The sequence below is a fragment of the Citrobacter sp. FDAARGOS_156 genome, assembly GCF_001559235.2.
Taxonomy (GTDB): Bacteria; Pseudomonadota; Gammaproteobacteria; order Enterobacterales; family Enterobacteriaceae; genus Citrobacter; species Citrobacter youngae.
Map to the genome: position 1 here is coordinate 749728 of NZ_CP014030.2, position 115343 is coordinate 865070.

The 115343-nt window shown below is 51.6% G+C and carries 113 protein-coding genes and 4 tRNA genes (1 of these 117 running past the window's edge); 70 read left to right on the forward strand and 47 right to left on the reverse strand.

Annotation, left to right across the window (positions count from 1 at the left end):
- The first annotated feature begins 179 nt into the window (after positions 1-179).
- Together AL515_RS03655 and AL515_RS03660 are read left to right on the forward strand one after the other, a co-directional pair.
- On the forward strand, positions 180-818 hold the full coding sequence (locus AL515_RS03655; RefSeq protein ID WP_071887311.1) for an inovirus Gp2 family protein: 639 nt from the start codon (positions 180-182) through the stop codon (positions 816-818).
- A 122-nt stretch (positions 819-940) separates the two neighbouring features.
- Entirely contained in the window at positions 941-1162 is a 222-nt protein-coding gene (locus AL515_RS03660) for a helix-turn-helix transcriptional regulator (RefSeq protein WP_061067074.1), read from the forward strand.
- 513 nt (positions 1163-1675) lie between these two features.
- Here the strand turns inward: AL515_RS03660 and AL515_RS03665 are convergent.
- Positions 1676-3361 carry a YfjI family protein gene (locus tag AL515_RS03665; protein WP_082759563.1) on the reverse strand — a complete coding sequence of 562 codons (1686 nt, stop codon included), beginning with the start codon at positions 3359-3361 and terminating at the stop codon, positions 1676-1678.
- A gap of 586 nt (positions 3362-3947) precedes the next feature.
- On the opposite strand from AL515_RS03665, the gene AL515_RS03670 reads away from it, so the two are divergent.
- Entirely contained in the window at positions 3948-4631 is a 684-nt protein-coding gene (locus AL515_RS03670; protein WP_061067076.1) for a hypothetical protein, read from the forward strand.
- Positions 4632-4835: 204 nt separating this feature from the next.
- Here the strand turns inward: AL515_RS03670 and AL515_RS03675 are convergent, their stop codons facing one another.
- The 13 genes from AL515_RS03675 to aspA form a co-directional block, all read right to left on the reverse strand.
- Positions 4836-5924, reverse strand: coding sequence for a hypothetical protein (locus AL515_RS03675; RefSeq protein ID WP_061067077.1), 1089 nt, complete (start codon positions 5922-5924; stop codon positions 4836-4838).
- A gap of 82 nt (positions 5925-6006) precedes the next feature.
- Positions 6007-6138: a hypothetical protein gene (locus tag AL515_RS23970; RefSeq protein WP_257791084.1), complete on the reverse strand. Its 132-nt coding sequence runs from the start codon at positions 6136-6138 to the stop codon at positions 6007-6009.
- Between the two features lie 57 nt (positions 6139-6195).
- Entirely contained in the window at positions 6196-6810 is a 615-nt protein-coding gene (locus AL515_RS03680; protein WP_061067078.1) for a hypothetical protein, read from the reverse strand.
- A gap of 248 nt (positions 6811-7058) precedes the next feature.
- Positions 7059-8624 carry a phosphoethanolamine transferase gene (locus AL515_RS03685; protein WP_061067079.1) on the reverse strand — a complete coding sequence of 522 codons (1566 nt, stop codon included), beginning with the start codon at positions 8622-8624 and terminating at the stop codon, positions 7059-7061.
- Between the two features lie 69 nt (positions 8625-8693).
- On the reverse strand, positions 8694-8924 hold the full coding sequence (locus tag AL515_RS03690; protein WP_061067080.1) for an HTH domain-containing protein: 231 nt from the start codon (positions 8922-8924) through the stop codon (positions 8694-8696).
- Between the two features lie 349 nt (positions 8925-9273).
- The gene (locus AL515_RS03695) at positions 9274-9480 is read right to left on the reverse strand and encodes a hypothetical protein (RefSeq protein WP_225807931.1); all 207 of its coding nucleotides are present in this window, start codon (positions 9478-9480) and stop codon (positions 9274-9276) included.
- Positions 9481-9661: 181 nt separating this feature from the next.
- Positions 9662-10927, reverse strand: a complete 1266-nt coding sequence (locus tag AL515_RS03700) for a tyrosine-type recombinase/integrase (protein ID WP_061067082.1) — start codon at positions 10925-10927, stop codon at positions 9662-9664.
- Between the two features lie 194 nt (positions 10928-11121).
- Positions 11122-11197 (reverse strand) — tRNA-Phe (locus AL515_RS03705).
- A 160-nt stretch (positions 11198-11357) separates the two neighbouring features.
- Entirely contained in the window at positions 11358-11933 is a 576-nt protein-coding gene (locus AL515_RS03710; protein ID WP_061067083.1) for a transcriptional regulator, read from the reverse strand.
- Between the two features lie 36 nt (positions 11934-11969).
- Entirely contained in the window at positions 11970-13679 is a 1710-nt protein-coding gene (locus tag AL515_RS03715) for a protein-disulfide reductase DsbD (RefSeq protein ID WP_061067084.1), read from the reverse strand.
- Positions 13655-14002, reverse strand: coding sequence for a divalent cation tolerance protein CutA (gene cutA, locus AL515_RS03720; RefSeq protein ID WP_003025447.1), 348 nt, complete (start codon positions 14000-14002; stop codon positions 13655-13657). The genes AL515_RS03715 and cutA overlap by 25 nt, the downstream gene beginning before the upstream one ends.
- A gap of 125 nt (positions 14003-14127) precedes the next feature.
- Positions 14128-15429, reverse strand: coding sequence for an anaerobic C4-dicarboxylate transporter DcuA (gene dcuA, locus AL515_RS03725; RefSeq protein ID WP_003830670.1), 1302 nt, complete (start codon positions 15427-15429; stop codon positions 14128-14130).
- Between the two features lie 115 nt (positions 15430-15544).
- The gene (gene aspA, locus AL515_RS03730; RefSeq protein ID WP_048212919.1) at positions 15545-16981 is read right to left on the reverse strand and encodes an aspartate ammonia-lyase; all 1437 of its coding nucleotides are present in this window, start codon (positions 16979-16981) and stop codon (positions 15545-15547) included.
- Between the two features lie 337 nt (positions 16982-17318).
- On the opposite strand from aspA, the gene AL515_RS03735 reads away from it, so the two are divergent.
- The gene (locus AL515_RS03735) at positions 17319-17798 is read left to right on the forward strand and encodes an FxsA family protein (protein WP_048212918.1); all 480 of its coding nucleotides are present in this window, start codon (positions 17319-17321) and stop codon (positions 17796-17798) included.
- Between the two features lie 40 nt (positions 17799-17838).
- Here the strand turns inward: AL515_RS03735 and yjeH are convergent, their stop codons facing one another.
- Positions 17839-19086, reverse strand: coding sequence for an L-methionine/branched-chain amino acid transporter (gene yjeH / locus AL515_RS03740; RefSeq protein WP_061067085.1), 1248 nt, complete (start codon positions 19084-19086; stop codon positions 17839-17841).
- Positions 19087-19361: 275 nt separating this feature from the next.
- Between yjeH and AL515_RS03745 the strand changes: the two genes are divergently transcribed.
- From AL515_RS03745 to AL515_RS03755, 3 genes are all read left to right on the forward strand, one after another.
- Positions 19362-19655, forward strand: coding sequence for a co-chaperone GroES (locus AL515_RS03745; RefSeq protein WP_005120976.1), 294 nt, complete (start codon positions 19362-19364; stop codon positions 19653-19655).
- A 43-nt stretch (positions 19656-19698) separates the two neighbouring features.
- Positions 19699-21342 carry a chaperonin GroEL gene (groL, locus tag AL515_RS03750; RefSeq protein WP_003830576.1) on the forward strand — a complete coding sequence of 548 codons (1644 nt, stop codon included), beginning with the start codon at positions 19699-19701 and terminating at the stop codon, positions 21340-21342.
- A 252-nt stretch (positions 21343-21594) separates the two neighbouring features.
- Positions 21595-21948, forward strand: coding sequence for a DUF4156 domain-containing protein (locus AL515_RS03755; protein ID WP_003025468.1), 354 nt, complete (start codon positions 21595-21597; stop codon positions 21946-21948).
- A 179-nt stretch (positions 21949-22127) separates the two neighbouring features.
- Here the strand turns inward: AL515_RS03755 and yjeJ are convergent, their stop codons facing one another.
- On the reverse strand, positions 22128-22991 hold the full coding sequence (gene yjeJ, locus AL515_RS03765; RefSeq protein WP_061067086.1) for a YjeJ family protein: 864 nt from the start codon (positions 22989-22991) through the stop codon (positions 22128-22130).
- A 183-nt stretch (positions 22992-23174) separates the two neighbouring features.
- The gene (gene epmB, locus AL515_RS03770; protein WP_061067087.1) at positions 23175-24203 is read right to left on the reverse strand and encodes an EF-P beta-lysylation protein EpmB; all 1029 of its coding nucleotides are present in this window, start codon (positions 24201-24203) and stop codon (positions 23175-23177) included.
- A 41-nt stretch (positions 24204-24244) separates the two neighbouring features.
- Between epmB and efp the strand changes: the two genes are divergently transcribed.
- The 3 genes from efp (at position 24245) to ecnB (ending at position 25299) form a co-directional block, all read left to right on the forward strand.
- The gene (gene efp, locus AL515_RS03775) at positions 24245-24811 is read left to right on the forward strand and encodes an elongation factor P (protein WP_003025478.1); all 567 of its coding nucleotides are present in this window, start codon (positions 24245-24247) and stop codon (positions 24809-24811) included.
- A gap of 99 nt (positions 24812-24910) precedes the next feature.
- Positions 24911-25045, forward strand: coding sequence for a lipoprotein antitoxin entericidin A (gene ecnA / locus AL515_RS03780; protein WP_040232999.1), 135 nt, complete (start codon positions 24911-24913; stop codon positions 25043-25045).
- A 107-nt stretch (positions 25046-25152) separates the two neighbouring features.
- Positions 25153-25299: a lipoprotein toxin entericidin B gene (ecnB, locus tag AL515_RS03785; RefSeq protein WP_003025482.1), complete on the forward strand. Its 147-nt coding sequence runs from the start codon at positions 25153-25155 to the stop codon at positions 25297-25299.
- A 30-nt stretch (positions 25300-25329) separates the two neighbouring features.
- Here the strand turns inward: ecnB and AL515_RS03790 are convergent, their stop codons facing one another.
- On the reverse strand, positions 25330-25929 hold the full coding sequence (locus tag AL515_RS03790) for a helix-turn-helix transcriptional regulator (RefSeq protein ID WP_048212914.1): 600 nt from the start codon (positions 25927-25929) through the stop codon (positions 25330-25332).
- Between the two features lie 259 nt (positions 25930-26188).
- Between AL515_RS03790 and sugE the strand changes: the two genes are divergently transcribed.
- On the forward strand, positions 26189-26506 hold the full coding sequence (gene sugE, locus AL515_RS03795) for a quaternary ammonium compound efflux SMR transporter SugE (protein WP_000118520.1): 318 nt from the start codon (positions 26189-26191) through the stop codon (positions 26504-26506).
- Here the strand turns inward: sugE and AL515_RS03800 are convergent.
- Both AL515_RS03800 and blaCMY read right to left on the reverse strand, forming a co-directional pair.
- On the reverse strand, positions 26503-27036 hold the full coding sequence (locus AL515_RS03800) for a lipocalin family protein (RefSeq protein WP_048212912.1): 534 nt from the start codon (positions 27034-27036) through the stop codon (positions 26503-26505). The genes sugE and AL515_RS03800 overlap by 4 nt on opposite strands.
- 93 nt (positions 27037-27129) lie before the next feature.
- Entirely contained in the window at positions 27130-28275 is a 1146-nt protein-coding gene (gene blaCMY / locus AL515_RS03805; protein WP_061067088.1) for a CMY-2 family class C beta-lactamase, read from the reverse strand.
- Positions 28276-28406: 131 nt separating this feature from the next.
- Here blaCMY and ampR point away from each other — a divergent pair, with 131 nt between their 5' ends.
- Positions 28407-29282, forward strand: coding sequence for a LysR family transcriptional regulator AmpR (gene ampR / locus AL515_RS03810; protein WP_061067089.1), 876 nt, complete (start codon positions 28407-28409; stop codon positions 29280-29282).
- A 41-nt stretch (positions 29283-29323) separates the two neighbouring features.
- On the opposite strand, the gene frdD is transcribed toward ampR, so the two are convergent.
- The 4 genes from frdD to frdA are packed head-to-tail and all read right to left on the reverse strand — an operon-like array spanning position 29324 to position 32617.
- A complete protein-coding gene (frdD, locus tag AL515_RS03815; protein ID WP_048212909.1) occupies positions 29324-29683 on the reverse strand; it encodes a fumarate reductase subunit FrdD in 360 nt (119 codons plus the stop codon).
- Between the two features lie 10 nt (positions 29684-29693).
- Positions 29694-30089 (reverse strand): fumarate reductase subunit FrdC, encoded by a 396-nt coding sequence (gene frdC / locus AL515_RS03820; RefSeq protein ID WP_048212908.1) that lies wholly within the window; start codon positions 30087-30089, stop codon positions 29694-29696.
- Positions 30090-30099: 10 nt separating this feature from the next.
- Positions 30100-30834 (reverse strand): fumarate reductase iron-sulfur protein, encoded by a 735-nt coding sequence (gene frdB, locus AL515_RS03825; RefSeq protein WP_048212907.1) that lies wholly within the window; start codon positions 30832-30834, stop codon positions 30100-30102.
- On the reverse strand, positions 30827-32617 hold the full coding sequence (gene frdA, locus AL515_RS03830; protein WP_048212906.1) for a fumarate reductase (quinol) flavoprotein subunit: 1791 nt from the start codon (positions 32615-32617) through the stop codon (positions 30827-30829). Before frdA ends, frdB begins: the two co-directional genes overlap by 8 nt.
- A gap of 324 nt (positions 32618-32941) precedes the next feature.
- Here frdA and epmA point away from each other — a divergent pair, with 324 nt between their 5' ends.
- On the forward strand, positions 32942-33919 hold the full coding sequence (epmA, locus tag AL515_RS03835; RefSeq protein WP_048212905.1) for an elongation factor P--(R)-beta-lysine ligase: 978 nt from the start codon (positions 32942-32944) through the stop codon (positions 33917-33919).
- Between the two features lie 216 nt (positions 33920-34135).
- The gene (yjeM, locus tag AL515_RS03840) at positions 34136-35638 is read left to right on the forward strand and encodes a glutamate/gamma-aminobutyrate family transporter YjeM (protein WP_061067090.1); all 1503 of its coding nucleotides are present in this window, start codon (positions 34136-34138) and stop codon (positions 35636-35638) included.
- Between the two features lie 147 nt (positions 35639-35785).
- On the opposite strand, the gene mscM is transcribed toward yjeM, so the two are convergent.
- From mscM to rsgA, 3 genes are all read right to left on the reverse strand, one after another.
- Complete coding sequence (gene mscM / locus AL515_RS03845; RefSeq protein ID WP_061067091.1) at positions 35786-39100, reverse strand: miniconductance mechanosensitive channel MscM; 3315 nt, start codon at positions 39098-39100, stop codon at positions 35786-35788.
- Between the two features lie 17 nt (positions 39101-39117).
- Positions 39118-40086 carry an archaetidylserine decarboxylase gene (asd, locus tag AL515_RS03850; RefSeq protein WP_061067092.1) on the reverse strand — a complete coding sequence of 323 codons (969 nt, stop codon included), beginning with the start codon at positions 40084-40086 and terminating at the stop codon, positions 39118-39120.
- A gap of 92 nt (positions 40087-40178) precedes the next feature.
- Positions 40179-41231, reverse strand: a complete 1053-nt coding sequence (rsgA, locus tag AL515_RS03855) for a small ribosomal subunit biogenesis GTPase RsgA (RefSeq protein ID WP_061067093.1) — start codon at positions 41229-41231, stop codon at positions 40179-40181.
- Between the two features lie 106 nt (positions 41232-41337).
- Here rsgA and orn point away from each other — a divergent pair, with 106 nt between their 5' ends.
- From orn to AL515_RS03875, 4 genes are all read left to right on the forward strand, one after another.
- Positions 41338-41883, forward strand: coding sequence for an oligoribonuclease (gene orn, locus AL515_RS03860; protein WP_003839477.1), 546 nt, complete (start codon positions 41338-41340; stop codon positions 41881-41883).
- Between the two features lie 241 nt (positions 41884-42124).
- Positions 42125-42200 (forward strand) — tRNA-Gly (locus AL515_RS03865).
- Between the two features lie 37 nt (positions 42201-42237).
- A tRNA-Gly gene (locus AL515_RS03870) sits at positions 42238-42313 on the forward strand.
- A gap of 156 nt (positions 42314-42469) precedes the next feature.
- Positions 42470-42545: transfer RNA gene (locus AL515_RS03875), tRNA-Gly, on the forward strand.
- Positions 42546-42814: 269 nt separating this feature from the next.
- Here the strand turns inward: AL515_RS03875 and queG are convergent.
- Complete coding sequence (gene queG / locus AL515_RS03880; RefSeq protein WP_061067094.1) at positions 42815-43954, reverse strand: tRNA epoxyqueuosine(34) reductase QueG; 1140 nt, start codon at positions 43952-43954, stop codon at positions 42815-42817.
- Between queG and nnr the strand changes: the two genes are divergently transcribed.
- The 15 genes from nnr (at position 43953) to AL515_RS03960 (ending at position 61777) form a co-directional block, all read left to right on the forward strand.
- Positions 43953-45500 carry a bifunctional ADP-dependent NAD(P)H-hydrate dehydratase/NAD(P)H-hydrate epimerase gene (gene nnr, locus AL515_RS03885; RefSeq protein ID WP_061067095.1) on the forward strand — a complete coding sequence of 516 codons (1548 nt, stop codon included), beginning with the start codon at positions 43953-43955 and terminating at the stop codon, positions 45498-45500. The genes queG and nnr overlap by 2 nt on opposite strands.
- Positions 45472-45933, forward strand: coding sequence for a tRNA (adenosine(37)-N6)-threonylcarbamoyltransferase complex ATPase subunit type 1 TsaE (gene tsaE, locus AL515_RS03890; RefSeq protein WP_048212897.1), 462 nt, complete (start codon positions 45472-45474; stop codon positions 45931-45933). Before nnr ends, tsaE begins: the two co-directional genes overlap by 29 nt.
- 16 nt (positions 45934-45949) lie before the next feature.
- On the forward strand, positions 45950-47272 hold the full coding sequence (gene amiB / locus AL515_RS03895) for an N-acetylmuramoyl-L-alanine amidase AmiB (protein WP_061067096.1): 1323 nt from the start codon (positions 45950-45952) through the stop codon (positions 47270-47272).
- A 9-nt stretch (positions 47273-47281) separates the two neighbouring features.
- The gene (gene mutL / locus AL515_RS03900) at positions 47282-49150 is read left to right on the forward strand and encodes a DNA mismatch repair endonuclease MutL (RefSeq protein ID WP_061067097.1); all 1869 of its coding nucleotides are present in this window, start codon (positions 47282-47284) and stop codon (positions 49148-49150) included.
- A complete protein-coding gene (miaA, locus tag AL515_RS03905; RefSeq protein WP_061067098.1) occupies positions 49143-50093 on the forward strand; it encodes a tRNA (adenosine(37)-N6)-dimethylallyltransferase MiaA in 951 nt (316 codons plus the stop codon). The genes mutL and miaA overlap by 8 nt, the downstream gene beginning before the upstream one ends.
- 84 nt (positions 50094-50177) lie before the next feature.
- Positions 50178-50486 (forward strand): RNA chaperone Hfq, encoded by a 309-nt coding sequence (hfq, locus tag AL515_RS03910; protein ID WP_003025584.1) that lies wholly within the window; start codon positions 50178-50180, stop codon positions 50484-50486.
- A 74-nt stretch (positions 50487-50560) separates the two neighbouring features.
- On the forward strand, positions 50561-51841 hold the full coding sequence (gene hflX, locus AL515_RS03915; RefSeq protein ID WP_003025589.1) for a ribosome rescue GTPase HflX: 1281 nt from the start codon (positions 50561-50563) through the stop codon (positions 51839-51841).
- Positions 51842-52030: 189 nt separating this feature from the next.
- A complete protein-coding gene (gene hflK, locus AL515_RS03920; protein WP_061067099.1) occupies positions 52031-53284 on the forward strand; it encodes an FtsH protease activity modulator HflK in 1254 nt (417 codons plus the stop codon).
- 2 nt (positions 53285-53286) lie between these two features.
- A complete protein-coding gene (gene hflC, locus AL515_RS03925; RefSeq protein WP_061067100.1) occupies positions 53287-54291 on the forward strand; it encodes a protease modulator HflC in 1005 nt (334 codons plus the stop codon).
- A gap of 82 nt (positions 54292-54373) precedes the next feature.
- Positions 54374-54571, forward strand: a complete 198-nt coding sequence (locus AL515_RS03930) for a DUF2065 domain-containing protein (RefSeq protein WP_005122170.1) — start codon at positions 54374-54376, stop codon at positions 54569-54571.
- Between the two features lie 102 nt (positions 54572-54673).
- Positions 54674-55972 (forward strand): adenylosuccinate synthase, encoded by a 1299-nt coding sequence (gene purA, locus AL515_RS03935; protein ID WP_048212891.1) that lies wholly within the window; start codon positions 54674-54676, stop codon positions 55970-55972.
- A 216-nt stretch (positions 55973-56188) separates the two neighbouring features.
- Positions 56189-56614, forward strand: a complete 426-nt coding sequence (gene nsrR, locus AL515_RS03945; RefSeq protein WP_005134424.1) for a nitric oxide-sensing transcriptional repressor NsrR — start codon at positions 56189-56191, stop codon at positions 56612-56614.
- 156 nt (positions 56615-56770) lie between these two features.
- Positions 56771-59233, forward strand: a complete 2463-nt coding sequence (gene rnr, locus AL515_RS03950) for a ribonuclease R (protein ID WP_048212890.1) — start codon at positions 56771-56773, stop codon at positions 59231-59233.
- A 70-nt stretch (positions 59234-59303) separates the two neighbouring features.
- Positions 59304-60035: a 23S rRNA (guanosine(2251)-2'-O)-methyltransferase RlmB gene (rlmB, locus tag AL515_RS03955; protein ID WP_003830482.1), complete on the forward strand. Its 732-nt coding sequence runs from the start codon at positions 59304-59306 to the stop codon at positions 60033-60035.
- A gap of 119 nt (positions 60036-60154) precedes the next feature.
- The gene (locus AL515_RS03960) at positions 60155-61777 is read left to right on the forward strand and encodes an isovaleryl-CoA dehydrogenase (protein ID WP_061067101.1); all 1623 of its coding nucleotides are present in this window, start codon (positions 60155-60157) and stop codon (positions 61775-61777) included.
- 85 nt (positions 61778-61862) lie between these two features.
- On the opposite strand, the gene yjfN is transcribed toward AL515_RS03960, so the two are convergent.
- Both yjfN and bsmA read right to left on the reverse strand, forming a co-directional pair.
- Positions 61863-62138: a DUF1471 family protease activator YjfN gene (gene yjfN, locus AL515_RS03965; protein ID WP_082193776.1), complete on the reverse strand. Its 276-nt coding sequence runs from the start codon at positions 62136-62138 to the stop codon at positions 61863-61865.
- Between the two features lie 147 nt (positions 62139-62285).
- Positions 62286-62615: a biofilm peroxide resistance protein BsmA gene (bsmA, locus tag AL515_RS03970; protein ID WP_040232967.1), complete on the reverse strand. Its 330-nt coding sequence runs from the start codon at positions 62613-62615 to the stop codon at positions 62286-62288.
- A 181-nt stretch (positions 62616-62796) separates the two neighbouring features.
- On the opposite strand from bsmA, the gene yjfP reads away from it, so the two are divergent.
- Positions 62797-63546 (forward strand): esterase, encoded by a 750-nt coding sequence (gene yjfP, locus AL515_RS03975; RefSeq protein ID WP_061067102.1) that lies wholly within the window; start codon positions 62797-62799, stop codon positions 63544-63546.
- Here the strand turns inward: yjfP and ulaR are convergent.
- Together ulaR and ulaG are read right to left on the reverse strand one after the other, a co-directional pair.
- A complete protein-coding gene (gene ulaR / locus AL515_RS03980; protein ID WP_061067103.1) occupies positions 63543-64298 on the reverse strand; it encodes an HTH-type transcriptional regulator UlaR in 756 nt (251 codons plus the stop codon). The two genes, yjfP and ulaR, sit on opposite strands and share 4 nt — an antisense overlap.
- A gap of 106 nt (positions 64299-64404) precedes the next feature.
- Entirely contained in the window at positions 64405-65469 is a 1065-nt protein-coding gene (gene ulaG / locus AL515_RS03985; RefSeq protein ID WP_048212879.1) for an L-ascorbate 6-phosphate lactonase, read from the reverse strand.
- Positions 65470-65832: 363 nt separating this feature from the next.
- Between ulaG and ulaA the strand changes: the two genes are divergently transcribed.
- From ulaA to AL515_RS04015, 6 genes are read left to right on the forward strand one after another with little or no spacing between them, the layout of a single operon-like run.
- Entirely contained in the window at positions 65833-67230 is a 1398-nt protein-coding gene (gene ulaA, locus AL515_RS03990; protein ID WP_040232971.1) for a PTS ascorbate transporter subunit IIC, read from the forward strand.
- Positions 67231-67245: 15 nt separating this feature from the next.
- The gene (gene ulaB, locus AL515_RS03995) at positions 67246-67551 is read left to right on the forward strand and encodes a PTS ascorbate transporter subunit IIB (RefSeq protein ID WP_003025655.1); all 306 of its coding nucleotides are present in this window, start codon (positions 67246-67248) and stop codon (positions 67549-67551) included.
- 9 nt (positions 67552-67560) lie between these two features.
- A complete protein-coding gene (ulaC, locus tag AL515_RS04000) occupies positions 67561-68028 on the forward strand; it encodes a PTS ascorbate transporter subunit IIA (protein ID WP_048212878.1) in 468 nt (155 codons plus the stop codon).
- A gap of 12 nt (positions 68029-68040) precedes the next feature.
- Positions 68041-68691 (forward strand): 3-keto-L-gulonate-6-phosphate decarboxylase UlaD, encoded by a 651-nt coding sequence (ulaD, locus tag AL515_RS04005; protein ID WP_061067104.1) that lies wholly within the window; start codon positions 68041-68043, stop codon positions 68689-68691.
- Between the two features lie 9 nt (positions 68692-68700).
- A complete protein-coding gene (locus AL515_RS04010; protein WP_061067105.1) occupies positions 68701-69555 on the forward strand; it encodes an L-ribulose-5-phosphate 3-epimerase in 855 nt (284 codons plus the stop codon).
- A complete protein-coding gene (locus AL515_RS04015) occupies positions 69555-70241 on the forward strand; it encodes an L-ribulose-5-phosphate 4-epimerase (protein WP_061067106.1) in 687 nt (228 codons plus the stop codon). Before AL515_RS04010 ends, AL515_RS04015 begins: the two co-directional genes overlap by 1 nt.
- Before the next feature lie 136 nt (positions 70242-70377).
- On the opposite strand, the gene yjfY is transcribed toward AL515_RS04015, so the two are convergent.
- Positions 70378-70653 carry a DUF1471 family protein YjfY gene (yjfY, locus tag AL515_RS04020; protein ID WP_061067107.1) on the reverse strand — a complete coding sequence of 92 codons (276 nt, stop codon included), beginning with the start codon at positions 70651-70653 and terminating at the stop codon, positions 70378-70380.
- Between the two features lie 298 nt (positions 70654-70951).
- On the opposite strand from yjfY, the gene AL515_RS04025 reads away from it, so the two are divergent.
- The 6 genes from AL515_RS04025 to AL515_RS04050 all read left to right on the forward strand — a co-directional run bounded on the left by AL515_RS04025 (position 70952) and on the right by AL515_RS04050 (position 74380).
- Positions 70952-71716: a TSUP family transporter gene (locus AL515_RS04025; protein ID WP_061067108.1), complete on the forward strand. Its 765-nt coding sequence runs from the start codon at positions 70952-70954 to the stop codon at positions 71714-71716.
- 158 nt (positions 71717-71874) lie between these two features.
- Positions 71875-72270, forward strand: a complete 396-nt coding sequence (gene rpsF / locus AL515_RS04030; RefSeq protein ID WP_003025672.1) for a 30S ribosomal protein S6 — start codon at positions 71875-71877, stop codon at positions 72268-72270.
- A 6-nt stretch (positions 72271-72276) separates the two neighbouring features.
- Positions 72277-72591 carry a primosomal replication protein N gene (priB, locus tag AL515_RS04035; protein WP_003025674.1) on the forward strand — a complete coding sequence of 105 codons (315 nt, stop codon included), beginning with the start codon at positions 72277-72279 and terminating at the stop codon, positions 72589-72591.
- Positions 72592-72595: 4 nt separating this feature from the next.
- Positions 72596-72823, forward strand: a complete 228-nt coding sequence (gene rpsR, locus AL515_RS04040) for a 30S ribosomal protein S18 (protein WP_000135199.1) — start codon at positions 72596-72598, stop codon at positions 72821-72823.
- A 41-nt stretch (positions 72824-72864) separates the two neighbouring features.
- On the forward strand, positions 72865-73314 hold the full coding sequence (rplI, locus tag AL515_RS04045; protein WP_003025676.1) for a 50S ribosomal protein L9: 450 nt from the start codon (positions 72865-72867) through the stop codon (positions 73312-73314).
- A gap of 142 nt (positions 73315-73456) precedes the next feature.
- The gene (locus AL515_RS04050) at positions 73457-74380 is read left to right on the forward strand and encodes a DMT family transporter (RefSeq protein WP_105242142.1); all 924 of its coding nucleotides are present in this window, start codon (positions 73457-73459) and stop codon (positions 74378-74380) included.
- Positions 74381-74438: 58 nt separating this feature from the next.
- On the opposite strand, the gene AL515_RS04055 is transcribed toward AL515_RS04050, so the two are convergent.
- Entirely contained in the window at positions 74439-75089 is a 651-nt protein-coding gene (locus tag AL515_RS04055) for a LysM-like peptidoglycan-binding domain-containing protein (protein ID WP_048212872.1), read from the reverse strand.
- Between the two features lie 218 nt (positions 75090-75307).
- Between AL515_RS04055 and fklB the strand changes: the two genes are divergently transcribed.
- Both fklB and cycA read left to right on the forward strand, forming a co-directional pair.
- Positions 75308-75928, forward strand: a complete 621-nt coding sequence (gene fklB / locus AL515_RS04060; RefSeq protein ID WP_048213487.1) for an FKBP-type peptidyl-prolyl cis-trans isomerase — start codon at positions 75308-75310, stop codon at positions 75926-75928.
- 308 nt (positions 75929-76236) lie between these two features.
- Positions 76237-77646, forward strand: coding sequence for a D-serine/D-alanine/glycine transporter (cycA, locus tag AL515_RS04065; protein ID WP_048212871.1), 1410 nt, complete (start codon positions 76237-76239; stop codon positions 77644-77646).
- An 83-nt stretch (positions 77647-77729) separates the two neighbouring features.
- Here the strand turns inward: cycA and ytfE are convergent, their stop codons facing one another.
- Positions 77730-78392, reverse strand: coding sequence for an iron-sulfur cluster repair protein YtfE (ytfE, locus tag AL515_RS04070; RefSeq protein ID WP_061067109.1), 663 nt, complete (start codon positions 78390-78392; stop codon positions 77730-77732).
- A gap of 245 nt (positions 78393-78637) precedes the next feature.
- Here ytfE and AL515_RS04075 point away from each other — a divergent pair, with 245 nt between their 5' ends.
- On the forward strand, positions 78638-80209 hold the full coding sequence (locus tag AL515_RS04075; RefSeq protein ID WP_061067110.1) for a methyl-accepting chemotaxis protein: 1572 nt from the start codon (positions 78638-78640) through the stop codon (positions 80207-80209).
- Positions 80210-80270: 61 nt separating this feature from the next.
- On the opposite strand, the gene AL515_RS04080 is transcribed toward AL515_RS04075, so the two are convergent.
- From AL515_RS04080 to AL515_RS04090, 3 genes are all read right to left on the reverse strand, one after another.
- The gene (locus tag AL515_RS04080; RefSeq protein WP_061067111.1) at positions 80271-81239 is read right to left on the reverse strand and encodes a DMT family transporter; all 969 of its coding nucleotides are present in this window, start codon (positions 81237-81239) and stop codon (positions 80271-80273) included.
- A gap of 76 nt (positions 81240-81315) precedes the next feature.
- Positions 81316-82140 carry an AraC family transcriptional regulator gene (locus AL515_RS04085; RefSeq protein ID WP_048213486.1) on the reverse strand — a complete coding sequence of 275 codons (825 nt, stop codon included), beginning with the start codon at positions 82138-82140 and terminating at the stop codon, positions 81316-81318.
- 81 nt (positions 82141-82221) lie between these two features.
- Positions 82222-83070, reverse strand: coding sequence for an SDR family oxidoreductase (locus AL515_RS04090; RefSeq protein ID WP_061067112.1), 849 nt, complete (start codon positions 83068-83070; stop codon positions 82222-82224).
- A 90-nt stretch (positions 83071-83160) separates the two neighbouring features.
- Between AL515_RS04090 and AL515_RS04095 the strand changes: the two genes are divergently transcribed.
- Entirely contained in the window at positions 83161-83541 is a 381-nt protein-coding gene (locus AL515_RS04095; protein ID WP_005134463.1) for a winged helix-turn-helix transcriptional regulator, read from the forward strand.
- Between the two features lie 42 nt (positions 83542-83583).
- Here AL515_RS04095 and cpdB read toward each other — a convergent pair whose 3' ends face one another.
- Complete coding sequence (cpdB, locus tag AL515_RS04100; protein WP_061067113.1) at positions 83584-85527, reverse strand: 2',3'-cyclic-nucleotide 2'-phosphodiesterase; 1944 nt, start codon at positions 85525-85527, stop codon at positions 83584-83586.
- Positions 85528-85714: 187 nt separating this feature from the next.
- Here cpdB and cysQ point away from each other — a divergent pair, with 187 nt between their 5' ends.
- Complete coding sequence (gene cysQ, locus AL515_RS04105; protein ID WP_061067114.1) at positions 85715-86455, forward strand: 3'(2'),5'-bisphosphate nucleotidase CysQ; 741 nt, start codon at positions 85715-85717, stop codon at positions 86453-86455.
- On the opposite strand, the gene AL515_RS04110 is transcribed toward cysQ, so the two are convergent.
- The gene (locus AL515_RS04110) at positions 86445-87002 is read right to left on the reverse strand and encodes a YtfJ family protein (RefSeq protein ID WP_048212864.1); all 558 of its coding nucleotides are present in this window, start codon (positions 87000-87002) and stop codon (positions 86445-86447) included. The genes cysQ and AL515_RS04110 overlap by 11 nt on opposite strands.
- A 326-nt stretch (positions 87003-87328) precedes the next feature.
- Between AL515_RS04110 and AL515_RS04120 the strand changes: the two genes are divergently transcribed.
- Positions 87329-87535, forward strand: coding sequence for a DUF1107 domain-containing protein (locus AL515_RS04120; RefSeq protein WP_003025710.1), 207 nt, complete (start codon positions 87329-87331; stop codon positions 87533-87535).
- Positions 87536-87600: 65 nt separating this feature from the next.
- Here the strand turns inward: AL515_RS04120 and AL515_RS04125 are convergent, their stop codons facing one another.
- Both AL515_RS04125 and msrA read right to left on the reverse strand, forming a co-directional pair.
- Complete coding sequence (locus tag AL515_RS04125) at positions 87601-88938, reverse strand: hemolysin family protein (protein ID WP_061067115.1); 1338 nt, start codon at positions 88936-88938, stop codon at positions 87601-87603.
- 152 nt (positions 88939-89090) lie between these two features.
- Complete coding sequence (gene msrA, locus AL515_RS04130; protein WP_061067116.1) at positions 89091-89729, reverse strand: peptide-methionine (S)-S-oxide reductase MsrA; 639 nt, start codon at positions 89727-89729, stop codon at positions 89091-89093.
- A 211-nt stretch (positions 89730-89940) separates the two neighbouring features.
- Between msrA and tamA the strand changes: the two genes are divergently transcribed.
- The 3 genes from tamA to AL515_RS04145 are packed head-to-tail and all read left to right on the forward strand — an operon-like array spanning position 89941 to position 95794.
- Entirely contained in the window at positions 89941-91674 is a 1734-nt protein-coding gene (tamA, locus tag AL515_RS04135) for an autotransporter assembly complex protein TamA (RefSeq protein ID WP_048212861.1), read from the forward strand.
- Positions 91671-95447 carry an autotransporter assembly complex protein TamB gene (tamB, locus tag AL515_RS04140; protein WP_061067117.1) on the forward strand — a complete coding sequence of 1259 codons (3777 nt, stop codon included), beginning with the start codon at positions 91671-91673 and terminating at the stop codon, positions 95445-95447. Before tamA ends, tamB begins: the two co-directional genes overlap by 4 nt.
- Before the next feature lie 2 nt (positions 95448-95449).
- Positions 95450-95794 carry a gamma-glutamylcyclotransferase family protein gene (locus AL515_RS04145; protein ID WP_048212859.1) on the forward strand — a complete coding sequence of 115 codons (345 nt, stop codon included), beginning with the start codon at positions 95450-95452 and terminating at the stop codon, positions 95792-95794.
- 57 nt (positions 95795-95851) lie between these two features.
- Here the strand turns inward: AL515_RS04145 and AL515_RS04150 are convergent, their stop codons facing one another.
- From AL515_RS04150 to ppa, 3 genes are all read right to left on the reverse strand, one after another.
- Entirely contained in the window at positions 95852-97861 is a 2010-nt protein-coding gene (locus AL515_RS04150; RefSeq protein ID WP_061068791.1) for a TonB-dependent receptor domain-containing protein, read from the reverse strand.
- Between the two features lie 85 nt (positions 97862-97946).
- Positions 97947-99017, reverse strand: a complete 1071-nt coding sequence (yncE, locus tag AL515_RS04155) for a 7-bladed beta-propeller protein YncE (RefSeq protein ID WP_061067118.1) — start codon at positions 99015-99017, stop codon at positions 97947-97949.
- A gap of 209 nt (positions 99018-99226) precedes the next feature.
- Entirely contained in the window at positions 99227-99754 is a 528-nt protein-coding gene (gene ppa, locus AL515_RS04160; RefSeq protein WP_048212857.1) for an inorganic diphosphatase, read from the reverse strand.
- Between the two features lie 309 nt (positions 99755-100063).
- Here ppa and ytfQ point away from each other — a divergent pair, with 309 nt between their 5' ends.
- The 5 genes from ytfQ (at position 100064) to AL515_RS04185 (ending at position 105884) form a co-directional block, all read left to right on the forward strand.
- Positions 100064-101020 carry a galactofuranose ABC transporter substrate-binding protein YtfQ gene (gene ytfQ, locus AL515_RS04165; protein ID WP_048212856.1) on the forward strand — a complete coding sequence of 319 codons (957 nt, stop codon included), beginning with the start codon at positions 100064-100066 and terminating at the stop codon, positions 101018-101020.
- A 121-nt stretch (positions 101021-101141) separates the two neighbouring features.
- Complete coding sequence (ytfR, locus tag AL515_RS04170; protein ID WP_048212855.1) at positions 101142-102644, forward strand: galactofuranose ABC transporter, ATP-binding protein YtfR; 1503 nt, start codon at positions 101142-101144, stop codon at positions 102642-102644.
- A gap of 13 nt (positions 102645-102657) precedes the next feature.
- A complete protein-coding gene (ytfT, locus tag AL515_RS04175; protein WP_061068792.1) occupies positions 102658-103680 on the forward strand; it encodes a galactofuranose ABC transporter, ATP-binding protein YtfT in 1023 nt (340 codons plus the stop codon).
- Positions 103667-104668, forward strand: coding sequence for a galactofuranose ABC transporter, permease protein YjfF (yjfF, locus tag AL515_RS04180; protein WP_003025736.1), 1002 nt, complete (start codon positions 103667-103669; stop codon positions 104666-104668). Before ytfT ends, yjfF begins: the two co-directional genes overlap by 14 nt.
- A gap of 103 nt (positions 104669-104771) precedes the next feature.
- Positions 104772-105884, forward strand: coding sequence for a methyl-accepting chemotaxis protein (locus AL515_RS04185; RefSeq protein WP_082759565.1), 1113 nt, complete (start codon positions 104772-104774; stop codon positions 105882-105884).
- 110 nt (positions 105885-105994) lie between these two features.
- Here AL515_RS04185 and fbp read toward each other — a convergent pair whose 3' ends face one another.
- Positions 105995-106993, reverse strand: a complete 999-nt coding sequence (fbp, locus tag AL515_RS04190) for a class 1 fructose-bisphosphatase (RefSeq protein ID WP_048212854.1) — start codon at positions 106991-106993, stop codon at positions 105995-105997.
- Between the two features lie 175 nt (positions 106994-107168).
- Here fbp and mpl point away from each other — a divergent pair, with 175 nt between their 5' ends.
- The gene (gene mpl, locus AL515_RS04195; RefSeq protein ID WP_048212853.1) at positions 107169-108548 is read left to right on the forward strand and encodes a UDP-N-acetylmuramate:L-alanyl-gamma-D-glutamyl-meso-diaminopimelate ligase; all 1380 of its coding nucleotides are present in this window, start codon (positions 107169-107171) and stop codon (positions 108546-108548) included.
- 107 nt (positions 108549-108655) lie between these two features.
- Here the strand turns inward: mpl and yjgA are convergent, their stop codons facing one another.
- A complete protein-coding gene (yjgA, locus tag AL515_RS04200; protein WP_003025750.1) occupies positions 108656-109207 on the reverse strand; it encodes a ribosome biogenesis factor YjgA in 552 nt (183 codons plus the stop codon).
- 95 nt (positions 109208-109302) lie between these two features.
- Between yjgA and pmbA the strand changes: the two genes are divergently transcribed.
- The 9 genes from pmbA to AL515_RS04245 form a co-directional block, all read left to right on the forward strand.
- Positions 109303-110655, forward strand: coding sequence for a metalloprotease PmbA (pmbA, locus tag AL515_RS04205; RefSeq protein ID WP_061067119.1), 1353 nt, complete (start codon positions 109303-109305; stop codon positions 110653-110655).
- Positions 110656-110701: 46 nt separating this feature from the next.
- Entirely contained in the window at positions 110702-111088 is a 387-nt protein-coding gene (cybC, locus tag AL515_RS04210; protein ID WP_061067120.1) for a cytochrome b562, read from the forward strand.
- A 332-nt stretch (positions 111089-111420) separates the two neighbouring features.
- On the forward strand, positions 111421-111729 hold the full coding sequence (locus AL515_RS04215; RefSeq protein WP_048212850.1) for a glycine dehydrogenase: 309 nt from the start codon (positions 111421-111423) through the stop codon (positions 111727-111729).
- A 10-nt stretch (positions 111730-111739) separates the two neighbouring features.
- On the forward strand, positions 111740-112102 hold the full coding sequence (locus AL515_RS04220) for an SFCGS family glycine-rich protein (RefSeq protein WP_003830384.1): 363 nt from the start codon (positions 111740-111742) through the stop codon (positions 112100-112102).
- A gap of 2 nt (positions 112103-112104) precedes the next feature.
- Positions 112105-112404, forward strand: coding sequence for a DUF4312 family protein (locus tag AL515_RS04225; protein WP_038636649.1), 300 nt, complete (start codon positions 112105-112107; stop codon positions 112402-112404).
- Between the two features lie 22 nt (positions 112405-112426).
- Positions 112427-113203: a DUF4311 domain-containing protein gene (locus tag AL515_RS04230; protein WP_005134210.1), complete on the forward strand. Its 777-nt coding sequence runs from the start codon at positions 112427-112429 to the stop codon at positions 113201-113203.
- Positions 113204-113214: 11 nt separating this feature from the next.
- The gene (locus AL515_RS04235) at positions 113215-113859 is read left to right on the forward strand and encodes a DUF4310 family protein (protein WP_003830379.1); all 645 of its coding nucleotides are present in this window, start codon (positions 113215-113217) and stop codon (positions 113857-113859) included.
- Between the two features lie 58 nt (positions 113860-113917).
- Positions 113918-115051: an amidohydrolase/deacetylase family metallohydrolase gene (locus tag AL515_RS04240; RefSeq protein WP_061067121.1), complete on the forward strand. Its 1134-nt coding sequence runs from the start codon at positions 113918-113920 to the stop codon at positions 115049-115051.
- Positions 115035-115343, forward strand: partial view of a DgaE family pyridoxal phosphate-dependent ammonia lyase gene (locus AL515_RS04245; protein WP_061067122.1) — the start only. 810 nt of this gene lie beyond the right edge of the window; 309 of the gene's 1119 nt are visible here — the first part of the coding sequence; the start codon lies at positions 115035-115037; the stop codon falls past the right edge of the window. The genes AL515_RS04240 and AL515_RS04245 overlap by 17 nt, the downstream gene beginning before the upstream one ends.

Consider the following 115343-nt stretch of genomic DNA (forward strand, 5'->3'; position numbering starts at 1 on the left):
TAGTAAGCATACCTGATCATTCGTTATAACCTGTATGAGATGTTCACAATATACCCAGAACTAATAAGTATTATACCCATGTAGTCACTATGAATTTATATATGATGTCTGTTTAAATAAATACTACCACATCTAGGTTATAGAGATTCATTCAAGTAACTATAACCAAAGAGGTAGCTATGTACGATTATATTACAACTCACGGTCCTTTAGATTCATATCACCTGGATCGTATTGAGCAGACCACAGACAAAGCGCTAGCTGAACATGCCAGAGTAATTGCAGTTAGAATAGATCTTCACGTTCCGTATGCTGCTCATAACCCTGATACCAATGATATACCTGATGAAGCATCCTTTGCTAATTCTGATGATGCAGCCATATCTAGGTTCTTTAGTTCATTAAAAGCCATAATTAAAGCAGATCTTAAGGCGACTAAACGATCAGGTAAGCGAGTTCATAATACAACTTTACACTATGCATGGACCAGAGAGTTCACCCCTACGACTAACAAGAAACATTACCATGTCCTGATATTACTAAATAAAGACACCTATAACTACTTAGGAACCTACAACGAAGATGGTGGGAAATTATTAACCTTCATCCATCAAGCATGGCTGAGTGCTTTACAGATTGAATTTACCGCAGGTCAACGTCTGATTCATTTACCTGAGCATCCTTGTTATTACCTCGACCGTAAAGAAGGTAAGCAAAGTGACAGCTATAAAGCATTAATTTATCGTACCAGTTACATGGCTAAGAAGGAAACAAAGAACTATAGCGATGGGCAACGTAATTATGGCAATAGCCGTTAGTAAACAAATTCAGTAATTCCTAACTGCGGTTCCCAGCTTATGACAGAGAACCGATACTTACCAATTTAGCTAAATGAATATTGGTTCCTGTCTCCCTTTAAACTAATTAAGAGAGACCTGGCATGAGCAACGTGACTATCAATATCGAATTACTGAATGACCAGATGGTTGATATGGCTTTTATCACTGAATTTACTGGTATGACTGATAAGTGGTTTTACAAACTTATTAGTGAAGGAAAATTTCCTAAACCTATTAAGTTGGGGCGTAGTTCCCGCTGGTTGAAAAGTGAAGTGCTGGAGTGGTTCGAAATACGGATTCATGAATCTCGCTCGGGAGTGTAATAAATAATAGCTGTTGCTATTGCTTCATGTAGAAGAGCTGTCCATGGCGGTGTTTATAACATTTTCTCGAGAGTTTTTGTAGAGCAAAATTATTATTTGCAAGGGTATTAAAAAGAAATTTTGATTATATTCATCGATGGTTTATTAAATATAATAGACATGGTTTTAATATATTCATACACAATGCCGCAATGTGCCTCACATCAAATAAGCAACAACCAATAAACATTTTGGCATCATGTTATGATGTAATGCATTAGCTTGTAAATATCGATTTGTTTATATGGGAAATCTTTATTGTGCAAAAAACAATCAATTTGTTGTTTTTGCTTTTATAAGCATAGCGATTATCTGCTACAGTTGCTACATATGTAGCAACTGTAGCAATAGAATCAGATGCTATTATTTTTTATATAAAATATTGATGATATCAACTCAGAGAATTACATGTTGAGAAATGACACAGGAACGCTCTGCTCTTGTATTTTTTGTCACATTTACTTAACTTAAATTTCACCATGACAAAGAACCGAAAAGATTCATAAAAATGTTGTTATTAATGTTTTCTACATTGCCTTTACTGGTAAAAAGCATTCCTTGAACCCCATGCGGAGTCGGGTGTGAAAACTCATTTAAATCTAAGCGAACAATATAATCAGTTTTGTTCGGAAGTATATTAATTACATCAATTAATTTTAGCGCAATCAATTGGCTTAATACAGGGTTAAGGTTTTCTGCTCGCCGTAGTCGAGATGGGCCATAAATTTCAATGTCGCGTTTAGGGAATGGATCATACGGTTCCCATACTTTTTTTGTACATTGCTTTGTAGTGATGTGTTGATAAGTTATGCCATCACGTTCCTTTTCAAAATATTGCTTAATCCATTCAAAAAGTTCAATTGTATCCTTTGTGATATGATATTGCTCTGAGAATGGATAAAATAGCTGACTGGCCTGCAATAGATGCCAGTCAATAAGTTCATATGCTGATAAGAGAGCGTTGCATTCAATATCTCCCTCCAGTCCAAGAATCGAATGGAATACTGATGCAATTCTGATGGCATTACTACCAGATTTAGACACTATTTCATTAATATGGTGTAGTGGTTTATCTTTCTGTATATTTTCTTGGTATCTTGATTGTTGTTCAATAAATAGCTGCTTGGCATCATCTGAAAGTTTCAGTGTTTCTTTTATTGATTTTTTTTCTAAAAACAAATTCTTTTGGTGAATTAATTTTTCTTTAATTTTATAATGAAATCGCTCTAAGCATTTATCAGAGGCAGCATGATTTAGATTATTAAGACGTTTGCCTATCGTACTGGATGACTGTGTAAATAGAAAACGAGAAAAAAAACCGCTTTCAATAGCTGTGGTTCCGTGTTTTTTGACATAATCAATAAACAAACCAGGCTGAATCATTAATAGAAGAGTCAGATGTGCATTGAGTTCAATGTCTTCTTCATCAGGTCTCTGCCATATATAGATATCCCCTCCCCAGGCTCTGTTGAGCAACCCAAGATTATCTTTGGCATATCCTCTGAAAAAAGTTATTGCTTCATCCGAAAAAATCCCACCATAAGGATATTCATCTAGCCCTTTGATCATTGCTTTAGGTGTGGCATCTTCATAAAGAAAGTTAAATTTTTTAGGTTTTTTAGGCTCTTTAATCAAATGTTCATCTAATAATAATGCTTCTGTTTCGCCCTCATCACCATACTTCACCGCCTGACGAAATGAGCTTTCCAGTGCCTTAGTTTTCAAATCCCAGCGGCGATGATCTTTTTTATAGTCCTCTAATGAAAATTGGTATTCACTTTTCATTTCAGTGATAAAATCATAAAACGGTTTCATGATGAGTTTATTTATTGTTGTTTTACCCTCTCCAGATAATGCAGTGGTTAGCATATAAAGCGAACATGGTTCAGAGATGCTACTATGTGGGGAAAGAACATCGATAAGCGGTTGTAGAGCAAATGTGGTTGCAGCCAGAACAACACTACCAATCATTTCCAGTGGCATCCCTGTATCCTGATGTAATGAAGTAATCAGATCCCGTAGTAAGGGAGGAAAGGCATTTACAGGGTAAGGTTTTTGCGGGGAAATCTCTGGCTTATTATTTAGGAATGGTTCCCGTGAGTTATGCATTGTTTGTACCGACTGGAAGGCAGCTAAATATTCCGGGGAATTAAAATTCATTACTCAGACTCTCTTTGTAATCGAAAATAGTCTGATCGTTTCATTTCAAATCTCGGGTTGCAAGGGGAAGTGAAAGGCAGTAGCACAATTGGTATTATATTAGTCCTTTAAACGATCAGAGATCCGCACAGATGAAAGCGATGCGTCAATTAGTTCGTGGGATGCAATCAGCGGCTGCGGCACAGAACTGGCACTGTGTAACATGCGACTCAGGAATTTACAATGAAGCACTCAGTTGACCACTATGATTATAACTGATTGTAAGTAAATGATTAATTCGGGTGCTGACCTGTCTGTCTGGCTCTGGGAGAGATTATTAACATGCCTATAGAGGGCTGCGACTTTACGCATAAAACGGCTCAGAATGTGTTACAGCGCACCTGAGCGTTATCGTTACCAGAGTGACAGCACAAGTTCATCGATTACCTTCCCTCGAATGAGAGTGATATAATCCGACATCATGTTTCTTGGCTAATTGACTTATTATGAACAAAAACGTGACGAACTTCACCGTACTATCTGGAAAATTTCAAATTCAATGCGGCACTACATCCAAAAGAGAGCTTTTTGAGTATGAGGATGGCGAATGACAACTGTCAATGAAATTACATCAGCGATATCTTGGTTATGGGGAGTCATTTCATCAGATGAACTTGATCATTTTTTGTCTGTTATCAGCAGTATCACCACAATAGCGATTGCACTGTGTGGCTACCGTTTGGCGAAAGACTGGCTGACAGAACGGAATCGCTCCAGTGCTCATGTTGCAGCCGATAATTTCTTTGATGAACTGATTGATTTACCTTCGATGCTTATGGGGTTCATGATGAGTGTATTGCGTTGTGCGGCATTTATGTCCACAATCGACGATGATGTATCTTTACAGCAACGTAACACAGAAGCACAACAAAGATGCCTGCAACTGGCAGAAAATGCATTGATGATAAAGTTACGCTTTTTTGGTTATTTTGCGCGAGCAAATAAGCGAGGTGCTTCTATTAATCGACCAGAACATATAGAGATAGAAGAAGCTCTGATGCAATTTGGTGATGATTCATTTTGTTTGTTTCGAGACGTGGCGACCCATCTGATCACTGTTAATGATTTTCATGGATTTAAACCAGTTATGCAAGAGTTTGGGGGCGCGCTACGTGAGGCCCGTCGCTTATCCATTGCAGTTAATAATGCAATCCGACCTGTTATTGGGACATCCTTCTCTGAGTATTTTTCCTTTCCTGAAGAATATATAACAAGGGAGGAGCATCGTTGATAATTTTTATGGGCATTCCGTCGAAATTAACCATCTAGAGGTATGATGATTTCACTATGAACAACATATTCAATGTTATTGTTTGATGATTTTAAATATTACTGTGAATAAAGTATTTTAGATAATCATTTAATTAGTGATAATAAAAACATAAACAGGACTCCCCACCCGAAGGTGGGAAGTTTTCACATGATGGCAATATTTTTATTTAAATGTCCAAGATCCCATATTAGTATCGACTTGAACTTCCATTGGTCGACATCCAATAAAAGAATAGTTTTGATAGTCTCCAAAATTAATTTTCATTATTTTTTGGGGGTAAGCACTACAATTACCACGATTAACTTTTACATCGAGTACAGCTACTGAGTCAACAGTGCTAAATACTTTCACAATCAACATATTATTCGAGTCAATATCAGTGTCGATCTTTACTGGAGCTGAGCCATCAGCAGGAGGTGGTACCTGTGGCACTGCATCACGAGCTGCTTGAGCATCTGCCGCTGCTTTAGCAGCAGCCGCGTTTCTTTGTTCTTCATTCAGTTTATCTCTGATACTTTGGACAACGTTACGCAATTCCAAACTTTGTTGAAAATTATAAGATTTTTCTTTTGCTAAGGTATTTAAATTAGTATTCCATGGAAAAGTAGTAATACTTGGAACCGTAACAATTTTAGTTACTCGGTTATAGGTGTATTTTGTGCCCATTACAGTGCTGCCAGATATAACGGAATCGGAAGGTTGAGTACCGGGATCATAGGGCTCATCAGTTTTTGTCTGTGATGCCGAATTATTGCCTGCGTCTGGCACTGGAGTATTGCCGTTCAGGTCCAGTTTTCCAACAAAATCACTGGTCTGGTCGGTTTCATCCTGCATACCAAAATCAGTAGGCTGAGCGTTCCATACTGAATCATCGACCTTAGCGGCTTCAATACATTTCTTATTAAATAAGATCTTCGAACCGTTGTAAGCAACTAGACCTTCATCTAATCCATTCCCGTAATTCTGAGAATACAAGACATAGTTGTAGTTACCCTTCTGAACCCGAAACGTTAACTGATAGTTGGCCCCCGCATAATGTTGATTGCCCATGAACCACGTATGGGTACGATCCAGTTGCACGTCAGGTTGCGTACCAGTTTTATCGTAAGAGTAGTAAATCTGAGCACCATCTACACTTACACTGGCAGCTTTATTACCGGGGAGTTTACAGGTAAATAAATCACCTGCATTTACAGTATTTATTGCGCCAATAAATAATAAGGGCGCGAACCACTTTATATTTTTTATCATCAAAATGTTTCTCCTTTAGTAAGATTAATAAGAGCCTAATGGGATAGGCTCTTACTTTACCAATTAAGTTAAAAAATGGATGTCAATATAATGAAGATTCCCTTTGTTGTCTCCGCATCCATTTCTGATAATATTCAGAATAATCTTCATCTCTTCCTCCTGTTTCCTGAATCCAGTCTTCATATTCCGGGCTATCTTCAAAACGCTCTGGCATTTTTAACTCCTTATTGACATTTTTACGTTGTTAATAAATTAAAGTCATGGTTAAGGTTTATTTTTTCAAATACAGATTGCCAAATGTTTTTAGATTTTTGGCTGCATTCAGGAAATCTTGTTTCGCTATATCTCTGGGGCGCTTGCTTGCATTCCTGAGTTCATTAAGTTCAGCCAGATTTTTATTTTTCTCAGATATAACGCCATTGGCTTCATCTATAGCCTTATGGAATCCTTTTATTGAATCAAGCAAAATGATATTGCTGTCAACTTTATTTGATGTGCAGGACGATATTATCGCATGATGCAGATCATGATTGTTTTTGTGTTCCTCTTGCAGTTCTTTATAATGTTCTGGGCTTAATTTTTGATACTCCACAAGAATTTTATGAATATTTTCATTCATTATTTCTCTTTTTGAATCAATAAGTTTCTTATTTTGTTTGTATTTATAATCATCATCTTTAAACCTATCATTTAGAGATTCGTATTTTCTGTATAAACGAAACGCTTCATCTAACATGTTTTTTTCATCACATGTCATTTTTTCACGATGTTCATTTAACATGTTCATGTACTTGATGGATATAGCTACAGGGCCAGAACTTACTGCGTCTGTAACAACAGACACAGCAACAGATGCTACCTTTTCCAGTATTTTTAAAAAAGACATAGTAACTCCTATGAAGTCATTTTGGTGATGTGGTTAATTTAGTTGTAATACTATTTATTTATATTTTTTATTATAAATCTCAGGCTATATATCCTTAGGTTTAGGAAATATCGCTGACTCGGTTATCTTTTCTCCCCAGGGATAAGAGCGCGAGGCTGAATATTGTTCAACGAATCCGGTTTAAGCCCTGCCTGAGCTGGTAACTCTCGTAGCGTTATGTAAGGGAGCAATATCAATTTGATATCAGCTCAAAGTGCTGGAAGCATTTTCCAGTTAAACACCCGTCCGGTTGTATCCATCACACTCGCATGGCCGCTGCGCTGTTGCAGATAATCTCGCGTAGCTTCCGGATGTTCACCCTGCCGGGTGATCCCCATCCATTTTTCCATCAGTCGATTGTTGTTTACCGTGGACCAAAGTGGTTGCTCATCGCCAGTTAACGTATCCTGTATAGCAACCAGCGGGCTGAACCAGATAAACATCGGCACCTGAATTGCCTCATGTGGTGGGCGAGTGCCTGCATGGTGATACATGACACCACCCGTAGGATCGCGAACTAGGGCGTGATCGGAGAAGTAAAGCACGGAAGATCTCTTATCCTGCAGAAGGTGGAATACCTGACCCATTAGAGCATCAGTAAAATGCACCGAATTATCATAGCAACCATCGGGATTGTTTTTATCCGGGAAAACCGTAGTGCTATGTGGATAACGATCGCAGGCATTTTCATGGCTGCCGTAAAGATGCAATACAATCAGCTTCTTCCCTGAACTGCTTAATGCCGTGCGTAAATGTGGTAACAGTGCATCATCATAACCCTTGTCCACCCATTGTTGATGGTGTGCCAGTGAAGCGATAGCGGTAATAATATTGTTGTGCGCCCCGCCAGTTCCCTGACGGCTCAACCACCAGGTATCAAATCCGGCCTGATTTGCCACGCTGATAATGTTATCCCGGTAATTCTTAAAATCATGATGTGCCGGTGTATCACCAGTGAGCGCCAACGGTACGGCCATAATAGTGACTGGCGCACCGCTGACGGCGTGACGAAACAGCAACAAATGACTGCGCTGTGCATCCAGTTCTGGCGTTGTCTCCCGATCGTAGCCATAAATATGCATATTGGCAGTACGTTCTGATTCACCGATAATCAGCACATAAGTATCAATACCCGTATCACGAGTGGATGGTGCGTATTTTGGGGCGTTCGTAGTAACGGAAGCGATAACCTGACTGTCCTGCCAGACCTGCAAAAAGACATTAACATTGCTCACTGGTGTAGAGGCGAGCACTCGCTGTAACGGACTCTGGAGGTTATTACTGCGCAACTGGTGAATCGCGGCCTGAACACTGAATCCTGTCAGTAATAAGAAAAGCAGAATAGCGGGGATACGTTGGCTACGGCCAGGCAAGTGAGGAGTCCGGATGACGCTCAGTAGCAGAATTGCCAGCACGATAATAAACAGTATCACGTAGCGGAAATAAAGCCCCAGCATGGACAGCGATTCATTCATGTCAGAATCCAGAACGCTCTGTGCAAATCCATAACTGAATGCTGAATGGAAGTTGAGCCATGTCCAGCAAGTTAATGTGATATCCAGTGCGATAAACATCATTACAGGCAGCGTGATGCTATAGCACCAGTTTTTATTGGTGAGCTGTGAAAGACTCAGCATTATCAGGACAAAGACCAGCATACGATCAAAGGCAACATGTCCTGGTGCTATTTTTATATTAACGAATACGATTAATAATGTTGTGATAATTAACCATAACCAGCGAAAAATAACAGGCCGCAGCCGAATTTGAGACATAATCTACCCAGCCTGAATTTCAGGTTTTATTAATCAGAGTGATAACCGATAATTCAATATTACGAAATGCTATTCGTTATGAATATATTTATCTAATGCTCTGTGAACATGCGTAGTGAGCCCATATGTTCCTGTGCTGGTTTTAATTACCATAGGTTCTAACTGTTCCAGATCTCTATAAATAGTCCTGGAGCCGACATTGAATTTATTCTCCAGCATTTCAATAGAGTGAGCACCAGATTGATAGAGCTCAATTACAATTGAAATCATCCGAGAACCTCTGGTTTGTCGGTCAAACATATTGTCTCCTGTTGATATTAATCTTCCGGACGTGAGGTATTATCAGCGTTTTTTGAGGATTGAAAAGATTAGCAGTGGCAGAAAAGACTACGCATTTTTGTATTTTTTAAAATTGACTTATTATTGACATAATGGCTTTTTAAGCTAAAAACATTGTCACTCCAATGTGTTCATTGTGAATTGTCATATTCTAATTTAAAACAATAGATTAGAAACAACCAACCTATTTATCAGAGCTGTTTTGTATCAATAATCAGCCATGCAATGACAAAATAATGTCACTAAGCTTTTAGTGCCTTTCTGCCGTGCTAATGTTTTTTATTACTGATGAGTCAATTGCAAATGTAATTTATTGCGAATTGAATGTGTGTTCGCAGTCCATACAGCAATATTCGTCAAATACTACGCCATCCAGTGTTTCTCCGGTAATGGCACCAACCGCAGCACCGCTACACGCTCCCACTAAAAAGCCAATGATGCCTCCGGCCAGTGTTCCCACAACAGGGATTGCCGAACCAACTACTGCCCCGGCCGAAGCACCCTCGATAGATGCCACTCCACCCGCTACTGCACCAATACCACCTCCAACCTTTCTACCTATATGTCTTTGCTGCACGTTTGACGAAGCACATGATGGACAATTCATATTTATCTCCTTGATTACAGATATAAAAAAAGCCCCTCTACCGAAGTAGAGAGGCTTGTACGTGAGTTTTGTTTAAATAAGGCTGAATTAACTACTGCTTCATTGGGTTATTGATCCTCGCATAATCAAATGGGCTAATACTTTTCTCCCTGTTGGCGTCCAGAAAATCCGCCCACCATTGCAGCATCAACTGACGTTCATCTCTGTGCTCTGCTTTATGGATATACGCCGCCCGAACATTGTTTCGTTCTTTATGACTCATCTGCCGTTCTACAGCATCTTTTGACCACAAACCTGACTCAATGAGCGAGCTACAGGCCATGGTCCTGAAGCCGTGACCGCAGACATCCACCTTTGTGTCATAGCCCATTAGTCTGAGTGCATTATTGACGGTATTTTCACTCATAGGCTTATAGGGATCATGATCGCCAGTGAAGATGAGGTCATAGTCGCCGCTGATTGCCTTTATTTCTTCAAGTATGGTGATTGCCTGGCGGGGAAGGAGCACGAGGTGAGGGGTACGCATTTTAGATCCCCGGTAGGAGAATTTAACGTCCGGAATAGGCACCCGCTTTGGAGGAATGGTCCATAATTTCTTTTCAAAATCGATTTCAGACCAGCGTGCGAAGCGTAACTCGCTGGAGCGAACAAAGGTGAGGAGGGTCAACAGAACGGCCAGACGGGTTAATGGTTGTCCTTTGTAGGCATCAACACGGTTGAGAAGTTCTGAAATGTTATTCAGCTCCAGGGCGGGTCTGTGTTCACTCTCGACGGTAGTCAGTGCGCCCCCCATATCGATAGCAGGGTTGTATTTGATAATTCCTGATTGTATAGCATAACGCATAGTCGCTTTGATACGCTGCTGCACACGAGCAGCCATTTCATAAATCCCTTTTGCCTCTGCTGCCTTGACCGGGACAATGAGATCTGGTGTTTCAAATGAGGTTATATCCCGTAGACCAATATATGGGAAGACATGTGTCTCCAGGCTCTTGATGACCCTGTCGCTGTGAGACTCCGTCCATTTTTTCTTGCTGGCATGCCACTGGCGGGCAACGGTTTCGAATGTCTGAATTGATTCCGGGACTGATTTTTTAACGCGTTTTTGCTCACAGGGATCAATGCCATCAGCGATCAGCTTGCGGGCTTCATCCCGTTTTTCTCTGGCTTCCGATAATGACACCTCGGGGTACAAACCAAGGGCCAGAGTTTTCTCTTTTCCAAGGTGACGATAACGGAGTCTCCAGTACTTAGAACCGTTGGGATGAACGAGTAAAAACATGTTGTTGGTGTCGGCCAGCTTCTGGGGTTTATCTCCCGGTTTTGCGGCCCTAATTTTTGCGTCAGTCAGTGCCATATAAGCGTTCCTGAGTGATTTGAGGGTATAAGGATTTATCGAATCAGGGTATACCCTCATTTGTACCCTCGATAGGCACTTGATGCGGGTAGAATTGAGTTGAGTTCGGTGGAATTGGGAGATTCGTGGGGCGTTGATTTTGGCGGACTTAGAATGCAAAAACGGACCTCCGTGGAGGTCCGTTGATATGAATTTGGTGCCCGGACTCGGAATCGAACCAAGGACACGGGGATTTTCAATCCCCTGCTCTACCGACTGAGCTATCCGGGCAACGGGGCGCATTAAACCGTATTCACGTCGGTCAGTCAATTAAATTTCGGGGAAAACCGTTCAACCGCTTAATATTGCGGCAATCTACGCATTTGTGCCTGAAGATTGAACAAAATTGGGAGGTGCCCCAGTCTCGCGCTCTCCAATAAGCATTGTGCGCTTAGGTCAGCGCCCCGCCCATACGACACTGAGCAAAACGCAGGATATCTTCGGCCAGACGATATGCTGTTTCTACATCAGCATGGCTGCGATTAACCAGCATGCGACTCAGGCAGCCCTCCAGCACCAGTTCCATCTGTTTGGCGACCATTGCCGGGTCATCAACTTCCAGCGTCGTCAGCAGCTCATGGGTGAAGTCATGTGCAGCTTTTTTCTGTTGATCGGCCAACTGATGGACAGGATGGCCTGGATCGGGGTAAAACGTGCAGGCAGCGATGAACAGGCAGCCTGGATAGCGATTATTACTCACGCATTCGGACAGCGCGTTATAGCGTGCCAGTAGTTTCTGCTCAGCGCTCAGCGTGTCATCCAGCAAAAGCTGACGCCGCCAGATATCCACCCGTTGACTGAGGTAACGCAAGGCATCGTACAGAATGGCCTCTTTATCAGGCCAGAAGCGTTGCAGTTCATCAAGTGGATAATTGACATGCTCTGCCACCATTTCCAGTGTGGTATTGGCTATCCCTTGAACCTCAAGTAATTTCAGGGCTTCTCCTAGGACATCTTCACGTTGCACGGTATTCTCCTCCGTATTTCCTGTTGCAAGTGTCGCTCACGGTTGGCGATCGCGCAAATGTGCGCTGAAGGTCGCGGCATCCATAAAACCCGTTACCCGGGCCTCCGGATGCTCTTTTCCCTCGGCATCAAAGAACAAGATAGTCGGCAAACCTAAAACCTGTAGGTGTTTCAGCAGAGCGACATCCTGGGCATTGTTTGCTGTCACATCAGCTTGCAACAGCACCGTGTTGCCTAGCGCTTGCTGAACCTGCGGATTACTGAACGTGTACTTTTCAAATTCCTTACAGGCTACACACCAGTCGGCATACAGATCCAGCATGACTGGCCTGCCTTTAGCTTGCTCCAGCGCTTGATTTAACGCATCTACCGATGCCACCGGCGTGAAGTTAAGGTGTGCCTGGGTTTGAGTATGCGGCGCGCCGAACGCCCAGTCTTGCAGTGGACGCACGCATACCAGTGCTGCGGCTAACAGGACAATCTGCACGATACGCATCCAGGTGTGCTTTGCCTGCAGGCTGGTGATGAACGCCCAGCCAAAGAACGCGACGCCTAACAGTGACCATAAGCGAATGCCCCATTCGTCGCCAATAATGCGTTCGAGTAAAAAGACGGGAAGCGCAAGGATGACGAAACCAAAAGCGGTTTTGACATGTTCCATCCATGGGCCACTTTTCGGCAGCAGGCGGTTACCAAATACGGTAATCAGCATCAGGGGTAATCCCATCCCCAGTGCGTACAGATACAGCGTACTGCCTCCCAGCCACATGTTCCCGCTCTGAGCGATATACAGCAAAATCGCGCTTAGCGGGGCTGTGGTGCAAGGGGAACAGATGAGGCCAGCAATCGCTCCCATCGCAAAGACGCTACCAGGAGAGCCGCCTTGCTGGCGGTTGCTCATCAATGTGAGACGCGTCTGCAACGATGAAGGGAGCTGCAGCGTGAACAGGCCAAACATCGACAGAGCCAGCAGCGTAAAGACAATGGCAAGCCCAATCAATACATAGGGATGCTGTAGCGCGGCCTGAAACTGTAGCCCGGCAGCCGCAACGACCAGACCCAGCGCGGTATAGGTGAGCGCCATTCCCTGTATGTAGATAAAGGTCAGCAGCAGAGCCCGCCCGGTTGATAAGCGTTGTTTACCGCCGAGTACGATCCCGGAAATCAGTGGATACATCGGCAATACACAGGGGGTAAAGGCAATGCCAATCCCGATCAGCAATGCCCACAGTGCGGAAAAGGGGAGTTGGGCGGCTGGCTGTGATTGTTTTTCCGGGGCGACTGTATCAGGCGTTGGTGTAGGCGTCGCATCTGTACGAGCCATGACTTCACTGAGTGGAACGGTTTTGGTTTCCGGCGGATAGCAAAATCCGGCATCGGCACAGCCCTGGTAAGTAACGGTCAGCGTTGCACCAGATGCGGCCTGATTGATCGTTACCGGAACGTTCAACTGCTTACGGTAAATTTCACTTTTGCCGTAAAACTCATCTTCATGCCAGACGCCTGGCGGTAGCTTTACCTCGGCAATATCAGCCTGAGACGGTGTAATGCTTATCTGTTTGCGGTACAGGTAGTAGCCGTCTTTTACCTGCCATGAGAAGTTCAGGTCATGTTGGTTTTGCTGAAAATCAAAAATAAATGCCCGGTCGGCAGGGACAAACTGCGAGCGGCCAGGCGAATCAAATAATCCGGCAAAAGTGGATGTGCTGCATAGCAGCAGGATCAGCGTAAGGATGCGTTGAGCCATGAGCGGTAATCAAAGTCTCCGTGAGTGACGGGTAAAACCAGAAGTTCAGGGGTTTGATATGGATGATGAGACTTCAGGCAATCGAGAAGCGCTTGCTGGTGCGTGACGGTAGTTTTTAAAATCATCTGGACTTCATATTCCTGCTCCAGCTTACCCTCCCAATAATAGAGAGACGTTGCACCGGGCAGCAGCGTCACGCAGGCGGCCAGTTTTTCTGCCAGTACTTTTGCAGCCAGATCCTGGGCGGTTGCTTCATCCGGGGCGGTACATAGCACCACAACGGTATCGGGGATGGAGATATCCTGACTCTTAACATCAAGCATAAACACCTCGAAAGAACAGAGTAACCAGCAAGAGAACGGTAACTATACAACGGACGAGGGAAGGATGTTAGTTAAAGCGAGGCGGGGAGGTACTGCGGGATGCCTAAGCACCCCGCAGGTAAAACTTACAGCATGAAGCTACCCAGCAAGAAGCCGAAGCAGACAGCCAGAACCACACCCAGAGTACCCGGGATGAAGAACGGATGGTTAAAGACGAATTTACCGATACGGGTAGTACCAGTGTCATCCATCTGAACCGCCGCAACCAGAGTTGGGTAGGTAGGCAGAATGAACAGGCCAGAAACCGCAGCGAAAGACGCTACAGCGGTCAGTGGAGAAACGTTCAGTGCCAGAGCCATCGGCATCAGTGCTTTAGCCGTTGCAGCCTGAGAATACAGCAGAGCAGAAGCAAAGAAGAAGATGACAGCCAGCAGCCACGGATGACCCTGAATTACGCTACCTGCAGTATCTTTGATCCAGTCAATGTTGTGAGATACGAAGGTATCACCCAGCCATGCAACACCCAGGATACAAATACAGGCGCTCATACCGGCTTTGAAGGTGCTGGAGTTCAGGATGGAGTCAGTTTCAACGCGGCAGATGATTGTCGTCAGCGTCGCGATGCTCAACATGATGATCAGAATGGCATTGGTGGTGTTCATCAGCGGTTTAGCGACCAGGCCAAGGCTTGGGCTGTTGACGATGGCGTAAACGACAACACAAACTACGCCCAGCAGGAACAACCAAACGGAGGTTTTCGCGCCAGCTTTGATTTCAACTTGTCTTTCACCGCGCAGTTCAACCAGACCTTCTTCCAGACGCTTACGATAAATCGGGTCGTCAGACAGTTTGGAGTTGAACAGTGCGGTGACCAGGAAGGACATCACCAGAACGGCCAGCAGGGTAGACGGAATGACCACTGACAGCAGGTGAATGTAGCTGATACCATGACCTTCCATGACGGAAGACATGTAAACCACGGCCGCTGAGATAGGTGATGCGGTAATCGCAATCTGTGCAGAAACCACTGCGGTAGAGAGCGGACGGCAAGGTTTGATCCCTTGCTCCTTCGCGACTTCAGCGATAACTGGCAGCGTTGCCAGAGAGATGTTGCCGGTACCGGCAAAGATAGTCAGGAAATAGGTCACGATCGGTGCAAGGATTGTGATGTATTTCGGGTTCTTACGCAGCAGTTTTTCAGTTTGATGGACCAGATAGTCCAGACCACCGGCAATCTGCATGGCGGAGATAGCAGCGATAACCGCCATGATAATGGAAATAACATCGAACGGAATATTACCCGGTTTTACGCCAATAGCGGCGAGAACCAGAACACCCAGCCCACCTGCAAATCCAATACCGATACCCCCAAGTCTGGCACCCAAAAAGATTGCCAGCAAAACGATGATAAGTTCTAAAACTATCATATTAGCCTTCCTTGTTGTTTAACAAGTTGATATTAAATTGTTGTTTTTAAGTAACTTGGTGCAAGAAAAAAGGCACGTCATCATGACGTGCCCTCTCTGGTACTACCCTACACGATTACTGTTCGCTTTCATCAGTATAACGTTTTGCTTTATAAGCCGGGTGCATCAGGTTCTGTGCAGAGAAGATATCGTCCAGTTCTGCCTCGGTCAACAGACCGCGCTCCAGGACAACTTCACGCACGCTCTTACCGGTTTCGGCACAAATTTTACCGACGATATCGCCGTTGTGGTGACCGATGAACGGGTTGAGGTAGGTGACGATACCGATGGAGTTATAAACGAATGCTTCACACACTTCTTTGTTAGCAGTGATGCCGCTAACGCATTTTTCCAGCAGGTTGTAGCAAGCATTGCTCAGAATGTGGATAGATTCGAACATTGCCTGGCCGATAACAGGTTCCATTACGTTCAGCTGCAGCTGACCTGCTTCAGATGCCATGGTAACAGTGACGTCGTTACCGATGACTTTAAAGCACACCTGGTTTACAACTTCTGGAACAACCGGGTTCACTTTTGCTGGCATGATGGAAGAGCCCGCCTGCAGTTCCGGCAGGTTGATCTCATTCAGGCCGGCACGTGGGCCAGAGGAGAGCAAACGCAGGTCGTTACAGATTTTGGACATTTTCACAGCCAGACGTTTCAGTGCACCGTGCACCATAACGTATGCGCCACAGTCGGAGGTGGCTTCAATCAGGTCTTCTGCAGGAACGCAGGCGAAACCGGTCACTTCAGCCAGTTTTTGCACTGCCAGCGGAGAGTACTCTTTCGGTGTGTTCAGACCCGTACCGATTGCAGTTGCGCCGAGGTTAACCTCCAACAGCAGCTCAGCGGTACGGCCAATGTTTTTCACTTCTTCTTTCAACAGTACGCTGAAAGCACGGAATTCCTGACCGAGGGTCATCGGTACAGCATCCTGCAGTTGGGTACGACCCATTTTCAGGATGTCCTGGAATTCAACAGCTTTTTGCTCGAAGCCTTCACGCAGCTGGTTCAGAGCATCAATCAGTTTGATGATGGATGCGTAAACAGCGATACGGAAACCGGTCGGGTAAGCGTCGTTGGTAGACTGACATTTGTTGACGTGGTCGTTCGGGTTCAGGTACTGATATTCACCTTTCTGGTGACCCATCAGTTCCAGACCGATATTGGCCAGCACTTCGTTGGTGTTCATGTTGACGGAGGTACCCGCACCACCCTGGTAAACATCTACCGGGAACTGATCCATGCATTTTCCGTTATTCAGGACTTCATCACACGCCGCGATGATGGCATTTGCCACGCTCTTAGGAATAGTTTGCAGCTCTTTGTTGGCCAGTGCCGCTGCCTTTTTAACCATTACCATGCCGCGAACAAATTCAGGAATGTCACTGATTTTGTTGTTGCTAATGTAGAAGTTTTCAATCGCTCTCAGAGTGTGGACACCATAGTAAGCGTCCGCTGGAACTTCCCTGGTACCCAACAAGTCTTCTTCGATACGAATGTTGTTTAACATGTGAACCTTCTTTTTCAAGCTGCCAATGATTTGACTAAACACACAGGATATATGTGATTTCGATTGTTTCTCGACCGACGATTATCCCCTGCATCGGTCTGATACCCGAGATCATATGCTGGTTCAGGATTTCTACCGTAATCTGGATCACTTAAAGCGTGGAATTTACCCCTTATTTATTATTCTGTGAAATAGATCACCCCTTTAGGATTAACACCAAATATTAGTGTACAAGCAGCTTGAAATTTTGCTAATCACCCCAATATTAGAGTGATGCAAGTCACACAATTTTCGAGCAGTTGTTGGTGAAAACGACTGTTTTCAACAGGAGAGCCCTTTGCGCTGGATACCATTACTTGCCATTTTTCTCTACGTTTACATAGAGATATCTATTTTTATCCAGGTTGCCCATGTGCTGGGTGTCCTGATGACGCTGATTTTGGTTATTTTTACCTCGGTTATCGGTATGTCTCTGGTTCGTAACCAGGGGTTTAAGAACTTTTTACTGATGCAACAGAAAATGGCAGCAGGTGAAAGTCCGGCTGCAGAAATGATCAAGAGCGTGTCGCTGATTATCGCCGGCTTGCTGTTGGTGTTGCCTGGTTTCTTCACCGATTTCCTCGGTCTTCTTCTTTTATTACCTCCGGTGCAGAAACATTTGACCATGAAGTTGCTGCCACATTTGCGTTTTTCGCGTATGCCAGGTGGTGGATTTAGTGCCGGAACCGGTGGCGGTGAGACCTTCGACGGTGAATTTCAGCGTAAAGACGATGAGCGCAACCGTCTTGATCATAAAGACGACGATCGTCGCGACTGACCCTGCAGGCCCGGTAAGTGCTACCGGGCTTTCTTATTGCTTATTTGGCCTCAGCCATTTTCCGGCTCGGTAAAAACAGCCACAGCCCTGCCAGCATAATCAACGCATACAGGCTCTTCCAGCCTACCATCGCCAACAGCAGCATACACAGCAGACCGCCAATAACCGCCAGCGCGCGGTATTGTCCTTTCAGTAATCGACATCCCGCCAGCATGCACAGCAGATAAATCATAATAAAGATGCCGTTAGCGTAGATGATTAACGCGTCGAGATTGATTTGCAGCATATAGATGCACAATGTACTGACGACGCAGCAGCCCAATACGGCGTTTAGCGCATTGCCCGGAAGATGGCGAGGGGATAGACGAGCCAGACAGCTCTCCGGTTTATATTGTGCTTGCGACCACACCAGACGGGCGAAACTTTGGATATAAATGTTCAGGCTGGCAAAGCAGGCCAGATAACCAATGATGCAGGCGACCCACAGTGCCTGTACACCAAACAGTTGCACGACGATTTCTGGCAGCGACGCTGCGGCGGCCATTTGCTCGCCGTAGGCACCAAAATGGAGAACGACGACGGTGCATGCCCAATAAACAGACCCAGCCAGCAGCAGGCCGATCATCAGCGCGCGTGGGAAGTCTCGTTCCGGATTTTTGAATTCAGAGGCCAGGTGTGCGAACGCTTCAAGGCCAACAAAGCACCAGAACATCACCGACAGCGCGGCAAAAAGCCCGGGAAACTCAATTTTGTCGATGGCAGGAAAGGGGATCTCACTCGGTTTCAACTCGCCAGCCCACCAGATGGCGACAATCAGCGCGACGATCAGTCCGGCAATCACCGTTTGCAGGTTTGCGCTGGAGCTGGCACCCCGCGAACCGATGTACCAGACCAATACCAGCGTGCCGAGCTCTGCTAACAGAAGCTGCCAACCATGCCAGCCAAACATTGCCTGGCCGAATCCGGCGGCAATGTGCAATGCCGCAGGTAACCCCACTGGAATTACCGATAAAAAAAGCCACCCGGTAACGCGCTCAAGCCGTGAGCCAAAGGCCATGCCGACAAAATGCGCCACGCCGCCTGCGCTGGGAAAATGGCGACCGAGTACGGCAAAGACAATCGCCACCGGAAAGACTAAAACGATCAGCACCGGCCATGCCCACAGGCTGTTGTTGCCAGCAACCAGCGCGGCAAGTGCGGGGACGGCGAAAACGCCTGTACCTAACAATGATGTCGACAACAGGCCAACGCCTTGAGCCAGTCCCAGCTCTTGTTTTAATCCGCTCATAAGTTGTTATCCGGTTATGCCCATGTACCGGGCTACAGCGCAGATTTTCGATGGTATCACAATCGGATTTGCTTATGACGACGTGGCTGAAATCGTTATGAAATGTGAGGTGTGTCGGCGTTTTGACGGGATTTTCTGCTGATAAAAAATTTTTTTCGCTTGCCCCCTTGAAGGCACAAAAGCCCATCCCCATCTCTCTGGTCACTAGCCGGGATACCGTTTACGGGCCGGCGTCACCCATAACTGATAAAGACTTTCTCAAAGGAGAGCTATCAATGAGTATTCGTCCGTTACATGATCGTGTGATCGTCAAACGTAAAGAAGTTGAATCCAAATCTGCTGGTGGCATCGTACTGACCGGTTCCGCTGCAGGTAAATCAACTCGTGGCGAAATCATCGCTGTCGGTAAGGGTCGCATCCTGGACAACGGTTCTGTACAGCCGCTGGACGTGAAAGTCGGCGATATCGTCATTTTCAACGATGGCTACGGTGTTAAATCTGAGAAGATCGACAATGAAGAAGTGTTGATCATGTCCGAAAGCGACATCCTGGCAATCGTTGAAGCCTAATCCGCGAACGACACTGAACATACGAATTTAAGGGAAAGAGAAAATGGCAGCTAAAGACGTAAAATTCGGTAACGACGCTCGTGTGAAAATGCTGCGCGGCGTGAATGTACTGGCAGATGCAGTGAAAGTTACCCTCGGTCCAAAAGGCCGTAACGTAGTTCTGGATAAATCTTTCGGTGCACCGACCATCACTAAAGATGGTGTTTCCGTAGCACGTGAAATCGAACTGGAAGACAAGTTCGAAAACATGGGTGCGCAGATGGTGAAAGAAGTTGCCTCTAAAGCGAACGACGCTGCAGGCGACGGTACCACCACCGCAACCGTACTGGCTCAGTCCATCATCACTGAAGGCCTGAAAGCTGTTGCTGCGGGCATGAACCCGATGGATCTGAAACGTGGTATCGACAAAGCTGTCGCTGCTGCCGTTGAAGAACTGAAAGCACTGTCCGTACCGTGCTCCGACTCTAAAGCTATTGCTCAGGTTGGTACCATCTCCGCTAACTCCGACGAAACTGTAGGTAAACTGATCGCTGAAGCGATGGACAAAGTCGGTAAAGAAGGCGTGATCACCGTTGAAGACGGTACCGGTCTGCAGGACGAACTGGACGTAGTTGAAGGTATGCAGTTCGACCGTGGCTACCTGTCTCCTTACTTCATCAATAAGCCGGAAACTGGCGCAGTAGAACTGGAAAGCCCGTTCATCCTGCTGGCTGATAAGAAAATCTCCAACATCCGCGAAATGCTGCCGGTTCTGGAAGCCGTTGCGAAAGCAGGCAAACCGCTGCTGATCATCGCTGAAGATGTTGAAGGCGAGGCGCTGGCAACTCTGGTTGTTAACACCATGCGCGGTATCGTGAAAGTGGCTGCGGTTAAAGCACCTGGTTTCGGCGACCGTCGTAAAGCGATGCTGCAGGATATCGCTACCCTGACCGGTGGTACCGTTATCTCTGAAGAGATCGGTATGGAGCTGGAAAAAGCAACTCTGGAAGATCTGGGTCAGGCTAAACGCGTTGTTATCAACAAAGACACCACCACCATCATCGATGGCGTGGGTGACGAAGCTGCAATCCAGGGTCGCGTGACTCAGATTCGTCAGCAGATCGAAGAAGCAACTTCAGACTACGACCGTGAAAAACTGCAGGAGCGCGTAGCGAAACTGGCAGGCGGCGTTGCGGTTATCAAAGTTGGTGCTGCGACTGAAGTTGAAATGAAAGAGAAGAAAGCTCGCGTTGAAGATGCCCTGCACGCGACCCGTGCTGCGGTAGAAGAAGGCGTGGTTGCTGGTGGTGGTGTTGCGCTGATCCGTGTAGCAAGCAAAATTGCCGGCCTGAAAGGCCAGAACGAAGACCAGAACGTGGGTATCAAAGTTGCGCTGCGCGCAATGGAATCCCCGCTGCGTCAAATCGTGCTGAACTGCGGCGAAGAGCCGTCTGTAGTGGCTAACACCGTGAAAGCGGGTGACGGTAACTACGGTTACAACGCTGCAACTGAAGAATACGGCAACATGATCGACATGGGTATCCTGGATCCAACCAAAGTAACTCGTTCTGCTCTGCAGTACGCGGCTTCTGTTGCGGGTCTGATGATCACCACCGAGTGCATGGTTACCGACCTGCCGAAAGGCGATGCGCCTGACTTAGGTGCTGCCGGTATGGGCGGCATGGGTGGAATGGGCGGCATGATGTAATTGCCCACACCCTGCATCCTTCAGGCTGCAGATGCGTTGGCTGCGTTTGCTAACCCCAGTCACTTACTTGAGTAAGCTCCTGGGGATTAACAAACTGGCCGCCTTCCTGCAACCAGAATGATTTGGGTGCTCATCTCCCAGAATTGAGAAACCCCCGGGCAGAAATGTCCGGGGGTTTTTCTTTTGGTCATCTTTTTAGTATATGATTCAGCTACGGACATAACGTCCAACTAATTGATTATGGGGAATGACATGCACGTGAAATATTTAGCAGGGATCGTTGGTGCCGCGCTACTGATGGCGGGTTGTAGCTCCAGCAACGAACTGAGTTCAGCCGGGCAAAGCGTACGCTTTGTCGAAGACAAGCCTGGCGCAGAGTGCCAACTGATAGGCACGGCAACCGGTAAGCAAAGCAACTGGCTTTCTGGCCAGCACGGCGAAGAGGGCGGCTCAATGCGTGGCGCAGCAAACGATCTGCGTAACCAGGCTGCGGCAATGGGCGGTAACGTGATTTATGGCGTCAGCAGCCCATCGCAGGGAATGCTGTCCAGCTTTGTTCCTACCGCCAGTGAGATGATTGGGCAGGTTTATAAGTGCCCTAACTGATTACACTTCATCCTTCAACCAGCCTCTTTGTTGGCTGCGCTGTGAAACCCCAGTCACATAGTTATCTATGCTCCTGGGGATTTTCTTCGCTTGCCGCCGCGATGCAGATTGAATGATTTTGTGTAATAAAGTGGCCTGGACAGGCTCATGCAATCGTAGGCCTGATAAGCGCAGCGCCATCAGGCATTCTGAGTCTTATGCGCAGACTGAACGCGTAAATGATGCAGCGCGCGCAGGCACTGATCCTGATTGAGCTTTTGCGTCTTATCACCCGTCAACGTTCTGACAAACACCTGGCACGGTACACCGGCAAGTTTTTTCAGCCGTGGGCTGAAATCGAGCAGACGGCGAGTAATAGCTTCGGCCTCTTTGCTGCCGGAAAGGGCGCGAGTTTTTACTACCGAACCACAGTACTGGGCTTTTCCTTTATCATCCGTATAGCGGTAAATAATCGCCAGATAATGATTAAACAGGTTATGTTTCCATTCGGGTTGTGTATAAAAATCGTATTCCAGATTGTCGTTTTGCTGGCAATCCACATCGTACAGCGACAGAAAATCCAGCAGCGATGTAATTCGTAGCGCTAAATCCCGCATGCCAGCATTATTTATTGCATGAATAATTGCATGCGCCAACACCTGAATCTGTAATTCATTAATCAGTAATTCATCTGTTTTCCCGTCATGCAGCGTCAGAGAAAATGCTAAGTTCTCCCCTTTATCATCCACTAACGTCAGTGAATTTATGCGACGGTTAATATCCGCATTCTTTAACTCATCTTCCTGAATTAAAGGAATATTTTCGTGCATCTTTTTGCTGGCTTTCTCGCATTCTTTCTCATATTGCACACGCTCGTCTTCGCTTAGTTGATGTTTGGCGTATAGCTTGCTTTCCAGAGCAATAAACAAGTCTCTTAGCCCAAGCGAAGAAAGAAAAAACAGCGACTCTTTATTTCTTGGTTCTTTTATCTTTAATGCCAAAGCAATAAATTCATTCTTCTGACGAATAACGCCGGTATTAATACCTTTAATACTGATAGCCATCAAAGGTTCTCCCTAACCATATATTTATTGATGTTCTGCATTTGAAACTATTGATAAAATTTACGAATGAATGATTTTACAGCGCTAATTAAAATAGCACAGATTAAAAGTGTGGCTCCACTTGTTGGAATTTAAATGATAAGTAATCGTGTCGAGTGTCCGAAATCGGACACTCAATAATGACTATTGTTGGCGTAACTGCAAATCCAACGGCGTTTTACTTGGCTCACCGCCAATTTCGCGCGCCAGTTTGGGGACCATATAGCCTGAAATCAGCGTCAGCAGCTCTCGCATGATTTTCCGTGCCTCATCGTCACTCACCATAAAGTGAGCGGCTCCCTGCACTTTATCCAGTACATGCAGGTAATAGGGCATTACGCCCGCATCAAACAGTGCATTGCTCAGGTTTGCCAGCGTTTGTGCGTTGTCGTTCACGCCACGCAGCAGGACGCTTTGGTTAAGCAATGTGACACCCACTTTACGCAAGCTGGCCATTGCCTGACGAAATGTCTCATCAATTTCGTTCGCGTGATTAATGTGATTGACCAGCAGAATCTGCAGGGAAGAGTGTGCAAAACGCTCGACCAGTCCTTCAGTAATACGCGCCGGGATAACAATCGGCAAACGGCTGTGAATTCGCAGACGCTTAATATGCGGGATGGTTTCCAGTTGCGTGAGCAACCAGTCCAGTTCATGGTCTTTGGCCATTAACGGATCGCCACCGGAGAAGATAATCTCATCCAGCTCAGGATGTGCGCTAATGTAGTCCAGGGCGACCTGCCAGTTGCGCTTATTGCCCTGGTTTTCAGCATACGGGAAGTGTCGGCGGAAGCAATAGCGACAATTTACCGCACAACCGCCTTTAACCAGCAATAGCGCCCGGTTGCGATATTTGTGCAGTAATCCAGGAACGACGCTGTGCTGCTCTTCCAGTGGATCGGTCGAGTAGCCCGGTGCGGAAACGAACTCTTCCTGAGAAGTAAGTACCTGACGCAAAAGCGGATCGTCTGGATTGCCTTTTTCCATGCGGGCAATAAACGCACGCGGTACGCGCAGGGCGAAAAGCCGTCTCGCATCGCGTCCGGCCAACAGTTTTTCATCTGCGTCTATATTCAAAAGATGCAGAAGTTCATCAGGATCGGTCACAACATCGGCAAGTTGCGATAACCAATCTTCTCTGGATGGGGTATTTAGGGTTACAATATGCGCCATTTTGTGGCTTAGCTACCAGTTAACAATTTTCAGAGGGCCTTATGGCAACGTACTATAGCAACGATTTTCGTGCTGGTCTTAAAATCATGTTGGACGGCGAACCTTATGCGGTTGAAGCCAGCGAATTCGTTAAACCAGGTAAAGGCCAGGCGTTTGCGCGCGTTAAGCTGCGTCGCCTGCTGACCGGTACTCGCGTAGAGAAAACCTTCAAGTCTACCGACTCCGCTGAAGGCGCAGACGTAGCCGACATGAACCTGACTTTCCTGTATAGCGACGGTGAGTTCTGGCACTTTATGAATAACACCACTTTCGAACAGCTGGCTGCTGACGAGAAAGCGGTAGGCGATAACGCTAAATGGCTGCTGGACCAGGCTGAATGCATCGTGACCCTGTGGAACGGTCAGCCGATCTCCGTGACTCCGCCGAACTTCGTTGAGCTGGAAGTCGTTGAAACCGACCCAGGTCTGAAAGGTGACACTGCAGGTACTGGTGGTAAACCAGCGACGCTGTCCACTGGCGCAGTGGTTAAAGTTCCGCTGTTCGTACAGATCGGCGAAGTCATCAAAGTGGATACCCGTTCTGGCGAATACGTATCCCGCGTGAAGTAATATTCTTCATCTTTCAGGCTGCATCAGGCGGCCTGAATGATTTTGCGTATTTCTAAGATGTGGGTGCAGATTGCTGCGCCATACTTTTCCAGGGCAGGAATGATGAAACGTCTTCTCGGTCTTGTAATGCTTATCCTTTTCACCAGCACCCTCCTGGCGGGCTGTAATACGGCGCGCGGCTTCGGTGAAGATATCAAACATCTCGGTAATTCAATTTCTCACGCTGCCAGCTAGTCCCCTCATGTTGTCTTAAAAACGGTCGTTTATCCGTCACCCCCCCGGATCTTGTCTATTATTAAGTAGCTATACACAAACAATATTGGCTAAAAAAGGAAGACGTTATGGTTAAGAAGACAATTGCTGCGATCTTTTCTGTGTTGGTACTTTCTTCCGTATTAACGGCGTGTAATACGACGCGAGGCGTAGGTCAGGATATTTCTGAGGGCGGTAGTGCCATTTCTGGTGCAGCGACAAAGGCTCAGCAATAGCTATGAACGGTACGACGCACCGTCGTACCGTTAATTCATCTTCTCAGGTAGAGAGAGAAACGGTGAAAAGCGGTTCCCCAGGTGCAGCTTCATACGGATATTTCGCTTATAGGTGTATACCGTCTTACCATGAATGCAGAGCGCGGCGGCTATTGCATTGTTATCAACGCCATCCATCCACAACGACAGTACCTTCTCTTCCTGTGGTGTAAGCAGCGGTGTGGCATTTTTAGGTGTATCCAATACGGGGCGGATCTGTAGTGCATTCTGGATCGTGCGCGAAAGATCATGCAACGCGATGTGTTTGGACAATGTCGAGTGAACGGCAGAGTGAGGGGGATCGATTGGGTTATGCGATCGGTCGCCTGATTGTAGTAAAATCAGCGGGATGGCGCCGCAGCTCATAAAAAATGGTGCGATGGGGGGGCTGGAGTGAATATCGCTGAGAAAACTACATAAATCTGCGATTACCAGATGTGGCTTCCACTGCAAAATATGCTCTTTAGCCAACATCAGATTATTAATCCCTGACACCAGAAATGAAGAGTTGAACATACCAGAATGATTAAGCAAGGCCTCTATCCCTGTGCGGGTGAAGTGGCACCGGTCAATCACTAAAATTTTAAGCATAAACCTTTCGCATTCAGAAGAGGATCAAATGGCTTTCTGAGTTCAGAAAGCTCTTCATCATAGAGAAGTCCAATGTGAGCCAAATGCGGGAACTACGCCTCTAATTGGGCTTAATTCTTGCTTTAAGTAAGCAATGAATAAAAAGGTTGAAATTCATTTTCTCCCGGGCAAAAATGCCATTTCATACATCCGCTTTGCAGGACGACCTGCAAACGCATCTTTCACCCGGGGACGGCCCCATTGTGTACTGGAGCCAGTCATGTCCTGGATCGTTTTACTTATCGCGGGCCTGCTTGAAGTTGTCTGGGCTATTGGTCTGAAATATACCCACGGTTTTACCCGTTTAACGCCAAGTATTATCACCATTGCGGCGATGATCGTCAGTATCGCTATGCTTTCCTGGGCGATGAGAACGCTACCGGTTGGTACGGCTTATGCCGTCTGGACCGGGATTGGCGCGGTAGGGGCGGCCATTACCGGCATTCTGCTACTGGGTGAATCAGCCAGTCCGGCACGTCTGCTCAGCCTGGGGTTGATTGTTGCCGGCATTATTGGCCTGAAGCTCAGCACCCACTAAGCGCCGGGTTGTTTTACCCAAATCAACTTATTCACTTCAAATCCCTCCCGGGTCGCGACTGCCAGCATCTGCTGTTTCATCTCATCTGAAATCGTTGGGGTGCGAGAGAGGATCCACAGATAGTCGCGATCCGGGCCGCAGACCAGCGCATGACGATATTCCCTATCGAGAGCAATCACGTTATACCCACCATAGAAAGGGCCAAAGAACGAGACCTTAAGAGCAGCCCGGCCAGGATCGCCGGTGAAATAGGCTTTGCCTTCCGTTTTTTGCCACATTTCCCTGTCCGGGTTATAGCCTTTGTTGATGACGTTGAGCCCACCATCATCGCGCAGGCTGTAGGTTGCGGTCACTTTTTCCAGCCCACGTTCGAATCTATGGTCGAAACGCGCAATTTCATACCAGGTGCCCAGATAGCGTTTGGCATCAAAGTTATTCACCACGGTAACGCCTTTCGGCGGTGTAGGAGAACTGCAGGCAACAACCAGAAATGCAGCCGTAACTGCAGCAACAACGGGCAGAATGCGCATGGGATATTCCTTGCTGTATTTTTGTTAAGTGTAGATGACAGCAGGAAAAGAAGTGGAAGAAAGGAGGCCCGACGGATCGGACCTCAACGCCGGTTACTGCAGTTTTTCAAGGATGCGCCATGCCGCGTCGACGCGAGCAGGATTCGGGTAGCTTTTATTGGCCAGCATCACGATGCCAAGATTTTTCTCCGGAATAAAAGCCACATAACTACCAAATCCGCCAGTCGAACCTGTTTTATGTACCCAGGAGGCTTTTACTGCGGGGGCAGGTGGGTTTACCTCAACGGCCGGAAGCGCCGCCAGAGCGATTTTACTGTCGCTGCCGTTGATAATAGTGTCTGCTTTTACCGGCCAGTTAAGCATTTCCCAGCCTAAGCCCTGGTACATCTCACCAATGCGCCAGTAACGTGACTGTGCGAGCCCGATGCCCTGCTGCAGGGTTTTCTCCTGCACGTGGCTGGCGTCCATATTGGCCTGAACCCAGCGAGCCATATCCATAATGCTGGATTTCACACCATACGCTTCGGCATCAAGCTGGCCTGGCGAAACATGTACGGGCTTGCCATCGCGATAGCCCCAGGCATAATCTCGTTGCTCGTTCTGCGGAACGGTAATCCAGGTGTGAGTGAGTTTTAATGGCTGCAGGACGCGTCTGATCATCGCCCCTTCGTAGCTCATTCCAGAGGGTTTCACCGCCAGTGCGCCAAACAGACCAATGCTGGAGTTAGCATAGAGACGTTTAGCGCCCGGGGCCCACTGGGGTTGCCAGTTTTGATAAAAGCGCAGCAATGCGGTTTTATCCGTCACCTCGTCGGGGATCTGAAGCGGCAGGCCACCTGCCGTGTATGTGGCTAAGTGCAGCAGACTAATGTTCTGCCACTGTTTGCCTGTGAGTTCCGGCCAGTACCGGGTGACCGGATCGCTGAGTTTGATTTCGCCGCGGGCGATAGCATCGCCGCCCAGCACGCCATTGAAGGTCTTACTGACTGAACCGAGTTCGAACAGTGTGTTCTGTGTAATCGGACGATTATTGGCGATATCAGCTTTACCCCAGGTAAAGTAATACGGTTTTCCCTGGTAGATAACCGCAACGGCCATACCCGGAATAGCCTGCTCCTGCATCAACGGGGTGATGGTGCGATTAACGATATCGGCAATCTGTTGTTCTGTTTTTGCGGCGGCAAACGTTGAGAAAGAGGCTGTCAGCAGTAGTGCGCAGCATAACGATTTTTTCATCATGAAATCATTTCCGTAATTAAAAGCAAAAGGGTGTCCGGGCCCGTCAGACGCAATCAGTGTGTTTGATTTGCACCGTGTTGACAAACGGTTAAATTTAGCAGCAGATATAAGTTTTTCTAACAGGTTAGATGATGACGCGTAGCTATATCCCACTTAATTCTCTGCGGGCTTTTGAAGCGGCCGCCAGGCATCTCAGCTTTACCCGCGCAGCAATTGAGCTTAACGTGACGCATTCTGCCATCAGCCAGCATGTGAAAGCGTTGGAGCAGCAGTTGAATTGTCAGCTCTTTATTCGCGTTTCACGAGGCCTGATGCTCACGACAGAAGGTGAGAGTCTGTTACCTGTACTTAATGATTCTTTCGATCGTATGGCGGCGATGTTAGACCGCTTTGCCGGTAACCAGTCTCAGGAAAAACTGAAAATTGGTGTGGTGGGCACTTTTGCGGTGGGTTGCCTTTTCCCACTTCTACACGATTTTAAACGGTGTTATCCGTATATCGATTTACAGCTTTCCACGCATAATAACCGTGTTGATCCTGCTGCAGAGGGGCTGGATTATACCATTCGCTACGGAGGGGGAGCCTGGCACGATACTGATGCGCAATATTTATGTAGCGCGCTGATGTCTCCGCTTTGTTCACCCGAGCTGGCCTCTCAGATTCAGACTCCTGCAGATATCCTGAAATTTCCGCTATTACGATCGTATCGTCGTGATGAATGGGCGCTGTGGATGCAGGCCGCTGGAGAAGCGCCGCCGTCACCGACGCGCAACGTGGTGGTGTTTGACTCGTCGGTCACCATGCTGGAAGCCGCGCAGGCGGGGATTGGTGTGGCAATCGCCCCGGTCAGAATGTTCACGCATTTACTCAGTAGTGAGCGTATCGTACAGCCGTTTTTAACGCAGATTGATCTGGGGAGTTACTGGATAACGCGTTTGCAATCTCGCCCGGAGACACCTGCGATGCGCGAGTTTTCTCGTTGGCTGATCGGGGTATTGCACAAATAAAAAGGCCCGCCAGTGGCGGGCCTAATAGGTAACAACTGCGATTAGATAGTCAGAATGCCAATCGCTGTTACAACGGTCAGGATAGCAGCCAGGCCGTAGAATACCCATTTGCCAGCAGGCACGTGGATTTTCAGGTCATGCATAGCGTGGTGCATACGGTGTAAACCACACCACAGCGGCAGAACGATCATCAGGAACAGAAATGCGCGTCCGATGAAGCTCTGGGCAAATGCCATAATGCGCTCATAGCTCAGCGCATCGCCCGGGAACAGACCCAGCGGCAGCATAATACCAACCAGCAGAACCACTACCGGCGCAATGATTGCGCCCCACATACCACCTGCACCAAACAGACCCCAGAATACAGGTTCGTCAGAGCGTTTTGGATTTGGATTAATCATCCCGGACTCCTTACCAGTATAGGGCTACATACAGTATGACTACGGTCACTACCGCAGTAACTACCCAGAGACCTTTGATGATCGGCTCTGGCCCCATTTTTTCGTCTTTTACGATGATGTTGGCGGCTTTCGGCGCCAGCTCAAACCAGGTTTTGGTATGCAGCAGTGCTGCAGCCAGGACAACCAGGTTGAGGATGACCACCACCGGGTTTTGCAAAAAGCCGACAAAGCCCATCCAGGACTCAGCACCATGCTTCAGAGCAAACAGGCCGAAAATCAGTTCAATACTGAACCAGACTGCCGGAACTGCCGTGCCTTCGCGCAGCATGTAAAAGCGATAAAATGGCAGCTTTTTCCACCAGGTGGACGTCATCGGCCGCACATAGGGTTTGCGTTTAGTCGTCATCATGCACTCCTTAGCGTGGTTTCAGGGTAGCGATAAGAAAGTCTTTTGAACTTTCAACTTTACCCTGCTGAATGGCCGCAGCCGGATCGACGTGTTTCGGGCAGACTTCGGAGCAGTAGCCCACGAAAGTACAGGTCCAGACGCCGTTCGGGCTGTTCAACTGAGCCATACGCTCCTTCTTGCCGTGGTCGCGGCTATCTTCGTTATAGCGATGCGCCAGCGTAATTGCAGCCGGTCCAATGAACTCAGGGTTCAGGCCGAACTGCGGACACGCGGCGTAACACAGACCGCAGTTGATGCAACCGGAGAACTGATGATATTTCGCCATCTGCGCCGGAGTCTGGGTGTTTGGACCCTGATCCGGTGTACGCGGGTTACCAATGATATACGGTTTGATCGCTTCCAGACTTTCGATGAAGTGCGTCATATCGACGACCAGATCGCGTTCAATCGGGAAGTTGCCCAGTGCTTCAACCTTCATACCGTTGGTGTAATCACGCAGGAAGGTTTTGCACGCCAGTTTCGGCACGTTGTTGACCATCATGCCGCAAGAGCCGCAAATTGCCATACGGCAGGACCAGCGATAGCTCAGGTCTGGTGCCAGGTTATCTTTGATGTAGCCCAACGCATCCAGCAGAGACGTGGTTTCATCATAAGGAACTTCATAGAAAGCACTGTGCGGCGCGGTATCGGTTTCCGGGTTATAGCGCACCACCTCAACTTTCAGGTTTTTCAACTCAGCCATTCGCCTTCTCCTTCTTATCGGCTGCTTCCGCTTCGCCACCGTAAACACGTTTAGCCGGTGGCAGAGTGGTGATTTTCACGTCGCTGTATTCCAGGCGAGTCGTGCCGTCAGCATCGCGGAAGGCGAGGGTATGTTTGAGGAAGTTCACGTCGTCACGCTCGGTGCAGCCTTCATCCAGTCGCTGGTGCGCGCCGCGGGATTCTTTACGTGCCAGCGCGGAGTGCGCCATACATTCGGCAACGTTCAGGCCGTGACCCAGTTCAATGGTGTACAGCAGGTCGGTGTTGAATACGCTGGAAGTATCAGTGATACGTACGCGCTTGAAGCGCTCCTGCAGTTCCGCCAGCTTATCAACGGTTTTCTGCATGAGTTCCGGTGTACGGTAGATGCCGCAACCTTCTTCCATGGAGATACCCATTTCGTCACGGATCTTAGACCAGTTTTCGTTACCTTCCTGGTTAACCAGATCTTTCAGACGTTTTTCAACGCCAGCAACCTGTGCATCAAGAGCTGCACTGTTTGCAGCGCCAGCTGTTGCAGCGCGTTCCGCAGCTTGTTCACCGGCCATACGACCGAAGACCACCAGTTCCGCCAGGGAGTTAGAGCCCAGACGGTTAGCGCCGTGCAGACCAACAGAGGAACATTCACCCACCGCGAACAGACCTTTAATACGGGTTTCGCAGTGCTGATCGGTTTCGATACCGCCCATGGTGTAGTGTGCGGTCGGGCGTACCGGGATCGGTTCTTTAACCGGATCGACACCCACGTAGGCTTTCGCCAGTTCGCAGATGAACGGTAAACGTTCGAGCAGTTTTTTCTCGCCGAGATGGCGCAGGTCGAGGTGAACAACATCGCCACGTGGGGTGGAGATGGTGTTGCCTTTACGCCATTCGTGCCAGAAAGCCTGAGAAACTTTGTCACGCGGACCGAGTTCCATGTATTTGTTTTTCGGCTCGCCCAGCGGAGTTTCTGGACCCATGCCGTAGTCTTGCAGATAACGGTAGCCATTTTTGTTGACCAGAATACCACCTTCACCACGGCAGCCTTCAGTCATCAGGATACCGGAACCAGGCAGACCTGTTGGGTGATACTGAACGAATTCCATATCACGCAGCGGAACGCCGTGGCTCAGCGCCATGCCCATACCGTCGCCGGTTACGATGCCGCCGTTGGTGTTGTAACGGTAAACACGACCCGCGCCGCCCGTTGCCATCACGACTGCGTTAGCACGGATTTGTACCAGGGTGCCTTCCATCATGTTCATGGCGACCAGGCCGCGAGCATGACCGTCGTCCACCAGGATATCCAGAACGAAGTGTTCATCAAAGCGCTGAATTTGCGGGAACTGCAAAGAAGTTTGGAACAGCGTATGCAGCATGTGGAAGCCGGTTTTATCCGCGGCAAACCAGGTACGCTCGATTTTCATGCCGCCGAAGCGACGTACGTTGACGCTACCGTCTTCACGGCGGCTCCATGGGCAGCCCCATTGTTCCAGTTGCGTCATTTCAGTTGGGCAGTGGTGGACAAAGTAATCCACGACATCCTGCTCACACAGCCAGTCTCCGCCTGCTACCGTATCGTGAAAATGGTAGTCAAAGCTGTCATGATCCTGCGCGACAGCAGCAGAGCCGCCTTCGGCAGCAACGGTATGGCTGCGCATTGGGTACACTTTTGAGATCAGTGCGATTTTAGCGTTGGGATTTGCTTGTGCGGCAGCAATTGCTGCACGCAATCCCGCGCCACCGGCGCCTATAATGGCAAGATCGGCTTGAAAGGTTTGCACGACATTCCTCCAGATTGTTGTTATTTCATCCCCGCCCGAATTCAGATGCTTAATCGGATTCAAACAGGTTATGAACGCGTTTCCACTGCTCCTTTATAGGTACAATAGTATAGTCTTAGGGATGTGAGGGAAATTTGACGTGTTCGATTTTTTTAGCGTATCAGAGGGCTGAATTATCATTGAATTTGATTAATTTAATTACTAAACCACCCAATGTTGCTTTTTTTACCCGCCAGCCAGTGTTTATTATTCCCGCGTGAAATTTGTCTCGCTAGCGCGATACGAGTAGACTTCGTGCCCTTGTCTGAAATCGGAGAAACAACCATGAGCGAAACGGCAACCTGGCAGCCGAGCGCGTCCATCCCCAATCTGTTAAAACGTGCAGCAATTATAGCGGAGATTCGTCGCTTTTTTGCCGATCGTGGAGTGCTTGAGGTTGAGACACCTTGCATGAGTCAGGCGACGGTAACGGACATCCACCTGTTCCCGTTCGAAACGCGTTTCGTTGGCCCTGGTCATTCCCAGGGGATGAACCTCTATTTAATGACCAGCCCGGAATACCATATGAAGCGCCTGCTGGTCGCAGGATGTGGCCCGGTGTATCAGCTATGTCGCAGCTTCCGTAATGAAGAGATGGGACGTCATCATAATCCTGAGTTCACCATGCTTGAGTGGTATCGCCCACACTACGACATGTATCGCCTGATGAACGAAGTGGATGATTTGCTGCAGCAAGTGCTGGACTGTTCACCTGCCGAAAGCCTTTCTTACCAGCAAGCTTTCCAGCGTCATCTGGAGATTGACCCGCTGTCTGCGGATAAAACCCAACTGCGGGAAGTGGCGGCGAAGCTGGATCTCAGCAATATCGCGGATACTGAAGAGGACCGGGATACCTTGCTGCAACTGCTGTTTACAATGGGCGTTGAGCCACATATTGGCAAAGACAAACCAACGTTTGTGTACCATTTCCCGGCCAGTCAGGCGTCACTGGCACAAATCAGTACCGAAGATCATCGCGTGGCTGAACGTTTCGAGGTTTATTACAAAGGTATTGAGCTAGCGAATGGTTTCCATGAGTTGACTGATGCACGTGAACAGCAGCAACGATTCGAGCAGGATAATCGTAAACGTGCCGCGCGCGGCCTGCCGCAGCAGCCCATTGACACCAACCTGCTTGAAGCGTTGAAGGTTGGGATGCCGGATTGCTCTGGCGTGGCGCTGGGTGTTGACCGTCTGGTGATGCTGGCGCTGGGCGCTGAGAGTCTGGCTGACGTTATCGCCTTTACCGTCGATCGTGCATAACGGGTTATCCCTCTACAATACAAAGTGGCGATAAAACCGCCACTTTGTAGCACATTTTTTCACTTTCCCTCTAATGGCCACAATTTACATCTGGATATCTGATATCGTTTAGGTATCAATTCTGTGTTGATTTTTAATTGCTGAACTCTGCAAAGAGAGCGGTGTCAATCGGTGAGCGGCGTTTGCGAAACGCTTGCCAGAGTAAGGGATAGTTGAATGACCCAAACAATAAAGAAGATGAGCCTGCCAGGTCTCATCCTTATGATATTTACGTCAGTTTTTGGATTTGCCAATAGCCCTTCGGCTTTCTATTTAATGGGATACAGTGCTATTCCATGGTATGTATTTTCTGCATTATTATTCTTTATTCCATTTGCTTTAATGATGGCGGAAATGGGTTCCGCCTATCGGAAAGAAGAGGGTGGAATCTATTCGTGGATGAATAATAGCGTTGGACCTCGCTATGCCTTTATCGGCACCTTTATGTGGTTCTCCTCCTATGTTATCTGGATGGTCAGTACTGCCGCGAAAGTCTGGGTACCTTTTTCAACCTTCTTATTTGGCGCAGACATGACCCAGCACTGGCGTATCGCGGGGCTTGAGCCTACGCAGGTCGTCGGACTGCTCGCCGTTGGCTGGATGATTCTGGTGACCTGTGTGGCATCCCGGGGTATTAATAAGATTGCGCGTATTACGGCAGTAGGCGGAATTGCCGTAATGTGTCTTAATTTAGTTCTGTTGTTAGTGAGTGTCGCTATTTTGTTATTAACTGGTGGCCACTTTGCTCAGGATATTAATTTTATCTCCTCGCCTAATCCGGGATATCAGTCCGGTCTGTCCATGCTGTCATTTGTGGTATTCGCCATTTTTGCTTACGGCGGAATAGAGGCCGTGGGTGGATTAGTTGATAAAACAGAAAAACCAGAAAAGAACTTTGCTAAAGGCATTGTTTTTGCCGCGATTGTGATTTCTGTGGGTTATTCGCTGGCCATCTTTTTATGGGGTGTTAGCACCAACTGGCAGCAGGTATTAAGTAATAGCTCGGTCAACCTCGGCAATATTACTTATATCCTGATGAAGAGCCTCGGGATGACGTTGGGGAATGCGCTGCATCTTTCCCCTGAGACCGCGATGGTGATGGGCGTATGGTTCGCGCGTATCACCGGGCTTTCGATGTTCCTTGCCTATACCGGTGCTTTTTTTACCCTTAGCTACTCGCCGTTGAAAGCGATTATTCAGGGTACGCCGAAGGCATTGTGGCCCGCGCCGATGACCAAACTGAATGCGGTGGGGATGCCGACGACCGCAATGTGGTTGCAGTGTCTGCTGGTAAGCCTGTTTATCCTGCTGGTTTCGTTCGGCGGCGATACGGCTTCAGCGTTCTATAACAAATTGACCCTGATGGCGAACGTATCCATGACACTGCCGTATTTGTTCCTGGCGCTGGCATTCCCATTCTTCAAATCCCGCGTGGGGCTGGAAAGACCGTTTGTTATTTTTAAAACCCGCGCGGCGACGTTACTGGCAACAGGCGTGGTGGTGCTGGTGGTGACGTTTGCCAACGTATTTACCATTATTCAGCCAGTGATCGAGGCCGGAGACTGGAACAGCGCATTGTGGATGACCGGTGGCCCGATCTTCTTCTCACTGCTGGCGATGGCGATCTATCAGAACTACAGTCGCCGCGTTAACCGTCAGCCGGTTCTGGTGACAGAGTAAATTGGGCCGTTGTAGGCCGGATAAGGCAATGCTGCCATCCGGCAATCAGCATCGAATTGCCTGATGGCGCTACGCTTATCAGGCCTACAAGACCCACACCGTAGCCCGGTGTCGGTGCCAGCGCCCCTCGTCCGGGCTACTCAGGTATTACAAACTTCCCGCCGGGCGACTGCCTCTGCCCGCAGAACTTAACGTTCTCCCCGTTTGCTTACCCCCCAGACTCTCCAGACGCATCTGGAATGGTGGGAACGGCATATCGATACCGTGCTCGCGGAAGCCTGCCAGAATCAGCTGGTGTATCTCGTGGCGCAGTGGCATACGGTGCCCCATCTCTGCGGCATAAATACGCAGTTCGAAGATTTGAATCCCCTGCTGCAGATCAACCAGAAAGACTTCTGGCGCCGGGTTATCGATAACCAGCGAACAGCGGTGGGCGGCGGTAAGCAGGATTTGTGTGACTTCCTCGCTGTTAGCTTCCGACGGCGCCGGGATAGTTAACACGACACGCGTGACCGAGTCAGATAGTGACCAGTTGATAAACTGCTCGGTGATGAACGCTTTGTTGGGCACGATGATCTCTTTGCGGTCCCAGTCGCTGATGGTCGTGGCGCGGGTATTAATTTTCGTCACGCTACCGGTGAGATCGCGAATGGTCACCGTGTCGCCAATACGGATTGGTTTTTCAAACAGGATGATCAGGCCGGAAATAAAGTTGGCGAAGATCTCCTGCAAGCCAAAGCCTAGCCCGACACCGAGAGCCGCCACCAGCCACTGCAATTTGGACCACTCAATACCGATCATCGAGAAGCCAACCAAACCGCCAATCAGCATCAGCAGATATTTGGTGATGGTGGTGATGGCATAACCGGTGCCGGGGGTTAAATCCAGATGTTGCAGCAGCGCCAGTTCCAGCAACGCGGGCAGGTTGCGTACTAATTGGGTGGTGATGATAAACACCAGAATTGCGATAAGCACCGCGCCCAGCGTGATCGGCTCAAGGCTTTCCACGCCCTGCACCGTGGAGGTGACATCCCATAACGAGATGTTTTCCAGAAAGCCGAAAGCGGAATGAATTTCTGACCACAGCACAATGACCGAGAGCAGGGCGATAAGCATCAGGATAGAACGCACCAGACGCAGCGATTGCGCGCTGATAGCATCCAGATCCACTTCGCTTTCATCAACATCAATTGTGCCTTCAAGGCTGGTGGAATGCGGCGGTTCTTCTTCACCCCGCGCGCGCTGCGCCAGCATTTCGGCGCGTCGATGCTTGGCGCGATCGAAGGCCAGTCGGCGGCGCTGGATCAGCATCCAGCGGCGGATGACGTGATAGACCACCAGTAACAAGAACCAAATTGCTACCGAAGTCTCCAGGCGCGCCAGCAGGGCTTGTGATGTTGCCAGGTAGCCCACAGCTGCCGCGAGAATAGCAATCAGTGGCGCGCCCATCAGCATATTCCACAGCATGCTGTTGACCATGTTGTCGCCATTGCCTTCTTTGTCGAGATACAGTGGTATGCCGGCGCGTTTCAGGCTCAGGGTTACGATCGCCAGCGCTCCGCAAATCAGGATAAAGCACAGACGTCCCAGTGAGGCGGAGAATTCCCGGTCATTGAGGTTATCAAACATAATCACCGCCATGATCAGCGGGACAATCAGCCCGATACTCATCAGGTAATAGTGCATGGCCTTCGCGACACGGTTACGCGGCCAGCCAAAGTGGGCGATGAACAACCCGTTGGGGCGCGCGAAGGTGGCGCAAATCATTACCGCCCATAGCATAGGCACCGTGGCGGTAACGCCATCGCCGATAGCAACAGCCAGCGGGTAAGGCCAGGCTTCCTGCAACCCGTAACCGAGCGTTGCCCATAGCACTGGCAGCGGTGAGGCGACGAGTATCGACCAGAATACCGTGCGTATCGTCAGCCAGAAGTGGTCCTGGGTTACTTTACCAACACGCGCTGACGAGCGTTCCAGAAAGCGAGTAAAGTGTTTACGTGAAGAAAGGCTAAACCCAACCAGCACCAGTGCACCGAACAGTGGTAGCAGCGTTTCCTTGCTGGTCAGCATCATGATAGTGGCTTTGCCAAGCTGATTAAATGTATCGAGTGAGATCAGACGGCGCAGATCCTGAACAATATCGACGGGCCAGGAGAGCGAGATGGGGCTGACGTCTGATGTCCAGAACAGATAACGGTGCGTCGCCTCGTTGACCTCTTTCAGGGCGTCTTCCAGTTGGCTATTGGAGACTTTTAGCTTAGTGAGCTCGAGGATCAGCGTATCGCCACCCTGTAGCAGAGAGTTCAGTAGTTCACGCTGAGTGCGCAACTGGGCGTTGAGAATGCTGCTCTGCTCAGCGGTTAGCGGTTGCCCGTCGGCCTGGTGAATTTGACGTAATTGCGGCTGCTTGTTGAGGAGGTCTTCATAGCGCATACGGTGTACGCGCAGCTGCGCCATTTCGGTATCTAACTGCTGGGGTTTGGGCATTTCTGGCAGACGAGAAACTTGTGCACGCAGTGCTTCCCCCAGCATATTCGAGACGCCAAGCCATTGTGACTGTTCCCGCAGCGTATTCAGCGCCTGACGTACCTGCAACGTTTGGCTGGTGGCCTGACGCTGCTGGGAGGCCACCAGATCCATACGTTGCGCTTGCTGGTTCAAGGCCTGAGACAACTCGCGGTTAACCTTGAACTGATCGACAATACCTTCCGGCAGTCCCGCGCTGTTTTCTGCCAACAGTTCCGTGCTCTCCAGCGCACGTTCGGCTTCACGCTGGCGCTGGCTGTTGAGTTGGTTGCGTAATGCTTGCAGATAAGCGTCGAGTTGTTGGCTCTGCTTTTCTGCCAGTTCGGAGCGCATTCGCGCCAGTTCCTGGCGGTTGTTTGCGGAAAGCTGCGCCAGCTCCAGTTCATCGACCTGGGCTTTAAGTTTGGCGGATTCAGCTTGCATCGCTTGATTCTGCGCGGAATTGCCGTTGGCGGTACCAATGCGCCGCTCAAGCTCATTGAGCTGGCGGCGGGCATCGGTTTGCTGTTGAGGAAGCTGGCTTAACGAGTCGGCGATTTCCCGGGCGCGATCCTGCTCCTGTTGAGCCTGGCGGCTTTTATCCAGTAACTGACTGCTGACCTGAAGGATTTCCTGGTTTAATGCATCCGTCGTGAGGCTGGTCGGTACGCTACGCGGTTCGTCGCGCAGGTTGTTTAGCTGCGCGCGTAATGTTGCGGACAGCTTGGGGAAGTTATCGATAACCTGCTGATATTGTTCAGCACGCTCAAGGGAGCCTTTCCGCTCTTCGAGAGCATTCAGCGCGGACTGGAGCGCCTCGACGGTTTCTGGCTGAGCGGGTTTTGCCGCCTTTGCCTGCTCCAGTTCCTGGGTGAGTTGTTTGGCATCGGGGGCCGTCGCAGCGTACGCCCCCTGGCTGAGGCACCAGGCCATCAGAAAAGTGATAATCAGGCGCACAGCAGCGATTCCTATGTTTAACTTTCGTCTTTTTTGTCGTCAACCAGCGGGCTGGCGTCGTGTTCTGCTTCGATCTCTTCTTTCGTCTGCGGGGCCGGTTCTGTCTCTGGCGTCACGAAAGTCTCGGTCGAGATGGCCATTGGCTGGCCAATTTTAGTCACGGAAAGGTCCTGCAACTGCTCAACCAGGTTAACTTTGCCTGGCGCGAACAGGTTGATGACGGTGGAACCGAGCTTAAAGCGGCCCATTTCCTGACCTTTCAGCAGCGCCACCGATCCTTCGCTTTCGCCTTCCGGCCAGGTCCAGCGCTTGATGACGCCTTCACGCGGTGGGGTAATGGTGCCAGCCCACGCGGTTTCAATACTGCCGACGATGGTCGCACCGACCAGAATCTGCACCATCGGACCAAATTCGGTATCAAACAAACAGATTACGCGTTCGTTGCGGGCAAACAGGTTCGGTACGTTTTGCGCAGTCAGGATGTTTACAGAGAAGAGATCGCCCGGTACATACATCATTTCACGCAGGATACCGTTACACGGCATGTGTACTCGGTGGTAATCGCGTGGAGACAAGTAAGTGGTTACAAACGTACCGTTGCGGAATTTGTCCGCCATCTGGTAGTTGCCAGCCAGCAGCGCTTCAAGGGTATAGCTGTGCCCTTTAGCCTGCAGCAATTTGTCTTCTTCGATGTTGCCTAACTGGTTGATCACGCCGTCAGCGGGCATGACCAGTACGTTTGGATCGGTATTAATCGGGCGAGCATCGTCGCGCAGCGGGCGAACAAAGAAGTCGTTAAAGGTGCGATAGCTGGCAGTGTCCGGCTTTTGCGCCTCTTTCATATCGACCTTGTAGTATTTCACGAACAGATCGATAACCAGTTTAGTCAGCCATCCCGCTCGTTTGCTCGCACCCCAACCCGCCAGGCGAGTGAGCCATAGTTTCGGCAGAATGTATTGTAGCGAAAGCTTAAATGAGTTTAACAAGGTAGCCTCCAGGCCATAATTTGTTCCCGATCCGGCATGTGGGCCGGATCCTGAAAAAAGGGGGACGATTCTAGCGATGCTTAGCTTAGTTGTCAGTCGTCTGTATCAGAAAAGTTTTTACGCGTTTTTACCTGCGCCATGCTTTCCAGGATGCGGTGATAATTTTCAAACCGAACCTCAGCAATTTTCCCTTCCTCGACAGCTTCACGAATTGCACAGCCCGGATCTGCATCATGTTTACAGTCGCGGTACTTGCAATGACCTAAATAGTCATGAAATTCGACAAAGCCATCAGTGATTTGTTCCGGTTCAAGATGCCACAGCCCAAACTCACGTACACCGGGGGAGTCGATGACATCGCCGCCGTGAGGGAAGTGGTACAGGCGAGAAGCTGTTGTGGTGTGCTGCCCAAGACCAGAGTTGTCGGAGACATCATTGGTCAGGATCTCTTCCTGCAGGCCGAGAAGATTATTGAGCAGGCTGGATTTGCCTACGCCTGACTGACCGGCGAAAATGCTGATGCGATCGGTTAACGCTTCTTCAAGCGGTTTCAGGCCGTCTTTAGTGCGGCTTGAGACCATCAACACGCGATAACCAATGTGGCGATAAATATCCATCTGCTCGTTAACGAAGGCCATACCTTCGTCGTCCAGCAGATCAATTTTGTTGAGTACGATGATGGGCTCTACGTGCAAGGTTTCGCAAGCCACCAGATAGCGGTCGATAATATTCAGTGACAGCTCAGGTAAGATGGCTGAGACAATTACGATTTGATCGATGTTGGCCGCAATGGGTTTCACCCCGTCGTAAAAGTCCGGGCGAGTGAGTACTGAGGTACGCTCATGTACCGCCTCAACGATCCCTTTAACATTCACGCCCTCTGCTGCCGCTTTACCCGGACGCCAGACTACACGATCGCCGGTAACCAGCGAACGAATGGTACGGCGGATGTTGCAACGGTGAATTTCCCCGTCAGCAGATTCTACGTCGGCATGCATGCCAAAACGGCTGATAACGATGCCTTCAGCGGTCTCGCCAAACAGGTTGTCGTCGTAGTCGGGCTTCTCCGCGGACGTTTTAAGACGACGCTGGTGATTGGCGTTCACGCGGCGCTGTTGGCCTTTGGAGAGTTTATTCTTACTCAATCGGACTGGCTCCTGGTCGCCCATGATGGGCAAAACATTTATGATACACGCAATTTTAGATGAATATAGTCACACTGAATGTGACGTCTGAAGGGTGGAAAATAGCATGAGTGCCAATGAAAACAACCTGATTTGGATCGATCTGGAGATGACAGGTCTGGATCCCGAGCGCGATCGCATTATTGAGATCGCTACGCTAGTGACTGATGCCAACCTGAATATCCTGGCTGAAGGACCGACAATTGCGGTGCATCAGTCTGATGAGCAACTGGCGTTAATGGATGACTGGAACGTACGTACGCATACCGGAAGTGGGCTGGTGGAACGCGTAAAAGCGAGCACCATGGGCGATCGTGAAGCCGAACTGGCGACGCTGGCCTTTTTAAAAGAGTGGGTTCCGGAAGGGAAATCACCTATCTGTGGCAACAGCATCGGCCAGGATCGCCGTTTCCTGTTTAAATACATGCCGGAGCTGGAGGCGTATTTCCATTATCGCTATCTGGACGTCAGCACGCTCAAAGAACTGGCGCGTCGTTGGAAGCCGGAAATCCTGGCTGGCTTCACCAAGCAGGGAACGCATCAGGCGATGGACGATATTCGTGAATCGGTTGCCGAGCTTGCTTACTATCGCGAACATTTCATTAAGCTTTGATTTTGTGGATTGCCGGGTGGCGGCTACGCCTTACCCGGCTTACGAATATCGTTCCTGTGAGCTTGCACTGAGGCAGAATTGTCGCTAAATTAGACGACTTGCCGATAAATTCAGCACTTAAACAGAAAAATGAGAAAATCGCTTTTTGGGGGGTTGCAGCTAAACGGATTTCTCGTATAATGCGCCTCCCGTAACGACAGAGAATTACGCGTTACGGCAGCAACAAAAGCAGTACAGATTTGCGGGAATAGCTCAGTTGGTAGAGCACGACCTTGCCAAGGTCGGGGTCGCGAGTTCGAGTCTCGTTTCCCGCTCCAAAATTTGAAAATGCTTGTAAAGCAAAGACACACCCAAGCGGGAATAGCTCAGTTGGTAGAGCACGACCTTGCCAAGGTCGGGGTCGCGAGTTCGAGTCTCGTTTCCCGCTCCAAAATTTGAAAGTGCTTATAAAGCACAGACCACCAATCGCAGGATTTCGAATTGCGACAAGGCAGCAACTGAATGAGTCCTTAGGAGCTTACTGAAGTAAGTGACTCAGGTGAATGAAGGCAGCCAACGCAGTAGCAGTTCGAAAGACGAAGATTATGCGGGAATAGCTCAGTTGGTAGAGCACGACCTTGCCAAGGTCGGGGTCGCGAGTTCGAGTCTCGTTTCCCGCTCCAAATTCTTACCCCAATAAAAATATCCACAACGAATAATCGCGTTGGGGACGTTTTGTTTCGTCATTGACATACTCTTGTAAACAGACTTATCCACAGGCTCGGGTATTATTCCTGGAATACAAAAAACTTCGCTGGGTGAATAGTATCATTTTAACTATTTGAAATTATTGAATTAATTATCATTTCAAATTGTTAATGCGATCACTTGACGATTTTTTCCCTCTTGAATATCAATGTGTTTTTATTTTTATACACAAGCTGTGGATGACTTACGCGTCGCGCGGCAGACCCTTTTCAATGACCCTGACCAAACGTTGTTTCTTCGGTAACTGCACCTCAACGACGCAGGCATTTCGCTTCTCAATTTGCTGAGCAACCGCCCAGTCTATGTGTTCGTCGAGAAGTGGGTGCTCACCTCTGCGACTTTCCAGAACGTGAATAACCGCGTCATCCCATGGGGCATTACCCAACGCAACGGCGATATTTCGCAGCCAGCGCAGGTGGCCAATACGGCGAATGGCAGACCCCTCCGTGACTTTTAAAAACCACGCTTCGCTCCAGCTAAACAGCTCTATTAACTCCGGAGCATGAAGTTGCTTGCGGGGGGAGAAGTCATCCTCTGTCGTCAACTGCGAATAGCGGTTCCATGGGCAAATGAGCTGACAATCATCGCAGCCGTAAATTCGATTCCCCAACAGAGGACGAAATTCTTCCGGGATAGCACCTTCCAGTTCGATAGTGAGATACGAGATACAGCGGCGTGCGTCTACCGTGTAGGGTTCCACGATGGCCCCGGTGGGACAGATGGTCATACAGGCAACACATTTCCCGCATCCTTCTTCGACTGGCTTATCGACCGGCAGGGGCACGTCGATCAGTAATTCCCCGAGGAAGAAAAATGAACCTGCTTCGCGATTGAGGATAAGTGAGTGCTTACCTGTCCAGCCAAGTCCTGCTTTTTCTGCCAAAGGACGCTCAAGAATGGGCGCGGAATCGACAAAAGGTCTAAAATTCAGCGAAACGCAGTGCTGTTGAATCCTCTCTCCCAGCTTTTTTAAGCGGTTACGCAGTAGCTTATGGTAGTCGCGCCCAAGCGCGTAACGGCTGACGTAACCGAGTGAGGGGTTTTTCAACGTGCTGGCAAAGGCGGCATTAGCAGGCAGATAGTTCATACGTACGCTGATGACGCGTAGCGTACCGGGTAATAATTCGTGAGGTCGGGCGCGCATCATGCCGTGACGGGCCATCCAGTCCATCTCGCCGTGGTATTGTTTATCCAGCCAGGCCTGCAGTTTGGGCTCCGCTTCGCTGAGGTCGGTATCGGCAATACCGACCTGCTGAAAGCCAAGCTCCAGCCCCCACTGCTTAATATTTTGCGCTAACTGATTGAGATCGAGGGGCTCTGACATGACGGACCATACAATGAAGAAAAACCCCGCAAGTATACCACATTCCATCTGGCACGCCGATGACATCAGGCGGATGGAGCGAGAGGCGGCAGACAGTTTAGGGCTGACGTTGTATGAGCTGATGCAACGGGCGGGAGAGGCGGCGTTTCAGGTCACCCGCGAGGCCTATCCGAATGCCCAACACTGGCTGGTGCTCTGCGGTCATGGCAACAACGGCGGTGATGGTTACGTGGTGGCAAGGCTTGCCAAAGCGCAGGGGCTTGACGTTACGTTGCTGGCGCTCGAGAGTGATAAACCGCTCCCCGAGGAAGCGCGGCAGGCGCACGACGCCTGGCTTAACGCCGGTGGCGTGATTCATGCTGCGGATATTAACTGGCCAGACAGCGTGGACGTCATTATTGATGCGCTGTCAGGTACTGGCTTAAAAAACGCGCCGCGTGAACCTCTCCCGGCGTTGATCGAACGTGCCAATAGCCACCCAGCCCCTACAATCGCAATCGACATTCCATCCGGCCTACTGGTGCAGACTGGGGCGACGCCGGGGGCTGTCATCAACGCTGCGCACACCGTTACCTTTATTGCGCTCAAGCCTGGTCTGCTCACCGGTAAAGCACGCGATGTCACCGGACGTCTGCATGTTAACGCACTCGGGCTGGACGACTGGCTGGCGGGGCAGAACGCGCCGCTGCAACGTTTTGATGCTCAACAGCTTGCGCACTGGCTAACGCCGCGTCGTCCCACCTCACACAAAGGCTCCCACGGTCGGCTGGTGATTATCGGCGGCGACCACGGCACGGCAGGCGCAATACGCATGGCCGGTGAAGCGGCGCTGCGCGCAGGAGCCGGGCTGGTCAAAGTGCTGACTCGTAGTGAAAACATTGCGCCTGTTCTGACTGCCAGACCAGAACTGATGGTCGATGCGCTGACGCCGCAGACGCTGGAAGAGTGTCTGGCATGGGCGGATGTGGTGGTGATAGGCCCTGGGCTTGGTCAGCAGGAGTGGGGCAAAAAAGCGCTGCAAAAAGTAGAGAATTTTCGCAAACCGATGCTCTGGGATGCGGATGCGCTGAACCTGCTGGCAATCAATCCCGATAAACGTCACAATCGCGTGATCACGCCGCATCCTGGTGAAGCCGCGCGGCTGCTGGGCTGTTCCATTGCAGAAATTGAAGACGATCGCTTACTTTGTGCGCAACGTCTGGTAAAACGGTACGGAGGCGTGGTTGTGCTGAAAGGCGCGGGTACGGTTGTTGCTGCTGAACAGGCTGAGCTGGGTATTATTGATACCGGCAATGCCGGGATGGCCAGCGGCGGAATGGGTGATGTGCTTTCCGGTATTATTGGCGCATTGCTCGGACAGAAGCTTACCCCGTATGATGCAGCCTGTGCGGGATGTGTTGCGCATGGTGCGGCAGCGGATGTGCTGGCGGCGCGTTTTGGTACGCGCGGCATGCTGGCGACAGATCTCTTTACCACGCTACAGCGTATTGTTAACCCTGATGTGATTGACGTTTATCATGATGAATCGAGTAATTCCACTACCTGATGAACAGGCGACTTTAGACCTGGGACTGCGGGTAGCTAAAGCCTGTGACGGCGCGACGGTAATTTATTTGTACGGCGACCTGGGGGCGGGTAAAACCACTTTCAGCCGGGGATTCCTGCAGGCGTTAGGCCACAAAGGTAATGTAAAAAGCCCCACCTACACGCTGGTTGAACCCTATGCGCTCGATAATTTGATGGTATATCACTTCGATCTGTACCGACTTGCGGACCCGGAGGAGCTGGAATTTATGGGGATCCGCGATTATTTTGCCAATGATGCCATCTGCCTGGTGGAATGGCCGCAACAAGGTAAAGGTGTACTACCAGACCCGGACGTCGAAATACACATTGAATATCAGGCGCAAGGTCGTGAGGCGCGCGTAAGTGCAGTCTCCTCATCGGGTGAATTATTGCTGGCGCGTTTAGCCGATTAACCTTAAGGGTGGCGGGATGATTTATCGCATCAGAAACTGGCTGATGGCAACCCTGGTCCTGCTGTGCGCGCAGGCAGGGGCCGCCAGCCTCTCCGATCTTCAGGTCTCTAATGGCGATCAACTGGCGCGGATTACGCTGAGCTTTATTGGCGATCCTGAATACGCCGTGACCCAGGACGGGAAACGAACCGTCGCGCTGGATATTAAACAAACCGGTGTCATTCAGGGATTACCGCTGCTGTTTAGCGGCAATAATCTGGTGAAATCTATCCGTTCCGGCACGCCAAAAGATGCGCAGTCTCTGCGCCTGGTGGTGGATTTAACCGAGAACGGCAAAGCCGAAGCCGTTAAACGCCAGAACGGTGGCAATTATACCGTTGTGTTTACCATCAAAGCGGATGCGCCGCCACCACCGCCAGTGGTGGCGAAGCGTGTTGAAACGCCGGTTGTCGCCCCTCGTCCTGCCGAGCCTGCGCGTAATCCGTTTAAAGCGGAAAATGATCGCACGACGATCGTTACTAACAGTAATACCTCCACACGACCTGCGGCGCGCGCCAGCACCGGTAACGGCGATAAAGTGGTTATTGCCATTGATGCCGGACACGGCGGGCAGGATCCGGGGGCGATTGGCCCTGGCGGCACGCGTGAGAAAAACGTCACGATTGCCGTGGCGCGCAAACTGCGCAGCTTGCTCAATGATGACCCGATGTTTAAAGGCGTACTCACCCGTGATGGCGATTATTTTATCTCGGTGATGGGGCGTTCAGACGTCGCGCGTAAACAAAACGCCAATTTCCTGGTCTCTATTCATGCGGATGCCGCGCCAAACCGGGATGCCACCGGCGCTTCCGTCTGGGTTCTGTCAAACCGTCGGGCGAACAGTGAGATGGCCGGCTGGCTGGAACAGCACGAGAAGCAATCAGAGCTGTTGGGCGGCGCGGGCGATGTGCTGGCAAACAGCCAGTCCGATCCTTATCTCAGCCAGGCCGTGCTGGACCTGCAGTTCGGCCATTCGCAACGTGTCGGGTATGATGTGGCGACCAGCATGATCGGCCAGTTAGAACGTATTGGCTCGATGCATAAGCGTCGTCCTGAACACGCCAGTCTGGGGGTATTACGTTCGCCTGATATCCCGTCAGTGCTGGTTGAGACCGGCTTTATCAGTAACAACAGCGAAGAGCGTCTGTTGGCGAGTGATGATTATCAGCAGCAGCTGGCCGAGGCGATTTACAAAGGATTGCGTAACTATTTCCAGGCGCACCCGATGCAAACCGGGCCGCAGGGCGCACAGGCGCAAACCGCCAGTGCTGTATCGCCTGGCAGCACGTTAACAAATTAAGGATTAGCCATGCCGATTCAGGTTCTACCGCCACAGCTGGCGAACCAGATTGCCGCAGGCGAGGTGGTAGAACGGCCTGCGTCAGTGGTGAAAGAGCTGGTGGAAAACAGCATTGATGCCGGTGCGACGCGCATTGATATTGATATAGAGCGCGGTGGTGCGAAGCTTATCCGTATTCGTGACAACGGCTGCGGGATTAAAAAAGACGAGCTGGCGTTGGCGCTGGCGCGTCACGCCACCAGTAAAATTGCCTCGCTTGACGATCTCGAGGCCATCGTGAGCCTCGGATTTCGCGGCGAAGCGTTAGCCAGCATTAGCTCAGTCTCTCGTTTAACCCTGACGTCGCGCACGCAAGAGCAGCCTGAAGCCTGGCAAGCCTATGCCGAAGGGCGCGACATGGATGTGACGGTTAAACCTGCTGCGCATCCGGTGGGTACTACGCTGGAAGTGCTGGATCTGTTTTACAACACGCCAGCCCGGCGCAAGTTTATGCGCACCGAAAAAACCGAATTTAATCATATTGATGAGATTATTCGCCGCATTGCGCTGGCACGTTTTGATGTGACGATTAATTTGTCACATAACGGCAAAATGGTGCGCCAGTACCGCGCTGTGGCTGCAGACGGACAGAAAGAGCGTCGACTTGGCGCGATTTGCGGTACGCCGTTTCTGGAACATGCGCTGGCGATTGAATGGCAGCATGGCGATTTAACCCTGCGCGGCTGGGTGGCCGATCCGAACCACACAACGGCAGCGCTGGCGGAAATCCAGTACTGCTATGTGAATGGTCGGATGATGCGCGACCGGCTGATCAACCATGCTATCCGCCAGGCCTGTGAAGATAAGCTGGGAGCCGATCAACAACCCGCTTTTGTGCTGTATCTGGAAATCGACCCGCATCAGGTGGATGTTAACGTACATCCTGCCAAACATGAGGTCCGTTTTCATCAATCCCGCCTGGTGCACGATTTTATTTACCAGGGCGTGTTGAGCGTCCTGCAACAGCAGCTTGAAACATCGCTGCCGTTGGCTGACGACAATGAGCTTGCCCCAAGGCACATCCCGGAAAACCGTGTCGCCGCCGGACGTAACCATTTTGCCGAACCGACTCCCGCGCGCGAACCAGCGACACCGCGTTACTCTGCTTCCACTGGCGCTGGAAGCGGCAGTAGTGGCGCAGGCCGTCAAGCGGCGAGTTGGCCGCATGCCCAGCCTGGATATCAAAAGCAGCAGGGCGAAATTTATCAGCGCCTGCTGCAGACACCGGCTCCAATGCACAAACCACCGGTCGCTGAAACGCCGGCAGCACCTCTTACCGGTAACAGTCAAGGGTTTGGAAGGGTGCTGACTATCGTAGGGACCGACTGTGCATTACTGGAAAGCGATAGCCAGATTCGGCTGCTGGCGTTACCTGTTGCGGAACGGTGGTTGCGGCAGGCGCAGCTTACGCCCGGCCAGGCCCCTGTTTGCGCTCAGCCATTGCTGATCCCGTTACGTCTAAAAGTCACCGCTGATGAAAAAGCAGCGTTGCAAAAAGGGCAGAGCCAACTGGCCGATTTGGGGATTGAATTTCAGCTGGATGCGCAGCATGTGACCATCCGGGCGGTGCCTTTACCCTTACGCCAACAAAATTTACAAATCTTGATTCCTGAACTGATAGGCTACCTGGCGCAGCAAACCGTATTCGAAGCGGGCAACATTGCGCAGTGGATTGCACGTAACCTGATGAGTGAGCATCCGCAGTGGAGTATGGCCCAGGCGATTACGCTGTTGGCGGATGTTGAGCGGCTATGCCCACAACTCGTGAAGGCACCGCCGGGTGGTCTGTTACAACCTGTTGATTTACATTCGGTAATGAACGCCCTGAAACATGAGTGATACCCGTAAGGCGAGCCTGCCAAAGGCGATTTTTTTGATGGGGCCAACGGCCTCCGGTAAAACAGCATTAGCAATTGAATTGCGTAAAGTTTTGCCCGTAGAGTTGATAAGCGTTGATTCCGCCCTTATTTACAAGGGGATGGATATCGGCACCGCGAAGCCTGATGCTGATGAATTGAAGGCCGCACCACACCGATTGCTGGATATTCGCGATCCGGCGCAAGCGTATTCTGCTGCGGATTTTCGTCGCGATGCGTTAGCTGAGATGGCCGACATCACCGCCGCGGGGCGTATCCCGTTGCTGGTGGGCGGCACAATGTTATATTTCAAAGCCTTGCTTGAAGGGCTGTCGCCGTTACCGTCGGCGGACCCGGAAGTCAGGGCCAGAATTGAGCAGCAGGCGGCAGAGCAGGGTTGGGACGCGTTACACCGACAGCTTCAGGACATCGATCCGGTGGCTGCGGCGCGTATTCATCCAAATGATCCGCAAAGACTTTCCCGGGCACTGGAAGTTTTTTTCATTTCGGGTAAAACTTTAACGGAGCTGACGCAAACGTCAGGAGATGCTTTGCCGTATGAGGTGCACCAGTTTGCAATCGCCCCGGCGAGCCGTGAACTGCTCCATCAGCGAATTGAGCAGCGTTTTCATCAGATGTTAGCTTCAGGTTTTGAAGCAGAAGTCCGGGCGCTTTTTGCCCGTGGAGATTTGCATACGGATTTGCCTTCCATTCGTTGTGTAGGGTATCGCCAGATGTGGTCATACATTGAAGGTGAAATTTCATACGATGAAATGGTTTATAGAGGTGTTTGCGCCACGAGGCAGTTGGCGAAGCGACAGGTAACCTGGTTGCGTGGTTGGGAAGGGGTGCACTGGCTTGACAGTGAAAAGCCTGACCAGGCGCGAAACGAAGTATTACAGGTTGTTGGTGCTATCGCGAACTGAATGTGTACAATTGAAACGTATCGTGCGCAATTTTTCAGAATCGAAAGGTTCAAAGTACAAATAAGCATATAAGGAAAAGAGAGAATGGCTAAGGGGCAATCTTTACAAGATCCGTTCCTGAACGCACTGCGTCGGGAACGTGTTCCAGTTTCTATTTATTTGGTGAATGGTATTAAGCTGCAAGGTCAAATCGAGTCTTTTGATCAGTTCGTGATCCTGTTGAAAAACACGGTCAGCCAGATGGTTTATAAGCACGCGATTTCTACTGTTGTCCCGTCTCGCCCGGTTTCTCATCACAGCAATAATGCCACCGGCGGCACTGGCAGCAACTACCATCACGGTAGCAACGCGCAAGGTTCATCTGCGCAACAGGACAGCGAAGAAACCGAATAAGGTTGTTAGCTGTTTTACACACGGGGAGCCAGCGATCCTGCGTTCCCCGTTGATATATATTAAGGGGTTGACGCTTGTTTGACCGTTATGATGCCGGTGAGCAGGCGGTACTGGTACACATCTATTTTTCGCAAGACAAAGATATGGAAGACCTCCAGGAGTTTGAATCTCTGGTTTCTTCCGCCGGTGTCGAAGCAATGCAGGTGATTACCGGGAGCCGTAAAGCACCGCACCCGAAGTATTTTGTTGGTGAAGGTAAGGCAATCGAAATTGCCGAAGCCGTAAAAGCGACTGGCGCTGCGGTGGTGATTTTTGATCATGCTCTAAGCCCTGCCCAGGAACGTAACCTGGAACAGTTGTGCCAGTGTCTTGTTATCGACAGGACTGGTCTTATTTTAGATATTTTTGCCCAGCGTGCGCGCACCCATGAGGGTAAGTTGCAGGTTGAGCTGGCGCAGTTGCGCCATATGGCTACACGCCTGGTCCGTGGCTGGACTCACCTTGAAAGGCAAAAGGGCGGGATTGGTTTGCGTGGTCCGGGTGAAACCCAGCTCGAAACCGACCGTCGTTTGCTGCGTAATCGCATTTTGCAAATACAGTCGCGCCTGGAAAAAGTTGAAAAGCAACGTGAGCAGGGGCGGCAGTCGCGCAAGAAAGCGGATGTCCCAACTGTATCACTGGTGGGATATACCAACGCCGGAAAATCCACCCTGTTCAACCAGATAACCGAAGCCCGGGTCTACGCAGCGGATCAGTTGTTTGCGACCCTGGACCCGACGCTGCGCCGAATAGACGTAGCGGACGTCGGTGAAACCGTGCTGGCGGATACCGTAGGGTTTATCCGTCATTTACCGCACGACCTGGTGGCGGCGTTTAAAGCCACCCTGCAGGAAACTCGTCAGGCGACATTGCTGCTGCACGTCATTGATGCAGCAGATTTTCGTGTACAGGAAAACATCGAGGCCGTCGACACGGTGCTCGAAGAGATCGATGCGCATGAGATCCCGACTCTGTTGGTGATGAATAAAATCGATATGCTGGATGATTTTGAACCGCGTATCGACAGAGATGAAGAGAATAAACCGATTCGCGTTTGGGTTTCAGCGCAAACGGGAATAGGTATACCACAGCTTTTTCAGGCTTTGACAGAGCGACTTTCCGGTGAGGTTGCGCAACATACGTTGCGTTTGCCGCCGCAGGAAGGGCGACTGAGAAGCCGGTTTTACCAACTTCAGGCAATAGAGAAAGAGTGGATGGAGGAGGACGGCAGCGTAGGTCTGCAGGTTCGTATGCCGATCGTAGACTGGCGTCGCCTCTGTAAACAAGAACCGGCACTGGAAGACTATGTTGTCTGACCTGACGGATATGGCCTGAAGATTTTTTCGCCTCTATTCCTCGTGGATTTTATGCGGCAGAAAGGCGGCAAGTCCTGAAATTTCCAGGTGCATAGTCAACTATGTGACTGGGGTTGAAAGATGTAGCCAACGCATCTGCAGCGCAAAAAACGCAGGTATAGCATCGCATAACAAATATGGAGCACAAACATGGCGTGGAATCAGCCCGGTAATAACGGACAAGACCGCGACCCCTGGGGAAGCAGCAAACCTGGCGGCAACCCAGAGGGAAATGGAAACAAAGGTGGTCGCGATCAGGGACCTCCCGATCTGGATGATATCTTCCGCAAACTGAGTAAAAAACTCGGTGGTTTGGGTGGTGGTAAAGGTACGGGTTCTGGTGGTGGTAGTTCATCACAAGGCCCGCGTCCGCAACTGGGCGGCCGAGTCTTTACTATCGCAGCGGCAGCTATCGTCATTATCTGGGCGGCTAGTGGTTTCTACACCATTAAAGAAGCGGAACGTGGCGTGGTGACACGCTTCGGTAAATTCAGCCATCTGGTTGAGCCGGGTCTGAACTGGAAACCGACCTTTATCGACGAAGTGACCCCGGTCAACGTGGAAGCTGTGCGTGAACTCGCCGCATCCGGCGTGATGCTGACATCAGACGAAAACGTCGTGCGCGTTGAAATGAACGTGCAGTACCGTGTGACCGATCCGCAGCGTTACCTGTTTAGCGTAACCAGCGCGGATGACAGTCTGCGTCAGGCAACCGACAGCGCCCTGCGTGGGGTCATCGGTAAATACACCATGGATCGTATCCTGACTGAAGGGCGTACCGTTATTCGTAGCGATACCCAGCGTGAACTGGAAGAAACCATTCGTCCATACAACATGGGTATCACCCTGCTGGACGTCAACTTCCAGGCTGCACGTCCACCGGAAGAGGTAAAAGCGGCGTTTGATGATGCTATCGCAGCGCGTGAAAACGAGCAGCAGTACATCCGTGAAGCAGAAGCGTATACCAACGAAGTTCAGCCACGTGCAAACGGTCAGGCGCAGCGTATTCTGGAAGAAGCGCGTGCGTATAAGACTCAGACCATCCTGGAAGCACAGGGTGAAGTGGCTCGCTTCGCAAAAATTCTGCCGGAATATAAAGCCGCACCGCAAATTACCCGCGAGCGTCTGTATATCGAAACCATGGAAAAAGTGCTGAGCAATACCCGCAAAGTCCTGGTTAACGATAAAGGCAGCAATCTGATGGTTCTGCCGCTGGATCAAATGCTGAAAGGTGGTAGTGCGCCAGCAGCAAAGACTGACAGCAGTTCAAACCTGTTGCGTCTGCCGCCAGCAACGACTTCCAGCACTGGAGCAAGTAATACATCGTCCACCAGTCAGGGCGACATTATGGACCAACGCCGCGCGAATGCGCAGCGTAACGACTACCAGCGTCAGGGGGAATAACGATGCGTAAGTCAGTTATTGCGATTATCATCATCGTTCTGGTAGTTCTGTTCATGTCTGTCTTTGTGGTCAAAGAAGGCGAGCGCGGCATTACTCTGCGCTTTGGTAAAGTTCTGCGTGACGATGAAAACAAGCCGCTGGTCGTTGCACCAGGCCTGCACTTCAAGATTCCGTTTATTGAATCTGTGAAGATGCTCGATGCGCGTATTCAGACCATGGACAACCAGGCCGATCGCTTTGTCACCAAAGAGAAGAAAGACCTGATTGTTGACTCCTACATCAAGTGGCGCATCAGTGACTTTAGCCGTTACTACCTGGCAACGGGCGGTGGCGATGTTTCTCAGGCGGAAGTCCTGCTTAAACGTAAGTTCTCTGACCGTCTGCGTTCTGAAATTGGTCGTCTGGACGTGAAGGACATCGTTACCGATTCCCGCGGTCGTCTGACCCTGGAAGTTCGTGACGCGCTGAACTCCGGCTCTGCTGGCACGGAAGATGAAGTCGCGACGCCGGCGGCGGATAGCGCGATAGCCGAAGCGGCTGAACGTGTGCAGGCAGAAACGAACGGTAAAGTTCCGGTCATCAACCCGAACAGTATGGCGGCACTGGGTATCGAAGTGGTCGATGTGCGTATCAAGCAAATCAACCTGCCAGCTGAAGTGTCTGAGGCTATTTACAACCGTATGCGCGCTGAGCGTGAAGCGGTAGCGCGTCGCCATCGTTCACAAGGTCAGGAAGAAGCGGAAAAACTGCGTGCAACAGCGGACTATGAAGTCACTAAAACGCTGGCAGAATCTGAGCGCCAGGGCCGCATCATGCGCGGTGAAGGTGATGCAGAAGCCGCTAAATTGTTTGCCGATGCGTTCAGCCAGGATCCTGACTTCTACGCCTTCATCCGTAGCCTGCGCGCTTACGAGAAGAGTTTCGAAGGAAACCAGGATGTGATGGTCATGAGCCCGGACAGCGATTTCTTCCGTTACATGAAGACGCCGAATAGCGCAACACGCTAAAATAGCTCCAGCGGTTTTAGACCAGCAAAACCACCGGCATCCCCAGGGATGCGGTGGTTTTCTTTTTATATAAGGACGACGGATGAATTCAACAATTTTGCTGGCGCTCGCGCTGGTTTTGGTGCTGGAAGGCCTGGGCCCTATGCTGTATCCCCGCGCCTGGAAGAAAATGATCTCGGCGATGGCACAACTTCCTGAAAATATTTTACGTCGTTTTGGTGGAGGTCTTGTGGTTGCGGGCGTAGTGGTCTACTACATGTTGAGGAAAACGATTGGCTGAACAATAAGTAGACTAATTTGCAGGATTTTGGATGCAAAAAGTGCTGTATATCTGAAAAAGCGGTGGTAGAATCCATTTTTAAGCAAACGGTGATTTTGAAAAATGGGTAACAACGTCGTCGTACTGGGCACCCAATGGGGTGACGAAGGTAAAGGGAAGATCGTCGATCTTCTGACTGAACGGGCTAAATATGTTGTGCGCTACCAGGGCGGTCACAACGCAGGCCATACTCTCGTAATCAACGGTGAAAAAACCGTCCTCCATCTTATTCCATCAGGTATTCTTCGCGAGAATGTAACCAGCATCATCGGTAACGGTGTTGTACTGTCTCCGTCCGCGCTGATGAAAGAGATGAAAGGGCTGGAAGATCGTGGTATCCCGGTTCGTGAGCGCCTGCTGCTGTCTGAAGCGTGTCCGCTGATCCTTGATTATCATGTTGCGTTGGATAACGCTCGTGAGAAAGCGCGCGGTGAGAAAGCGATCGGCACCACCGGTCGTGGTATCGGCCCGGCTTATGAAGATAAAGTGGCTCGTCGCGGTCTGCGCGTTGGCGATCTGTTTGATAAAGCAACTTTCGCTGAAAAACTGAAAGAAGTGATGGAATATCACAACTTCCAGCTGGTGAATTTCTATAAAGTTGAAGCAGTTGACTACCAGAAAGTGCTGGATGACGTGATGGCAATTGCCGACATCCTGACATCTATGGTTGTTGATGTTTCCGATCTGCTGGACCAGGCGCGTAAGCGTGGCGATTTCGTCATGTTCGAAGGTGCGCAGGGTACGCTGCTGGATATTGACCACGGTACCTATCCGTACGTAACGTCTTCCAACACCACCGCAGGTGGCGTGGCAACCGGCTCCGGCCTGGGTCCGCGTTATGTGGACTACGTTCTGGGTATCATCAAAGCTTACTCTACACGTGTCGGTGCGGGTCCGTTCCCGACTGAGCTGTTTGATGACGTTGGCGAGTTCCTGTGCAAACAAGGTAACGAGTATGGCGCGACCACCGGTCGTCGTCGTCGCACCGGTTGGCTGGACTCCGTTGCTGTGCGTCGCGCAGTACAGATTAACTCCCTGTCTGGCTTCTGCCTGACCAAACTGGACGTACTGGACGGTTTGAAAGAGGTGAAAATCTGTGTCGCTTACCGTATGCCGGATGGTCGTGAAGTCACGACGACTCCGCTGGCAGCTGACGACTGGAAAGGTATTGAGCCGATTTACGAAACCATGCCGGGCTGGTCTGAATCTACCTTCGGCGTGAAGGACCGTAGCGGTCTGCCGCAGGCAGCACTGAACTACATCAAGCGTATTGAAGAACTGACCGGTGTGCCGATTGATATTATCTCAACTGGCCCAGACCGTACTGAAACCATGATCCTGCGCGACCCGTTCGACGCATAATTCTGGTTATAGCGTGGCGTCGAATGGCGCTGCGCTTGCACTATCTTAGGCCGGATGGAGTGCTTTGCAGCAGCATTCGGCTTAAAATCACGTAAGTTCCTCGCTTTTTTCCTTCCTGAACTGAAATAAATTAGCGACCTGGCTGGTGGCTGGTTTATCATCAATATAATTAATACCACCAGGTTTATCCGTTTTATCCCTTTTCCTGAGGTTGATGTGCAGTTAACAAGTTTCACCGATTACGGATTACGTGCGCTAATCTACATGGCGTCACTTCCCGAAGGACGTATGACCAGTATTTCTGAGGTGACAGAAGTCTACGGCGTGTCCCGTAATCATATGGTCAAAATAATCAATCAACTTAGCCGGGCGGGCTTTGTTACTGCTATTCGTGGAAAAAATGGCGGTATCCGCCTGGGCAAACCGGCTAAAGCTATTGGTATTGGTGATGTGGTTCGCGAGCTGGAACCGCTATCGTTGGTCAATTGTAGCAGCGAGTTTTGCCACATTACCCCAGCCTGTCGACTCAAACAGGCGCTTTCTAAGGCAGTGCAAAGTTTTCTCACGGAACTGGACAACTACACACTTGCTGATTTGGTTGAAGAAAATCAACCGCTTTATAAATTATTGCTGGTGGAGTAATGAAGTCCAAAGTATTTCGCGTCGCATCGCGGCGGCAACTGAGCGACTCCCGGGAGCTTACAAAAGTAAGTGACTGAGGGGGAGCAAAGGCAGCCAACAAAGAGGCGTCGTGAAAGACGAAGGAATTCCATCAGAGCTGACAATGGAGGAACCTCGATGTCACAAGATCCTTTCCAGGAACGCGAAGCAGAAAAATACGCGAATCCTATCCCGAGCCGGGAATTTATCCTCGAACATTTAACTAAACGTGAAAAACCGGCCAACCGCGATGAGCTGGCCGCTGAACTCAACATTGAAGGTGAAGAGCAGCAAGAAGCGCTGCGTCGCCGCCTGCGCGCCATGGAGCGTGACGGGCAACTGGTCTTCACCCGCCGTCAGTGCTATGCGCTGCCAGAACGTCTTGACCTGCTGAAAGGCACCGTTATTGGCCACCGTGATGGCTACGGCTTTCTGCGCGTTGAAGGCCGCAAAGATGACCTGTACCTGTCCAGCGAGCAGATGAAAACCTGCATTCATGGCGATCAGGTACTGGCACAGCCGCTGGGCGCGGACCGTAAAGGTCGTCGCGAAGCGCGTATTGTGCGCGTCCTGGTGCCAAAAACCAGCCAGATTGTTGGTCGGTACTTCACCGACGCTGGCGTTGGGTTTGTTGTCCCTGACGACAGCCGCCTGAGCTTCGATATCCTGATCCCGCCGGAAGAGGTGATGGGGGCTCGTATGGGCTTTGTGGTGGTGGTTGAACTCACCCAGCGCCCGACTCGCCGTACCAAAGCGGTGGGTAAAATTGTTGAAGTGCTGGGTGACAACATGGGAACCAGCATGGCCGTTGATATGGCCCTGCGTACTCATGAAATTCCCTATATCTGGCCGCAGGCTGTTGAGAAACAGGTCGCCGGACTGAAAGAAGAAGTACCGGAAGAAGCGAAAATAGGACGTGTCGATCTGCGCGACCTGCCGCTGGTGACTATCGATGGCGAAGATGCGCGTGATTTCGATGATGCCGTCTATTGCGAGAAGAAACGTGGCGGCGGCTGGCGTTTATGGGTGGCGATTGCTGACGTCAGTTATTACGTTCGCCCGCCGACTCCGCTGGACCAGGAAGCCCGCAGCCGCGGCACATCCGTCTACTTCCCATCGCAGGTTGTTCCGATGCTGCCGGAAGTGCTGTCTAACGGATTGTGTTCGCTCAACCCGCAGGTGGACAGGTTGTGTATGGTCTGCGAAATGACCATTTCGTCGAAAGGCCGTTTAACCGGCTTTAAATTCTACGAAGCGGTCATGAGTTCCCATGCTCGTCTGACTTACACCAAGGTCTGGCACATGCTGCAGGGCGACCAGGAGTTGCGTGAGCAGTACGCGCCGTTGGTTAAACACATTGAAGAGCTGCACAACCTCTACAAAGTGCTGGATAAAGCGCGTGAAGAGCGTGGTGGTATCTCGTTTGAAAGTGAAGAAGCGAAGTTTATCTTCAATGCTGAACGCCGTATTGAGCGTATCGAGCAGACGCAACGTAATGACGCGCACAAACTGATTGAAGAGTGCATGATCATGGCGAACATCTCAGCGGCGCGATTCGTTGAGAAAGCCAAAGAGCCCGCGCTGTTCCGTATTCACGATAAGCCGACGACCGAAGCGATTAACTCGTTCCGTTCGGTGCTGGCGGAGCTGGGACTGGAGCTGCCTGGCGGCAACAAACCGGAGCCACGTGATTACGCGGAACTGCTGGAGTCGATTGCTGACCGTCCTGACGCAGAAATGCTGCAAACCATGCTGCTGCGTTCGATGAAGCAGGCGATTTACGATCCGGAAAACCGTGGTCACTTCGGCCTGGCGCTGCAATCTTATGCACACTTTACTTCACCGATCCGTCGTTACCCGGATCTCTCCTTGCACCGGGCGATTAAGTATCTGCTGGCGCAGGAGCAGGGCCATAAAGGCAACACCACGGAAACGGGTGGCTACCATTATTCGATGGAAGAGATGCTGCAACTGGGTCAACACTGTTCAATGGCAGAGCGCCGTGCTGACGAAGCCACACGCGATGTCTCTGACTGGCTGAAGTGCGACTTCATGCTGGATCAGGTGGGTAATGTCTTTAAAGGCGTGATTGCCAGCGTGACGGGTTTTGGCTTCTTTGTCCGCCTTGATGAGCTGTTTATCGATGGTCTGGTGCATGTCTCCTCCCTGGATAACGACTACTATCGTTTCGACCAGGTTGGGCAGCGCCTGACGGGGGAATCCAGCGGTCAAATGTATCGCCTGGGCGATCGGGTGGAAGTCCGTGTGGAAGCTGTCAATATGGACGAGCGTAAAATCGACTTCAGTTTGATCTCCAGCGAACGTGCGCCGCGCAATGAAGGTAAAACCGCGCGCGAAAAAGCGAAAAAAGGCGATGCGGGTAAAAATACCGGTAAACGTCGTCAGATGGGCAAAAAGGTGAATTTCGAGCCGGACAGCGCTTTCCGCGGCGAGAAGAAAGGCAGAGCCAAACCTCAGGCGGATAAGAAAGCGGCTGAGAAGAAAGGCGATAAAAAAGCGAAAAAGCCATCGGCAAAAACGCTTAAAATCGCTGCCGCCACCAAAGCTAAACGTGCAGCGAAAAAGAGCGTCGCACAATAACCGCCACAAACAGTAAGTCGGGCAACCCCGCGTTGCCCGCGTTACGCATAAACTATTAACGAGTACATTCATGAGTGAAATGATTTACGGCATCCATGCGGTGCAGGCTTTGCTGGAACGTGCGCCGGAGCGCTTCCAGGACGTCTTTATTCTCAAAGGTCGTGAAGATAAACGCCTGCTGCCGCTGATCCACGCACTGGAAGCACAGGGTGTTGTCATCCAGTTGGCTAACCGCCAGTTCCTGGATGAGAAAAGCGAGGGTGCGGTACATCAGGGAATTATTGCTCGCGTGAAACCGGGTCGTCAGTACCAGGAAAACGATCTGCCGGATCTGATTGCTACACTCGATCAGCCGTTCTTTTTGATCCTGGATGGCGTCACTGATCCACATAACCTGGGCGCATGTTTGCGTAGCGCCGATGCCGCTGGCGTACATGCGGTTATCGTGCCGAAGGATCGTTCTGCGCAGTTGAATGCGACGGCGAAAAAAGTCGCCTGTGGCGCGGCAGAAAGCGTACCGCTGATCCGCGTGACCAACCTGGCGCGCACCATGCGTATGTTGCAGGAAGAGAACATCTGGATCGTTGGTACCGCAGGCGAAGCTGACCATACGTTGTATCAGAGCAAAATGACCGGACGTCTGGCGCTGGTAATGGGTGCAGAGGGCGAAGGTATGCGCCGTCTGACCCGTGAACACTGTGATGAACTGATCAGCATCCCAATGGCCGGGAGCGTTTCATCGCTTAACGTCTCTGTTGCGACGGGAATTTGCCTGTTTGAAGCTGTTCGTCAGCGCGGGTAATTGATTCCTCCTTCTCTTAAGCCATCCTTCGGGATGGCTTTTTTGTGACCTTAATCCCAGGCACTCTCTTCTCTGACTGGCCATACTTAAGGCGACGGCCATTGACGGAGGGAGACACAATGCACTGGCAAACGCATACCGTTTTTAACCAACCTGTACCGCTCAATAACAGCAATTTGTACCTGTCGGATGGGGCTCTGTGCGAAGCGGTCAATCGCGAAGGCGCAGCTTGGGACAGCGATCTCCTCGCCAGTATTGGTCAGCAGTTAGGGACTGCGGAATCGCTCGAATTGGGTCGGTTAGCTAACGCTTATCCACCCGAACTGTTGCGCTACGACCCGCAGGGGCAGCGGCTGGATGATGTGCGGTTTCATCCCGCCTGGCATTTGCTGATGCAGGGATTGTGCGCCAACCGCGTACATAACCTGGCCTGGGAAGAGGAGGCCAGGCAGGGCTCGTTTGTTGCCCGGGCTGCACGTTTTATGCTGCATGCGCAGGTGGAAGCGGGCACCTTGTGTCCGGTGACCATGACGTTTGCCGCCACGCCGCTGTTACTTCAAATGTTACCCGCCCCCTTTCACGACTGGCTGACGCCGCTGCTAAGCGACCGTTATGACTCGCATTTACTGCCCGGAGGGCAAAAGCGCGGGCTACTGATTGGTATGGGTATGACTGAAAAACAGGGTGGCTCAGATGTGCTGAGCAATACCACTCAGGCAGAACGTCTTGTCGACGGCTCGTATCGGCTGGTGGGACATAAGTGGTTTTTCTCCGTACCGCAAAGCGATGCCCATTTGGTGCTGGCCCAGGCAAAGGGCGGTTTATCCTGTTTTTTTGTACCGCGATTTTTACCCGATGGGAGCCGGAATGCGATTTGCCTTGAACGACTGAAAGATAAGTTAGGCAACCGCTCCAACGCCAGCTGCGAGGTTGAATTCCACGATGCGATCGGCTGGCTATTGGGTGAAGAAGGGGAAGGTATCCGCCATATCCTGAAAATGGGCGGGATGACGCGTTTTGACTGCGCGCTCGGCAGCCACGGCATGATGCGACGTGCTTTTTCCGTGGCGATTTACCATGCGCATCAGCGGCAGGTATTTGGTAAACCTTTGATCGAACAACCGATGATGCGTCAGGTACTAAGCCGAATGGCGTTGCAACTGGAAGGGCAGACCGCGCTACTGTTTCGGCTGGCGCGAGCCTGGGATCGTCGTACCGATACGAAAGAAGCGCTGTGGGCCAGATTATTCACACCCGCAGCGAAATTTGCCATCTGCAAAAATGGCATGCCGTTCGTTGCCGAGGCGATGGAAGTACTGGGCGGGATTGGCTACTGCGAGGAGAGCGAGCTACCGCGCCTGTACCGTGAGATGCCGGTAAACAGTATCTGGGAAGGCTCCGGCAACATTATGTGCCTTGATGTATTGCGGGTACTTACAAAACAACCCGGCATCTACGATATGCTCAGCGAAGCCTTTGCGGAGGTAAAGGGACAAGATCGGCATTACGATCGAATGGTGCGCAAGCTGCAGCAGCATTTACGTAAACCCAGCGAGGAGTTGGGACGGGAGATTACGCAGCAATTGTTCCTGCTCGGCTGCGGGGCGCAGATGTTGCGTTATGCCTCTCCGCCAGTCGCGCAAGCCTGGTGTCAGATGATGCTGGATACGCGTGGTGTAACACAGTTTTCTGCACAGGTGCAGGGTGATTTGCTGCTGCGGGCGACGGGAGGAATACGGTAATACTATGCCAGATGGCGATGCTGTCGCGTCGTATCCTGTCTACGTTCAATACAGGCAGGATACGTTTACGCCATCCGGCAATCTGTTATGCATAAAGTATGGCCTGTACGCGCCAGTTATCTGGCTGCTGTTCTTCGTACATCTGAATGATCCGATACCATGAGGCACCTTGTTCATCCGCTTTTAACGCGATTACACGTTCTACATCCTGCGGATTCCCTGCAATGTTACTGACAGAGATCAGGCCAATTTCGTTCAGGCCCGTAACGCAGTCAGCACTGGCGAACTCGGCAGACTGCGCCGTTGTACCTACCAGTCCGGCAGAAAACAGCAGTGAGGATAAGGCAAGTGATTGTTTCATCGTCAGCTCCATTATTCGTACCCCTACACATGGCAGGGCATTCCATCGCGATAATAAACCTCAAGCTCCCTGCTGTTGGTTTATTGTGCACAGGTAAACGCATAGGGGCGCAAAGCAATGTAAAGCTGACTAAATTTCAAGCCAATGTTATTTACGATACAAAATAGCTTGTGAATACCATTGGCCTGTCACGATGGTCTCATCAACTAATAAGACAACGTAATAATCAGCTTTAGCCGCGACGGCTTTGGCACGGATCTCTGCCAGCGCATCATCTGGAGAGCCTCTTACCAGCGCATTGACTGTCCCTATTCGCTGCAACCCGTTGCTTTGGTCGCGGCGGATCTCTTGCGGGTGGTCGGCTACGGGCGGTGCAGGTTGTGGTGTACCCTGTAACACGCTACAGGCGCTTAAAAACGTCACCAGCAACAAAGAGGCAAACCGACGCATAACTCTATCTCGTTTCCTGATAGCCATAGTGTAGTGCCTTATTAAATTCCCTTTAGGGGAATGTTCCCGAATTGTTATCTCTCACGCGATTTTCGAATGAAAATGTTGCGAAAGCGTAACCCAGTTCTCAACATTATGAATCATTGCCGAACACATTCGCTTGCGTTAAGTATTGCTGCATGGCATACCAGAAAGAAAGAGGCGACAAATGATCGAAATTGAAACACGACAGTTGGCGGGTATCCCTGTCCTGCACGCCGTTCCGGCTGGCAAACGCGAATGTTCACTCCCTTGTATTATCTTCTATCACGGGTTTACCTCTTCAAGCCTGGTCTACAGCTATTTTGCCGTTGCTCTGGCTCAGGCTGGATTCCGGGTCGTGATGCCAGATGCGGCCGATCATGGTGCCCGCTTCACTAGTGATGCACAGGGGAGAATGTACCGCTTCTGGCAGATTTTGCAGCAAAATATGCAGGAGTTTACGACGTTACGTGCGGCGCTGGTGGCGGAAAATTGGCTATCAGATGAACGACTTGCCGTTGCGGGGGCGTCAATGGGAGGAATGACGGCGTTGGGTATTATGGCCCGCCACCCCGAGGTTAAATGTGTAGCCAGCCTGATGGGGTCGGGCTATTTTACCCGGCTTGCGCAGACGCTTTTTCCCCCTTTGCATGTCCAGACGCCAGAGCAGCAGGCGGAGTTCGATGCCGTTATTGCACCGCTCGCCGAATGGGACGTTACGCATCAACTGCAACGCCTGGCCGACAGACCGTTGCTGCTGTGGCATGGACAGGAGGACGATGTGGTTCCGGCTGTGGAAACTTTTCGTTTGCAGCAGGCGTTAATTCAGGCAGGTCTGGATAACCATCTGACCTGCCTGTGGGAAGCGGGTGTCCGACACCGCATTACGCCAGAAGCGCTGGCTGCGACGGTAGCATTTTTCCGCCAGCACCTCTAAACCCGCAAAATGTTCACGCCCTGAGCTTCAAGTTGTTGCAGAATCTCAGGGTTCGCGTTTTTACCGGTAATCAGCGTATCGATTTGATCGGCGCGACTGAACAGCATTCCCGCGCGTTCACCGACCTTACTGCTATCGACCAGTACCACCAGTTTGCCCACCACGTTAAGCATCTTCTGCTCGGCCATCGCGGTCAGCATATCGGTTTTATACAGTCCGTCCGCAGTCAATCCTTTACCGCTGGTAAACATCCAGTGTCCGGCATACAGGCTATTTTCACTGCCTTGTGGGCTAAGCGTGATGGATTGGCTTTTGTTGTATTGCCCGCCCATGATGATCACGCTGTCATGCTCCTGGTCGATCAGATAGTTTGCCAGCGGCAGATAGTTGGTGATGATCTGCACCGGCTTGCCGCACATTTCACGACCCAGCAGGAAAGCGGTCGATCCGCAGTTGATCACCACGCTTTCTCCCGCATTCACAAGCTGGGACGCCGCCTTGGCAATACGGACTTTTTCATCGTGGTTCTGCGCCTGGTGTAAATTCATTGGCGTCCAGCGTGGACGCTGCTGGGTAATAGCTTCTGCGCCGTTGCGGACTTTCTTGAGTTTGCCGCTTTCGTCGAGTTTGTTGATGTCCCTACGCGCCGTTGCGGGTGAAATCCCCAGACGCTCAATTACGTTCTCAACGGTAACAAAGCCCAACTGCGCCAGCATATCCAGCAATATTTGATGTCTTTGTGCTTCAGTCATGAGCTATTCCGATACAAATTGATTTGAAAAGATGATATTTGAAATAGCCTGGAAATACTAAAGTAAAAGGGAAAAAATGCCGGGATAGCCCGGCATTTTGTGTGGATCACAGGAAGGATTTAAACGGTAAATCCGGTTCAATGGTGAAGCAGTCATCAAAGCCGCGCGGATAGTGATATTCAAAGTTATCTTTGTCCAGCGGCCAGGTGAACTTGCCACCTACCTGCCAGATGAATGGCTTAAAGCCATACTTAAGGCGATCTTTTTTCATCTCCCACAGTACGCGGATCTCCTGTGGATCGGCCTGAAAGTTTGACCAGATGTCATGATGGAAAGGGATCACGACTTTTGTATTCAGCGCTTCCGCCATACGCAGCATGTCGGCGCTGGTCATTTTGTCCGTAATCCCACGAGGGTTCTCACCGTAGGAGCCGAGCGCGACGTCGATCTGATATTCGTTGCCATGTTTTGCATAGTAGTTGGAGTAGTGCGAATCACCGCTGTGGTACAGCGTACCGCCCGGCGTTTTGAACAGGTAGTTAACTGCACGTGCATCCATGCCGTCAGGCAGGACGCCTGCTGCTTTTTGATCTGCAGGCAAGGTGATTAATGCAGTACGATCAAACGCGTCGAGCGCATGAATCTCAATATCGTTTACTTTAACTACGTCGCCCGGTTTCACCACGATGCAGCGTTCTTTTGGCACACCCCAACCGATCCACAGATCCACGCAGGTTTGTGGGCCGATAAACGGCACGTCGTCGGCGCAGTTCTGCATGACGGCTGCCGCAACATTCACGTCGATGTGGTCGTTATGATCGTGCGTCGCCAGTACCGCATCGATCTGTCGAATGGCAAACGGATCAAGAACAAACGGCGTGGTGCGCAGGTTAGGCTGCAGTTTTTTTACCCCAGCCATACGTTGCATTTGGTGGCCGGTTTTCATCAGCGGGTTGCCGTGACTCTGTTTACCCGTGCCGCACCAGAAATCGACGCAGATGTTAGTCCCGCCTTCCGACTTCAGCCAAATTCCGGTACAGCCAAGCCACCACATAGCGAAAGTGCCTGGTGCGACCTGTTCCTGTTCGATCTCTTCATTCAGCCAGCTTCCCCACTCCGGGAATGTACTCAGGATCCATGATTCACGCGTGATGCTTTTTACTTTACTCATCGCATTTACCTTCATTTTTGTTCAAATTAAATCAACATGTGATTTGTTTTGATTGATCCTGACATTATTTTTTCATATTGGCAATGGGGGATTTTTGAGCTTTGTGCGGATAACAGAAAAGGTAATGTAATGATTTTAGGTGATTTTACGCTATTCCTCTTTCTGTAATTCATTGATTTAATTGGTATTGAATGTTTTTCATAGCATTGAATAATTACCCATTTTTCAAATGTGGTAATTATTTGCGTACTTCATCACATTTAATCAAATTTAATCTTGTTGTGATTACTTTTGAAAATTACAGTGAGTGCACAACATCCTGGCGTGTGGAAAGCCCGGCAACTTCGTCTACTGGAGATCGTTATGGAGATCCTCTACAACATCTTTACCGTCTTTTTTAATCAGGTTATGACCAACGCCCCGCTGTTGCTGGGTATTGTGACCTGTCTTGGCTATATCCTGTTGCGTAAAAGTGTCAGCGTTATCATTAAAGGCACGATCAAAACGATTATCGGTTTTATGCTGCTGCAGGCGGGATCTGGCATTCTCACCAGCACGTTCAAACCGGTAGTGGCGAAGATGTCCGAGGTTTACGGTATCAACGGTGCGATTTCCGATACCTATGCCTCCATGATGGCAACCATCGAACGTATGGGGGATGCCTATAGCTGGGTAGGGTACGCGGTACTGTTGGCGCTGGCGCTAAACATTTGTTACGTACTGCTACGGCGGATAACCGGTATTCGCACCATCATGCTGACCGGGCACATCATGTTCCAGCAGGCGGGCCTGATTGCCGTCTCTTTCTACATCTTTGGCTATTCCATGTGGACGACCATCATCTGCACTGCGGTGCTGGTGTCGCTCTACTGGGGTATTACCTCCAATATGATGTACAAACCGACCCAGGAAGTGACCGACGGTTGCGGTTTTTCCATCGGTCACCAGCAGCAGTTCGCCTCGTGGATTGCCTACAAAGTCGCGCCTTACTTGGGTAAGAAAGAGGAGAGCGTGGAAGATCTCAAGCTGCCAGGCTGGCTGAATATCTTCCATGACAACATCGTTTCTACCGCGATAGTGATGACCATTTTCTTCGGCGCGATCCTGCTCTCTTTTGGCATTGATGTGGTTCAGGCGATGGCGGGTAAAACCCACTGGACAGTCTATATCCTGCAGACTGGTTTTTCGTTCGCCGTCGCTATTTTCATCATCACCCAGGGAGTACGTATGTTCGTTGCTGAACTTTCAGAAGCGTTCAACGGTATCTCTCAACGTTTGATTCCCGGCGCGGTGCTGGCCATCGACTGCGCGGCGATTTATAGCTTTGCGCCTAACGCGGTGGTCTGGGGCTTTATGTGGGGCACTATCGGCCAACTGATTGCGGTGGGCATCCTTGTGGGCTGCGGCTCCTCCATCCTGATTATCCCAGGCTTTATCCCGATGTTCTTCTCGAACGCCACTATCGGCGTATTTGCTAACCACTTTGGCGGCTGGCGCGCGGCGCTCAAGATTTGCCTGGTGATGGGGATGATCGAAATCTTTGGCTGCGTCTGGGCGGTGAAGCTTACCGGTATGAGTGCCTGGATGGGCATGGCGGACTGGTCAATTTTGGCGCCGCCGATGATGCAGGGTTTCGCCTCCATCGGCATCGTGTTTATGGCCGTCATTATTTTGATTGCACTGGCTTATATGTTTTTCGCAGGGCGTACGTTGCGCGCTGAGGAAGACGCAGAAAAACAACTGGCAGAACACTCTGCTTAAAAAGGAGTTCCGATTATGACCGTACGTATTCTGGCTGTATGTGGCAATGGGCAGGGCAGTTCCATGATCATGAAAATGAAGGTGGATCAGTTTTTAACCCAGTCAAATATCGACCATACGGTAAACAGCTGTGCCGTGGGGGAATACAAAAGTGAACTGAGCGGCGCAGATATCATCATCGCCTCTACTCATATTGCCGGCGAGATTACCGTATCTGGCAATAAATATGTTGTCGGCGTGCGCAACATGCTGTCTCCCGCCGATTTTGGACCAAAACTGCTGGAAGTGATCAAAGCGCATTTCCCACAGGATGTGAAGTAAGGACGCACCATGAAATTACGTGATTCGCTGGCAAACAATAATTCCATCCTTTTACAGGCCGAGGCCAGCACCTGGCAGGAAGCGGTAAAGCTTGGCGTGGATCTGCTGGTTAAGGCTGATGTGGTTGAACCACGCTACTACCAGGCCATCCTCGACGGAGTAGAACAGTTTGGCCCGTACTTTGTGATTGCGCCGGGCCTTGCTATGCCGCATGGACGTCCGGAGGAAGGGGTTAAGAAAACCGGTTTTGCGCTGGTGACGCTGAAAACGCCGCTGGTGTTTAACCACGAAGATAACGACCCGGTCGATATTCTGATCACGATGGCGGCAGTTGACGCCAACACGCATCAGGAAGTGGGCATTATGCAGATCGTGAATCTGTTTGACGACGAAGCCAATTTCGACCGTTTACGCGCCTGCCGCACCGCGCAGGAAGTGCTGGATTTAATTGATAACGCCACTGCGGCGGCTGTTTAAAAGGATACCAAAATGTCATTACCTATGTTGCAGGTAGCGCTGGATAACCAATCAATGTCTTCCGCGTATGAAACGACGCGTCTGATTGCCGAAGAGGTCGATATCATTGAGGTGGGTACGATTCTTTGCGTGGCAGAGGGCGTTCGTGCCGTTCGCGATCTGAAGGCGCTTTACCCGCATAAAATAGTGCTGGCGGACGCTAAAATTGCCGACGCGGGCAAAATCCTCTCCCGCATGTGTTTCGAAGCCAACGCTGACTGGATTACTGTCATCTGCTGTGCCGATATCAACACCACCAAGGGTGCGCTGGAGGTGGCGAAAGAATTTAACGGTGACGTACAGATTGAACTGACCGGCTACTGGACCTGGGAGCAGGCGCAGGAGTGGCGTGACGCGGGTATTGGGCAAGTTGTCTATCACCGCAGTCGTGATGCGCAGGCGGCAGGCGTGGCGTGGGGAGAGGCGGATATCAGTGCGATCAAGCGACTGGCCGATATGGGCTTTAAAGTTACCGTTACTGGTGGTCTGGCGCTGGAGGATCTGCCGCTGTTCAAAGGGATCCCGATTCACGTCTTTATCGCTGGTCGCAGCATTCGCGACGCCGCTTCTCCGGTTGAGGCCGCTCGTCAGTTTAAACGTTCCATCGCCCAGTTGTGGGGATAAGGAGCGGCTATGTTGTCGAAACAGGTCCCGCTCGGTATTTATGAAAAAGCACTCCCCGGCGGGGAGTGCTGGCTCGAACGCTTGCAACTGGCGAAGGAACTGGGCTTTGACTTTGTCGAAATGTCGGTTGATGAAACCGATGCCCGTCTGGCGCGTCTTGACTGGAATCGCGAGCAGCGACTGGCGCTGGTGGCGGCTATCGCCGAGACAGGGATACGAGTACCGTCCATATGCCTGAGTGCTCATCGTCGTTTCCCGCTTGGCAGCGAAGATGATGCGGTACGCGAACAGGGGCTGGAAATTATGCGTAAAGCCATTCAGTTTGCGCAGGATATTGGTATTCGCGTTATTCAACTGGCGGGTTACGACGTCTATTACCAGCAGGCCAATAACGAAACGCGTCGTCGGTTTCGCGATGGGCTAAAAGAGAGCGTGGAGATGGCGAGCCGTGCGCAGGTGACGCTGGCGATGGAAATCATGGATTATCCGCTGATGAATTCGATCAGCAAGGCGTTGGGTTACGCCCACTATCTCAACAATCCGTGGTTCCAGCTGTATCCCGATATTGGCAATTTGTCGGCGTGGGATAACGACGTGCAGATGGAACTGCAGGCTGGGGTAGGCCATATCGTCGCGGTACACGTGAAGGATACCAAACCTGGCGTATTCAAAAATGTGCCGTTTGGTGAAGGAGTCGTTGATTTCGAACGTTGTTTTGCGACGCTCAAACAGAGTGGATACTGCGGGCCATACCTGATTGAGATGTGGAGTGAAACGTCGGATGACCCGGTACGTGAAGTTGCGAAGGCGCGCGATTGGGTGAAAACGCGTATGGCCAACGCAGGTCTGGTGGAGGCGGTGTAATGCAAAAACTTAAACAGCAGGTTTTTGAGGCTAACATGGATCTGCCTCGCTACGGGCTGGTGACATTTACCTGGGGCAACGTCAGCGCCATTGACCGTGAACGTGCGCTGGTGGTGATCAAGCCCAGCGGCGTCGCCTATGAGCACATGACCGTTGATGATATGGTCGTGGTCGATATGTCAGGGAAGGTGATAGAAGGCGGCTTTCGTCCTTCTTCCGATACCGCCACCCATCTGGCGCTCTACCAGCGTTATCCGTCGCTGGGCGGAGTCGTGCATACGCACTCTACTCATGCCACGGCCTGGGCGCAGGCGGGGCTGGCGATCCCGGCACTGGGTACCACTCACGCGGACTACTTCTTTGGCGATATCCCTTGTACCCGAGCATTAACTGAAGCTGAAGTGCAGGGCGAGTATGAGCTGAATACCGGCAAGGTGATCATTGAAACGCTGAGCAACGTAGAACCACTGCATACGCCGGGTATTGTGGTGTATCAGCACGGTCCCTTTGCCTGGGGCAAAGATGCTCACGACGCAGTACATAACGCTGTTGTGATGGAAGAGGTGGCAAAAATGGCATGGATTGCGCGTGGCATTAACCCGGCTCTCAGCGCTATTGACGGTTATCTGATGAATAAGCACTTCATGCGTAAGCACGGTCCAAACGCCTATTACGGGCAGAAGTAAGAAAAAACGTTCCGAAGCCAACTCTTCATGGGGATGAGATCGGTCTGGCTTCGGGATTTTTTTGCAAAAAAAAAAAGCCCCCAATGAAGGGGGCAAGTCAAACTGTGGCAATGTTCTCGTTGGTTATTTCTGGGTGCTAGCGATAAATATCTGCACTGGCGTGCATATTTCCGTTACTACCGGGTTCCCTGGTGAGGATCACGTGATAGTAGGTTGCGCCTTGCGCATCGGTTTCTTCATTCAGGGCCTGAGTGGCTTCACTTTCAGTGGCGAAGTTATGATTTATGTAAATAACGCCTAAGCTCTGCACATCATCCATATTCCTGGCCTGATGATTGTCAATTTTGATGGCTGCCGTTGCATTTGCACTGAGCAAAAGTACAGCCAGAAGGGTCAAAATACGGGCTCGCATAGGTACCTCCTCGACTGCGGTCTCTGGTTAGCTCTCTCCTGTGAGTGGATAACTTCTGATTTAATTTTAACCGCTGCCGGCGCTGTCGATAGCGACCATTTCTGATGCAGTTGTTCAAAAAATTACCGCAAAGTCATCTTTTCTTTAATTAACAATCAGCTGATGCCTTCCGCTGCGGTTAAAAATACCTGCCTTACGCGCATAAGCTCTTACCAAATAGTCAATTTAATCGGGTGAGTACGCCGTTTATAGTGAGCCAGATAATTAATATAACTTTATGATAATAAGGCAAAAACTTATGGATACTTCATTCATGGATTTCAGCTACTTTGTGATTATGTTTATGGTCGCGCTGGTGGCAGGCTTTATTAATGTGGTGTCGGGCGGCGGCGGTTTTCTCTCTATTGGCGCATTATTGATTTCCGGTTTACCCCCGGCTAACGCGCTGGCAACCAATAAGATTCAGGCGTTGGGCAGTTCGCTGACCTCCGGAATTTACTTTTTACGCCGGGGACATATTAATGTGCAGGAACACAAATATGTCTTTTTATCTGCCTTTATCGGTTCTGCGCTGGGCACGACGCTTATCCAGTTTATTGAGCCGGACGTGTTGAAGAAACTGCTGCCGATCCTGATAATCGCGGTCGCCATCTACTTTATTTCTGCGCCTAATCTTAGCGAACCGAAAAGGAAGCAGCAGGTGTCCCTGTTTCTCTTCTCGTTGATCTGCGGGGGAGGTATTGGGTTTTATGATGGTTTTCTCGGTGCCGGGGCCGGCTCCTTTTATACGCTCTGCTATATCCTGCTGTGGGGGTACAGTATCGATAAAGCGCAAATTCACTCGAATTTTATCAACCTGGCGTCGAACATTGCCTCTATTCTGTTCTTCATTTTCGGCGGTAAAATGATCTGGTCGCTGGGGCTGGTGATGTTTGCCGGACAATCCCTTGGCGCACGTCTTGGTGCGACGGTGGTACTGACGCGCGGGAAGAAAGTTATCCGGCCGATGATTGTCATTGTCTCCATTTGCATCAGCGTCAAAATGCTGCTGGATATGTATTAATGGCGACATGATAAATAATCGTACAAGCACCTTGAGTTTACCTGCTGACCCCAGTATTATGACGCGTCATTTTTCAGCCGACCTTTAACACGTTCCTTGCCTCCATGGGCCTCGGCTGACCCAGACAGGAGGCTGAATAATCCGTAAGGAGCAATTCGATGCGTCATTACGAAATCGTTTTTATGGTCCATCCTGACCAGAGCGAACAGGTTCCGGGTATGATCGAACGCTACACTGCTGCCATCACTGGTGCAGAAGGCACGATCCACCGTCTGGAAGACTGGGGCCGCCGTCAGCTGGCTTACCCGATCAACAAACTGCACAAAGCTCACTACGTTCTGATGAACGTTGAAGCGCCGCAGGAAGTGATCGATGAGCTGGAAACTACCTTCCGCTTCAACGATGCCGTTATCCGCAGCATGGTTATGCGTACTAAACACGCTGTTACCGAAGCATCTCCGATGGTTAAAGCGAAAGACGAGCGTCGTGAACGTCGCGATGATTTCGCTAACGAAACCGCAGATGATGCTGAAGCTGGGGATTCTGAAGAGTAATTTCTGATGACCAACCGTCTGGCGTTGTCCGGCACCGTGTGCAGGGCTCCCCTTCGAAAGGTCAGTCCATCAGGAATTCCTCATTGCCAGTTCGTGCTTGAGCATCGTTCTGTGCAGGAGGAAGCCGGGTTTCACCGGCAGGCGTGGTGCCAAATGCCCGTTATTATTAGCGGACACGAAAACCAGGCCATTACTCACAGTATAACGGTCGGTAGCGCAGTGACCGTTCAGGGGTTCATCTCTTGCCACAAGGCAAAGAACGGCCTGAGCAAAATGGTTCTGCATGCCGAGCAGATTGAATTGATAGATTCTGGAGACTAGCCATATGGCACGTTATTTCCGTCGTCGCAAGTTCTGCCGTTTCACCGCGGAAGGCGTTCAAGAGATCGACTATAAAGATATCGCTACGCTGAAAAACTACATCACCGAAAGCGGTAAGATTGTCCCAAGCCGTATCACCGGTACCCGTGCAAAATACCAGCGTCAGCTGGCTCGCGCTATCAAACGCGCTCGCTACCTGTCCCTGCTGCCGTACACTGATCGTCATCAGTAATCGGTCACGGTCCATTAATACGACTTTGAGAGGATAAGGTAATGCAAGTTATTCTGCTTGATAAAGTAGCAAACCTGGGTAGCCTGGGTGATCAGGTTAACGTTAAAGCGGGCTATGCTCGTAACTTCCTGGTACCACAGGGTAAAGCTGTTCCTGCTACCAAGAAAAACGTTGAATTTTTCGAAGCGCGTCGCGCTGAACTGGAAGCCAAACTGGCTGACGTTCTGTCCGCTGCTGAAGCTCGTGCTGAGAAAATCAACGCACTGGAAACCGTAACCATCGCGTCTAAAGCTGGCGACGAAGGTAAACTGTTCGGTTCCATCGGTACTCGCGACATCGCTGACGCTGTAACTGCAGCTGGCGTTGAAGTTGCTAAGAGCGAAGTTCGTCTGCCGAACGGCGTTCTGCGTACCACTGGTGAGCACGAAGTGAGCTTCCAGGTTCACAGCGAAGTGTTTGCTAAGCTGACTGTAAACGTAGTTGCAGAATAAGTTTTTATTCTGATGACCGCGTAAAAGCGCCGGCCCTGTGCCGGCGTTTTGCTTTTCTACCCTCCTGTTTTTCGCTCTGGCTATTCTTTGTCCTTTTCGGGATAATCATAAAAATAAAACATTATTTCAAAGTGGTGATGGAATGGAACCAACGCACCAACCTCTGTTCGCGCGTAAAAATGTTGTCTACCTGGGCGCAGCCTTCTGTTGTCTGTTGTGGGGGAGCGCTTATCCAGCGATAAAAAGCGGATACGAGATCTTCCAGATTGCCACGGATGACATTCCGTCAAAAATTGTCTTTGCCGGCTATCGCTTCCTGTTTGCGGGATTATTGCTGCTACTGTTGGCGATGGCGCAGCGTAAACCGATTGGCCGGTTAAGCCTGCGTCAGTACGGCCAACTCACGCTGTTGGGGCTGACGCAAACCTCGCTGCAATACATCTTCTTCTATATTGGCCTGGCGTTCACGACGGGGGTGAAAGGGTCCATCATGAATGCGACCGGGACATTCTTTAGCGTGCTGTTGGCCCATTTTATCTATCAAAACGACAAACTAAGCTACAACAAAGCACTAGGTTGTATTCTGGGTTTTACCGGCGTGATGGTGGTGAACTTTAACAGCGGAATGGATTTTAGCTTCAGCCTGTTAGGTGATGGTTCAGTGGTGATGGCGGCCTTTATCCTTTCTGCCGCCACGCTATACGGTAAACGCATTTCTCAGACGGTAGACCCGACGGTCATGACAGGCTACCAACTGGGGATGGGCGGTCTGGCGTTAGTTATCGGCGGTTATGCTTTTGGTGGCACGTTGACCGTACACGGCTTAGCTTCAGTGGCTATTCTGGGTTACCTGACGTTGCTTTCATCGGTGGCCTTCGCTTTGTGGAGCATTTTGCTCAAGTACAACCGCGTGGGGATGATTGCGCCGTTTAACTTCCTGATCCCGGTTTCGGGGGCGGTGCTGTCGGCGATATTCCTCGGCGAAAACATTCTCGAATGGAAATATGCGCTGGCGCTGGTGCTGGTCTGTTCGGGGATCTGGTGGGTGAATAAGGGGAAGCGTTAGTGCTTCACCTTGAGGCCTGATGGCGCTACGCGCATCAGGCCTACTGACTGAGACAGTCTTAGCGTGCGCGAATAAAGCTGCCGTTGGGCTGGCGGGTAAACAATATCTGCTGACCATTTCCGCTATCAATGGTTAACCCGGTCACCACCCCGTTAGCATTCTGCCTGATTTGGATCATCTGGCCGTCTTTCAAATTGCTCAGCGGCTTCCCGGCACCTTCCACTTGCGCCATGGCGTACACATCAGTTGGCGGAAGGTTATGGTCCCGGAAGACCTGCGCCAGCGTTTTCCCTGAGTCTACGCGGTAGGTACGCCACTGCTGCTCAATACCACTATTCTGCTGAAAGGGCTGCGTCTGAGGCTGTGATTGCTGAGCCTGCGGCTGCGCGTCTGGTTCTCCTTCCTGGATGGGTTCCGGCGCAACGGGAGCCACCTGGCCGGGATCGTTTTGCGGGGCCACTAACTGTGCCTGAAGCTGAGCCTCTGTTGGCGGCTGCGACTGTGACTGTAAATCCAGCTGGGCAGTACGCGTAACCACAGGGGTATCAGTAGTGTCACTGGAAGGAAGCAGGAAACCTATCACCAGCACGATAGCAGCAATAATAATGCCGCGTCGGTGCATAGGCGGTAGCGGGTCCATAATGCGAAAATTGTCCGGTGCATGCCAGATTTTCGCCAGGGTTGGTTTTAATTCAAAGCGCCCGGGCATGGCTTTCCTCCTGCTCCGCGTCTCGTTCCTCTGTCATAGAGTATAGATCGCTAACTCTATGATACTTGTTCAGGTACCCGCTTTCGTGACATTGATGCGGGCAATAGCATTGTTTCTTTTTCCTCGCGATTTGTCATCTGTTCCCGAGACAAAGTTTTACCGGATGCGGCATGGCTGATATGCTGCCCGCTACTTTACATCCGATGAAAGGAAATATGATGGCTAACCCGACTTTTGACACTATCGAAGCGCAAGCAAGCTACGGCATTGGTTTGCAGGTAGGACAACAGCTGAGCGAATCCGGTCTGGAAGGGCTGTTGCCTGAAGCGCTGGTAGCGGGTATCGCTGATGCGCTGGAAGGTAAACACCCGGCAGTGCCTGTTGATGTTGTGCACCGTGCGCTGCGTGAAATTCACGAACGTGCTGATGCAGTACGTCGCGAGCGTTTCCAGGCTATGGCGGCTGATGGCGTCAAATATCTGGAAGAAAACCGTGAGAAAGAGGGTGTGAACAGCACTGAATCCGGTCTGCAGTTCCGTGTTCTGACTCAGGGCGAAGGTTCTATCCCGGCACGTACCGACCACGTACGCGTGCATTATACCGGTAAACTGATCGACGGTACCGTGTTTGACAGCTCTGTTGCGCGTGGCGAACCGGCTGAATTCCCGGTTAACGGCGTGATCCCTGGCTGGATTGAAGCACTGACCCTGATGCCGGTAGGTTCCAAATGGGAACTGACTATTCCTCAGGAACTGGCTTACGGTGAGCGTGGCGCTGGCGCATCCATTCCTCCGTTCAGCACACTGGTATTTGAAGTTGAGCTGCTTGAAATCCTGTAAGCAGTAACTTCTGTTCCCCCCGACGCTGGGGGGAGCAACAAAATAGCGTGAAAAGCTATAGTTACGTCGATGTCGATATTTTATCTTGCAAATGATGTTATTGCGTGTATTTTTGTGAACTGATTCTCGCTATCAGAGTGATATGACACTCACTTTAAACATAAAATTAACATTATATCTAAATCTTAGTATTCATCCCGCCGATTCTTACCTAATATCGATGAGTCCTGCCAACAGGATCGTCGTATCATAGACACACTAAAGGCCGTAGAGCCTGAACAACACAGACAGGTACAGGAAGAAAAAACATGGTAGATCAGGTAAAAGTCGACGCCGTTGAAGAGGCTTCGTCTGAACAGTCGCTACGGCGCAATCTCACAAACCGTCATATTCAACTTATTGCCATTGGTGGCGCTATTGGTACCGGCCTGTTTATGGGCTCAGGGAAAACCATCAGCCTCGCCGGGCCGTCGATCATTTTTGTCTATATGATCATCGGTTTTATGCTGTTTTTCGTGATGCGGGCAATGGGAGAATTGCTGCTCTCGAATCTCGAATACAAATCCTTTAGTGATTTCGCCTCCGACCTGCTCGGGCCATGGGCCGGGTATTTTACCGGCTGGACCTATTGGTTCTGCTGGGTGGTTACCGGGATGGCAGACGTCGTTGCGATTACGGCGTATGCGCAATTCTGGTTCCCCGGACTGTCAGACTGGGTGGCATCACTGGCGGTGATCATTCTGTTGCTGGCTCTTAACCTCGCCACGGTGAAAATGTTTGGTGAGATGGAGTTCTGGTTTGCGATGATCAAAATCGTCGCCATTGTCGGCCTGATTGTCGTCGGTCTGGTGATGGTACTGACGCACTTCCAGTCGCCAACCGGCGTTCAGGCTTCGTTCACGCATCTGTGGAATGACGGTGGCTGGTTCCCGAAAGGTCTGAGCGGCTTCTTTGCTGGCTTCCAGATAGCAGTCTTCGCGTTTGTTGGTATTGAGCTGGTAGGTACGACGGCTGCAGAAACTAAAGATCCGGAAAAGTCTCTGCCGCGCGCTATTAACTCGATTCCAATCCGTATCATCATGTTCTACGTTTTCGCGCTGATCGTGATTATGTCCGTGACGCCGTGGAGCTCGGTAGTACCAACCAAGAGCCCATTCGTTGAGCTGTTTGTGCTGGTCGGTCTGCCTGCGGCGGCGAGCCTGATTAACTTTGTGGTGCTGACTTCAGCGGCCTCTTCCGCAAACAGCGGCGTGTTCTCTACCAGCCGTATGCTGTTCGGCCTGGCACAGGAAGGCGTTGCGCCTAAAGCGTTTGCCAAGCTGTCTAAACGCGCGGTTCCGGCGAAAGGTTTAACCTTCTCCTGTATCTGTCTGCTGGGCGGCGTGGTGATGCTCTATGTGAACCCGAGCGTGATTGGCGCGTTCACCATGATCACCACCGTGTCGGCAATCCTGTTTATGTTTGTCTGGACCATCATTCTTTGCTCATACCTGGTGTACCGCAAACAGCGTCCACACCTGCATGAGAAATCGATCTACAAGATGCCGTTAGGCAAGCTAATGTGCTGGGTATGTATGGCGTTCTTTGTCTTCGTACTGGTGCTGCTGACTCTGGAAGAAGATACCCGTCAGGCGTTGATGGTGACGCCGCTGTGGTTCATCGCGCTGGGTCTGGGCTGGTTGTTTATCGGTAAGAAACGTATGGCGGGTATGCGTTAAGCGTTGTCATATCGGACACAAAAAAGGCCACATAAGCAGTGGCCGAATTCGGACTTCAGGAAGGCGCTCTCGGGCGCCTTTTTTTATTCACCTGCGAGGGCACGCGGGAACAACACATTGTTTTCCAGACTGATGTGTTCCATCAGATCGTCGATCATCTCGTTAATGCCGTTATACATGGCTTTCCAGGTGGTGCAGGCTTCTGGTGGCGGCGTCACGTTATGGGTGATGTGTTTGATCACTTCCACCAGTTCACCCGCATCGTCATGTTCGCTTTCCATCACGCTGATTGGCCCCATCGCCTGGCTACCCATGCCCTGTTTGATCATTGGGAACAGGATCTGCTCTTCTTTCATCATGTGGCTGGACAGCTCTTCATGCAGCATCGTCAGGTTCTTCGCCAGACCACGCGGTACGCTCGGCTTGTCGGCATGAACACGTTCAACTTTAGTGGCCTGCAGGATCAGCTCCGGCAGCTGTTCGCGGTGGCGATCATGATATCGAATGACGATATGGTCGATGATTTCTGCCAGTGCCACGGTACGCCAGTCTTTTTCCAGCGGTTGTTCAGCCAACTGGGCGAGCTGCGCCTCGATAGCTTCCACATCCAGCTCTTTACGTGCGGCAGCGCGTGCCAGCGTTTGCTTACCGCCGCAGCAGTAATCCATATCGTATTTACGAAACAGGGCCGAAGCGCGAGGAATAGAGAGCGCCAGTTCACCTAAAGGTTGATCGCGATAAGACATAGCCGTTACCTCATTCTCAATAATATAAGGTGTATTTTAAATACAACTTATGAGGAAGGATATAACCCTTTCGGGTCAGAGGATTTTGTGATGATTGTCACGAAAATTTCTTATCTCGTTAACATGCTGAATCTTATTGAAAAGGGACAAAGCGGCGAAAAAAGCTACGCCACAAGATTAAATAAGCCGACGCAGCTGCCGATAGTTAGACCTCAGACAATACCTGCATAATTAAAAGGCAACAGATGTTCAAACGAATCAAAGTGATAACCTTACTTATCACCGTGTTACTCGCCCTGGGCGCGATGCAGCTCATTTCCGCAGGCGTATTTATTGGCGCGCTTAAAAACGACAAGGAAAACTTTAACGTTTCTCAACTTTCCAGCCAGAACGTGGCGGAGTTTACCGATGCATGGATTAGCCTGAACCAGGCTCGCGTCACGCTCAACCGGGGCATGCTACGTTTACAGGGCACGATGGCCAGCGATATTAACGGCGGTCAGTTGAAGGAACTGGTGAACACGGCAAATCGCCTGTTGGCCGAATCGAAAGAGCATTACGATAAATACTACGCTCTGCCGGAAACGCCGGGGCTGGATGAGCATCTGGCCGATCGACTGGAAGAACAGTACGGCATCTATTCTGCGACGCTGGCAAAAATGAACGCGCTGCTGGCTGAAGGCAAGCTGGAAGAGATGTTCAAGCAGAATGCCGAGCAAAAGCAAACGGCCATGCAGGAAGTTTATCGGGAATGGCGTAGCGCGCAAACGGCGCTGGCCACTGCCGGAGTGCAGGACAATGAGAGTGACTACCAGAAGATAATCTGGCTGCTGTCCGCGGTGATGCTGATTGTCGTCACCGTGATTATCGCCAGTTGGCTGGCGATGCAGCGAGTGCTGCTCAAGCCGCTCCACGAGGTGATGGGACATATTCGCCATATTGCCGCAGGTGATCTGACGCACCGCATCAACGCCGATGGCAGTAATGAAATGGCGCTGCTGGCAGGCAACGTCCGCGACATGCAGCAGGCGCTGGCGAACACAGTCAGCGTGGTGCGTGATGGGGCTGACACCATCTATACCGGGGCGGGTGAAATTGCCGCTGGCAGTAACGATCTCTCTTCACGTACCGAACAGCAGGCTGCTTCTCTGGAAGAAACTGCTGCCAGCATGGAACAACTCACCGCAACCGTGAAACAGAATGCGGATAACGCGCGTCAGGCGACCAGTCTGGCAAAAAATGCCTCGCAGACGGCGCAGAAAGGTGGAGCCGTGGTCGACGGTGTGGTGCGTACGATGGATGAAATCGCCACCAGTTCCAGCAAAATCGCGCAAATAACCACTGTTATCGACGGCATTGCTTTCCAGACCAACATCCTGGCGCTGAACGCGGCGGTAGAAGCGGCGCGCGCGGGCGAACAGGGGCGCGGCTTTGCTGTAGTCGCAGGTGAGGTGCGCACGCTGGCACAGCGTAGCGCTCAGGCGGCAAAAGAGATTAAGGCGCTGATTGATGACTCGGGGAATCGGGTTAATGCCGGTACAGCGCTGGTGCATGAAGCGGGTGAAACGATGGCGGAAATCGTCAGCGCCGTGACCCGCGTGACCGATATTATGGGCGAGATAGCCTCGGCCTCCGATGAACAGAGTCGGGGTATCGATCAGATCGGCCAGGCGGTGGCTGAGATGGATCGCGTCACGCAGCAAAACGCCTCGCTGGTGGAGGAGTCCGCTTCCGCCGCCGCCGCGCTCGAAGAGCAGGCCGCGCGGTTGAACCAGACGGTGGGGGTGTTTAAAGTGTCGCGCCGGATGGCGGCGTAAACGCCTTATCCGGCCTACATGAGATCGTATAGTCCTTGTAGGCCTGATAAGCGCAGCGCCATCAGGCATCCCCCGAAACCGGCACTACCGCCGGTTTCTGCGGTTTTGACCGCACCGCAATCACCACGCCTATTATCAGCAGCGCAATACCGCTTACCGTCAGCAGCGGCGGAAATTCCTTGCGCAGAATAAAGGTGTACAGCAGGCCAGCCAGCGTTTCGAAGACAATCAACGGGCCGAGGATCACCGTCGGCAGCTTCTGGCTGGCGACGTTCCAGCACAGTGCGCCAACCCACGAACACAAGACCGCAATGGCTATCATCAGGCCGATAAACACGCCTGGACGCGGACCGAAGGGCAGAGCGAAGTCCGGCGTTTGCCCGTTTAGCCACAGGCAGGCGGCAACATAGCCGAGCAGAGAAACAGGCAGCGTCACCAGTGCCTGGGCCGTCGCCCACATCATCGGGTGCTTATCCGGATTCTCGCGCAGCCAGCGGGCATTATGCAGCGCATACCACGCCCAACACACCACCGAAATCAGCGCCAGTGCGATGCCAGAGCCATATCGCCAGCCGCTAAAATCAGGCAGCCCTTGATTCAGCTCTGAGATATTCACGCACAGTAGGCCTATACCAATCAACACCAGCGCAGGCGACAAACGCCACCATGATAATTTGCCGTCACGCTGGCTGTAGAGCAGGTTAGCGAAGACCGGGATCACCACCGGCAATGTACCAATAATCATCGTGGAGACCGGTGCGCCGGTGCGCTGGATAGCGCTTGCCAGGCAAACGTAATAAATCAGATTGCCCATCAGGGTTAACGTCAGCGCAGTTACCCAGTCTTTGCGCGTCAACTGACGCAGTCGTCCGCGACCCAGCCAGGCAATCGGCAATGCGATCAGCCCCAGCGCCAGATAACGCCCCATCGACTGTAACACCGCCGGGTATTCCGGAACGATCAGCGGTCCAACAAAAATTAATCCCCACATCAGCCCGGCCAGCAGGGCATACAACACACCGCTAATCATTTTTGACATCCACATCGCTTAACATAAGGTCGAGTGTAGGCAGGAAAAATGCCGCCGTATTGTATGAGATTGCTGATCAACGCCGGACGACTTGTTTCTGATAACGTACCGGCGTAATGCCGTAGCGATGGGTAAAGGCGCGGGTGAGATGCGACTGGTCGGTGAGGCCGGTTGCGGCGGCGACCTCTGCGGCGGGCATACCGTAGGTAAGAAAACCTTTGGCTCGCCACAGACGGATCGCCATCAGCATCTGGTGCGGCGTGACGTGGAAATGCAATTTGAACTGGCGCTGAAAATGCCAGGGACTCAGCGATGCCACCCGCGCCAGTTCATCGAGCGTGACCGGGTGCATGTAATTATCGTGCAGATACTCGCGCACGCGTTCAAAGCGATGCGCCCCCTCCGGTAATACCGGCGCATGGCGGGCCAGCGGTTGGAACGTGTCGATCAGATCGAGCAATAGTCCTTTTTGCGCCAACGGATCTTCGGTGTTCCACAGACCGTGGATCAACGAGCAGATCTGGCGCGAGCGCAGCGGATCGTGACGGGTAACGTCATGGAACCACCAGTGGCGGATCCCGGTGACCTCTTCCAGAAGATCGGGCTCAAGATAAATCATCCGATAGCGCCAGCCGTCGGCGGTTTCGGCCTCGCCGGTGTGCAGCTCATCAGGATTCATGGTTACGACGGAATGGGCGGGGGCCACGTACTGCGTGCCGCGATAGCGAAAACGCTCGGCTCCGGCTTCTATCGCGCCAATGCCGAACGCTTCATGAGTGTGCGGCTCAAAGGCGTAACGTGAGATGTGCGCATGATACAGCTCTACGCCCGGCACCTGCGCCAGATGGCGAAAGCGGGCGCTGTCTTTCTCATCAATAAACTGCTCAGGTACACCTTGCACGTTTTCTCTCCCCACGCATCATCCTGTCATTATCAGAGAGGATGCGCGGGGATGCCACCACAATTAACTAATTTTTAACACTTACACGATGCCTTTGACGCTGTCAGCCAGCGAGGTGGTCGGGCGACCAATCAGTTTGCTTAGCGTATGGCTGTCGTCGAACAGACCGCCTTTGGAGGCGCCAGTGTCTGAGTCAGCCAGCATGTCCGCCAGCCCGGCTGGTAGACCAAAGCCCTTTAGTGCGGCGGCAAAGTCAGTTTCGCTCAGGTTCTGATACACCACTTTTTTACCGCTCTGTTTTGCCAGTTCGGCAGCCAACTGGCTCAGGGTCCAGCCTGCGTCGCCCGCCAGCTCATAGGTTTTACCGGCGTGACCGTCTTCACTGATGACGCGCGCGGCGGCAGCGGCATAGTCGGCGCGGGTCGCTGAGGCAATTTTGCCTTCACCTGCAGCCCCGATAAATACGCCGTGTTCCAGCGCGGCCGGTGCGCTGGCGAGATAGTTTTCGGTGTACCAGCCGTTACGCAGTAGCGCGTAGGCGATACCGGATTCAGCCAGCATCTTCTCGGTTGCGATATGCTCATCAGCCAATCCCAGTGGGGAAGAGTCGGCATGTAGCAGGCTGGTGTAGGCGATAAATTTCACGTGGGCAGCTTTCGCCGCGTTAATTACGTTGCGATGCTGCGGGGCACGTTGTCCCACTTCGCTCGACGAGATCAGCAGTAGCTTGTCGATACCCTGTAGGGCAGCTGTAAAGGCGGTTTCATCGCTGTAATCCGCCTGACGAACGGTAATGCCCTGCTGGCTAAGCGCCGTCGCTTTCGCAGGGTTACGCACAATGGCCACAATCTGGCTGGCAGGAACAGTTTTCAGCAGAGTTTCAATAACGTGTTGGCCCAGTTGGCCGGTGGCACCGGTAATCGCGATCATGGGGTGACTCCTTGGTATTGGTCTTGTGTTTAAACACGCTAACACCTAAACTAACTTTTAGTAAGTACGTACAAAAAGGTAAGTATGAAAATGGCCACACCAACGCTTTCTCAGCAGTTACGCGATGGCAACTTGTTCGCCGAGCAGTGCCCCTCCCGCGAGGTGTTAAAACACGTCACCAGCCGCTGGGGGGTGTTGATTCTGGTTGCGCTGCGCGACGGTACGCACCGTTTCAGCGACTTGCGTCGTAAGATGGGCGGCGTCAGTGAAAAGATGCTGGCGCAATCTCTGCAAGCGCTGGAGCAGGACGGGTTTATCAACCGGGTATCGTATCCGGTCGTACCGCCGCATGTGGAGTATAGCCTGACGTCGTTGGGTGAGCAGGTGAGCGATAAAGTCGCCGCACTGGCGGACTGGATAGAACTGAATTTGCCGCAGGTGTTGGCGCAGCGGGAAGAGCGGGCGGCGTAAAGTATTGCCGGATGGCGGCTAACGCCTTATCCGGCACTAAAGTTACTTACTCAAATCCAACTGATAAATGGCGAAACCGATGTCATCGGTCGCGACTTTCTTCAGCGGATATTGCCCTTTCTCTTTGATAAACGCCGCGGCTTTATCAGACGGTGATGTTTCAAAGCGAATATCCAGTGGCGTATCGCTGTGAATTGGCGCCAGACGCCAGTTGTTATCTGCCGCTGGATGAATTTCACCGGCACGCTTCGTCTCGGCACCTATCCATGCCGCCAGCACCGAGCGGTTTTCATCCGGTGATGCAAACGCGATGTGGCTGTCGCCGGTTCCGGCAAACTTACCGCCGTAGGCGCGGTAGTTGTTGGTCGCGACGAGGAAGGTGGCATTCGGATCGATTGGTTTGCCGTTAAAGGTCAGATTTTTAATACGTTCCGCTTTCGGATTAATGGTCTGACATTCCCCGTCGTAGCGGGCGGGTTGTGAAACATCAATCTGATAATTCACGCCATCAATCACGTCGAAATTATAGGTACGGAAGCCGTCCCAGTTAATCAACGACTGTGGTTTGCTGCTGTGGATATCAATCTGATTGAACTGCCCGGCGGAACATTCCAGCCACTCTTTCACCTCTTTACCGCTGGCTTTCACCACCACCAGAGTGTTGGGATAGAGATACAAATCAGCGGCGTTACGGAAGGTTAACTGGCCTTTTTCGACTTCTACAAAGCTTGCCGGATCGTTCTTGCGTCCGCCGACCTTAAACGGCGCGGCGGCGGAAAGTACCGGCAGTTTCGCCAGATCCGGATCGCCCTGAATAAAGTGCTCTACATAGGCTTTCTGCGCATTATTCACCACCTGCACAGTCGGGTCATCCTGTACCAGCGCCAGATAGCTGTACATATTGTCGGCGGATTTACCGATCGGTTTGCTGACGAACTCGCGCGTGGCATCGTGATCGGCTTTCAGGATCTCAACGATTTTCTTATCTTCAACGGCCAGTGATTTTTTCGCCGCCGCGTCATAAATCGGACGAGCTTCGGCTTTCGCCTGGGTGACCTGCCATTTCCCGCTGTCGTTATTCAGTACCAGATCGACCACGCCCAGATGATCGCCCCACATGCCAGGCATCACCGCCGGAACGCCGTTCAGGGTACCTTTAGAGATATCTGCGCCTTTGATATTGGCAAAGTCTTTACCCGGGAAGACGGCGTGAGCGTGACCAAACATAATGGCATCCACGCCCGGGACTTCACTGAGGTAGTAAACGGAGTTCTCCGCCATTGTCTGATACGGGTCGGCAGAAAGCCCGGAGTGAGCTACTACCACCACCACATCCGCGCCTTTGGCTCGCATCTCAGGCACGTATTTACGTGCGGTTTCGGTGATGTCGTTCACCGTCACTTTACCGCTGAGGTTGGCTTTATCCCAGGTCATGATCTGCGGCGGCACAAAACCGATATAGCCTATCTTCAGCGTCTGCTTGTTCCCTTGCTGGTCGACAACCTCAGTGTCTTTGATCAGATAAGGCGTAAACAGCGGCTTTTTGGTCTTAACGTCGATGATATTGGCATTAACGTAAGGGAACTTCGCCCCGGCTAGTGCGTTGTGCAGATACTCAAGACCGTAGTTGAATTCATGGTTGCCGAGGTTACCCACCGCGTAATCCAGCGTATTCAGCGCCTTATAGACCGGGTGAGTTTCGCCCGCTTTCAGCCCCTTGGCCGCCATGTAATCCCCGAGCGGACTGCCCTGAATCAAATCGCCGTTATCAACCAGCACGCTGTTTTTGACTTCACCACGCGCAGCGTTGATAAGACTCGCCGTACGCACCAGGCCAAATTTTTCAGTCGCCGTATCTTTGTAATAATCGAAATCCATCATATTGCTATGCAAATCAGTTGTTTCCATTATCCGTAGATCGACGGTCGCGGCATTCACACTGGCTGCAATCAGCGTAGCCAGAAGCGTTGCACTAAACTTAATCATCAGGGGCATCCTTTTAAGATCTAAGCCACAAAAGAAAATGTATATAAATCTTCTTGCTTACAGAACTGTGAATCATGACATGAATATAGCGTTTAAAACCGCAGACGCTATCACAGTTGGCGGATCCCCTGGCGATCGGGTATAAGTAAAACAACGAGTTAACACCACGAAAGAAACGAGGTGGAGAATGTTAGAACATGTATGCCAGCTTGCACGGAACGCGGGCGATGCCATTATGCAGGTCTACGATGGATTCAAACCGATGGAGATTACCAGCAAGCAGGACGATTCTCCGGTCACGGCGGCAGATATCGCAGCGCACACTGTGATCCTCGAGGGATTACTGGCGCTGACGCCGGATATTCCGGTTCTGTCTGAAGAGGCGCCTCCTGGCTGGGATGTTCGTCAACACTGGCAGCGCTACTGGTTGGTCGATCCGCTGGATGGGACCAAAGAGTTCATTAAGCGTAACGGTGAATTTACCGTTAACATTGCGCTTATCGAGAAGGGAAAGCCGGTTCTGGGCGTGGTTTACGCGCCGGTAATGAAAGTGATGTACAGCGCAGCAGAAGGTAAAGCGTGGAAAGAAGAGTGCGGCGTGCGCAAACAAATCCAGGTGCGTGATGCGCGTCCGCCGCTGGTGGTGATTAGCCGCTCCCATGCCGACAATGAGTTAAAAGAGTATCTGCAACAGTTGGGTGAGCACCAGACCACCTCGATTGGTTCCTCGCTGAAGTTCTGCCTAGTGGCGGAAGGGCAGGCGCAACTGTATCCGCGTTTTGGACCCACAAACGTGTGGGACACCGCTGCGGGCCACGCGGTTGCTGCCGCAGCCGGAGCGCACGTTCACGACTGGCAGGGGAAACCTCTGGATTACACCCCACGTGAATCGTTCCTCAACCCCGGCTTCCGCGTCTCTATTTACTGAGCAGTTTGTGCAGCAGGGCAATCACCTGCTGCACCTCATCCTGCGTTAGCGCCCCATCTTTTGCCCACTGTACGCGTCCGTCTTTGTCGAGAACGACGATAGCGGAGCTCTCTTCATCCAGTTGCCAGGCCTTACGCGCAATGCCGTTGCTGTCGACAATGAATTGCGACCACGGGTAGAGCTTCTTATTGCTCTCCAGACTGCTGCGCACAAACATACCGGAGCCGGGAATGGCGTCATCGGTGTTGACGATAGTGGTGGTCTGGTATTTATCATGCGGCAGATTGGCCGCTTTGATGGCTTCAATCAGTGTCGCATTTTTCTCTTTGGCGGAGGTACGTCCGGCGATGTGTTGCACAATGCGGACTTTCCCTGGCAGTTGCGCGCTATTCCAGCTTTTGTAGCTAAACTTATCGTTATCAAGAATCAGTTCGCCGCGATCGGCAATACCCACCGGCGGCACGCGCTGGTTAGTCTCAAACGAATGTGCGGAGGCAATCATCGGCAGCAGCAGGCACGATAGGGCCAGCAGTTTTTGTAAGGTCATGGGTTTTCCTTCTTTCTTTATTATGCAGGTGATCCGACCACTTGGGCCTGGAATTTAATCATATGTGCGAATGATGCTTTTTCCCGCAAGCGCGATGCCAGTTTGCGGACGGGCGCACAAATCCTGCGAAAAATGAAGGCTTATACTGAAGACAGCGAAGCGTTGAAAAGATAATTCTGAATAATTGTAACCTGAAGGTAAATAAACTTATACACGCTGGAAACATCGTTCAGATAGTCTATAGTCATAAGGCATTAAAATTTGCGCCTGAGGATTGTCGGACCGATTGTGGTACCGCAAAGGCGTAACGCTCAGCAGGAGATACAATGAAAATTTTCCAACGATACAACCCGCTGCAGGTGGCGAAGTACGTGAAGATCCTGTTTCGTGGACGGTTATATATCAAGGACGTAGGCGCTTTTGAGTTTGATAAGGGTAAGATTCTTATCCCAAAAGTGAAGGACAAACTGCATTTTTCTGTTATGTCCGAAGTTAACCGTCAGGTCTTGCGTCTGCAAACTGAGATGGCTTGATCAAAGTGCTATGCAGTAGTTAAAAAAACGGCTCCTGATGGGAGCCGTTGATGTTTCTGGCGGGATTACGCTTTGGTCTCTTCTTTTGCATCCGGCAGCTTTGGTACCAGAACGGTAGGTTTGCTGTCCAGGCGCGTCACCAGCAGCTGATCGATCTTGTAGTTATCGATATCCACCACTTCAAATTTGTAGCCAGAATACTTCACCGAGTCGGTGCGTTTCGGGATTTTACGCAGCATGAACATCATGAAACCGCCGATGGTTTCATAGTTGCCGGACTGCGGAAACTCGTCGATATCCAGCACACGCATCACGTCATCAATCGGCGTACCACCATCAACTAACCATGAGTTCTCATCACGCGCCACAATCTGTTCTTCCAGACCCTGGCCGACTAAGTCACCCATCAGTGTCGTCATTACGTCATTAAGCGTAATAATCCCCACCACCAGTGCATACTCGTTCATGATGACGGCAAAGTCTTCACCTGCGGTTTTGAAGCTTTCCAGCGCTTCTGAGAGCGTCAGCGTATCCGGAACAATCAGCGTATTGCGGATCTGTACGCCGCTGTTCAGCGCCATGCTTTGATTTGCCAGTACGCGGTTGAGGAGATCCTTTGAATCAACATAGCCAATGATGTGGTCGATATCTTCGTTACAGACCAGAAACTTGGAATGCGGATGTTCCGCCACTTTGTTCTTCAGGCTCTGTTCATCTTCGTGCAGATCAAACCAGATAACGTTTTCGCGCGAGGTCATTGAAGACGGCACGGTACGGGATTCCAGTTCAAATACGTTTTCGATCAGCTCATGTTCCTGCTTGCGCAGAACCCCTGCCAATGCGCCGGCTTCTACTACGGCGTAAATATCGTCCGAGGTGATGTCGTCTTTGCGCACCATCGGGATCTTAAACAGACGGAAAATGTTATTTGCCAGACCATTAAAGAACCATACCAGCGGGCGGAACACGAGCAGACAGAAGCGCATCGGGTTGATGATACGCAAAGCTACAGCTTCTGGCGCAATCATACCGATGCGTTTCGGGGTTAAATCCGCGAACAGGATGAACAGGCCAGTCACCAGGGAGAACGACAGAATAAAGCTTAACTGTTCGGACAGCTCTGGGGCGAAGTATTTCGAGAACAGACCGTTAAATGCCGGTGAAAACGCCGCGTCACCGACGATACCGCCAAGAATAGCAACCGCATTAAGACCAATTTGCACAACGGTAAAGAACATGCCGGGGTTTTCCTGCATCTTCAAAACACGCTGTGCGTTTACGTTGCCTTCATCGGCAAGCAGTTTAAGTTTGATTTTGCGTGACGCAGCAAGCGAGATCTCGGATATCGAGAAAAACGCACTCACGGCGATCAGGCAGAGAATGACTAAAATACTGTTTAACATATCTTATCCGACCGTTAAGGCCAGATCCTCGGAAGGGATAAATTGATAAATCTGTGTGAAATACACATTGAAAACCGGTCCGAAGGGAGTGGACCGGCAATTTCAGGAGCTAGTATAGCGTAAGGTACTGTAAAGCCGCCAGAGGGCGGCGATTATCCTTGCGGCGGCAGGCAAACGCCTATGCCGCCAATGCCACAGTATCCATAAGGGTTTTTATGCAGATACTGCTGGTGATCGTCCTCGGCGTAGTAGAACGGAGTCGCCGTGCTGATTTCCGTCGTAATCTCGCGTTCATCGCCTGCGGCGGTCATTGCTGCCTGAAAACGCTCAAGGCTGGCCTGTGCGGCGGCGGTTTGTTCCGGCGTTAACGGGTAAATGGCGGAGCGATACTGCGTACCCTGGTCGTTCCCCTGACGCATGCCCTGCGCCGGATCGTGATTTTCCCAGAACACCTGCAGCAGTTGTTCGTAGCTGATAACATGCGGGTCATAGACGACGCGTACCGCTTCGGCGTGTCCGGTATCGCCGGAACAGACTTCCCGATAGGTTGGGTTAGGGGTATAGCCACCGGTGTAGCCGGCTGCGGTGCTATATACGCCGGGTAATGACCAGAATAAACGTTCAACGCCCCAGAAGCATCCCATGGCGAAATAAGCTATCTCCATACCGTCGGGCACGTTGGTCATCGAATGTTGGTTAACCGCATGCAGCGTTGCCACTGGCATCGGGGTGTTGCGTCCAGGTAGGGCATCTGCTTGAGTAACGAGATGCTTTCTATCAAATAAACTCATGGCCGTTCTCCCGAAATCAGTCATTTGGGTTAAGGTTGTAACGAGACGCGTCTTTGCCCAAAATAAACGGCGTGAATGCGTCTAGAGTTAAACATAAGAAATATTTGGGTTGTCGTCTGTTTTTCAACTCTTATTGTTGATTTTTTGTTAAGCCGAGGAACGGCATAGTATTTTTTTCCAGGGGTGGAAAAAAGGATATTCAGGAGAAAATGTGCCACATATCCGTCAGTTATGTTGGGTGGGATTACTGTGCTTAAGTGGCTCCGCCGCTGCTGCGAATGTTCGCTTACAGGTCGAAGGATTATCAGGGCCGCTGGAGAAAAACGTCCGTGCGCAGCTGTCCACGATTCAAAGTGACGAAGTCACACCGGACCGACGCTTTCGTGCGCGCGTTGATGATGCTATCCGCGAAGGGCTAAAAGCGTTGGGCTACTTTGAGCCGACCATTGATTTTGAACTGCGTCCGCCGCCGGCGAAAGGACGCCAGGTGCTGATTGCCAAAGTGACTCCCGGTGAGCCGGTGCTGATTGGCGGTACTGAAGTGATTCTGCGCGGAGGCGCACGTACGGATAAAGATTACCTGGATCTGCTGAAAACACGCCCGGCAATCGGCACCGTGCTGAATCAGGGCGATTATGACAGCTTCAAAAAGTCGCTCACCAGCGTGGCATTGCGTAAAGGCTATTTCGACAGCGAATTTAATAAAAGTCAGCTCGGAATTGCACTCGATCGCCGCCAGGCATTCTGGGATATTGATTACAACAGCGGAGAGCGCTACCGCTTTGGCCATGTCACTTTTGAAGGTTCGCAAATTCGCGATGAGTACCTGCAAAACCTGGTGCCGTTCAAAGAGGGCAAAGAGTACGAGTCGAAAGATCTGGCAGAGCTAAACCGTCGCCTTTCGGCAACCGGATGGTTTAATTCCGTGGTGGTGGCGCCTGAATTTGATAAAGCCCGTGAAACCAAAGTACTGCCGCTAAAAGGCGTGGTCTCGCCGCGCACCGAAAATACCATCGAAACCGGGGCCGGCTACTCTACTGACGTGGGACCGCGGTTGAAAACCTCGTGGAAAAAGCCGTGGATGAACTCCTACGGCCATAGCCTGACCACCAGTGCCAGTATTTCTGCGCCAGAGCAGGTCCTTGATTTCAGCTATAAAATGCCGCTGTTAAAGAACCCGCTGGAGCAGTATTACCTGGTGCAGGGGGGCTTTAAGCGTACCGATTTAAACGACACCGAGCAGGACTCAACCACGCTCGCGGTCTCCCGCTACTGGGATCTGTCGAGTGGCTGGCAGCGTGCAATCAACCTGCGCTGGAGCCTCGACCACTTTACCCAGGGTAACGTCACCAATACCACCATGCTGCTTTATCCGGGGGTGATGATTAGCCGGACGCGCTCGCGCGGCGGCCTGATGCCCGTCTGGGGCGACTCTCAGCGTTATTCCATCGATTACTCCAACACAGCCTGGGGCTCAGACGTTGATTTCTCCGTTTTCCAGGCGCAAAACGTCTGGATCCGTACACTGTACGACAAGCACCGTTTTGTGATGCGCGGTAACCTCGGCTGGATTGAAACCGGCGACTTCGACAAAGTCCCGCCAGATCTGCGTTTCTTCGCCGGGGGCGACCGTAGTATCCGCGGCTACAAATACAAATCTATTTCACCCGAAGGCAGCGACGGCAAGCTGAAAGGGGCCTCGAAGCTGGCGACGGGCTCGCTGGAATACCAGTACAACGTGACCGGGAAATGGTGGGGCGCGATGTTTGTCGATAGCGGTGAAGCGGTCAGCGATATTCGCAAAAGCGATTTCAAAACCGGTGCCGGGGTCGGTGTACGCTGGCAGTCGCCGGTCGGACCTATCAAGCTCGACTTTGCCGTCCCCGTCGGCGACAAAGATGAACATGGTTTACAGTTTTACATCGGTCTGGGGCCTGAATTATGAGTTTATGGAAGAAGATAAGCCTCGGGGTACTGGTTGTTATCCTGCTGTTGTTAGGTACCGTCGCGTTCCTGGTGGGGACAACCTCCGGTCTGCATCTGGTCTTCAAGGCAGCTAATCGCTGGGTGCCTGGGCTGGAGATCGGTCAGGTCACCGGCGGCTGGCGGGATTTATCACTGAAAAATATTCGTTATGACCAGCCCGGCGTGGCGGTGAATGCTGGCGAAGTACATCTGGCCGTGGGGCTTAATTGCCTGTGGAACAGCAGTCTGTGCGTCAACGATCTGTCGCTGAAAAATATCAACGTAGCGATCGACAGCAAAAAAATGCCACCATCAGCGCCGGTGGAGGAAGAAGAGAGCGGTCCGCTTAACCTTTCCACGCCTTACCCCATCACGCTTTCACACGTGGCGCTTAACAACATCAATATCAAAATTGATGACACCACGGTTTCCGTGCTGGATTTTACCTCTGGCCTGAACTGGCAGGAAAAAACGCTGACCCTGAAGCCAACGTCATTGCAGGGGTTGCTGATTGCCCTGCCTAAAGTGGCGGAAGTGGCACAGGAAGAGGTCGTTGAACCAAAAATTCAAAACCCGCAGCCGGATGAAAAACCGCTCGGCGAAACGCTAAAAGATCTGTTCTCAAAGCCGGTGCTGCCGGAAATGGCCGATGTGCATCTGCCGCTCAATCTCAATATTGAAGAATTTCGCGGCGAGCAGCTGCGCGTGACCGGGGATACGGATCTCACGGTACATAACCTGCTGCTGAAAGTGAGCAGCATTGACGGCAACATGAAGCTGGACGCGCTGGATATCGACTCGAATCAGGGGGCGGTAAAAGCCAGCGGCACGGCGCAGCTCACCGACACATGGCCGGTCGATATTACGTTAAACAGCACGCTGAACATCGACCCGTTAAAAGGCGAAAAGGTGAAGCTGAAGGTCGGCGGCGCGCTGCGTGACCAACTGGAAGTCGGCATAAACCTGTCCGGTCCGGTGGATATGGATCTGCGGGCGCAAACGCGTCTGGCGGAAGCCGGGTTGCCGCTCAATCTGGAAGTGGTGAGTAAGCAGATTTACTGGCCGTTTACCGGCGACAAACAGTTTCAGGCCGATGACATCAAGCTCAAGCTGACCGGCAAGATGACCGACTACACGTTGTCGATGCGTACCGCCGTGAAGGGACAGGATATTCCTCCAGCTACCATCACGCTGGACGCTAAAGGCAACGAACAGCAGATCAATCTCGACAAACTCAGCGTTGCGGCGCTGGAAGGAAAAACCGAGCTGAAAGCGCTGGTGGACTGGCAGCAGGCGATCAGCTGGCGCGGAGAGTTGACGCTGGATGGCATCAATACGGCAAAAGAGATCCCGGACTGGCCGTCAAAACTGAATGGTCTGGTGAAAACCCGCGGCAGTCTGTATGGCGGAAGCTGGCAGATGGAGGTTCCGGAGCTGAAGCTGACCGGGAATGTAAAACAGAATAAGGTCAATGTGAACGGTTCGCTGAAGGGGAACAGTTACCTGCAATGGATCATTCCGGGCCTGCATCTGGAGCTGGGACGCAACAGTGCGGACGTAAAAGGTGAACTGGGGGTTAAAGACCTCAACCTCGACGCGACGATTGATGCCCCAAGCCTGGATAACGCGCTGCCGGGGCTGGGCGGTACGGCGAAAGGGCTGGTAAAAGTTCGCGGTACGGTTGAAGCACCACAGCTGCTGGCGGATATTACCGCCCGTGGTCTGCGCTGGCAGGAACTTTCCGTTGCTCAGGTACGCGTTGAAGGGGACGTGAAATCGGCCGAGCAAATCGCCGGTAATCTTAATGTTCGCGTAGAGAGGATTGTACAACCTGACGTGAATATTGGCCTGGTGACGCTCAACGCCAAAGGCAGTGAAAAGCAGCACGAGCTGCAGTTGCGCATTCAGGGGGAACCGGTTTCCGGGCAACTGGATCTTGCCGGGAGCTTTGATCGCAAAGAACAGCGCTGGAAAGGAGAGTTAAGCAATACCCGCTTCCAGACGCCGGTCGGTCCGTGGTCGCTTAACCGCGCGATTGCGCTGGATTACCGTAATCAGGAACAAAAAATTAGTATCGGACCGCACTGCTGGAACAACCCGAATGCGGAGCTGTGCGTACCACAGACGATTGATGCGGGCGCGGAAGGGCGCGCGGTGGTGAATCTGAACCGTTTCGATCTGGCAATGCTGAAACCGTTTATGCCGGATACAACCCAGGCCAGCGGCGTGTTCACCGCTAAAGCCGATGTGAGCTGGGACACCACCAAAGAGGGGCTGCCGCAGGGACAGGTCACGCTAAGTGGGCGTAACGTGAAGGTCACCCAGAGCGTAAACGATGCCGCGTTACCGGTGGCGTTTGAGACGCTGAATCTGACCGCTGACCTGCACAACAACCGTGCTGAACTGGGCTGGCTGATTCGCCTGACCAACAACGGGCAGTTCGACGGCCAGGTGCAGGTAACCGATCCGCAGGGACGACGTAATCTTGGCGGTAATGTGAATATCCGCAACTTCAATCTGGCGATGGTGAACCCTATCTTCTCCAGAGGTGAAAAAGCCGCGGGAATGATCAACGCCAACCTGCGTCTGGGCGGCGATGTGCAAAGCCCACAACTGCTTGGACAACTGCAACTGAGCGGTCTGGATATCGACGGCAACTTTATGCCGTTTGACATGCAGCCCAGCCAGTTAGCCGTTAACTTCACCGGAACGCGTTCGACGTTAGCGGGCGTGGTGCGTACGCAGCAGGGGCAGATTAACCTGAGCGGCGATGCCGACTGGAGTCAGATAGACAACTGGCGGGCGCGGGTCGCGGCTAAAGGCAGTAGGGTTCGTATTACCGTGCCGCCGATGGTTCGTCTGGATGTCTCTCCGGACGTGGTCTTTGAAGCCACGCCGAGTCTGTTTACCCTGGATGGCAACGTGGATGTGCCGTGGGCGCGTATTGTGGTGCACGACCTGCCGGAAAGTGCGGTAGGGGTGTCCAGCGACATGGTCATGCTCAACGACAACCTGCAGCCAGAGAAGCCGCAAAGCGCCGGTATTCCGATCAACAGCAACCTGAACATTCATGTAGGCAACAACGTACGTATTGATGCTTTTGGTCTGAAAGCACGTCTGACGGGCGATCTGAAAGTTGCGCAGGATAAGCAGGGGCTGGGGCTGAACGGACAAATTAATATCCCGAGCGGTCGCTTCCATGCCTATGGTCAGGATCTGATTGTGCGTAAGGGCGAGCTGTTGTTCTCCGGCCCGCCGGATCAGCCGTTGCTTAACATCGAAGCGATTCGTAACCCGGATGCCACCGAAGACGATGTGATCGCCGGCGTTCGCGTCACCGGCACTGCTGATGAACCGAAAGCGGAGATCTTCTCTGACCCGGCAATGTCGCAGCAAATGGCGCTTTCCTACCTGCTGCGCGGACAAGGGCTGGACAGCGAGCAGAGCGACAGCGCGGCGATGACCTCAATGCTTATTGGCCTGGGGGTTGCACAAAGTGGTCAGGTTGTGGGTAAAATCGGGGAGACATTTGGCGTAAGCAATCTGGCACTGGACACGCAAGGGGTGGGTGACTCCTCTCAGGTGGTTGTCAGCGGATACGTACTGCCAGGTCTGCAGGTGAAATATGGTGTGGGTATATTTGACTCCTTAGCGACACTCACGCTACGTTATCGTCTGATGCCTAAGCTATATCTGGAAGCCGTGTCTGGCGTAGATCAGGCACTTGATTTGCTCTATCAGTTCGAGTTTTAGCAATGCGAATATTTGTCTACGGCAGTTTACGAACCAAACAAGGCAACAGCCACTGGATGACCAATGCCCTGTTGCTGGGAAATTTCAGTATCGACAACTACCAGTTGTACAGCCTGGGCCACTATCCAGGCGCAGTTCCGGGGAACGGAACGGTACACGGGGAAGTTTATCGTATTGACAACGCCACGCTGGCAGAGCTTGACGCTCTGCGTACGCGAGGTGGCGAATATGCACGCCAGTTAATTCAGACGCCGTACGGAAGTGCATGGATGTACGTGTACCAACGTTCAGTCGAGGGATTAACGCTGATTGAAAGCGGTAACTGGTTAGACCGAGACCAGTACTGATATATCGCCTACGAGAATAAACAACGCCGCCTTCGGGTGGCGTTGTTTATTTAAGGCTTAAAACTCTACGCGCGCGCCGAGATTATAGCGACGGCCTTCCACCTGCGCGGATTCATTCCACGCGGTAGTCAGCTTCGGATCCTCATCCAGCACGTTGTAGACCCCTGCCATCAACTGCGTGTGCTTATTGAGCTGATAACGTACGCCCACATCAACCATTGTGTAGTCATCGTACTTGTAGTTATTACCACTGTTGCGGTTACTGCTGCGATAGTTCACCGTACTCCACACGTCGAGACTCTGTGTCGCCGCCCAGCTCAGCGACAGATTCGCCATATGACGCGGGTAGTCGTTTAGCGCGTAGCCTTTATTGGCGCCACTTTTCTGCTCGCTGTGGTTCCAGGTGTAGTTAGCGTTGGCTTTCACATCGGCGCTAATTTGCCAGTCGGCATTCAGCTCAATGCCGTATACGTCTGCCTCACTGACGTTAAAGTATTTACTGACGGAATCTGCTTTGTAGCCATTCACCGAGCACTGGTTTGTCGCCGTGGTTTCACAAATGGTTTGTTCAGCGATTTTGTCTTTGAACTGGGTATAGAAGACCGTGCTATCCAGAGCCAGCGCATCGCCCGTCCAGTAGAGTCCCAGTTCAGAGTTAACGCTTTTCTCTGGTTTCAGGTCGTCATTACCTACCGTCAGGAAGGGATAAGGCACGGTTGAGCCGTAAGGGGTGACGAAGTTGCTGGAGGTCGCGCGTAGCTCCGGTTTTTTATATCCTGCCGAAATACCGCCCTTTAGCGCCCAGGCATCGCTGAAGGCCCAGTTGCCGTACATTTTTGGCGTAATATGTGTACCAAAGTTATCGTCCTGATCCATACGCGCCGAAGTGGTCAGGATGAAATCGTCAACACTCCAGCCATCTTCAGCAAACAGCGCCCAGCCGTTGCGGCTGATTTTGGTTACCGGCTCTGAGCCGGGCAGCGTTTTGTTAGCCACATCAAAGCGGTCATTTAACTCTTCGCGGGTAAAATTCGCCCCGATGGTCAGTTTATGGTTGTCGAGTGTAAACGTGGTTTGCGAATTAGCGACATAGTTTTCCATCTGCACATACTGCGGGGACTGACCGTCATAAACGTATTTTGAGCGGCCCTTTTCGTAGTTGATGTAGTTGGTCGTCGCGATGGTGTCATCTGCATACCAGCCGGTATGTGTCAGGGTGGCGGCGTTGCGATCGAACAGCCATGACCATGGCGCGCCGCGTTTCTGAGTGCGATTTTTCTCCTGCTCGCCGGTGACAACGTTGAGGTCGAACAGGTTGTTTTCGCTGGCGGCCAGGCCCAAAGTCATATCAATGGATTTACGGTTGTGTTTGCCGAAATAGTCATTGCGATCGTCATCGCGACGGTCGAGCCAGTCGGCCGCTACGCTAAGGCCGAGAACATCTGGCACAATCGGCCCCATGGTAAACAGATTCATCTGGCTGGTATTACCCAAATACTGGTGTTCCTGAAGCCAGGTATTGGCGGCAATTGCCGTCGTCCACTCTTTTGCACCATACGGTTTTTTGGTAATCACGTTGACCACACCGCCGATGGCATCTGAGCCGTACAGCGAGGACATTGGCCCGCGGATAACTTCGATACGCTCAATGGCCTCCATTGGCGGTAAGAAGTTGGCTTCAGTACCGATATCATGGCCGTAGGGGCGTGACTCACCGGTATTTTGTTTGACGCTGTTGACCATAAAAGCGGTATAGGACGGGTCCATACCGCGGATCATAATGCTGCCCGCATTCATGCCGCTGCTGTTGGTAACCGAGACGCCAGGAAGGTTTTTAATCGCTTCACCAATGCTACGGTCCGGCTGAATATCCAGCGTTTTACGATCGATAACTGAAATGGTGGCCGGCGCTTCGCGCTTTTGCTGCGAGAACCCGGATGCGGTGATCACCATTTCATCTTCATTATTGCGTGAGGTTTCGGTGAGTTCTTCTGCCTGAGTGGGGAAAATAACCCCGCCAGAGAATGCAACGATCCCTGTCAGCGTAATAAGTTGACGCGTTTTCATAATATAAGACACCTGAAAAGTAAAAAACAAAAGCATCACCTTGCAACCCGGAAAAGCTGCAAGGTGTAAGAAGCGTTTTTAATTATTAATATTTAGAGAGATCGATTTTCAGCACGTAATCGGGCTTTACGCCAATCATTTCTTCCGGCTGTTTTACGCTGACATACAAGGTGTTAGCGTCATGAGAAAGTGCAAGACTGTTAGGTAACGCAGTGGTTTCAATGCTTTGTTTTACCTGATAAGTCTTGCTGTCCACAATGCTGATGCGCTTTGCATTGCGGTGGGTGATATACACTTCCTGGCGTTTTTCGTTATATATAACTGCCAAAGAGTTAATGACCTTAATTGGCGCAATAACTTTGCCAGTATTAATATCGACAACCAAAACATCTGCTAAATCCGGATCGGTCAGGAACGCGCGGTTATTTTTTGCATCCAGCGCAATATTCAGGAAGAAATGTTTTTTAGCGGGTTCAATGGAAAAGCGGCTAATGATTTTGTGGCTGCTGGTGTCCAGCGTAATCAGCTCGTTTCTGCCATTCACCACATACAGGCGGTTCTTATTTGCATCCACCGCCATACCGGTCGGATACTGACCCATATTTTCAATGGTGGCGATTTTTTCGCGCTTTTGCGTATCCACCACCCAGACAATGCCTTTTTCAGCCACGCCGGAAACGTACAGACGGTGATGCTGCTTATCGAGCACCATTTCACGCGTATGGACGATTTCCTTTGGATTTTTGGTCTCGCTCAGTTGCAGTATCGCCAACTCTTTACCGCTGCGGGTATCAATTAGCGTTACCGAACCTTCCAGCGTGTTGCCCACATATAGCACCTGATTTTCTTCGTCCAGCGCGGTGGCAAAGGCACGACGGCTGGTGTCGATGACTTCGGTGGTTGTGAGTTTTTCCAGATCGAGTTTGTAGATAAGCCCGCGGGTTTTGTCTTTATCAAACGACGGAGACGAGGCGGCAAAGAGCGTGTTCTGCTGACTATCAACCGCCAGTTCATACACGCCGTTCCCGACGTCGTGGGTCAGAAAATCTTTCTCAGGTAGCATCTGCGCCACGCTGGGCAGGCTGGTAAATAACAGTGCTGTGGCGAGCGCCACACAAGAATAGTGTTTCAGGGACTTCACAGTGTGGAGGTTCATTGACTTTTATTCACATTTATTTACATTGTGCGAATGATAATGAGATCTAATCTCATTCGCAATTAAGATAAATGAAATGTGACTACCCAATCTGGTAGGTCAAAAAGAAACCAGCGGGATACCGGGAAAATAAAGGGAGGAAAAGCACAGGCATAAAAAAACCCTTACTAACCAGAGGCTGGTGTTCAGGGTTTTCAGAGCAGGCGAACTTACTTCTTCGCGCGCTCGAAGGAAGCAACGATTTCAGCTTTAGCGGCTTCAGCGTTGTCCCAACCGTCAACTTTTACCCATTTGCCTGCTTCGAGGTCTTTGTAGTGCTCGAAGAAGTGGGTGATCTGTGCCTTCAGCAGGTCCGGCAGGTCGGTCACATCTTTAATGTGATCGTATTCTTTGCTCAGTTTGGTGTGCGGTACCGCAACCAGTTTTGCATCTTCGCCGGATTCGTCGGTCATTTTCAGTACGCCAACCGGACGGCAGCGGATCACTGAACCTGGCTCCAGCGGATACGGAGTCGGGACCAGAACGTCTACCGGATCACCATCCAGAGACAGGGTGTGGTTGATGTAACCGTAGTTGCACGGATAGAACATCGCGGTGGACATGAAGCGGTCAACGAACAGGGCGCCGCTCTCTTTGTCAACTTCGTATTTGATCGGATCTGCGTTTGCAGGGATCTCGATAACAACGTAGATATCTTCCGGCAGATCTTTACCGGCAGGGACGTTGAGTAAGCTCATGTCTGTTTCCTTTAAATAAGCTATGGCAAACAAGTGGCGGGTATTATAGCCAACTCGCGCCGAATGTCTCCGCTTGTTTTCGATTTCGCGGCGCACATTTTCTTCTTTTCCCTTCTCTTTTGTGACAGAAAAATCCATATCTTCAGCCGCATTTTTCATAGTGATATGAAAGCGATTACAAAGTTGTGATTAACGTTTTATTTACTTTTTTGAAGTGTGATGTAACGCAATTCGTTACATGCTCAATTGTCTATAGTTTTTTCGCGACTGTTTATTAACCAACAATAATCCCCCTACGAGGACGCACTTATGTGGAAGCGCTTACTTTTAGTCACAGCAGTTTCGACAGCCATGTCGTCTATGGCATTGGCAGCCCCTTTAACCGTAGGATTTTCGCAGGTTGGCTCTGAATCCGGCTGGCGCGCGGCGGAAACCAATGTGGCGAAAAGCGAGGCCGAAAAGCGAGGTATTACGCTGAAAATCGCTGACGGCCAGCAAAAACAGGAAAACCAGATTAAAGCCGTACGCTCATTTGTTGCGCAGGGCGTGGATGCCATCTTCATTGCGCCGGTCGTGGCAACGGGTTGGGAGCCGGTGTTAAAAGAAGCGAAAGATGCCAACATTCCGGTCTTTTTGCTCGATCGTTCCATCGATGTAAAAGACAAATCTCTCTATATGACCACCGTTACCGCCAATAACGTGCTGGAAGGTAAATTAATCGGCGACTGGCTGATTAAAGAGGTGAACGGCAAACCGTGTAACGTGGTTGAGCTGCAAGGGACCGTCGGGGCCAGCGTGGCGATTGACCGTAAAAAAGGTTTTGCCGAAGCCATCGCCAGCGCGCCAAACATCAAAATTATTCGCTCTCAGTCCGGGGACTTCACCCGCAGCAAAGGCAAAGAAGTGATGGAGAGCTTTATCAAAGCTGAAAACAACGGCAAGAACATCTGCATGGTTTACGCTCACAACGATGACATGGTGATCGGGGCTATCCAGGCGATCAAAGAAGCGGGTCTGAAGCCGGGCAAAGATATTCTGACCGGTTCAATCGACGGCGTACCGGATATCTATAAAGCGATGATTGATGGCGAAGCCAACGCCAGCGTCGAACTGACGCCAAATATGGCAGGGCCGGCATTCGATGCGCTGGAGAAATTCAAGAAAGACGGCACGATGCCTGAGAAGCTGACCATTACCAAATCTATCCTCTATCTGCCGGATACGGCGAAAGAAGAGTTAGAGAAGAAGAAAAACATGGGCTACTAGTTTTGCTGTCGGTCTTCCGTAGGCCGGATAAGGCGTTACTCCGCCATCCGGCATTTATTGCCTGATGGCGCTGCGCTTATCAGGCCTACGAAACGCCGTGATTTCGTTCCGGAGGAATACCATGACCACCGACCAACATCAGGAGATCCTCCGCACCGAAGGATTAAGTAAATTTTTTCCCGGCGTCAAAGCACTGGATAACGTGGATTTCAGTCTGCGTCGGGGCGAGATTATGGCGCTGCTGGGGGAAAACGGAGCCGGCAAATCGACGCTCATCAAAGCGCTGACCGGCGTTTACCATGCAGATCGCGGCACTATCTGGCTCGAAGGCCAGCCGATCTCCCCGAAAAACACCGCCCATGCCCAGCAACTGGGGATTGGCACCGTGTACCAGGAAGTGAACCTGCTGCCCAATATGTCGGTTGCCGATAACCTGTTTATTGGCCGTGAGCCGCGGCGTTTTGGTCTGCTACAGCGTAAGCAGATGGAAAAACGCGCGACGGAGCTGATGGCGTCATACGGTTTTTCCCTCGACGTCCGCGAGCCGCTGAACCGCTTTTCCGTGGCGATGCAGCAGATAGTTGCCATCTGTCGGGCAATAGATCTCTCCGCGAAAGTGCTGATCCTCGACGAACCCACCGCCAGCCTCGATACCCAGGAAGTTGAAATGCTGTTCGGCCTGATGCGTCATCTGCGCGATCGCGGTGTCAGCCTGATCTTCGTCACCCATTTTCTCGATCAGGTTTATCAGGTCAGCGATCGCATCACCGTCCTGCGTAACGGCGGCTTCGTTGGCTGCCGTGAAACCCGGGAATTACCGCAAATTGAACTGGTCAAAATGATGCTGGGTCGCGAACTGGATACCCATGCGCTACAGCGTGCGGGCCGCACATTGCTGAGCGATAAGCCGGTGGCGGCCTTTAGCGGCTTTGGCAAGAAAGGCACCATCGCGCCGTTTGATCTACAGGTGCGTCCCGGCGAGATCGTCGGTCTCGCCGGACTGCTGGGATCCGGGCGAACGGAAACGGCCGAGGTGATCTTCGGCATTAAACCCGCCGACAGCGGCAGTGCGCTGATCAAAGGCAAACCGCAGACCTTGCGATCGCCGCATCAGGCTTCGTGTCTGGGGATCGGCTTCTGTCCGGAGGATCGCAAAACGGATGGCATCATCGCCGCGGCTTCGGTACGGGAAAATATCATTCTGGCCCTGCAGGCGCAGCGCGGCTGGCTGCGGCCTATCCCACGGAAAGAACAAAACGAGATTGCCGAGCGTTTTATCCGCCAGCTCGGAATTCGTACCCCCAACGCTGAACAGCCGATCGAGTTTCTCTCCGGCGGTAATCAGCAAAAAGTTTTGCTCTCGCGCTGGTTGCTGACCAAACCGCAGTTCCTGATCCTCGATGAACCCACGCGCGGGATCGACGTCGGCGCGCATGCGGAGATTATCCGCCTGATCGAAACGCTGTGCGCGGATGGTCTGGCGCTGCTGGTGATTTCATCCGAACTGGAAGAGTTAGTGGGTTATGCCGATCGGGTCATTATTATGCGCGATCGCAAACAGGTAGCCGAGATCCCACTGGCTGAACTGTCCGTACCGGCGATCATGAATGCCATTGCGGCCTAAGGAGACTATGGTGATGCCTCAATCTCTCCCTCAATCCAACACCGCGAAACGACGGTTCCGTTGGCCAAAAGGTATGCCGCAACTGGTGGCGCTACTGCTGGTGCTGCTGGTCGACAGCCTGGTGGCCCCGCACTTCTACCAGGTGATTTTGCAGGATGGTCGCCTGTTCGGCAGCCCGATTGATATTCTCAACCGTGCCGCTCCCGTGGCGCTGCTGGCGATTGGTATGACGCTGGTGATTGCCACTGGCGGCATCGATCTTTCCGTTGGCGCGGTGATGGCTATTGCAGGAGCGACCACCGCGGCGATGACGGTGGCCGGGCACAGTCTGCCGGTGGTGCTGCTTGCTGCCTTAGGCTCCGGCATTCTGGCCGGGCTGTGGAACGGGATTCTGGTGGCAATCCTCAAGATCCAGCCGTTTGTTGCGACACTTATCCTGATGGTGGCCGGGCGTGGAGTGGCGCAGCTTATCACTTCCGGGCAGATCGTCACTTTCAACTCGCCCGAGCTGTCGTGGTTTGGCAGCGGCTCGCTGTTACTGTTCCCCACGCCGGTGATTATCGCGCTGCTGACGCTGGTCGCCTTTTGGCTGCTAACGCGTAAAACGGCGCTGGGCATGTTCATTGAAGCGGTGGGCATTAACATTCGTGCGGCGAAAAACGCCGGGGTGAATACCCGCATCATTGTGATGCTCACTTATGTGCTGAGCGGCCTGTGTGCGGCTATCGCCGGTATTATCGTCACGGCGGATATTCGTGGGGCAGATGCCAATAACGCCGGATTATGGCTGGAGCTGGATGCCATCCTGGCGGTGGTTATTGGCGGTGGCTCGCTGATGGGCGGGCGCTTTAACCTGCTGCTATCGGTAATTGGCGCGTTGATCATTCAGGGGATGAACACCGGGATTTTGCTGTCGGGCTTCCAGCCGGAACTGAATCAGGTGGTCAAAGCCATCGTGGTGTTGTGCGTGCTGGTCGTGCAGTCACAACGCTTTATCAGCCTGATAAAAGGAGTGCGCGGTCATGATAAAACGTAATTTACCGCTGATGATCACCCTCGGCGTGTTTGTGCTGGGCTACCTTTACTGCCTGACGCAATTCCCAGCTTTTGCTTCCACCCGGGTGATTTGCAATATCCTGACCGATAACGCTTTTTTAGGGATTATTGCCGTGGGCATGACTTTCGTGATCCTCTCTGGCGGGATCGACCTTTCCGTTGGCTCGGTGATCGCCTTTACCGGCGTATTTTTGGCGAAGGCCATTGGCTATTGGGGGATTTCCCCGCTGCTGGCGTTTCCCCTGATTTTGCTGATGGGCTGCGCGTTTGGCGCATTTATGGGGTTACTGATTGATGCGCTGAAGATCCCGGCATTCATTATTACGCTGGCGGGAATGTTTTTCCTGCGCGGCGTCAGCTATCTGGTCTCTGAAGAGTCGATCCCAATTAACCATCCGATCTATGACACGCTCTCAAGCCTGGCATGGAAAATTCCTGGCGGCGGTCGCCTGAGCGCGATGGGGTTGTTAATGCTGGGCGTGGTGGTGATTGGCATCTTCCTTGCGCATCGTACGCGCTTTGGTAATCAGGTTTACGCCATTGGCGGCAACGCCACCTCTGCTAACCTGATGGGCATTTCTACTCGCAGCACAACGATCCGCATTTATATGCTGTCTACCGGGCTTGCTACGCTGGCCGGCATTGTCTTTTCCATTTACACCCAGGCGGGTTATGCGCTGGCGGGCGTTGGCGTTGAGCTGGATGCGATTGCCTCAGTGGTGATTGGCGGAACGCTGCTAAGTGGTGGGGTCGGTACGGTGTTAGGCACGTTGTTTGGCGTTGCCATTCAGGGGCTGATCCAGACCTACATTAATTTTGATGGCACATTAAGTTCCTGGTGGACGAAGATCGCGATTGGCATTTTATTGTTTATTTTTATAGCGTTACAACGCGGTCTGACGGTGCTTTGGGAAAATCGTCAGAGCTCGCCGGTAACCCGAGTGGGTACGGCGGCAACACCAAAGTAACATCATGATTTTGCACAAAACATTTAAATACCTAAACTTTTTCCGGTTGTAGTCGATAGGTTCTGTACAGGTCTGTTTTAACCCTACAACCGGAAATATACCGATGCCAAAATCCCTTTCAATTCGATCAAGTTTGTTGGTGTTATTGTCTTTGCTGACGTTTCTTCTGTTGCTGACCGGCGGTATGGGGCTTTATGCCGCTACCCGCGTTATTAACTCTTTGGTTTATCACGGTATTATGAGTGCTGCCATGTTGGCTGCCATTGTGTTGCTGGCGGTCATTTGGTTTATGCTGCGAAATAAGTTTCTCAAGCCGCTGGATAGCATAGTGGAACAACTGGAACGCCTGGCGACGGGGGATTTGTCGCCTGTTAGCGCGTTATCGGCCAGCGCCGAATTCAACCGCCTGAACGCGGCAATGGATAACATGCGCCATGCGCTGGGCGACTCAGTACAACGCGTACGCGATGCCAGCTCGCAAATTGATATTGGCAGTCGTGAACTGACGGCCGGGAACCAGCATCTGGCACAACGCACTGAATCGACAGCCACTTCACTGGAGCAGACCGCCGCCAGCATGGAAGAACTCACCGCGACGGTGAAACAGAATGCACAGAACGCGGAACAGGCGCATCAGTTGGCAAAATCAGTGTCGGATACCGCCGATCGCGGTAGCGAAATGGTGTGCTATGTGATCGAGAAAATGCGCGATATTTCCGGCAGTTCCAGCCGAATCGCCGACATCCTCAGCGTAATCGACGGCATTGCTTTCCAGACCAACATCCTGGCGCTTAACGCCTCCGTTGAAGCGGCGCGCGCCGGTGAGCAGGGGCGGGGTTTTGCGGTTGTTGCAGGTGAAGTACGTAATCTGGCCAGCCGCAGCGCCGAGGCGGCAAAAGAGATCCGTACATTGATCAGCGATTCCCATACGCATGTGGGTGAGGGAAGTGAACTGGCGCAGCAGGCGGGTGAAACCATGGATGAGATTGCGACCGAGGTCATGCGTATGACCAAACTGATGCGTGAAATTGCCAGTGCGTCCCAGGAACAGAGTCGCGGCATTGAGCAGGTGAATATTGCGGTGATTCAGATGGATGAAACGGCGCAGCAAAATGCGGCGCTGGTACAGCAGTCTTCAGCGGCTACCCGCTCGCTGGAAGAGCAGTCTTCAGCGCTAATCGAAGCCATGGCCGTATTTAAGCTACAGACAGCCTAACCGAACGTAGGCCTGATAAGGCGAAGCCGCCATCCGGCAATATCACAGCATTGTGCCGGATGGTACTTCGCTTATCCGGCCTGCAACGTGCTGTAGGCCGGATGTTGCGCTTATGCGTCCGGGAACTCGCGGATAAAGCGCTCTACATCGTCAACCATATGGTCGTTACCCACGAAGAAGGAGCGGCGTTGGTGCAGGCTTTCCGGGATGATATCCAGAATACGATTTTTACCGTCGCTCGCCTTGCCGCCGGCTTGCTCAGCCAGCAGGGCCATTGGGTTGCATTCGTACAGCAGACGCAGTTTCCCTTGCGGGTGGCTGGCGGTGCTTGGGTACAGATAGATCCCGCCTTTCAGCAGATTGCGATGGAAATCGGCAACCAGAGAGCCAATGTAGCGCGAAGTGTACGGGCGCTGGGTTGACTTATCTTCTTCCTGACAGAATTTAATGTATTTCTTCACGCCATTCGGGAATTTAATGTAGTTGCCTTCGTTAATGGAGTACGTGCTACCTTTCGCCGGGAAGCGCATACGTTCCTGGCTGAGGCAGAATACGCCCAGAGAAGGATCGTAGGTGAAGGCGTGCACGCCACAGCCGGTGGTGTACACCAGCATGGTGGAAGAACCATAAACCACGTAGCCCGCAGCAACTTGCTTGTTGCCCGGCTGCAGGAAATCCTCTTCCGTGACCGGCGTGCCGACGGGGGTTACGCGGCGATAAATAGAGAAAATCGTACCGACAGAGACGTTAACATCGATGTTGGATGAGCCATCCAGCGGATCCATTAGCACAACGTATTTTGCGTGTTCACAGCCTTCAAAGACGACAATTTCATCTTCTTCTTCTGAGGCAATTCCCGCCACGATGTCGCGTGCCTTCAGTGCAGCTTTCAGTTTTTCGTTTGCGAACAGATCGAGTTTTTGTTGCACCTCTCCCTGCACGTTCTCTGCACCGCTGGCACCCAGGATATCGACCAGACCGGCCTTATTGATATCGCGGTGGATGATCTTGGCGCCCAGCTTTATTGCCGACAACAAAGCAGTGAGTTCACCGGTAGCATGAGAAAACTCGTGCTGCTTTTCGACAATAAATTCACCTAACGTTTTCATAACACTTTCCCTGCAATTTATGTGGAGTAAAGCGACCGCAACAATATTAACAAATATTTCAGCTATCGCGCTCAGGTGAATCGCGCCAGCAAACTACGGAATATCCTGAAATGCGTTTCTCAGTTGCCAGACATGTGCGTAAAATGGCCCCCAGATTAAAAAAGGATAGTGACGTATGCGCATTCATATTTTGGGAATTTGTGGCACTTTCATGGGCGGTCTGGCGATGCTGGCACGCTCGCTCGGTCATGAAGTAACCGGTTCGGACGCCAATGTGTATCCGCCGATGAGCACCTTACTTGAGAAGCAAGGCATTGATCTGATTCAGGGTTACGATGCCAGCCAGCTCGATCCACAGCCGGACCTGGTGATCATCGGTAATGCGATGACCCGTGGTAACCCCTGCGTGGAAGCGGTGCTGGAGAAGAACATTCCATACATGTCTGGCCCGCAATGGCTGCATGACTTTGTATTGCGCGACCGCTGGGTACTGGCGGTTGCGGGTACGCACGGCAAAACCACCACCGCCGGAATGGCGACCTGGATCCTCGAAGTCTGCGGCTATAAACCGGGCTTCGTGATCGGCGGCGTGCCGGGTAACTTTGAGGTTTCCGCGCGTCTGGGCGAAAGTGACTTCTTCGTGATTGAAGCGGATGAGTACGACTGCGCGTTCTTCGATAAGCGTTCTAAATTCGTGCATTACTGCCCGCGTACCCTGATCCTCAATAACCTTGAGTTCGATCACGCAGATATCTTTGACGATCTGAAAGCGATTCAGAAACAGTTCCATCATCTGGTGCGTATCGTGCCGGGCCAGGGACGCATCATCTACCCGGAAAACGACATCAATCTGAAACAAACGATGGCGATGGGCTGCTGGAGCGAACAGGAGTTGGTGGGCGAGCAGGGTCACTGGCAGGCGAAAAAGCTCACTACCGATGCTTCCGAGTGGGAAGTGTGGCTGGACGGTGAAAAAGTGGGTGAAGTTAAGTGGGGTCTGGTCGGCGAACACAACATGCACAATGGCCTGATGGCGATTGCGGCAGCCCGTCACGTGGGCGTCGTGCCTGCGGATGCAGCCAATGCGCTAGGCTCGTTCATTAACGCCCGTCGTCGTCTTGAACTGCGTGGTGAAGCGCACGGCGTGACGGTGTATGATGATTTTGCCCATCATCCAACCGCGATTCTGGCAACGCTTGCGGCGCTGCGCGGGAAAGTTGGCGGTACGGCACGCATTATTGCGGTGCTGGAGCCTCGCTCTAACACCATGAAAATGGGACTGTGCAAAGATGATCTGGCGCCGTCGTTAGGCCGTGCGGACGAAGTGTTCCTGCTGCAACCCCCGCATATTCCGTGGCAGGTAGCAGAAGTCGCTGAAGCCTGCGTTCAGCCGGCGCACTGGAGTGGTGATGTGGATGCCCTGGCAGATATGGTGGTGAAAACCGCGCAGCCAGGCGATCACATTCTGGTGATGAGTAACGGCGGATTTGGTGGTATTCATCAAAAACTGCTGGATGGTCTGGCGAAGAAAGCTCAGGCGGAAGCGCAAGAGTAAAAAAATGCCCGGTGGCGCTACGCTTACCGGGCCTACAACGAATTCACGGATTGTAGGCCGGATAAGGTGTTTGCACCGCCATCCGGCACTTTCGGCAGACGAAGAGGTTAGGCCTCGTTTTCCGCCAGTTCACGCAGATACTGGAAGATCTGGCGGGAAGATTTTGGCGGCTTGTTGCCCGCTTTTTCTTTCCTGGCGTTACGCACCAGAGAACGCAGTTGCTGACGATCGGCGTCAGGCCACAGGTTCATCACTTCTTCGATAGCTTCATCGCTACCGTCAACCATACGGTCACGCAGTTGCTCCAGCTTATGGAAAACAACGACCTGCTGGTTGTGGCGATTTTTCAGCTTGTCCAGCGCCTGACGGATAGGATCAACATCGCGCTGGCGCAACATTTTGCCAATCAACTGCAGCTGGCGGCGGCGTCCTTCCATCTTAATACGCTGGGCCAGCTCAATGGCGGCACGTAAATCCGCATCGAGCGGGATCTTATCCAGCGCGTTTTTCCCCAGATCAACCAGTTCCGCACCCAGGCGTTTTAACTCCTCGGCATCGCGTTTAATTTCACTTTTACTGACCCAGATAATTTCATCGTCTTCGTCTTCGATGTCATCACCGGGAACGTCGTCGAGCCAGTCTTCGGGCTGCTTTGTCATTTCAGGCTCCTTAAAAAAAGAGGCTAATGTTACCAGTTAAGATGCGCACTGAAAAACGGTTCTCTGTTAGACTTCAGAGAAACTCTCTCTACATTATGGCATTTGCGATGAAAGTAATCTCACAAGTTGAAGCGCAGCGTAAGATTCTGGAAGAAGCAGTCTCGACGGCACTGGAATTAGCGTCAGGTAAGTCGGATGGCGCGGAAGTCGCTGTAAGCAAGACCACGGGTATTAGCGTCAGCACCCGTTATGGTGAAGTGGAGAACGTCGAATTCAATAGCGATGGTGCACTGGGGATTACGGTTTATCACCAGAACCGTAAGGGCAGCGCATCGTCCACCGATTTAAGCCCGCAGGCAATTGCACGCACCGTGCAGGCTGCGCTGGACATTGCACGTTACACTTCGCCGGATCCGTGCGCAGGCGTGGCAGATAAAGACCTGCTGGCCTTTGAGGCGCCCGATCTGGACCTGTTCCACCCGGCGGAAGTTTCCCCTGATGAAGCCATCGAACTGGCTGCTCGTGCTGAACAGGCGGCGCTGCAGGCTGATAAGCGTATCACCAATACCGAAGGCGGCAGCTTTAACAGCCACTATGGCATCAAAGTGTTTGGTAACAGCCACGGCATGCTGCAGGGCTACTGCTCCACGCGTCATTCCCTTTCCAGCTGTGTGATCGCGGAAGAAAATGGCGATATGGAACGCGATTACGCCTACACCATTGGCCGGGCGATGGACGATCTGCAAACGCCGGAGTGGGTAGGGGCTGACTGTGCTCGCCGCACCTTATCTCGTTTGTCGCCGCGTAAGCTGTCCACCATGAAAGCGCCGGTGATTTTCGCCAACGAAGTGGCGACCGGACTGTTCGGACACTTGGTCGGCGCGATTGCCGGCGGTTCGGTGTACCGCAAATCTACCTTCCTGCTGGATTCACTGGGCAAACAAATTCTGCCGGAATGGCTGACCATTGAAGAGCATCCGCACCTGCTGAAAGGGCTGGCGTCGTCGCCATTCGACAGTGAAGGGGTACGGACTGAACGCCGTGACATCATTAAAGACGGCGTGCTGACTCAGTGGCTGCTGACCAACTACTCTGCGCGTAAGTTGGGGCTGAAGAGCACCGGGCATGCGGGCGGGATCCACAACTGGCGAATTCCGGGACAGGGTCTAAGCTTCGAGCAGTTGCTCAAAGAGATGGGCACAGGCCTTGTGGTTACCGAGCTGATGGGCCAGGGCGTAAGCGGCATTACCGGCGATTACTCGCGCGGCGCGGCGGGCTTCTGGGTCGAAAACGGCGAAATTCAGTATCCGGTGAGTGAAATTACCATCGCCGGTAACTTAAAAGAGATGTGGCGCAATATTGTGACCGTGGGGAACGATATTGAAACGCGCAGTAATATCCAATGTGGTTCGGTATTGTTACCGGAGATGAAAATCGCCGGGCAGTGATACTCGTTAATGCGTTAATTTTTAATAATAAAAAAGGAAGTGAGCAATGCGTAAACACCTGTTAGCGATCGTCGCGGCTTCAACGCTGGTTCTTGGTTCTTCTGCGTTTGCAGCCGATCTTGAAGACGACATGGGGATCCTCAACGACAACCTGAAGATCGTTGAAAAAACGGATAATGCGACTGAACTGAAAGATGCGTTAACCAAAATGCGTGCAGCCGCGCTGGATGCTCAAAAGGCCACGCCGCCGAAGCTGGAAAACAAATCCCCGGACAGCCCGGAGATGAAGGATTTCCGCCACGGTTTTGACACGCTGATCGGCCAGATTGATGGTGCGCTTAAGCTGGCGAACGAAGGTAAAGTCAAAGAGGCGAAAGCCGTTGCGGAAGAGCTGAAAACCACGCGCAACGAAAACCACAAGAAGTTCCGCTAATCTACGCTATCCGGCCTGCATACCCGTAGGCCGGATAAAATCCCCCGCTACTGCACGCCCCATAAGTAAACGCTATCCCCATCACATTTTTTCATTTTTATCGCCCATTCATTGTTCGCATTTCCTGCCATTTTGCGGCTCACTCTTGCGATCTCAATCACATTCTTCCAGTGATAAATCGTGAACCCGGCCCGTTTTGCGGCACAGATCACTATCGCTGACCCCCTTTCCACTTCGAAGTGGAAAACAACTCGCTACAAACTTTTAACCCCCACCGCTAATTTACCCTCAGAGCCATTAGTGGGGTAAGACGAGTGAATAACGGAGCTGTAATGAATGACATGGGGGAATCGGTGGAACTGGCCGACCGCATGCTGGCGCAGGTATATGCCTTGCTGCGTGAACGCCACATTATTCCCAACGCCGTACAGGAACAGATGCTGACATCGCATGTTCGCGCCATGGCGCACCGCTCGATAACGGGTGAACCCTTACCAGAAGTCGATGCCAGCTTATTTGATGAAATTTCTGCCGAGTCAATGGCGCTTGCCCGCGACGTGGTCGCCGAGTTTGGCAATCTTCCCGAGGAAGAAGCCTGGCTGCTGTCGGTGCACTTCGAAGTCGCGAAAGACAACCTTTAAGGAGCAAAAGATGGAACAGATTACCGTAGTGATTGGCGATCGTCTGGGTAAAGGCCAGAAAGTGGCGGCAGGCGTTGAGAAAGCGGGTGGCCGTGCGGTTGTGGTACCGGGCGTGGCGGCTGACATGAAGCTGGGTGACGTAATGAAAGCGGAAAACGCCACCTTTGGTATCTCGTTTTGCGGCAGTGGCGGGGCAGGGGCGATTACCGCACAGACCAAATACGGCTACAAGGCGAAATATGGCATGCGCTCGGTTGATGAAGGCGTAACGGCCATCAACGAAGGTTGCAACGTGCTGGGTTTCGGTTTTATGGACAAAGAAGAGCTCGGCGAGCGCCTGGTGCAGGCCTGGCAAAAGAAACACGGCGCTTAAGTATGAAAGAGCAATTCACCACAACGGTGAGAGTCACTGGCAAGGGCGAGGCCAAAGCGCGCGCCTTTGCCGATGCCCTGAACCACGTTCAGGCTGCGGTGATGAAAGCGTCGCCGCATATCTTACTGCGTATTGAGCCACAGGATGTGCAGGTTGTTCAAGCGCGTGAAACGGTGCGCAAAGAGGCGTTTTTATTCCTCTTTCTGCGCCGGGAAAGACGCACCTTCAGCGTGGAGCTGGATGTGACCGTCAACGTGACTGCCATCAATCTCGACAAGGTGGATTTCGTTACGCAACGCTGATTCTTTATTAAAAGGCATAAATATGTTCCTGATAATATTAATAAAATCGCTCATCATTGGTGGCCTGGTTGGCGTCGGTGTCGGCGCTGGGGCTGCACGCATGTTTCATGCGCCTACCACTCAAGGGATGGGCGCGTTTCGTACTCTGGGAGAACTGAATTCCTGCGAAGGGGATCCGGCTTCTCACTTCTCGTTCGGCCTGGGCTTCTTCTTTAACGCCTGGGCTTCTTCCGTTGCGGCGGGGGCGTTCACACAGGATGTCGACCATCGCATCATTCCCAACTGGGGTGCCGCCGCGCTGATGGTTAAAAACCGCAACGTCGGTGAAACGCTACACGATCCCAAACGCATGGCGATTGCCTGTGGCGTTATCGGGATGATTGTCGTGACCTTCCTGAACCTCACCGCGTCATCCGTACCGGAAGCGCTGCAGGTTACCGCCGTCAAGGTGCTGGTGCCTGCGGCTAACCTGCTGGTTAATACCGTGATGCCGGTGATCTTCTGGCTGGCGGCGATCGATGCCGGTAAGAAATCCGGCTTCTGGGCCACCGTTTTTGGCGGCGCGGCGCAACTGATCATGGGCAACGCCGTTCCGGGGCTGGTGCTCGGCATTCTGATCGGCAAAGGTGTTGAAGAAAGCGGCTGGAACCACGTCACGAAAGTGATGATGGTAGCTATCGTCGCACTGTTTGTCCTGAGCGGCTTCTTCCGCGGTTTCGACATGAAGATGATCGAGTCCTTCCATCTGACCGTGCCTAACTGGTTGGAACTGATCCACAACTCGCTCAGCGGCAAATAACGGAGGCCATCATGGAACAGAATAAAGGTTTTTGGTTTGCCGACTGGTCGTTCCCGATCTTCGTTGGCCTGCTCTCCTCTGGCGTCTTTGCCGGAACGCACATGTACTACCTGTACGGTATCGGCGCATTTAACGAAGTCGCTTTTGTGGCGATGCTAAAGGCGGGAATGGACACCGGCTCTTACGGCGCGGTGGCGGCATTTGGCGCAAGTTTCCTGTTTGCCCGCATCATTGAAGGTTCGCTGGTGGGGATTCTGGATATCGGCGGCGCGATTCAGACCGGGGTCGGGTTAGGTGTTCCGGCGCTGCTGCTGGGCGCGGGCATTATCTTCCCGGTCGCCAACTTTGCCGCCTCGCTGGTCACCGGTCTGGTGATTGGTCTGGCGATTGGCTACATCATCATTCTGGCGCGTAAGTTCACCATCAACCAGAGCGATTCAACCTACGGTGCGGACGTCATGATGGGGGCCGGTAACGCCTCCGGCCGCTTCCTCGGACCGTTGATTATCCTCAGCGCGATGACGGCTTCTATTCCTATCGGAATCGGTTCTCTGGCGGGTGCGCTGCTGTTTTATCTGTGGCAAAAACCGATTACCGGCGGGGCGATCCTTGGGGCAATGATCCTCGGGTCCATCTTCCCGATTGCCATTAGCTAACTGTTGATTTGCAGGCCGGATAAGGCGGTTACGCCGCCATCCGGCATAGGAGAGAGCGATGTTTGATTTACTCCTGCGCCGTGCGCGCCTCGTTGACGATACGGTGAGCGATATTGCGCTGAAAGACGGCAAGATCGCGGCGTTGGGCGAAGTTGATGGCCCGGCGCTGAAAACCATTGAGCTGGGCGGCGAGTGCTACGTCAGCGCAGGCTGGATTGACTCCCACGTTCATTGCTACCCGAAATCCCCTATTTACCACGACCAGCCGGATAGCGTCGGTATTGCGACCGGCGTTACCACGGTGGTGGATGCGGGCAGTACCGGGGCGGATGATATCGACGATTTTTACACCCTGACCCGGGAAGCGGTGACGGAAGTGTATGCGCTGCTGAACATCTCCCGCGTTGGGCTTATCGCCCAGAACGAGCTGGCTAACATGGCCAATATTGACGCCGATGCGGTGCGCCAGGCGGTGAAACGCCACCCTGATTTTATTGTCGGCCTGAAGGCACGCATGAGCAGCAGCGTGGTCGGTGAAAATGGCATCACGCCGCTGGATCGCGCCAAAGCGATGCAAACGCAGAACGGTGACCTGCCGCTGATGGTGCACATCGGTAACAACCCGCCGGACCTGGATGAGATCGCCGAGCGCCTGAGCGCGGGTGACATCATTACCCACTGTTACAACGGTAAGCCGAATCGCATTCTGACGCCGCAAGGCGAGCTGCGGGCGTCAGTGATGCGGGCGATTTCACGCGGCGTGCGTCTGGACGTTGGGCATGGCACCGCCAGCCTGAGCTTTGCGGTGGCAAAACGCGCTATTGAACTGGGGATTTTGCCACACACCATCAGTTCCGATATTTATTGCCGCAACCGTATCAGCGGTCCGGTGTATTCCCTGGCGAATGTGATGTCGAAATTTCTCGCCATGGGGATGTCGCTCCCACAGGTCATTGAGTGCGTGACCGCCAATGCCGCTGACGGCCTGCGTCTGAAACAGAAAGGGCGACTGCAGGTTGGTCTGGATGCCGATTTAACCCTCTTTACGCTTAAGCGCCAGCCAACCGTGCTGGTAGATGCTGAAAACGACAGCCTGCAGGCTGAACAAATGCTGGTGCCGCTTGCCGCAATACGTGCGGGCAAGGGCTATATGACCGAACAAGGGAGCGCGGAACATGCCTTCGATTTTTGAGAAATACAATTTAAAACAGGTGATTAACACATCAGGCCGCATGACGGCGCTCGGCGTTTCCACGCCGCGACCAGAAGTGGTTGAAGCGGCGATGGCGGGGATGAATCAGTACTTCGAAATGAAAGATCTGGTCAATAAAACCGGCGACTACATCGCGAAATTGCTGGAAGTGGAAGGGGCGACCGTCGTCTCCTGCGCATCGGCTGGAATCGCCCAGTCGGTGGCTGCGGTGCTGGTGAAAGACAGCGACTGGCTGCTGGAAAATCTGCACGTTACGCCCATCGAGAACAAC

Coding starts and splice junctions, on each gene's coding strand:
- AL515_RS03670 (WP_061067076.1), top strand. CDS start 3,948: ATGACAACTGTCAATGAAATTACATCAGCGATATCTTGGTTATGGGGA.
- amiB (WP_061067096.1), top strand. CDS start 45,950: ATGATTTATCGCATCAGAAACTGGCTGATGGCAACCCTGGTCCTGCTG.
- msrA (WP_061067116.1), bottom strand. CDS start 89,729: ATGAGTTTATTTGATAGAAAGCATCTCGTTACTCAAGCAGATGCCCTA.
- yjeH (WP_061067085.1), bottom strand. CDS start 19,086: ATGAGCGGATTAAAACAAGAGCTGGGACTGGCTCAAGGCGTTGGCCTG.
- AL515_RS04095 (WP_005134463.1), top strand. CDS start 83,161: ATGGCCACACCAACGCTTTCTCAGCAGTTACGCGATGGCAACTTGTTC.
- AL515_RS03665 (WP_082759563.1), bottom strand. CDS start 3,361: ATGAATTTTAATTCCCCGGAATATTTAGCTGCCTTCCAGTCGGTACAA.
- cysQ (WP_061067114.1), top strand. CDS start 85,715: ATGTTAGAACATGTATGCCAGCTTGCACGGAACGCGGGCGATGCCATT.
- AL515_RS04220 (WP_003830384.1), top strand. CDS start 111,740: ATGGAACAGATTACCGTAGTGATTGGCGATCGTCTGGGTAAAGGCCAG.
- ulaR (WP_061067103.1), bottom strand. CDS start 64,298: ATGACTGAAGCACAAAGACATCAAATATTGCTGGATATGCTGGCGCAG.
- miaA (WP_061067098.1), top strand. CDS start 49,143: ATGAGTGATACCCGTAAGGCGAGCCTGCCAAAGGCGATTTTTTTGATG.
- AL515_RS03690 (WP_061067080.1), bottom strand. CDS start 8,924: ATGTTTGACCGACAAACCAGAGGTTCTCGGATGATTTCAATTGTAATT.
- ulaB (WP_003025655.1), top strand. CDS start 67,246: ATGACCGTACGTATTCTGGCTGTATGTGGCAATGGGCAGGGCAGTTCC.
- yjfF (WP_003025736.1), top strand. CDS start 103,667: ATGATAAAACGTAATTTACCGCTGATGATCACCCTCGGCGTGTTTGTG.
- ecnA (WP_040232999.1), top strand. CDS start 24,911: ATGATGAAACGTCTTCTCGGTCTTGTAATGCTTATCCTTTTCACCAGC.
- epmB (WP_061067087.1), bottom strand. CDS start 24,203: ATGGCGCATATTGTAACCCTAAATACCCCATCCAGAGAAGATTGGTTA.
- fklB (WP_048213487.1), top strand. CDS start 75,308: ATGGCTAACCCGACTTTTGACACTATCGAAGCGCAAGCAAGCTACGGC.
- AL515_RS03685 (WP_061067079.1), bottom strand. CDS start 8,624: ATGTCTCAAATTCGGCTGCGGCCTGTTATTTTTCGCTGGTTATGGTTA.
- rlmB (WP_003830482.1), top strand. CDS start 59,304: ATGAGTGAAATGATTTACGGCATCCATGCGGTGCAGGCTTTGCTGGAA.
- AL515_RS03800 (WP_048212912.1), bottom strand. CDS start 27,036: ATGCGCATTCTGCCCGTTGTTGCTGCAGTTACGGCTGCATTTCTGGTT.
- AL515_RS03660 (WP_061067074.1), top strand. CDS start 941: ATGAGCAACGTGACTATCAATATCGAATTACTGAATGACCAGATGGTT.
- AL515_RS04225 (WP_038636649.1), top strand. CDS start 112,105: ATGAAAGAGCAATTCACCACAACGGTGAGAGTCACTGGCAAGGGCGAG.
- ulaG (WP_048212879.1), bottom strand. CDS start 65,469: ATGAGTAAAGTAAAAAGCATCACGCGTGAATCATGGATCCTGAGTACA.
- AL515_RS03745 (WP_005120976.1), top strand. CDS start 19,362: ATGAGTATTCGTCCGTTACATGATCGTGTGATCGTCAAACGTAAAGAA.
- blaCMY (WP_061067088.1), bottom strand. CDS start 28,275: ATGATGAAAAAATCGTTATGCTGCGCACTACTGCTGACAGCCTCTTTC.
- AL515_RS04235 (WP_003830379.1), top strand. CDS start 113,215: ATGGAACAGAATAAAGGTTTTTGGTTTGCCGACTGGTCGTTCCCGATC.
- groL (WP_003830576.1), top strand. CDS start 19,699: ATGGCAGCTAAAGACGTAAAATTCGGTAACGACGCTCGTGTGAAAATG.
- cycA (WP_048212871.1), top strand. CDS start 76,237: ATGGTAGATCAGGTAAAAGTCGACGCCGTTGAAGAGGCTTCGTCTGAA.
- AL515_RS03715 (WP_061067084.1), bottom strand. CDS start 13,679: ATGGCTCAACGCATCCTTACGCTGATCCTGCTGCTATGCAGCACATCC.
- aspA (WP_048212919.1), bottom strand. CDS start 16,981: ATGTTAAACAACATTCGTATCGAAGAAGACTTGTTGGGTACCAGGGAA.
- AL515_RS03675 (WP_061067077.1), bottom strand. CDS start 5,924: ATGATAAAAAATATAAAGTGGTTCGCGCCCTTATTATTTATTGGCGCA.
- AL515_RS04075 (WP_061067110.1), top strand. CDS start 78,638: ATGTTCAAACGAATCAAAGTGATAACCTTACTTATCACCGTGTTACTC.
- ulaC (WP_048212878.1), top strand. CDS start 67,561: ATGAAATTACGTGATTCGCTGGCAAACAATAATTCCATCCTTTTACAG.
- AL515_RS23970 (WP_257791084.1), bottom strand. CDS start 6,138: ATGCCAGAGCGTTTTGAAGATAGCCCGGAATATGAAGACTGGATTCAG.
- hflC (WP_061067100.1), top strand. CDS start 53,287: ATGCGTAAGTCAGTTATTGCGATTATCATCATCGTTCTGGTAGTTCTG.
- mutL (WP_061067097.1), top strand. CDS start 47,282: ATGCCGATTCAGGTTCTACCGCCACAGCTGGCGAACCAGATTGCCGCA.
- cpdB (WP_061067113.1), bottom strand. CDS start 85,527: ATGATTAAGTTTAGTGCAACGCTTCTGGCTACGCTGATTGCAGCCAGT.
- dcuA (WP_003830670.1), bottom strand. CDS start 15,429: ATGATAGTTTTAGAACTTATCATCGTTTTGCTGGCAATCTTTTTGGGT.
- ulaA (WP_040232971.1), top strand. CDS start 65,833: ATGGAGATCCTCTACAACATCTTTACCGTCTTTTTTAATCAGGTTATG.
- hfq (WP_003025584.1), top strand. CDS start 50,178: ATGGCTAAGGGGCAATCTTTACAAGATCCGTTCCTGAACGCACTGCGT.
- AL515_RS04230 (WP_005134210.1), top strand. CDS start 112,427: ATGTTCCTGATAATATTAATAAAATCGCTCATCATTGGTGGCCTGGTT.
- yjfN (WP_082193776.1), bottom strand. CDS start 62,138: ATGAAACAATCACTTGCCTTATCCTCACTGCTGTTTTCTGCCGGACTG.
- AL515_RS04125 (WP_061067115.1), bottom strand. CDS start 88,938: ATGTTAAACAGTATTTTAGTCATTCTCTGCCTGATCGCCGTGAGTGCG.
- AL515_RS04120 (WP_003025710.1), top strand. CDS start 87,329: ATGAAAATTTTCCAACGATACAACCCGCTGCAGGTGGCGAAGTACGTG.
- frdC (WP_048212908.1), bottom strand. CDS start 30,089: ATGACGACTAAACGCAAACCCTATGTGCGGCCGATGACGTCCACCTGG.
- AL515_RS03700 (WP_061067082.1), bottom strand. CDS start 10,927: ATGGCACTGACTGACGCAAAAATTAGGGCCGCAAAACCGGGAGATAAA.
- efp (WP_003025478.1), top strand. CDS start 24,245: ATGGCAACGTACTATAGCAACGATTTTCGTGCTGGTCTTAAAATCATG.
- epmA (WP_048212905.1), top strand. CDS start 32,942: ATGAGCGAAACGGCAACCTGGCAGCCGAGCGCGTCCATCCCCAATCTG.
- rnr (WP_048212890.1), top strand. CDS start 56,771: ATGTCACAAGATCCTTTCCAGGAACGCGAAGCAGAAAAATACGCGAAT.
- cutA (WP_003025447.1), bottom strand. CDS start 14,002: ATGCTTGATGTTAAGAGTCAGGATATCTCCATCCCCGATACCGTTGTG.
- AL515_RS04240 (WP_061067121.1), top strand. CDS start 113,918: ATGTTTGATTTACTCCTGCGCCGTGCGCGCCTCGTTGACGATACGGTG.
- fbp (WP_048212854.1), bottom strand. CDS start 106,993: ATGAAAACGTTAGGTGAATTTATTGTCGAAAAGCAGCACGAGTTTTCT.
- AL515_RS04050 (WP_105242142.1), top strand. CDS start 73,457: ATGGAACCAACGCACCAACCTCTGTTCGCGCGTAAAAATGTTGTCTAC.
- AL515_RS04145 (WP_048212859.1), top strand. CDS start 95,450: ATGCGAATATTTGTCTACGGCAGTTTACGAACCAAACAAGGCAACAGC.
- AL515_RS03930 (WP_005122170.1), top strand. CDS start 54,374: ATGAATTCAACAATTTTGCTGGCGCTCGCGCTGGTTTTGGTGCTGGAA.
- priB (WP_003025674.1), top strand. CDS start 72,277: ATGACCAACCGTCTGGCGTTGTCCGGCACCGTGTGCAGGGCTCCCCTT.
- frdD (WP_048212909.1), bottom strand. CDS start 29,683: ATGATTAATCCAAATCCAAAACGCTCTGACGAACCTGTATTCTGGGGT.
- AL515_RS03755 (WP_003025468.1), top strand. CDS start 21,595: ATGCACGTGAAATATTTAGCAGGGATCGTTGGTGCCGCGCTACTGATG.
- bsmA (WP_040232967.1), bottom strand. CDS start 62,615: ATGGCTATCAGGAAACGAGATAGAGTTATGCGTCGGTTTGCCTCTTTG.
- orn (WP_003839477.1), top strand. CDS start 41,338: ATGAGTGCCAATGAAAACAACCTGATTTGGATCGATCTGGAGATGACA.
- AL515_RS03655 (WP_071887311.1), top strand. CDS start 180: ATGTACGATTATATTACAACTCACGGTCCTTTAGATTCATATCACCTG.
- AL515_RS04150 (WP_061068791.1), bottom strand. CDS start 97,861: ATGAAAACGCGTCAACTTATTACGCTGACAGGGATCGTTGCATTCTCT.
- hflK (WP_061067099.1), top strand. CDS start 52,031: ATGGCGTGGAATCAGCCCGGTAATAACGGACAAGACCGCGACCCCTGG.
- AL515_RS04080 (WP_061067111.1), bottom strand. CDS start 81,239: ATGATTAGCGGTGTGTTGTATGCCCTGCTGGCCGGGCTGATGTGGGGA.
- frdB (WP_048212907.1), bottom strand. CDS start 30,834: ATGGCTGAGTTGAAAAACCTGAAAGTTGAGGTGGTGCGCTATAACCCG.
- ulaD (WP_061067104.1), top strand. CDS start 68,041: ATGTCATTACCTATGTTGCAGGTAGCGCTGGATAACCAATCAATGTCT.
- yjgA (WP_003025750.1), bottom strand. CDS start 109,207: ATGACAAAGCAGCCCGAAGACTGGCTCGACGACGTTCCCGGTGATGAC.
- cybC (WP_061067120.1), top strand. CDS start 110,702: ATGCGTAAACACCTGTTAGCGATCGTCGCGGCTTCAACGCTGGTTCTT.
- AL515_RS04025 (WP_061067108.1), top strand. CDS start 70,952: ATGGATACTTCATTCATGGATTTCAGCTACTTTGTGATTATGTTTATG.
- yjeM (WP_061067090.1), top strand. CDS start 34,136: ATGACCCAAACAATAAAGAAGATGAGCCTGCCAGGTCTCATCCTTATG.
- tsaE (WP_048212897.1), top strand. CDS start 45,472: ATGATGAATCGAGTAATTCCACTACCTGATGAACAGGCGACTTTAGAC.
- AL515_RS03960 (WP_061067101.1), top strand. CDS start 60,155: ATGCACTGGCAAACGCATACCGTTTTTAACCAACCTGTACCGCTCAAT.
- pmbA (WP_061067119.1), top strand. CDS start 109,303: ATGGCATTTGCGATGAAAGTAATCTCACAAGTTGAAGCGCAGCGTAAG.
- ytfE (WP_061067109.1), bottom strand. CDS start 78,392: ATGTCTTATCGCGATCAACCTTTAGGTGAACTGGCGCTCTCTATTCCT.
- yjeJ (WP_061067086.1), bottom strand. CDS start 22,991: ATGGCTATCAGTATTAAAGGTATTAATACCGGCGTTATTCGTCAGAAG.
- AL515_RS04110 (WP_048212864.1), bottom strand. CDS start 87,002: ATGACCTTACAAAAACTGCTGGCCCTATCGTGCCTGCTGCTGCCGATG.
- ppa (WP_048212857.1), bottom strand. CDS start 99,754: ATGAGCTTACTCAACGTCCCTGCCGGTAAAGATCTGCCGGAAGATATC.
- queG (WP_061067094.1), bottom strand. CDS start 43,954: ATGTCAGAGCCCCTCGATCTCAATCAGTTAGCGCAAAATATTAAGCAG.
- rpsR (WP_000135199.1), top strand. CDS start 72,596: ATGGCACGTTATTTCCGTCGTCGCAAGTTCTGCCGTTTCACCGCGGAA.
- mpl (WP_048212853.1), top strand. CDS start 107,169: ATGCGCATTCATATTTTGGGAATTTGTGGCACTTTCATGGGCGGTCTG.
- AL515_RS04055 (WP_048212872.1), bottom strand. CDS start 75,089: ATGCCCGGGCGCTTTGAATTAAAACCAACCCTGGCGAAAATCTGGCAT.
- AL515_RS04215 (WP_048212850.1), top strand. CDS start 111,421: ATGAATGACATGGGGGAATCGGTGGAACTGGCCGACCGCATGCTGGCG.
- tamB (WP_061067117.1), top strand. CDS start 91,671: ATGAGTTTATGGAAGAAGATAAGCCTCGGGGTACTGGTTGTTATCCTG.
- rpsF (WP_003025672.1), top strand. CDS start 71,875: ATGCGTCATTACGAAATCGTTTTTATGGTCCATCCTGACCAGAGCGAA.
- AL515_RS04090 (WP_061067112.1), bottom strand. CDS start 83,070: ATGATCGCGATTACCGGTGCCACCGGCCAACTGGGCCAACACGTTATT.
- AL515_RS04015 (WP_061067106.1), top strand. CDS start 69,555: ATGCAAAAACTTAAACAGCAGGTTTTTGAGGCTAACATGGATCTGCCT.
- nnr (WP_061067095.1), top strand. CDS start 43,953: ATGACGGACCATACAATGAAGAAAAACCCCGCAAGTATACCACATTCC.
- ecnB (WP_003025482.1), top strand. CDS start 25,153: ATGGTTAAGAAGACAATTGCTGCGATCTTTTCTGTGTTGGTACTTTCT.
- sugE (WP_000118520.1), top strand. CDS start 26,189: ATGTCCTGGATCGTTTTACTTATCGCGGGCCTGCTTGAAGTTGTCTGG.
- AL515_RS03790 (WP_048212914.1), bottom strand. CDS start 25,929: ATGCTTAAAATTTTAGTGATTGACCGGTGCCACTTCACCCGCACAGGG.
- yjfP (WP_061067102.1), top strand. CDS start 62,797: ATGATCGAAATTGAAACACGACAGTTGGCGGGTATCCCTGTCCTGCAC.
- ytfQ (WP_048212856.1), top strand. CDS start 100,064: ATGTGGAAGCGCTTACTTTTAGTCACAGCAGTTTCGACAGCCATGTCG.
- purA (WP_048212891.1), top strand. CDS start 54,674: ATGGGTAACAACGTCGTCGTACTGGGCACCCAATGGGGTGACGAAGGT.
- AL515_RS04010 (WP_061067105.1), top strand. CDS start 68,701: ATGTTGTCGAAACAGGTCCCGCTCGGTATTTATGAAAAAGCACTCCCC.
- AL515_RS03680 (WP_061067078.1), bottom strand. CDS start 6,810: ATGTCTTTTTTAAAAATACTGGAAAAGGTAGCATCTGTTGCTGTGTCT.
- ampR (WP_061067089.1), top strand. CDS start 28,407: ATGACGCGTAGCTATATCCCACTTAATTCTCTGCGGGCTTTTGAAGCG.
- rplI (WP_003025676.1), top strand. CDS start 72,865: ATGCAAGTTATTCTGCTTGATAAAGTAGCAAACCTGGGTAGCCTGGGT.
- yncE (WP_061067118.1), bottom strand. CDS start 99,017: ATGAACCTCCACACTGTGAAGTCCCTGAAACACTATTCTTGTGTGGCG.
- AL515_RS04185 (WP_082759565.1), top strand. CDS start 104,772: ATGCCAAAATCCCTTTCAATTCGATCAAGTTTGTTGGTGTTATTGTCT.
- ytfR (WP_048212855.1), top strand. CDS start 101,142: ATGACCACCGACCAACATCAGGAGATCCTCCGCACCGAAGGATTAAGT.
- ytfT (WP_061068792.1), top strand. CDS start 102,658: ATGCCTCAATCTCTCCCTCAATCCAACACCGCGAAACGACGGTTCCGT.
- yjfY (WP_061067107.1), bottom strand. CDS start 70,653: ATGCGAGCCCGTATTTTGACCCTTCTGGCTGTACTTTTGCTCAGTGCA.